The sequence below is a fragment of the Catellatospora methionotrophica genome (assembly GCF_011297335.1).
GTDB classification, from domain to species: domain Bacteria; phylum Actinomycetota; class Actinomycetes; order Mycobacteriales; family Micromonosporaceae; genus Catellatospora; species Catellatospora methionotrophica.
In genome coordinates this window covers 1-115,343 of sequence record NZ_JAAOTJ010000004.1, presented here as the reverse complement: position 1 = coordinate 115,343, position 115,343 = coordinate 1, and the positions used below count along the sequence as shown (strand labels likewise).

Here is a 115,343-nt window from a genome sequence, read left to right as displayed (position 1 = left end):
CGCGCGCCCAGTCGGCCACCGCGGACGCCGGACGGGCGGCGGACGGCGGCTCCACCACGGCGTACTCCGGCACCAACACGCACGAGGCGGGAGTCGACGAGCCGGACATCGTCAAGACCGACGGCCGTCGCATCGTGACCGTGGTCAACGAGACGCTGCGGGTCATCGACCCGATCACCCGGCGCGCGACCGGCTCGCTGCACCTGGGCTACGGCCAGCACCAGCTGTTCCTGCAGGGCGACCGCGCCCTGGTACTCACCTCCGTGCACGCGATGACCGCCTACGACGGGCTCGCCGACGCGCGGGTGCCGATGCGCGGCCCATCCGCGACCCGGGTCCGGCTGGTCGACCTGACCGGCGCGCCCCGGATCACCGGCGAGTACGAGATCGGCGCCGAGCTGACCGACGCCCGGCTGGCCGACGGCACCGCCCGCGTGGTGGTGACCTCGCACCCGATGATCGATTTCACCTGGCTGGAGAAGGCCACCGACGCCGAGCGCCTCGCCGCCAACCGGAAGGTCATCGACAGCACGCCGCTGGAGCGCTGGCTGCCCGCGTACACCGCGGACGGGACCGGTGGGCGGGTCGACTGCGGGCAGGTCAGCAGGCCTGCCGAGTTCAGCGGCACCGCTCTGGTGACGGTGCTCAGCTTCGACCTGAACCGGGCGGCGCTCGGCGACGGCCTGCCCACGGCGGTGCTCGCCGACGCGCGGACCGTGTACGGCACCGGCGGCCACCTCTACCTCGCCCATGACGAGACCTGGCGGGGTGATCAGGCCAAGGACCGCACCGAGCTGTACCTGTTCGACGTCACCGGTCCGCGCCCGGTCTTCGCCGCCTCCGGCAGCGTGCCCGGCCACCTGCTCAGCCAGTACTCGCTGAGCGAGCACGAGGACGTCCTGCGCGTCGCCACCACCAGCGGCCAGCGGGGCGGCCGGAACCAGCGGACCGAGTCCGCGGTGTACACCCTGCGTCGCGACGGCGGGCAGCTCCAGCCGCTCGGCAAGCTCGGGGGCCTGGGCAAGGGGGAGCAGATCTACGCCGTGCGCTTCCTCGGCCCGGCCGGGTACGTGGTCACCTTCCGGCAGACCGACCCGCTCTACACGATCGACCTGCGCGACCCGGCCCGCCCGGTGCTCACCGGGGAACTGAAGATCCCCGGCTACAGCAGTTACCTGCACCCGGTCGCCGACGGCCGGCTGATCGGGGTCGGCCAGGACGCGTCCGACCAGGGTCGGGTGTCCGGGTTGCAGGTGTCGCTGTTCGACGTCGGCGGCGCGGACGCGAAGCGGCTCGACCAGGAGAAGATCCCGGGCGGCTGGAGCGAGGCCGAGTACGACCCGCACGCGTTCCTGTACTGGCCCGCGACCGGCCTGCTGGTCGTCCCGTACACCGCCTACGACGCACAGCAGCGCGCCGGTGCGCTGCTGTACCGGGTGAACTCCGGCTCGCTGGACAGGGTCGGCGAGGTCAAGCCCGGTGGCTACCCGCGCCGCAGCCTGATCGTCGGCGACACGCTCTGGGTCGTGTCGGACACCGCGGCCATGGCCACGACCCTGTCGGGCGGCGCCGTGCTCGCTCAGGTCGCGCTCTGAGCCGTACGCGCGAAAAAGCTGGGCGGGCCGCGGCCCGCCCAGCTTTGTCAGCAGGTCAGAGGTACTGGCCGATGCGAGCTTCGGGGGTGCTGGCCGCGGACTTGTCGCCCTCGCCGAAGAAGCGCTTGCCGCCGAACTCGCCGTGCAGGCGGTCGTCCAGCTCGTCGGCGAGCCCGGTCATCACCTGGATCGCCAGGGCCAGATGGCTGGCCTGGAAGTCGCGGCCGAACACCGGGATCGAGGCCCAGACCGTGCCGGCGGTGCAGTAGAGGCGGCCGATCGGCATGCGGTTGGTCAGGTCGGACAGCTTCACGAACAGCTTCTCGGTCGGCTCGATCTCGGTCAGCACCGGCGAGAACACGTCGATCAGCGGCGGATTCTCGCGTACGCGGACGAACACCATCGCCGAACCGGCCCGGATGCCGATGTCGCCGTCGCCGTCCACCTGCAGCTCGTCCGGGTCGGACTTGAGCATCGCGGAGACCACGATCCGCACCCGGTCGGCCAGGTCCAGCCCGCTCGCGTCGAGGGAGTCGATCGAGGGCAGGAACGCGTCCACCGTCGACTCGTGCCGCGCGGTGCCCAGCGGCTCGATGGCGACCGGCTCCTCCTCGCGGTCGTGCGCCTCGTAGACGAGGAACGCGGGGTGCGGTGCGCCGTACACGTCGCGCAGCGTTCGCGTGATCATTCCGGCCAGCGCGTCCGCGGCCCCGGTGGTGCCGAAGTTCTCCCGCGACCCGGCCAGCACGCCCGGCGGCGACCAGCCCAGCGCGACCATCGCCGCGATCGCGGTCCGCTCCAGCCGGAAGCCCTCGGGCAGGTTCGCGTTGCTGACCGCCCGCGCCTGCAGCGACCCGTCCTCCACGCACTCCACGCTCACGCCGTACACGGCGGAGCCGGTGCCCGACGCGGTCGGGTCGAGCGCGAGTTCCAGTTCGGTGCCGACGGGCAGCGTGGGCAGGGCCGCGGCCAGGGCTCGGGCGAACTCCCGCCAGGCCTCGGTGACCTTCGCATGCAGGTCGGCGGTGGTGGGTTCGTCGAGCAGCCCGGCCTCGGCCAGGTGGGGGTTCGACAGTTCCGACATTGGTGAGCCTCCTCGTCGAACCTGGTCTATCCGGGCACGCCGACGGACATACCTGGGTTCTCTGTCACCGAGACACTACCGACCGGAAACTGATTCGCGAAGTCGGCCTTTGGACCGTTCCCGGTCTTGCGCCGCCCGTCGATGTCCGCCACACGCCCGCGACGTCAGTCTGGATCGGGCACGGCGAGCCGGTGCGCCAGGGCGGTCAGCCGGGCCGCCAGCTCCTGCGGGTCACCGCCCCGCCCGACCGCCAGCCCCAGCAGGTACGCCCCGACCGGCGCACCGGGCCGCACCGCGTGGTGCGCCACCTCCCGGGCCAGGTCCAGCACCATCGTCACGTCCACGTCCGCGCGGGGCACGCCCAGCTCGGCACACGCCGCCTCGGTGAAGTCGTGCAGGTCCACGCTCAATGGCCTCTCCTCGCCCGTGGTGCTCACGAGCCCGCGTCCGCGCGGTGCGGACCGCTCGTCGGATCCGCACGCAACTGCGCCGCCTCGGCCTGGCGCAGTTCGTCCGGGGTGTCGCAGTCATACCACGGCTCCGGACCGGCACCGGCCCACGGCAGCTCGGCGACCTCGGCGTGCCCCAGCAGGACCCGCATCGGAGCGCCGTGCGGCTGCGCGGGCAGCGCAGCCCGCAGCGCGCCGAGCCGCCACGCCGCGCACAGGTGCTGCCGCCGCCCGTCCGCGTCGGTGAACATCACCACGTCCGCGTCCACGGCGAGCAGTGCCGTCACCGCCTCACGCGTCAGGAACGGCAGGTCGGCGGCGACGACGAGCACCCGGTCGGCCGCTCCGGCCGCGGCCAGCCCCGCCGCGCCCGCGGCGACCGCCGCGACCGGCCCGCCACCGGGCGGATCCTCGCGGGTCAGCACCGCCCCGGCGGGCAATGCGGGGGCGAGCTCCGGCGGCCCGACGACGACCAGCGGGCTCGCGTCGACGACGGCTGCCAGCACCCGGCGCAGCATCGGCACCCCGCCGACGGGCAGCAGCGGTTTGGCGACCCCGCCCATCCGGCGCGCAGCGCCTCCTGCCAGCACCATCGCCGCGTACGAGATCATCGGCCTGCTCCCCGCCCCTGTGGATGGACCGGCGTGTCATCCACAGGTTAGCGATCATCGCTGGCCCCGTCGCGTTCCCCTGGGAAGGCTGCCGCACATGGCGACCGACTCCCCGACCTACACCCTCACCGAGCGCACGGACCTGCTCGGCTACGTGCCCTACCTGCTCGGCTTCCACCCGGCGGACAGCATCGTCGTGCTGGGCCTGGCCGACCGGCGGATCTGCGTCGCCGCGCGCACCGACCTCGGCCGGCCCCGCGGCGTGACGGTGCGCCAGCTGAGCCGGCTGCTCGCGGCCGCCGGCCGAAGACGAGCCGCGATCACGTCGGTGATGCTGGTCGGGTACGGCCCCGACCCCTCGGCAGCCCAGACGACCCGCGACGTCGCCGACGCTCTCGACGCCCGCGGCTACCACGTGCGGGAGGTGCTGCTGCACTTCGGCGATCGATACCGCTGCCTGCAGTGCGACGACTGCACGCCGCCCGGCGGCGCGCCGTTCGACCTGAGTACGACGGCGGCGGCCGCCATCGCCACCTACGAGGGCCTGGTCGCCCAGCCCGACCGCGCCTCGGTGGAGCAGCTGGTCCGGCCGGTCGGCGGGCTGGCCGCGATCGCGATGACCCAGGCCGTCGACCGCGCCGAACTGCGACTGACGGCACTGCTCGGCGACAGCGCGGCCGCGTTGGACCAGACGGATCCGGACCGGCCAGGTACGGCCCGCCAGGGCGAAGGCACGGCCGACGAGCGGCTGGTGCGGGCCGGGACGGCTGCGGTCGACGACGCGCTGCGGATCGCCGCGGCAGGCGGGCGGCTCGACGACGACGAGGCCGCCTGGCTCACCGTGCTCCTGCTGGACCTGCGCTGCCGCGACCACGCCTGGCAGCACAGCGACGCCGAGCCCTGGCAGCTGGACCTCTGGCTGGACCTCACCCGGCGCGGCGAGCCCGCACTGCTGGCACCCATGGCGAGCCTGCTGGCCTGGTGCGCGTGGCGCTCGGGCCAGGGCGTGCTGGCCGGTGCGGCGCTGCGGCGGGCGCTGGCGGCCGACCCGGCGTACTCGCTGGCGCATCTGCTCACCGAGGCGCTCGAACAGGGTGTCTCCCCGGGCAGCCTCGGGCCGTGGCCCGCACTGTAGGCCGTTCCGGGCCTCGCTTTCCGGGAAATGGCTGGCTCCATGCCGAACGGCGCTGGTCGCGGACGGTCGGGGTGCGGGATCGGGCCTGTCCGCGCGGGATCCGGGAAATGGCTGGCTGAGGCGCGCCGAGGCACGCCCGCGAGGCGGATGCGGGGCGACGGCCCAGAATGGGACCCGTGGACCTGGCCTACCTGCGCGCGCATCCGCACCTGCTGCCGACCTTCCTGCACCATCAGCGGATCCGGGAGACACCCGTCGACGGCGGCTCGATCTGCCACACCAGCCGCCTGACCTTCGACGACGGCGAGTCGATCTTCACCAAATCCTGGCCCGAGGCGGCGGGGCGGGCCCCGGACGGCTTCTTCGCCGCCGAGGCGAACGGGCTGCGCTGGCTCGCCGAGACCGGCACCGTCGCGGTGCCCGAGGTGCTGGTGGACTCCCCGGACCTGCTCGGCATGGCGTGGATCGAGCACGGGCAGCCCTCGGCAGCGGCGGCCGAGGAGTTCGGGCGGGCACTGGCCGGGCTGCACCGCGCCGGGGCGACCGCGTTCGGCGCGCCCTGGCCGGGGTTCCACGGGTCCGCGCCGATGGACAACACACCGCACCCCGGCCCGTGGCACGCGTGGTACGGCGAGCGCAGGCTGGCCGCGTACCTGCGGCTGTCGGTGGACCGGGGTGCGCTGGAGCCCGGCGACGCGGCCCGCGTGGAACGGGTCCTGGCCGGGCTCGACCGCGTCGGCGGCGACGAGCCGCCCGCCCGCATCCACGGCGACCTGTGGACCGGCAACCTGCTCTGGGGCGCCGACGGCCGGTGCCGGGTCGTCGACCCCGCGGCGCACGGCGGCCACCGCGAGACCGACCTGGCCTACCTGCGGCTGTGGGGCGGCGCGCCGTTCCTCGACCGCATCCTCGCCTCGTACGCCGAGACCTGGCCACCCGCCGACGGCTGGACCGACCGCGTCCCCCTCCACCAGCTCTCCATGTACCTCCTCCACACCGCCCTCTTCGGCGCGGCCTTCGCCCCGGGCGTCCGCGACACCACCACCACCTGCCTCCCCCTCACCACCTGACCCAACGTCACCGCCCTTTCCACGAAACCGCCGCCTCCCCCGCCAAGATCGCGGCGCAACTCTTAACGAGTTGCGCCCTCGGGGACCGGTTGAGGCCGCGACTCTTTAAGAGTTGCGGCAGGTGGGGCGTGAGATGGGGGGTGGGCCGAGGCGTGCTCGCGCAGGATGAGCGCGCGCCTGCGGCTGAGCTTGCGTTGCCAGGTGACGGTGGGCCACCGCATTTCGATTGTGACGCGATAGGTTCGTGGGGTGACCTCTGTCGAGCCTGGCCTGATCGACCGGTACGGACGCCGTGCCGTGGATCTGCGGGTTTCGCTGACGGATCGGTGCAATCTGCGCTGTTCGTACTGTATGCCCCCGGAAGGGCTGCCCTGGCTGCCCAAGCAGGAGATCCTGACCGACGACGAGGTGCTGCGGCTGATCACCGTCGCGGTGACCCGGCTCGGCGTCGAGGAGGTGCGCTTCACCGGCGGCGAGCCGCTGCTGCGCCCCGGCATCGTCGGCATCGTGGCTGGCAGCGCCGCGCTCACCCCCCGGCCGAAGCTGTCCGTGACCACCAACGGCATCGGGCTGGCCCGGCTCGCCGCGCCGCTGCGCGACGCCGGGCTGGACCGGGTCAACGTCTCGCTGGACACCATCGACCCGGACCGGTTCGCCACGATCGCGCTGCGCCGCCGCTTCGACGACGTGATCGACGGCCTGTCCGCCGCCGCCGCGGCCGGGCTGACCCCGGTCAAGCTCAACGCGGTGCTGCTACGCGGGATCAACGACGACGAGGGCCCGGCGCTGCTGCGTTTCGCGCTCGCGCACGGGTACGAGCTGCGCTTCATCGAGCAGATGCCGCTCGACGCCCAGCACGGCTGGAGCCGTGACCAGATGATCACCGCGGACGAGATCCTGGCGTCGCTGGAGGCCGCGTTCGACCTCAGCCCCGACCCGGCCGAGCGGGCGGGCGCCCCGGCCGAGACCTGGCTGGTGAACGGCGGCCCGGCGAAGGTGGGCGTGATCGGCTCGGTGACCAGGCCGTTCTGCGGCGACTGCGACCGGACCCGGCTCACCGCCGACGGCCAGGTGCGCAACTGCCTGTTCGCGACCGGGGAGACCGATCTGCGCGAGCTGCTGCGCGGTGGGGCCGATGATGAGGAGATCGCCGTGCGCTGGCGGGCGGCGATGTGGGGCAAGCTGCCCGGCCACGGCATCGACGACCCGCAGTTCCTCCAGCCTGTACGCCCCATGTCCGCCATCGGGGGATGACTGTGATCACGATTCGCTACTTCGCCGGAGCCCGCGCGGCCGCGGGCGTCACCGAGGAGGAGCTGCCCGCGGGGCAGGACCTCACCCAGCTGATCAAGGAACTCAGCGCCGCGCACGGGGACGGTCTGGGCCGGGTGCTGCTTTCAGCCAGCTTTCTGGTTGACGGGCTAGCCTGGCACGACCGCCGCGCGCCGCTTCCCTCCGGCGTGACCGTGGACGTGCTCCCGCCCTTCGCCGGCGGGTGAAAGGAAAACCCCCGTGGTGCTGCAAGCGCTGATGTTCTTCGGCCTGGTGCTGATCGTCGTCGGCCCGATCCACTGGTACCTGTACAAGCGCCTGGTCAAGGACACCACCACGACGAAGCGCGGCCGCCGGATCGGCGGGATCGCGATCATCGCGCTGGCGGTCGCCCTGCTGGCGGCGTTCATCGTGCCGCGGGCGGTCGGCGCGAAGGCGTCCTGGGTCATCCCGCTGGTCGGCTACATGTGGCTGGCCGTCCTGTTCTACCTGCTGGTCACGCTGCTGGTGCTGGAGATCCCCCGGGTGATCGCCAACCGCACCTGGGCCCGCCGCCCGGCCGCCGACCGTACCCCGGCCACCAGCCACGACGCCGCGACCGCCCCCGCCGGCACCGGGTCCGCCGCATCGCAGACCATGCTCGCCGAGCCCGGCCTGCCCCCGGCCGCTGAGAGCCCGGCCGAGGTCGCCGGACCGGCCGACCCGAGCCGACGGCTGCTCATCGCGCGCAGCGCGGCGATCTTCGCCGGGCTGACCGCCACCGGCATCACCGCGTACGGCGTGAAGACGGCGCTCGGCGACCCGGTGCTCAAGCGTGTCCAGATCCCCCTCGCCAAGCTCCCCCGCAGCATGGACGGCTACAAGATCGCCCTGGTCAGCGACATCCACCTGGGCCCGCTGACCGGTGTCGAGCACAGCCGCCGCATCGTGCGCTCCATCAACGGCCTGAGCCCCGACCTGATCGCCGTCGCGGGCGACCTGGTCGACGGCACCGTCGAAGAGCTGGGCGACGAGGCCGCGCCGCTGGCCGACCTGCGCTCGCGCGACGGCGCTTACTTCGTCACCGGCAACCACGAGTACTTCTCCGGGGCCGAGGAGTGGCTGGTCGAGGTCGACCGCCTGGGCATGCGGCCGCTGCAGAACGAGCGGCTCGACATCCGGGGGCTGACCCTGGCCGGGGTCAACGACGTCAGCGGCGGCGACCTCGGCGAGGGCGGTCCGGACTTCGCCAAGACGCTCGACGGCCGCGACCCGGGCAAGCCCGTGGTGCTGCTGGCGCACCAGCCGATCCAGGCGTTCGAGGCCGCGAAGCACGGTGTGGACCTGCAGCTGTCCGGGCACACCCACGGCGGTCAGATGGTGCCGTTCAACCTGATCGCGGCCCTGCAGCAGCCGGTCATCTCGGGGCTCGGCGAGGTCGACGGCACGAAGGTGTACGTGACCAACGGCGCCGGGTTCTGGGGCCCGCCGGTGCGGGTCGGCGCACCGCCGGATATCACATTGGTCGAACTGCGCGCGATGTAGGTAACAACTCTCACTGACGCGCGTGGCGGGTGCCGCCGGACCCGTCGAACATGTCAGGATGCTGCGTGCCCCCGGTCTGGACTGCTGATCTGCATATCCACTCGCGGTACTCGCGCGCGTGCAGCAAGGACCTCGATCTGCCCACGCTGGCCTGGTGGGCACGGCGCAAGGGCGTGGCCCTGCTCGGCACCGGCGACGTCACCCACCCCGCCTGGTACGAGCACCTGCGCGACTCGCTGCGCGAGGCCGAGCCCGGCCTGTTCCGGCTGTCGCCCGAGGCCGAGCGCGGCGTCTCGCAGCGGCTGCCCGCGCGGCTGGCGGCGGGGGAGCCCGCCCGGTTCATGCTCAGCTCCGAGATCTCCACGATCTACAAGCGGGGCGACCGCACCCGCAAGGTGCACCACCTCATCTACCTGCCGGACCTCGAAGCCGCGCAGCGCTTCCGCGACCGGCTGGGCCGGATCGGCAACCTGGCCAGCGACGGCCGCCCGATCCTGGGCCTGGACTCCCGCGACCTGCTGGAGATCACCCTGGAGGCGAGCCCGGACGCGTACCTGGTGCCCGCGCACATCTGGACGCCGTGGTTCTCCGCGCTGGGCAGCAAGTCGGGCTTCGACGCGATCGCCGACTGCTACGCCGACCTCGCCGAGCACATCACCGCAGTGGAGACCGGCCTGTCCAGCGACCCGGCGATGAACCACCGGGTGTCCAGCCTCGACCGGTACACCCTGGTCTCGAACTCGGACGCGCACTCGCCGCAGGCCCTGGCCCGGGAGGCGACCCGGTTCGACTGCGCGCTGGACTACCACGCGCTCAAGGCCGCGCTCGCGGGCGCGCCCGGCCTGGCCGGGACGATCGAGTTCTTCCCCGAGGAGGGCAAGTACCACGGGGACGGGCATCGTGACTGCGGCGTCAACTGGACCCCGGCCGAGTCCCGCGCCACCGGTGGCATCTGCCCGGTGTGCGAGCGGCCGCTGACCATCGGCGTGCTGGCCCGGGTCGAGGCGCTGGCCGACCGGCCCGCCGGCACGCCCGCGCCGAACGCCCGCCCGGTCACCCACCTGGTGCAGCTGCCGGAGATCGTCGGCGAGCTGGAGGGTGTCGGCCCGAAGACCCGCACCGTCGAGGGCCGGGTGAACGCGCTGGTCGCGGCGCTGGGCTCGGAGCTGTCCATCCTCATGGAAGCGCCGATCGCCGAGGTCGCCGCCGCCGGTGGCGAGCTGCTCGGCGAGGCGCTGCGGCGGCTGCGGGCCGGGCAGGTGAGCCGGGTGCCGGGCTACGACGGCGAGTACGGCGTGATCCGGCTGTTCGAGCCGGGCGAGCTGCGCCCGCAGGACACGGCGGACACCCTGTTCGACCTGCCCGCCGCACCGGTGACACCGGCACCGCGCAAGGCCCGCGCGCCGAAGCAGGCCGCGAGCAAGCCTGCGGTACGCCGTACCAAACCGGTCTCCGCGCCGCCGCTGCCGCCGGAGCCCTCCCCGCACGAACCGTTCGAGCCGATGCTCGCCGGGATGGAGGAGGTCGGCACCGGGCTCCTGGACCGGCTCGACGCGATGCAGCGTGTCGCCGCGTCGGCGCCGGGCGGGCCGCTGCTGATCGTCGCCGGTCCGGGCACGGGCAAGACCCGCACGCTGACCCACCGGCTGGCGTACCTGTGCGCTGAGATGAACGTCTACCCCGAGGACTGCCTGGCCATCACGTTCACCCGGCGGGCCGCCGAGGAGCTGCGGCACCGGCTGCGCGGGCTGCTCGGCCCGGTCGCCGAGGACGTCACCGTGTCGACGTTCCACGCGCTGGCCCTGTCGCTGCTGCGCGAGCAGGAGCCGGACCTGATCGTCGCGGACGAGCCGGGCGACGAGGGCGTCACCCTCGACGAGCTGATCCCGCGCCTGGTCACGCTGCTCAAGGCGCAGCCGTCGCTGCAGGACAAGCTGCGCTCGCGCTGGCCGTGGGTGTTCGTCGACGAGTACCAGGACGTCGACCCGGACCAGTACGCGCTGCTGCGGCTGCTGGTGCCCAGCGACGGCAACCTGTGCGCGATCGGCGACCCCGACCAGGCCATCTACTCGTTCCGCGGCGCGGACGTGTCGTTCTTCCTGCAGTTCTCCCGCGACTTCGTGGACGCCCGGGTGGTGCGGCTGACCCGCAACTACCGCTCGTCGGCGCCGATCCTGGCCGCCGCGGTGCAGGCCATCGCGCCCAGCTCGCTGGTGCCCGGCCGCCGCCTGGACCCGGCCAAGGTCGACCCGGAGGCGGCACTGATCGGCCAGTACGCCGCGAGCAGCCCCGCCGACGAGGCCGCGTTCATCGCCCGCAAGGTCGACGAGCTGGTCGGCGGCGTGTCCCACCGGACGAAGGCCGACGTGCGCGGCGTGACGGGCACGACGGTGTCGTTCAGCGACATCGCGGTGCTGTACCGCACCGACGCGCAGGCCGCCGCGATCGTCGACGCGCTGTCGCGGGCGGGCGTGCCGGTGCAGAAGCGCTCGCACGACCGGCTGCGCAGCCGCGCCGGGGTCAACACCCTGCTGGCCGAGCTGCGCCTGGCCACCGGCCTGACCGGCTCGGTCGCGGCACGGCTGAAGCTGACCGCGAAGGTGCTCATCGAACGGCCCGCGCTGGGCGGCGGCTCACCCGAACCGGACGAGGTGTGGGCCGCCGTGGACCTGCTCACCCCGCTGGCCCTGCGCTGCGGGCAGGACCTGCAGCGTTTCCTGGGCGAGGTGGCCACCGGCGCGGAGGTCGACGCGCTGGACCCGCGCGCCGAGGCGGTCACCCTGCTCACCCTGCACGCGGCCAAGGGCCTGGAGTTCCCGGTGGTGTTCCTGGCCGGGTGCGAGGACGGCCTGCTGCCGCTGCGCTTCCCCGGCTCCGCGCCGACCGAGGCCGAGGTCGCCGAGGAGCGGCGGCTGTTCTTCGTCGGCCTGACCAGGGCGCAGCGGCGGCTCTACCTGAGCCACGCGGCGCGGCGGGTCCGCTACGGCAGCGAGCGGGACTGCCGCCCGACGCCGTTCCTGCAGGCCGTCGACGCGGGACTGCTGGAGCAGCTCGGCGATCTGACCCCGCGACGACCCCGGGACCAGCAGCTCCGCCTCATGTGACCAGCGGGGACGACCGAACGGCCGAGCGCGGTGACAGGGCAGTGACACCGGCGCGTCCGGCGACGCTCAGTAGGACGGAAGTGTCCGCGGCGTCACGAGGAGTCCCCTTTGCCGGTGAAGCTGATCGCGGTTGACCCTGTCACGCTGGTGCGGCTGGGATACGGCGCCGCCTGCGCGGCCTCTCCGGACATCGACCTGATCGGTCAGGCCGCGACCGGGGAGGAGACCCGCGACCTGCTCGGCACGCTCGATCCGGACGTGGTCAGCATCGACGTCGCCGTGCCCGGCCAGGGCGGGTTGCAGCTGGCCGCCGAGCTGCGCACCGTCCGTCCGCAGCTCGGGCTGGTGCTCACCGGGCCCACCGAGGACGGGCTGCTGTTGCAGGCGCTGCAGGCCGGGCTGTCGGCATACCTGCCCCGTACCGCGCCGGTCGAGCTGCTGATGTCGGCGGTGCGGCACGCGGCGGCGGCCCCGGCCTCGTTCACCGCGCCCAACCTCGCCGAGGCGATGGCCCGCCGCCGGACCCGGTCCACCGCGCTCAGCCCGCGCGAGGAGCAGATCCTGCATCAGCTGAGCACCGGTGGCAGCCTGGCCGCGATCGCGGTGCGCATGCGACTGACCGAGTCGACGGTGCGCACCTACGTGGCGCGGCTCTACGACAAGCTCGGCGTGCACAACCGCACCCAGGCCCTGCAGGCCGCAGCCCGGCTGTTCCTGATCTGAGCCGGTCGACACCTGCCTCCGCAGGCTGCGCCCCGGCTCAGCACCCTTGCAGCCTTGAGAAGGGGCCCTTCCACCACGTATGGCGATGGGAAGGTGCCCTTCCTTCTAGTCGAGGGGGAGGGTTGTGGCGAGCAGGGCCAGGAGGAAACCGGTGAGGAGGGCGGGGCCCATGGGGAGGGAACCGCGCCAGGTCACGCGGCGCAGGGCGAGCAGGACGATCGCGGTGAGGCCGTTCAGGAACAGCCCGAACATGCCGCCGGCCAGGACCGCGGGCCAGCCGATCCAGCCGAGCAGCAGGCCGGCCACGCCCGCCACCTTCGCGTCGCCGAGGCCGAACTGGCCGCCGGTCAGCAGGGCGAGCAGGCCGTAGGCGGCCAGCAGGGCCGCCCCTCCGCCCAGGGCGCGGGCGTACGCGGACCAGCCGCCGCCGGTCGCCGCCGCGATCGCCAGCAGTGCCGCGACGGCCACGGCCAGGCGCCACACGACGGGGTCGGGCAGGCGCTGCACCGCCAGGTCGATCGCCGCCAGCAGCACGCCGGTGGCGCAGAGCAGCAGCCCGGCGGCCAGCGCCCAGCCCTTCCCGGCGAGGCTCAGCGCGGTCGCCCCGGCCGCGAGCGCGCCCACCGGCACCGTCCACCATGGACTCGGCCCCTGGCGTACACCGCACGAGGCGCACCGGGCCGCGAACGCCCACCACCCGGCCCGCCCCGCCGCGAACGGTCCACCGCACTGCGCACAGCCGGTCAGCGTGGGCTCGCCCCAGGCCACCGACAGCCGATACGCCACCCGGGGGGTCAGCGCGCCCAGGATTGCACCCGCGGTCACCGACAACATCGGGATGGAGGAATCGAGGGGCATGTCGCGCACGGTACCTTGGCACGCACCCCGATCTCGTCCCCGCGGAGCCCCGCTTTGCACACCCCTGACCGATACCCGTCCGAGCCCCTGGCGCAGCCGACCGAGCTGCTGCCGATCGTGCAGCCGCCACCCCGGCCGCGCATGGGCGGCCGAGGCCCCGCGATCATCGGCATCGCGCTGCTGCTGGCATCTCTGCTGATCTTCATCGGCGTACTCGTCGTGCTCAAGATCGTGCCGAACCCCTTCGGCGCCGACGCCCCGCCGATCCCGGTCGCCACGGCCACCCCCTCCGGGCCGCCGCGCACCGCGCGGTTCGCCCAGCCGGGTGACTGCGTGGCCAACCAGGGCACCGAGAAGGACCCCGAGCTGGTGCTCACCGAATGCTCGCCCGGCGCCCTGGAGGTGCTGGCGCGATTCGACGCCACCAGCGACACGGGCGAGTGCGCCGACGTGAAGAACTACCGGTACCACTACTTCTTCGACAGTGAGCTGGAGGGTTTGGATTTCGTCCTTTGCATGGGCGAACGTCCCTGATAATGGCGGTATGAGACCAGTACGAGGGGTAGCCCGCGCCCTGCTCGGCGGCCTGTTCATCGCCGCCGGGGCGCAGGCGCTGCTGAAACCCGACCGGTACGCCGTCAAGGCGGAGCCTCTCGCGGAGCAGGTCGTGCCCCTGCTGGAAGCCGTGGACTCGCGACTGCCCACCGAGACCAAGACCCTGGTCCGGGTCAACGCCGGGGTGCAGGTCGTCGCCGGGGCGATGCTGGCCACCGGCACCGCGCCCCGGCCCGCCGCCGCCCTGCTGGCGGGCACCCTCATCCCGGCCACGCTGGTCGGGCACCCGTTCTGGCGCATCGAGAACCCTGAGCGGCGCAACGACGAGCTGGTGCACTTCGCCAAGAACCTCGGGCTGCTGGCCGGCCTGCTACTGGCCGCCGTCGACACGGCCGGTTCGCCCAGCCTCGGCTGGCGCGGGCGCAAGGCCGTTCACCACGCGCAGAAGTCGGCCCAGAAGTCGCTGCGCAAGGCACAGCAGAAGGCGACGGAACAGTTACATCTCGGTTGATGCGGGTACGCAGCACGGGGAGGGGCCGGACATCGGCGTTTCTTCGTTCCCCGCTGTGCCGTTGCGACATACAGAGAGTGCGTTTTCCCAGCCAGAGGTGATGGTGTGACGCCAATCACCTTAACTTCGCAGGCTGCGTTAACCAGCTAGAAATGTCGCAAAGTCGTGTGGGATCGGACACGGTCGGGTAACACGGGAGGTACTGGAGTGGTGCGCCGTTCTAGGCTGCTCAGCAGACACGAACGGCCCGGCCGAGGATCGTCGCCGCGCGACGATGCCGAGACCCGACCCCTTGAAGGAGGTGGCGACGCCATGCCGGCACCCGGCGTTGGCAGTCAGCCCCGCCTCACCAGGATCCCCCGCTTCATCCGTGACTGGAGATCCCCGCAGTGGGATCGTCGCACGCTCGTCCGAGTCGGCATCGTCGCCGCCATCTGCTACGCCGCCTGGGTGACGGAGCAGAACTTCGGACGGTGGTACGACTTCTTCGACATGAAGATCTATCACGGCGCGGTGGTGTGGTGGAGCGGCGGCGGCGAGCTGTACGAGTTCATCGCTCCCGACACGACCCTCGGGTTCACGTACCCGCCGTTCGCGGCGCTGCTGATGCTGCCGATGGCCGCCCTCACACCGTCCGCCGCGGGACTGTTCAACATGGTCTTCGGCCTGGTCGCGCTGGGCATGGTGCTGGCCGCGCTGCTGATCCCGGTCGCCGACCGGTGCGGCTGGCCGCGCTGGATGACCGTCGCCGTCGCGCTGCCGCTGTTCGCCGCCATCGAGCCGGTGCGCGAGACGCTCGGCTTCGGACAGGTGAACCTGCTGCTGTTCGCGCTCATCATGACCGACCTGGTGGCCCTGCGCCGCGGCTGGCGCTGGGCGGGCGTCGGCGTCGGCATCGCCATGGCGATCAAGCTGACGCCCGCGTTGTTCATCGTGTACTTCCTGGTCAGCAAGCAGTGGCGAGCAGCGCTCACGGCCACCGCTTCCGGCCTGGTCGCCACCGCCGCCGCCTGGGTGATCGTCCCGCACGAGTCGGCCCTGTACTGGGGCAGCGTGATCTTCCAGACGGAGCGGGTCGGCGTGGCGGACATGACGCCGAACCAGTCCCTGGCCGGGCTGCTGTCGCGGCTGTACGACACCGCGACCGCGCCCAGCCCGCTCTGGATCGCGTTCGCGCTGGTGCTGCTCGCGGTCGGGCTGACCCGCGCCGCGGCGGCACACTCCGAGGGCGACGAGCTGATCGCGTTCACCCTGGTCGGCCTGACCGCGAACGTGGTCAGCCCGATCTCCTGGACGCACCACCTGGTCTGGGTCGTGCCCGCCGTCATCGCGCTCGCCGACCAGGCGCTGCGCCGCCGGGCGGCCGGTCGCGGGCTGGCGGCGCGCGGGCGGTCCACGCCGGGGCTGCGGGAGCCGATCTGGTTCCCGGCGCTGGTCGGCGCACGGCACGCGGGCGCCGCGATCGGGCTCTACTTGCTGTTCCTGATCTCGCCGATCTGGCCGTACGAGCACCAGGCCCCGGCGGTGTCGCACTACGCCGACGGGCTGTTCGGCATGCTGGCCGAGAACTCGCTGGCCATCGCGCTGATCGTGCTGGTCGCGGCGCTGCCGTCGCGACCCGGCGCCGAGCCCGCGTTCGGCGGCACCACGCCCCAGCGCGTGCCCGTCGCCCGCCCGCTCCCGGTCACCCGCCGCACCGACACCCCGGCCCCCGCTCCCGCCACCGCGGGCGCACCGGCCGAGCACTGACACCGAAACAGGGAAACTGCTGCCTCCGGCGTACGGGAGGCAGCAGTTTCCCTGTTTTCGCAGCAGGACGCGGCGGCGTCAGGGGCAGTTGACCCACTCGTCGGTGCCGTCGGTGAAGGTCTGGTGCTTCCAGATGGGCAGGCGCTGCTTGACCAGGTCGACGAGCCGCGCGCACGCGTTGAAGGCCGCAGCGCGGTGCGCGGTGGAGACCGCGGCGGCCAGCGCGACGTCCCCGATCTTCAGCGGGCCGAACCGGTGGGACACCGCGACCGCGTACACGTCGGGATCGTCGGCCAGCTCCTGGGCGACCTCGCGCAGCACGTCGACCGCGCTCGGATGCGCCTCGTAGGTGAGTGTGGCCACGGACCGGCCATGGTCGTGGTCGCGGACCACCCCCGCGAAGCTCACCACCGCGCCCGCGCGGGGGTCGGCCACGGCAGCCTCGTGCTGCGCCACATCCAGGGCGTCCGTGGTCAGTTCAAGCCAGACGACGCGGTTCACGGGACCTCCACCAGTTCGACCTCGTCACCGGCGCGGCCACTGGCCCCCGGCGGGATGACCGCGAACCCCCTCGCGCCGGCCAGGCCGCGCAGCATCGCCGAGCCCACGTGGGACACCGGCCGGGCCAGGCCGTCGACCGGGTCGATCCGTACCAGCGCCAGGTGGGTGTAGTCGCCGCGGCCCGGCACCGGCTCGCCCAGGGTGACCCGCGGCAGGGTCGGCTCGGGCCGCCCTGCCAGCCCGGCCAGCAGGGGGACGACCAGCGACACCAGCGCCACCACGGCCGACTGCGGGTTGCCGGGCAGCCCGGCGATGAACCGGGGCCGCCCACCGTGCGGGATCGCGGCGATCAGCATCGGGAAACCGGGGCGCACCGCCACGGTGTTCACCACGTACGCCGCGCCGAGCTCGGTCAGCGCCGGGTGCAGGTGGTCGACGGGGCCGTGCATCGTGCCGCCGGTCGTGCAGACCAGGTCGACACCGCTGTCCAGGGCCGTCCGCAGGGCCTCGACGTGCGCGTCGAGCGTGTCCTTGATCGGCGGGGTCGCGGGCCGGCAGGCCACCCCCAGCCGCCGCAGGTACGCCGGGACCGACGGGCCCAGCGCGTCGCGGATCCGCCCGTCGGCGGGCGGTCCCGAGGTCAGCAGCTCGTCGCCGAAGACCAGCATCGCGGCGCGGGGCGCGGGGCGCACCGGCAGCGTGTCGTGCCCGCAGGACGCGGCCAAGCCGATCACCGCCGGGGTGACCGGCGTGCCGGCGGGCAGCAGCGGCTCTCCGGCGCGGGCCTCCTCGCCGGGCATCCGCCATTCCTGCTCGGTCTTCGGGGTGCCGTCGACCAGGTCCCCGCTGCGGGTGGAGTGCTCGACCCGCAGGATCGCCTCGGTCCCCTCGGGCACCATCGCCCCGGTCGCGATCTCGACCGCGACGCCGTCACCGGTCAGCGGCGCGGGCACACTGCCTGCCAGCACCCGGCCGGTGATCCGCCACGGGCCCCGGCCGCGCAGCGCCCAGCCGTCGACGCTCGACGTCGGGAACGCGGGCAGATCGCTGCGCGGCGCCAGCGCGGTGGCCAGGGTCAGCCCGTCGGCCTCGGCCAGCGGGACGGTCACCGGGGCGAGCTGCGCCCGCCAGCCCGCCGCGTGCACGGCGCGCCGCGCCGAAACCCAGTCCTCAGGAGCGGTCGACATGATTCGACCCTAGACCTCGGTGCCTCGGGTGGCCGAGGCCGGATGGTCCGCGCCGCGCAGCTGTTCCACGGCGTGCGGCAGCACCTGGGCCAGCACGGTCAGCCCGTCGCGCACCCCGCCGGTCGAGCCGGGCAGGTTGACCACGAGGGTCCGCCCGGCCACCCCGGTGACGCCGCGCGAGAGCGCCGCGAGCGGGGTCGCGCCGCTGCCGCGTACCGCGTCGGCGATGCCGGGGACCTCGTAGTCGAGCAGTTCACGGGTCATGTCCGGGGTGCGGTCGGTCGGGCTGATCCCGGTGCCGCCGGTGGTGACGATCGCGTCGGGGCGGGTGTCCAGTGCCGCGCGCAGCGCCTCGCGTACGGGTGCGCCGTCGGGCACCACGACGACGTCGCCCACCTCGCAGCCGAAGGCCCGCAGCCCGTCGGCGAGCAGCGGGCCGCCCCGGTCCTCGTACACCCCGGTGGCCGCGCGGGTCGACGCGACGATCACCACGACCCGGGGCGGCCCGGTGTCAGGCCCCGTGAGGTTTGGCGCGGGGCTCTGCCGGGAAAGCGCGGGCATGGCTTCGCGTTCCCAGAGGCCGGTCTTGCCGCCCTCCTTGCGCAGCACCCGCACGCCGTCGATCGACGCCGCAGGATCCACCGCTTTGATCATGTCGATGAGCGCGAGTCCGGCCGCGGCGACGCTGGTCAGAGCCTCCATCTCGACACCGGTACGGTCTGCGGTGCGGACGGTCGCCCGGATGTCGACACCGTCGTCGGTGACGGTGAGGTCCACCGTGACGCCGTGAATGGCGATGGGATGGCACAGCGGGATGAGATCGGGAGTGCGCTTGGCGGCCATGATGCCGGCGAGCCGGGCCACGCCGAGCGCGTCGCCCTTCGGCACGCCCCGCCCGCGCAGCAGGTCGAGCACGTCACGCGTGGTGACCACACGTCCCGCCGCGACGGCGGCACGCAGCGTGATCTCCTTGCCCGCGACGTCGACCATCCGCGCCTCGCCGCGAGAATCCACATGAGTCAGATGAGGTGAGGGGGCTGGCGTTCCTTCTGTCACGACATGAGCCTAGTTGCTTGCTGGGCGAAGACTGGAAGTGAACACAGCGCGTAGGCGACTCACCACTAATCGTGATAAATCGCCACAGTTATTTGAAATGTGAACCCTCTACTAGAAATCGACCGTGCAGAAACTACGCTCTGCATCAGAACTTGGCAAGCGCGGGGATGCTTCTAAGGGAGGCGCAGATGCGTACCACCGACTGGAACTGAAAATCGCATAGGCTGTCGGCACTCACGACGATCTGTCTCTAGACGGAAGAAGTCCGATGTGACCGGCCAGAGATCATCCTCGCAGCAGACCGACCGGCAGCTACGCCTGCTCGTCGGTCTCGTTGCGTGTTCGGCCGCCCTCGTGCTGCTCGCGGCCGTCACCGTCGCCGTGCTCCATCCGGCCGCCTTCGACCAGCTCATGCAGGTCGTCGCACTGACCGGGCTGGTGACGCTCACCTCCCTGGCCCAGGTGCACGTCCGCATCCGGTCCAACCTGCAGTCGGTGCACTGGGCCGACGCCGCCCTGCTCGTCGCCGCCGTGCTGCTGCCCGTGCACTGGGCGATCATCTGCGCCACCGCGGGCACCTTCATCGTCAAGGTGATCCAGCGCCCGCAGCCCGGTCCGCTGAAGTTCGCCTTCGCGGTGGCCAAGCAGACCATCACGTGCGCGATCGCCGCACTGATCGTCAACATCAACGGCAGCGTGGCCACCGAACCCCTCGCCCACCTCCAGCTGCTGGCCATCGCGTTCGCCGCGGCCTTCCTCGCCGACGAACTCCTGGTCACGCCGGTCATCGCACTCGCCAGCCGGACCCGCGCCCGAGACCGCTTCCTGGCCCACCTCGACCTGCGCGTCATCGCCGCGGTCGTCCGGTTCGCCGTCGCGGTGCTCGCCCTTGCCGTGCTGTCCCAGGAGCCGCAGCTGCTCATCGCCATCCCGGCGATCGTGCTCAGCCTCCAGCTGACCTACCGCGGCAAGCTGCGCGCCCGCGCCGAACGCCTGGCCTGGCAGCAGCTGGCCGAGGCGACCGACGCCATGAACGTCGTGCAGATGGAGACCGTGCTGCACACGGCGGTCCACAACGGAGCACGGCTGTTCTCCGCGGACCGGGTCGAGATCGAGGTATCCCTGGACGGCGCGCAGCAGCTCGTCCGCGGCAGCCAGGGCGAGATCACCTACCACGCGGCGCCCGACCAGGGCACCGTCGACCCCGACACCACGGCCGTCGTCGCGCTGGTCGGGGACAACGACGGCGAGCGCGTCGGCGAGCTGCGCCTGTGCTTCCAGGCCCCGGTCGCGCTGTCCGAGCGGGAGCAGTTCACGCTGCGGGCGTTCGCCGGCGCGCTCTGCACCGCCATCCGCAACGCCACCTCGTACGCCCAGCTGGAGCACCTGGCCGGACAGCATCAGCACGACGCCACCCACGATCTGCTCACCGGCCTGCCCAACCGGCGGCGACTGCAGCTGGACACCGAGGACGCCCTCGACCGCCGCCGCGGCGGGCGGGGCGTGACCGCGCTGCTGGTGCTCGACCTCAACCACTTCAAGGACGTCAACGACGCCCTCGGACACGCCGCGGGCGACCAGGTGCTGATCGCCGTGGCGCAGCGGCTGTCCGCGGCCGCGGGTCCCGAGGCGCTGGTCACCCGGCTTGGCGGCGACGAGTTCGCGGTGCTGCTGCGCCAGCTGCCCGCGCCCGCGCTCGCGCTGTACCAGGCCGAGCACCTGCTCTCCACGCTGCACGAACCCGTCGACGTCGACGGCATGCCGCTGGTCGTGTCCGCCAGCGCCGGGGTGGCCACCGCCCCGAGCGAGGGCGGCTTCGTGGAGCTGCTGCGCCGTGCCGACATCGCGATGTACCAGGCCAAGCGGACCGGATGCTCGGTCGCCTCGTACGCCCCCGACAACGACACCGCCGACCGGGCCCGGCTCGTCGTCGGCGGCATGATCGCGCTGGACGACTTCGGCACCGGATACTCCTCGCTGTCGGTGCTGTCCCGGGTGCCCGCCAAGGAACTGAAGATCGACCGCTCGTTCGTCATGCAGATGGAGAACACGCCCAGCGCCGCGGCCGTGGTCCGCTCCCACCTGGAGCTGGGCCGCCATCTCGACCTGCTGGTCGTCGCCGAGGGCGTGGAGCGCGAGAGCCAGCGGCGCATGCTGTGGGACCTGGGCTGCACCGCCGGGCAGGGACACCTGTTCGCCAAGCCGATGCCCCTCGACGAGGTGCTCGCCCTGGTCAGCGCCGACGACGGCCCGGTCCGGCTGGCCGATCCACTGCACGACCCGACCGCGGTCGTCCGGATGCCCGCCAAGCGCAACCCCGGCCGGATCTCCCGGACCACCGGCACGGGCGGCGGCGAGCGGGTGTCAGACTCCACGGCATGAGCGAGCAGATCACCGGCACGGCGGCGCACGACGCCGCCGCGTTCCCCGGGGCCGACGGCGTGCCCAGCGCGCCCGGCCGGATCTGGCGGTCGGTCGACCGCGCCGCGCACGGGCTAGCCGCCGACCTCGGCCTGTACGCGCTGTCCGCGCTGTTCGCCTGGTTCACCGCGACCTCGTCAACGCTGACCTCCCACCGCGCCTGGGGCGCGGTCGCCGTCTGGGGCTACGCCGCCGCTGCCCTCGCCGTCCTGCTCCAGCTCGCGCTGCGCCGCCGCGCCGATCCGGTCACCCGCGCGTGGGTCGTCGCGGGAACGTGGGTGGCGGTCACGCTCGTGCCACTCGTCGCGCAGGCCGTGGCGCGCGCGGGCGGGGCGAGCGGGCGGGCGCAGGAGGAGGTGCTCGTCGTCGAGGCGTCAGCTCACCGGCTGCTTGACAGCGGCACGCCCTACCTCGGGCGCGACGGCATCGCCGCGCTGCCGGACCCGCTGCTCGGCTACACGCCGTACCAGCCGGGCATGTCGGTGTTCGGGCTGCCCCGCGCGGTCTTCGGCGACGCCTGGTGGACCGACGCCCGGATCTGGTTCGCGCTGGTCACCGCGCTCGCCGTGGCGCTGGCCGCGCGGCTGCTGCGCGACGGCACCGCCTCGCGCGACGCACTGCTGGTACGTGCCGTGCAGGCCGCGACCGTGCTCCCGCTGTGCGCGCTGACCCTGGCCACCGGCGGCGACGACCTGCCGGTGCTGGCCCTGTGCCTGCTGGCGTTCGCGCTCGCCGCCCGCGACCGGTTCGGCTGGGCCGGTGTCGCGGTGGGCGCCGCCGCGGCGATGAAACTGCTGGCGTGGCCGATCGCCCTGGTGCTCGGCGCGTACGCCCTCGTGCGCGGGCGCGGTGGCCGGTATGCCGCCGGGGCCGCCGGGCTGCCTGTGCTGACCCTGCTCCCGGCGCTGCTGGTCGAGCCGAGGGCGTTCCTGGAGAACGTGGTCCTCTTCCCGACCGGCCACGGCCTGGTCACCAGCCCGGCCGCCTCACCGCTGCTCGGCTACCTCATCGCCCAGCACGTGCCCGGCGGGCGGTTGGTGGCCCTGGCGCTGCTGCTGCTCGGCGGCCTGGCCGTCGGTCTGTGGCTGCTGCGCCGCCCACCCCGCGACGCCGGTGCGGCGGCCCTGATCACCGCGACCGGCCTGCTCATCGCGATCATGCTGATGCCCGCCACCCGCTTCGGCTACCTGCTCTACCCGGCAGCCTTCGCCCTCTGGTCGCTCCCGCTGCGCCCGGCACCACCCGGTCAGACGGTCAGGGCGTAACCGGCCGCGGCGGCGGCCACGCCGGTCGTCACGCTGACGGCGACGTTGGCGAAAGCCTGCCCGAAGGCGCCCGCCTCGACGAGCTTGACCGTCTCGTAGCCGAAGGTCGAGTACGTCGTCAGCGCGCCGCAGAACCCGGTGCCGACCAGCGCCGACACCTCACCTGACACGACCCCGGCCAGCGCCCCGCCGGTCAGCAGGCCGAGCAGGAACGAACCCACCACGTTCACGGTGAACGTGCCCCACGGGAAGACCGCGTCGTGCCGGGCCTGCACCGCCCGGTCCACCAGGTAGCGCAGCGGCGCGCCGACGGCGGCGCCCAGCGCCACCAGCAGGACGGTCATCGCCGCTGCTCGCTGCGCCCGCTCACCGCACGACCTCGACCGGGTCCAGCATGACCAGCCCCTCCAGGCTCAGTTCGGCGAGCTGCGGCAGGAAGCCGCGAACCCGCTCCTCGGCGTCCACGATGACGACCATCATCGGCAGCTCCTCGGCCAGCGACAGCAACCGGTCGGTATGGATGCGCGAGTGCGTGCCGAACCCCTCTACGCCGCGCAGCACCGACGCCCCGGCCAGCCCCGCCGCGTGGGCCCGGTGCACGATCTCGGTGTACATCGGGCGGTGCCGCCACCGGTCGCCCTCCCCGACCAGCACCGTCAGCCGCAGGCCGTTCACCGTCGTACCAGCCATCTGGTCACCACCATCCCGCCGTACACCGCCGGCAACGCGACCAGCAGCGTGCCCACCAGGTACGCCGCCGCGACGGTGGCCGCTCCGGCGTCGGCCAACCGCACGATGTCGACGGTATAGGCGGAGAACGTGGTGTACCCGCCCAGCACGCCGGTGCCGAGGAACGGCCGCAGCAGCCGCCGCCCCGGCCACACGTGCGCGACCAGCGCCATCAGCACCCCGATCAGCATGCAGCCGGTGACGTTGACCAGGAAGATCCCCCACGGGAACCCGGTGGGGGAGGGCGGCAGCGCCCGGCTGACCGCGTAGCGGGCCAGCGCGCCGAGCACGCCGCCCGCGGAGATCACCGCGAGCACGTCCCACTGCCTGCGCACCATGCCGGGCCTGCGGTCAGATCGCCATGTCCACGAAGCGCGAGAAGTGCAGCTGCGCGGCGACGGTGATGGTGTCGGTGGGGCCGTTACGGTGCTTGGCCACGATGAAGTCCGCCTCGCCCGCGCGCGGCGACTCCTTGTCGTAGTAGTCGTCGCGGTGCAGCAGGATCACGACGTCGGCGTCCTGCTCGATCGAGCCCGACTCACGAAGGTCGGACAGCTGCGGGCGCTTGTCGGTGCGCTGCTCGGGGCCACGGTTCAGCTGGCTGACCGCGATCACCGGGCACTCGACCTCCTTGGCCAGCAGTTTCAGGCCACGCGACAGCTCGGAGACCTCCTGCTGGCGGCTCTCGGTCTTCTTCGGCGAGCTCATCAGCTGGAGGTAGTCGACGACGATCAGCTTCAGGTTGTGCCGCTGCTTGAGGCGGCGCGCCTTGGCCCGGATCTCCATCAGGTTCATGTTGGGCGTGTCGTCGACGAAGATCGGCGCCTCGGAGATCTCGCCCATGCAGCGGGCGAGCTTGGTCCAGTCGTCGTCGGACAGCTGCCCGGAGCGCAGCACATGCAGCGGCACCCGCGCCTCGGCCGACAGCAGACGCATCACGATCTCGGTCTTCGACATTTCCAGCGAGAAGATCGCACTCGCCATGTCGGCTCGAACCGCAGCGTGCCGGGCGAAATCCATTGACGCCGTTGACTTTCCCAAGCCAGGTCGCCCGGCCACGATGATCAGCTGGCCGGGCTGGAGGCCGCTGAGGAGGCGGTCCAGGTCGCTGAAGCCGGTCGGCACGCCGCGCATGCTGCCGTCGGCCGCGCCCACCGCCTCGATCTCGTCGAGAGTCGGCTGGATCATGTCGGCCAGGATCGCGAAGTCCTCGCTGACCCGGCGCTCGGTCACGTCGTAGATGGCCTGCTGGGCGAGGTCGACCACGTCGTCGACGTCGCGGCCGGAGCCCGCCGCCGAGCCGTAGCCCAGTTGCACGATCTTCGTGCCGGCCTCGACCAGGCGGCGCAGCACGGCGCGCTCGCTGACGATGCGGGCGTAGTAGGAGGCGTTGGCCGCGGTCGGCACCGTCGAGATGAGCGTGTGCAGGTACGGCGCACCGCCGATGCGGGCCAGGTCGCCCGCGCTCTCCAGCACCGCCGCGACGGTGATCGCGTCGGCGGGCTCGCCGCGGCCGTAGAGGCCGAGCACGGCGTCGAAGACGGTGGAGTGGGCGGGGCGGTAGAAGTCGTTGGCCCGCAGGATCTCGACGACGTCGGCGATGGCGTCCTTGGACAGCAGCATGCCGCCGAGCACGCACTGCTCCGCCGCCACGTCCTGCGGGGGAGTCTTCTCGAAGGGCACCTGTTCGGCCGCCGGGGCTGCCTGGACCGCGGTGAACTGCCCGCGTACGCCGTCCCCGACCGATGTCACGGCGCCTCCCTCAGAACCCGATTCGATTGACCCTAGGCGCGTGAATCACCCCGCACAAACACCTCGGTGGATGAGGCTGGGGGCAACCTGTGGACAACCCGCCCAGGCCTGTGGGGGACCCTGTGCACAGACTGTGGACAACTTTCCCCCACAGCCTGTGGATAACCGCTTGAGCTGCTGTTTCTCTCCACACAGCCTGTGCAAACAAGATTCTTTCCAAGATTTTCACCTCGGCGTGGCGTACGCCATAAGATCGCCATCTGCCGATTCTCGCCGGTTCGGGGGATTGCCTGGGATATCGGTCTCCGCCAGGCTCCCACCGTGGGATATCCGGAGTGGCCGGCGCAGGGCGACGGCTGGGGAGCGCCGCAGCACGGTGCACCCAACGTCAGAGCTGGCGGCTGGCCGGGTCCGGCGGACCCCACCATCCCCCGGCAGCGCAACGCCGTCGACCGGTACGGCACCGCCGACGACTCGGGCTCGGCCGCGGACTACGGCCACGCGAACGACTACGGCCAGGCCGCCGACGCCGGCTTCCACACCTACGTCACCGGTGAGAGCTACGACGGTTACGACGACCGCTGGCCCGACAACCTCACCGACACCCCCGAGGTGCGCACCGGCTACGGCGACCGCCGTGAGGAGCCGCACCGCACCGAGCGCGACTACTGGACCGCGCTGCTGTGGGCGTCGGGCTTCTACGCCGTGCCGCTGCTCGTGCTGATCGTGCGGGCCCTGCTGCTGTCCGGCGAACCCGACGCGGCCTGCGTGGCGGCCGGGCTCGGCGGCTGTGAGTCGGCCCGCTCGGCCGCGCTCGGTGATCTCATCGCCGGTTCCCCGCGCTGGGGCCTGGCGCTGCTCGGCGCGCTGGCCATGGCGGCGGTGCTGCGCTGGGCGAGCGACAGCTGGCGACCGGCCACCATCGGATTCTGCTCGGCCGTGGTGGCGGGCGGCGCGACCACGGTCCTGCTCAGCATCATCTGAGGCATTCTGCCTACATCACGGCGAGCGCACGGTTTGGTCACGACCGGTTCCGCTTTCATCTCAGGTGCGCCACAGATGCGGTAAATGATCATCAATGCGCTTGCTATGAAGTCCGGTATCCGACCCGGCCGGAATCATCCGGCCCGGACCGGCTTCACGGGAGGCCCCGATGAGACTGAAGAGCTCCGCCGTCGTGCTCTGTACGCTGCTGGCCCTGACCGCGTGCGGCTCGGACCGCGCGCCGGACAGCGCCCCACACCCGCGCGGCGACGGCGCGCAGAACGAGACGGGCCCACAGCACCCCTCCAGAGACGACCTGTCCACGTTCGCCCTCGACATCGACACCGCCTCGTACGACTACACCGCCGGGCGCCTGCGCGACGGCCGCCGCCCGGACCCGGACACGGTGCGCCCCGAGGAGTTCGTCAACGCGTTCGACCAGCACTACCCGCAGCCGAAGGGCGACGGCTTCGCGGTGCACGTGGACGGCTCGCGGCTGCCCGCCTCGCACGAGGCCTCCCGCGAGACCCGGCTGCTGCGCGTCGGCCTGCAGACCCGCGGCGAGGACAGCGAGCAGCGCAAGAACGCCGCGCTCACGTTCGTCATCGACGTGTCCGGCTCCATGGACGACCCCGACCGCCTCGGCCTGGTGCAGGACGCCCTGCATACGCTCGTCGACCAGTTGCGGCCCGCCGACGCGGTGGCCATCGTGACCTTCAACGACAAGGCCAAGCTGGTCCGCGAGATGACCCGGGTGTCGGAGAAGGAGCGTTTGCACGCCGCCATCGACTCGCTGAAGGCCGGTGGCAGTACCAATCTCGGCGACGGGCTGGTCACCGGCTACCGGACGGCGCGCGACGGGTTCCGGGAGGGGTACAGCAACCGGGTCATCCTGCTGTCCGACGGCCTGGCCAACACCGGCACCACCGACGCCGACCGGATGCTGCGCCAGGTCCGCGAGGAGGCCGACAAGCAGATCGCGCTGCTGGGTGTGGGCGTCGGCAGCGACTACGGCGACGAGCTGATGGAGAAGCTGGCCGACCGCGGTGACGGCTTCGTGGTGTACGTGTCCGAGCGCCGCCAGGCCCGCGACATCTTCGTCCGCAGGCTGCCCGCCACGCTGGACCTGCGGGCGATGGACGCCAAGGCGCAGGTCCAGTTCGACACCAAGACCGTCGCGTCGTACGAGCTCATCGGGTACGAGAACCGCCAGGTCGCCGACGACGACTTCCGCAACGACAAGGTCGACGGCGGCGAGGTCGGACCGGGTCACGCGGTGACCGCCCTCTACCTGGTGCGGCTGAAGCCCGAGGCGAGCGGCCGGGTGGCGGAGGTGCGGGTGCGGTGGCTGGACCCGGCCACGAAGCAGCCGTCCGAGGCGTACGAGTCGGTCGCGGTCGGCGACCTGTCCGCGGACTTCGCGGCTGCCGACGTGCGGCTGCGGGTGTGCTACGCGGCGGCGTTCCTCGCCGTGGCGCTGCGCGGCGGTGACGGCTCCCGGGACGTGAACCTGGCCGACCTCGCGAAGATCGCCGACGAGGCGGCCGGCCGCCTGGACGAACGCGCCGTCGACGACCTCGCCGACCTCGTCAACCGCGCCCAGCGCCTGTCCTGATCAGGACGAGTCGGGGCCATCGGTTTCGGGGAAAGTGCTGGAATCGAACGCGATGTGACCGCGGTTTCCCCGAAACCGCAGAAGACCCCCGGACCTGGTGGTCCGGGGGTCTTCTGCGGTGTGACGGGTTACTTGGAGGCGACCACGTTCAGGTTGAACTTGGCGGTCACGTCCGAGTGCAGCTTGATCTGCACCGTGTAGCCGCCGGTCGACTTGATGACCGTCGGCAGCTCGATCTTGCGCTTGTCCAGCGCCGGGCCACCAGCGGACTTGACCGCCTCGGCGACCTCGTTCGCGGTGACCGAGCCGAACAGGCGGCCGCCCTGGCCGGCGCGCGCCGACAGGGTGACCTTCAGGCCCTCGAGCTGCGCCTTGATCTCGTTGGCGTGACCCAGGTCGCGAACGTCACGGGCCCCGCGGGCCCGCTTGATCGACTCGACCTGCTTCTCCGCGCCCTTGGTCCACAGGATCGCGAAACCCTGGGGGAGCAGGTAGTTACGGCCGAAGCCGTCCTTGACCTCAACGATGTCACCGGGCGTGCCGAGACCGGACACCTCGTGCGTAAGAATGATCTTCATCAGGTGCCCTCCTCTCAGCGACCGGTGGTGGTGTACGGCAGGAGCGCCATCTCGCGGGCGTTCTTGACCGCCCGAGCGATCTGCCGCTGCTGCTGCGTGGTAACGCCGGTCACCCGTCGCGCGCGGATCTTGCCGCGGTCGGAGATGAACTTGCGCAGCAGCGCGGTGTCCTTGTAGTCGATGTAGGTGATCCCCTCCTTGTCGAGCGGGTTCACCTTCTTCTTCGGTTTGCGCAGGGCCGCAGCCTTCGCCATGATCTCTACCTCAGTCTGTTTCCACTGACCGGGGACCGTGCACGGTCACCTGTCAGAACGGTGGCTCGTCGTCGAAATTGCCACCCGAACCGCCTGCGGGAGCAGCCGTCGCCCACGGGTCGTCGGAGAAGCCTCCGCCGCCGCCGGAGTTGTTGCCGCCGCCGCTGGAGCCGGAGCCGTAGCCCCCACCGCCGCCGCCGCCGGAACGCGACATCTTCTGCACCTTCGCCGTGGCATACCGCAGCGACGGGCCGATCTCGTCGACTTCCAGCTCGTAGACCGTGCGCTTCTCGCCTTCCTTCGTCTCGTACGACCGCTGACGCAGCCGTCCGGAGACGATGACGCGAGAGCCCTTCTGCAGCGACTCGGCTACGTTCTCCGCCATCTGCCGCCACATGTTGCAGGACAGGAACAGCGGCTCGCCGTCCTTCCACTCGCCGGACGCGCGGTCCAGCGTGCGGGGGGTCGAAGCGAGACGGAACTTCGCCACAGCCGCACCCGACGGGGTGAAGCGCAGCTCAGGGTCGTCGACAAGATTGCCGATGACCGTGATGGTGGTTTCTCCAGCCATGACCTTCTCCTCGGTTCACATTTGTTCTGCCGCAAAGGTTCCCACAGGGATGCGACAGCACACGTGAAGTGGTCCGGGCAACGCGGGTGTCGGGAAGGTCAGCGAACTTCCGGACGGATGACCTTGGTGCGCAGCACGGACTCGTTGAGTCGCAGCTGGCGGTCCAGCTCGGCAACGGCCGCAGGCGTGGCCTGCAGGTCGATGACGGCGTAGATGCCCTCGGCCTTCTTGTTGATCTCGAACGAGAGCCGGCGACGGCCCCACACGTCGAGCTTCTCGACCGAACCACCCGACGTGCGGATCACGTTGAGGTACGTGTCCAGGGACGGGGCGACGGTGCGCTCCTCGAGACTGGGGTCGAGGATCACCATTACTTCGTAGTGACGCAAGACGTACTCACCTCCTATGGGCTTGGCGGGGCCGGTGACCGGCCCCTTCGGCTACGGACTGTCCGTAGCAGGAGGTCTGCGTCGTTCCATGCGAATGCCGCGGGATAGGCCCGCGGCACACGGAACCCGACCATGTTACCTGGTCGGCCGCCCGCCCTCGCCGCCGCCGTCCCCGGCGGGCCACGCGGGTCGGGATCTGGACACACGAAAGAAGACGCGGCCGCCGGGGATCCGGTGGCCGCGTCTCGTGAGGAGGACCGCGGGGCGCTCTATCCGAACTGCTGGGTGGGACCTGGGGAGGAACGACCACACCGACGATGTTGGAGAGAGACGCCCCGCGGAGTATTTAATATTCTACGCGAACTCTGCCCGAGTTGCTCGCTGAGCGATAATAGCGCGGATTGCCCCGGCTGCGACACCAACGACACACACTGTCGCGATAATTGCTAGAAGTCCGATTGGACCCTTGTCGGATGAAACCAGTTTCGCGTCGCGCGTTTCGATCTTGTTCGAACTGCCGACCACCGAGCCGTTCGGCGACTCCTCGGGCGCGGGTTCACCGTCGGCACCCGCCACGGGCGGCTCCTCGAACAGCGGGGCGCCTGAAGGGTCCGGCACGTCCACCGTCTCGTCGGTGTTGTCCGGCGACCCGGCGGGGCTGGTCTGGCGGTTGCCGCCGGACGACTGGCTCGCACCCTTGGTGGGGCTGGGCTTGGCCGACGGCTTCTTGCTCGGCGTCGACCCGCTGCCCTGACCGCCGCCACTGTTGCCACTGCTCGGCGGGGTGGACGTCGAGCGGTTCACCACGTCCACGGTCAGCGGCTCGAAGGTCGGGTTCAGGTTCAGCAGGCACTCGGGCACCATGGCGACCTTGACCGGCCCCCGGTGGAACTGGACCTCCACCGTCTCGCCGTCGGCGACCGCCGCGCTGTCCTTGCCGTCGATCTGCAGCGTCGCGCCCTGGCCCAGCCCGTTGGTGAGCCGCACCTTGGACTCGGCAGGGACGGTGATCTTGGCGGTGGCGGGCTTCGAGCCGCACAGCAGCAGGCCCAGACCGCCGCCGTCGAAGCTGACGCCGGGCGCGGCCTCGGGCTCGGCGGCCATCGCCTGGCCCGCACCCAGCAACGGCAGGCCAGCGAGAAGGCCGGCCGCCGCGAAGGCCGCGGCTCGCCGACGGATGGCGTACGACATTGCGCATCTCCCCTTGGGGCGTGCGCCCCGGATCTGGTCGCCTCGCGGGGGGCGAGGAGGCACGCCCCGCAAGGTCCCCGGCTGGGGGAGCACGGTGCGGCATAGAAATCAACGCAACAAACCGGCTCCGGTTGCGCTCGCGACCCGAGCGCGTGCGGAGCGGAGCGGTAATACTGGTCGAATGCTTATCGGGGCTCACGTCGATTATGAAGATCCACTAGCTGAGGCGACCGCGCGAAACGCCGACGTCGTGCAGTTCTTCCTCGCCGATCCACAGGGCTGGAAGGCGCCGGAGGCGCGGCCGGACGCCGACGCGCTGCGGGCCAGTTCGGTCGAGATCTTCGTGCACGCCCCCTATGTGCTCAATCTCGCATCGACCAACAACCGGATCCGCATCCCCAGCCGCAAACTGCTCGGCCAGCACGCCGCCGCGGCGGCCACGGTGGGCGCCAGCGGCCTCATCGTGCACGGCGGGCACGTCAACAAGGGCGAGGACGTCGCGGTCGGCATCGACAACTGGCGCAAGGCGCTGCAGAAGGCCCACGACGACGGCGGGCTGCCCGTCCGGGTCCTGATCGAGAACACCGCCGGCGGCGACAACGCCTGCGCGCGGCGCTTCGACGAGCTGGCCCGGCTGTGGGACGCGGTCGGCGACTTCAACGTCGGCTTCTGCCTGGACACCTGCCACGCCCACGCGGGCGGCGAGGAACTGCTCGACATCGTCGACCGGGTGAAGTCCATCACCGGGCGCATCGACCTGGTGCATGCGAACGGATCGCGAGACGGATTCGACTCCGGCCGCGATCGGCACGACAATCTGACAGTCAAGAGCATTGAACCCGGGATGATCGACCCCGAGCTGGTGGCCGCCGTCGTGCGCGCCGCCGGCGCGCCCGCCGTGGTGGAGACGCCCGGCGGGGTGGAGGGCCAGTCCGCCGACATCGCGTACCTGCGCGCACAGCAGTAGAGGGGAACCTGTGAACGGGACCGACGCCGCGCCCGCCAAGGAGCCGACCGCCGTCAAGGAACCGGTTGCCCCCCGCCACGCCGCACCCGAGCCGGTCGAGGAGGACGCCTTCGCCCGGTTCAGCCCGGCGGCGGAGGAGGAGAGCCCGACCCGGCCGCGCCGCGTGCTACGGGGTGTCCGGTATGCGCTGCTGCACGAGTGGGCGCTGGCCATGTACGCCTCGCTCGCGCTGGCCGTCGCCATGACCTGGCCCACCCTGCGCTACGCGGCGTACACGATCCCGCAGGACACCGGCGATCCCACGCTGCAGGCGTGGCAGATGGCCTGGTCCGGGCATGTGCTCAAGAGCGACTGGTCCCAGCTGTGGAACTCCAACAGCTTCTACCCGGAGAAGTACAGCTTCGCCTTCTCCGACACCCTGCTCGGCTACGCCCCGGCCGGCCTGTTCGGCACCGGGCTCGAAGCCGCCCTGGTCCGCTACAACGTGATGTACGTGCTGCTGCACGCGCTCGCCTTCTTCGGCGCGTACGTGCTGGTGCGGCAGCTCGGCTCGGGCAAGACCGGGGCGGCCGTGGCGGGCGCGGCGTTCGCGTACGCACCGTGGCGGCTCGCCCAGGCCGGGCACATGCACGTGATGTCGGTCGGCGGCATCGCCCTCGCGCTGGCCATGCTGGCCCGCGGCCACGGTTACTCGCTGCGCCACGGCTACCGCCCCGAGCTGCGCAAGCCCGGCTGGGCACTGGCGGGCTGGCTGGTCGCCGCCTGGCAGATCAGCCTCGGCTTCGGCATCGGCCTGCCCTTTGCGTACGCGCTGGCGGGCATCGTGCTGGTCAGCGTGATCACGTACTTCGTGCGCCGGAAGTGGTTCTGGAGCGAGCCGAAGCCGTTCGGCTGGAAGCTGCTGTCCTTCGACGCGGCCGGCGGCCTGATCTTCGCCGCGACCGGCGGCCTGATGGCACTGGCCTACTTCAAGGTCCTGGAACTGCACCCGTACGCCGAGCGCTCCGACGTCGAGGTCAGCTGGTACTCCCCGCCGCTCCTCGGCTTCTTCACCAGCCCCGCCCAGTCGATGCCGTGGGGCGAGGCGCACTCCGGCGCCCGCGAGGCGCTGGGCTGGGCGGCGGGGGAGACCAGCCTGCTGCCCGGGTTCGTGCTCTACGGCCTGGCCTTCGCCGGGCTGATCATGTCGATCTGGACCCTGCGCCAGCGGCTGCTGCTGTTCGGCGGCGTCGTGCTGACGGTGATCCTGGCGATGGGCACGAAGTTCGTCGGCGGCCGCCCCGGCTACATGACGCTGTACGACATCCTTCCCGGCTGGAGCGGCATCCGCACCCCCGGGCGCCTGATCATCTGGACCACGCTGCTGCTGGCCATCCTGGCCGCCGGGGCGGTGACCGCCTTCGTCGAGCAGGCCAAGACGGTCGCCGAGGACCGGGTGCCGTCCCGCCCGCACCCGCTGCTGCGCCTGGCCACCTTCCTGCCGCTGCTGCTGGTGATCGTCGAGGGCCTGAACGTGACCGAGCACCCGGTGGTGCCGCTGCAACCGCAGTCCATGGCCACCGCGCAGGCGCCGATGCTGGTCCTGCCGAGCGACCCGCTGACGGACATGAAGGTGATGGTCTGGTCGACGGACCGGATGGCGCCGATCGTCAACGGCAACAGCGGCTTCACCCCCGCCACGCTCGGCGAGATCCGGGAGCTGACCAAGACGTTCCCGGACCAGGCCAGCGTGAACCGGCTGCGCGAGCTCGGCGTCAAGACCGTGCTGGTGCTCCGCGAGGAAGCCAAGGGCACGCCGTACGAGCCGGCCCTGACCGCCCCCGCCGACGGCCTCGGCATCGAACGCGTCGACGCCCCCGACGCGGTCGTCTTCACCCTGTCGTAGGGCAGGCAGCAACGACGGAGCCCCCGTCACCCGTTTCCGGGTGGCGGGGGCTCGTTCATCTCGTCTGCGGCTGCTAGGCGACGGCGGGGACCAGCCCGTCCTTCGCCCGCTCGTCCTCGGGCGGGTCGTTTGCCGGGCCGCCGTCCGGGTCGGGAGTGGGCGAGTCGGCGTACGTGCGCCGCACCACGTCCAGTTCGGGGCGCACCATGTCGCGGATGACCAGCACCACGAGCAGCATCACGGTGGACAGCCGCAGCACCGAGGCGAAGATGAACACACCCTCGGGGAAGACCTGCTTGCCGGAGGCGCCCATCAGCTCGCCGTAGAAGGCGAGGAAGTAGCAGACCTCGGCGAGCTGCCAGGCCAGGAACGCGGGCCACTTCGGGCGGGCCAGCACCAGCAGCGGCAGCAGCCACAGCGTGAACTGCTGCGACCACACCTTGTTGGTGATCAGGAAGATCGCCACGACCAGGAACGCCAGCTGCGCCAGCCGAGGCGGCGTCTCGACCCGCAGCCCGAACACCAGCAGGCCCACGCAGCACAGCAGGAACACCCCCAGCGACAGGTTCGTCACCGCGGGCACGTCGTTCCACAGTTCCAGCCCGAACGGGTCGAAGTGGCGGGCGACGTACCAGGAGGTGCCCCAGTCGATGATGCGTTCGGAGTTGAGGTCGAGGAAGCGCCGCCAGTTGTCGAAGTTGATCAACATGACCGGCACGTTCACCGCCAGCCAGGCGATGACACCGGCCGCCACCGAGTTGACCAGCGCCGCGTACTGCTTCGACCGTATCGCCACGATCAGGATCGGCAGGAACAGGAAGGCCGGCCAGAGTTTCGCCGCCATACCGAGACCCAGCATCACCCCCGCCGCGGCCGGATACTTCTTCGCCCACAGCCAGATGCCGGCCACCGCCAGCACGATGGCCAGCATGTCCCAGTTGACCGTCGCGGTGACCAGCAGCACGGGGGACAGCGCGAACAATGCCGCGTCCCAGGGTCTGCGCCGCCGCAGTGACAGGATCATGGCGACCGAGGCGATGGCGAACAGGCTGAGCACGAACGCATTGGCGTCGTAGAACAGCGTCGCCTGCGGGATCGCGCTGTTCTTCTCACCGAGCGCGTGGATCGGCAGCCCCAGCACGCCCATGAACGCGCCGGTCAGCACCGGGTACTCGACCGGGTAGTCGACGTAGGGCACCGCGCCCTCGTTGAGGTGCTCGGCGTAGTACAGCGCCAGCACGTCGGTGTAGCAGAAATTGGTGTACTGGCTGTGGTCGGCCCAGGCGCCGTCGCGGCAGGGCGACTTCTGGACCCAGTGCAGTGCCAGGGTCAGGCAGGTGAGCGCGAGCACGATCCGCGCGGCCGTCCAGAACCGGCCGCCGCGCGAGGGCGTCTCCGGCACGGCATGCTCGCCGCGCGGTCCGCCGATCGCCTCGCTGAGCCCCCGGACGAAGCCGTCCTCCCCGGCGGGCGACACCACGTGCTCACGAACATCACTCATAGCCCGTCATCCTGCCTCAATGCCCGTCGAAGAACCAGGTCAAGGCTCAGCTTGGCGAGCCGAACTTCGTTTACGCCGAGCTTATCGGCGGAGTGGCACCGTTTGCGGCCTGCCCGTGTCCCCGAGTGGTCGCGATAGTGCCGACGCGTAGCGGTCGGTCGGCCACGCATTCACCGGATGCCCCCGGCTGCCGTGGCACCGATCAACAGACGAGCCGTCGAGATGCGTAAGGAAGCACCTGAGAGGACAGCAGCGGTGAGAACCTTTCCCGCGATGGCAAACAGCACACTTCTTCCAAGCGATCTATTCTGCGGCGTATTTCCTGGTTAAGTCCATGATCATCATAAATATGAACCAACGCTAGGAGGGTGGTACGCGAGTCCCTCGACAATTAAGATTGGCCAATCCATTTAGGATCTACGCCTATTCGAAAGGTCATCGCCGTGCCCCGAAAAACCAAGTTGATCCCCGGGTTGTTCGCATTGTCGGTGACGGCGACCATCCTTGGTGTCGCTTCGCCTGCTCAAGCTGCCGATCCGGTTTGCAACGTCAGCGGAACCGTCAACAATCGCAACGGCTTTCCTCAGTACATTCCCAAGAACAGCACTACCGGGGTCAACTGCACCCTGCGCAGCGGGGACCACAGCAACGGAGTCGGCGTGCTGAAGACGGCTCTGCGAGTTTGCTACGGCAAGAACATCGCACAGAGCAACTCCTTCGATGCAGCAACCCGCACGGCCCTCATCCAGGTGCAGACTCAGGTAGGCATCAGCGCGGACGGCGTCTACGGCCGTGAGACGCGAGACAACATCGTCTGGAAGGTCAGAGACGGCGGCCACTGCGAGTACTACGCCTAACAGAACTTCGCTCACTCATTCCGCACGAGGTGCATCGACGGCATGGTTTCGTGCATGACATCACGACGTCCACATCGCTGGAGCTCGACAGCCGGCTGGTATGGCCGATCGTAAAGAATCCGGGACGTGCGCCAAGGAATCGCCCGCGTCGTCAATGCCCGGACAGACGAAGAGGGACCCCCGCGGGGGTCCCTCTTCGTTCAACCGATCGTCATGGACACGGTTTGCCGGGTTTCGGGATGCAGATCCCGTTGCCGCGGGTGCCCGACGGCGTCGGGGTCGGGTTCGGGTTGTTGCCCGGGTTACCCGGGTCACCCGGGTTGGGCTGGTTCTCGCAGCCCGGTGCCTGCGGGTTGGCGGCGCAGGCGTTCGGGTCCGGCGTGGGAGTGGTCTCCTTGCCGTCGCCGACGTCGGGGTCGCCGATGCAGCCGCCGCAGCCGACCTCGATCGGCTTGGGCTTGAAGCCCATGACGTCGTCGGCCTTGTTCATGAACTGGGTCCAGATGGTCTTCGGCAGGTTGCCACTGCCGATCTTGTTGCCACCCGGATCCCTGATCGGCTCCGACTCGTGCAGGTAGTTGCCGACCCAAACCGCGGTAGCGATCTGCGGCGTGTAGCCGACGTACCAGGCGCTGGAGTTCTCCCCCGCGAAGTTGTCGCTGGCCTGCCAGGTACCCGACTTGGAGACCGAGTCGCGACCGCTGAGCTTGGTGCCGCTGTAGTTCTTGAGCACGGCGTTGACCTCGCCGACGATGCGCGGCTCGATGCGCTCCACGCCCTTGGTGTTCGGCCCGGTGCCGGGCACCGGCTTCCACACGGTCTTACCGTCCTCGGTCACCTTGCGCTCGACCTTCGCGATGAAGTGCGGTGCGCGATAGATGCCGTTGGCCGCGAACGTCGAGATGCCGGACGCGTGGTCGAGCACCGTGATCGGGTACTGGCCGAAGCCCACGTGGTTGAAGAACGGGTTCGGACCCAGCTTGCTCGGGTCGCCCTTGGTGAGGTCGTGGCCCTTGTCGTTGTTGTCCCACATCATCGTGACGCCGGCCTTGGCCGCCATATCGACAACCTTGCCCGGGGTGATCTTCTCGGTGACCTTGTAGAACGGCACGTTGAAGGACTTCTGCGCCATGACCGCGAGGCTGCAGTTCTTGTCGCAACCGGCGTCGTTGCCGTCCCGGCCCGCGTTGCGGATCTCCGAACCGCCCTTGTAGGGCTTGAACGGCGTCGGATCCCAGTGGGAGTCCACCGAGATGCCAGCCTTGACGGCCGCGGCGAGCGTGTAGATCTTGAAGGACGAGGCGGGGGAGTGGCCGCCGCTGACGTACGGGCCGCCCTCGCCGTTCTTGCCCGCCTTGTCATACGTGGTGCCGTCCATGCCGCCGTAGTAGGCGAGCACCCCGCCCGTCTGCGGGTCGATGGAGACGGCAGCCGCCGTGACGTTCTTGGGGTACTTGTTCAGCAGCGAGGTCGTCTTGTCGGTCACCTTGGTGACCTCGGACCGGCAGGCGACCTTCTTCGGGTCGGTGGACAGCGGCTTGCCGTCCTTGCCGATCCTCGTCTTGCCGTCCTCGGCGAGGGTGAACAGGATCTGCTTCTTGGTCTTGGTGTCCTTGCAGATCTCCTGGACCGTGTACTCCCGGTACATCCGCTTCTCCAGCTCCGCCTGTGCCTTGGCGTTGATGGTCAGCGTGATCTTGAGGCCGCCGTTCTTCCAGTCCTTGACGCCGATGGCCTCCAGCGCCTTCTGGACCGCCGGAGTCTCCATCTCCTTACGGATGTAGTTGACGACCGGACCGGTGCTGGAACCCTTGATGCCCCAGGTGGCGTTGTTCTTGCCGCCGGGGGTGAAGGTGAGCACCTTCGGGTAGCCCTTGGCCTTGACCGCGTCCACCTCGGCCTGGGTCACGCCGGTGTTCATCTTCACCACGCTGTTGAGCACGTAGTTCCAGCGGTCCTTGGCAGCGGCCTCGTCGTTCTGCGGGTCGTAGCCCTTGGCCGAGCCCATCGGCTCCGGCTGCTTGAGCACCGCGCCGAGCACCGCCGCCTGCTCCATGGTCAGCTTCTCCGCCTCGACGCCGAAGTAGGCCTTGGCGGCGGCGCCGACCCCGGTCGCGCCACGGCCGAAGTAGGCCGTGTTGACGTAGAAGCCGAGGATCTCGTCCTTGCTGTGATCCTGCTCCAGCTCGCGGGCCCAGACCGCCTCGCGCAGCTTGCGGGCGTAGGTGACCTCGAGGTCGTCCGCCGCGGCACGCGCGTACTGCTGCGTGATCGTCGAGGCACCCTGGGTCGCGCCGCCGGTGAGGTTGTTCCACGCGGCGCGGGCGATGCCCCACAGGTCGATGCCGTCGTGGTTGTAGAAGTCCTGGTCCTCACCCGCGATGAGGGTGTCCTTGATCTTCTTGTCCATCACCGTCATGTCGACGATGCGGCGGTTCTCCGTGCCGAGCTGTGCCACCTGCGTCTTGCCGTCGGAGGCGAAGATGAGGGTGTTCTCCTGCAGCTTGAACTCACCCGGCTTGGGCACGCCGCTCAGGAAGTTGGTGAACGCGATCAACCCGCCACCGGCGAGCATGATCAGCACAGCCACCGACGCGAGCGCGATGGTGAGCTTGTTGCGCTTCTTCTTCTTGGGCTTGCCGCCCGCCTTGGCCTTGCCACCGGCCGGCTGGTCGTCCATGTCGAGGCCCGCGGGGCGCACGCTGGCGCGGCCCGCGACGCCGCCGACACTGGCGCGCCCGGCTGGCGGAGCACCGACGCTGGCCCGCCCGGCGACGCCGCCGACGGTCGCCCGCCCTGCCGACGCGCCGACGGAGGCACGCCCGGCAGCCGGGCTGACCGGCGGGTTCACCGGGGCCTGGCCGTAGCCCTGATCGCCGTATCCCTGCTGGTCAGCGCTGCCGTAGCCGCCACCCTGGGGCGGGTATCCACCGCTGTTGGCGGGGTATTGCCCGTAGTCCGCCTGGTCGCTCGACGAGTAGTCGTAGCCGTAGTCGTCGGATGGCACCGAGGCGCGGCCCGAACTCTGCGCCGGAGCGGGGTATGACTGACGGTGTTGCTCGTCGTCGTACCCGTGTCCGGCGTTGGGATCGCCGTACGAAGTCATCTGTCACACCGTTCCGGTCGGGGATGGGGCGGTGGCGGCAGCCGCTGACAGCTGGGGGGCTGTCCTGTGGGCGCGTCCCAGGAGGTACTGCTCTACGAGGTGGTTCCAGTCACAGCCGCGGCACACCTCGACCACGTAGACCTGGAACTCACCGTGCGTGTCGGCCAGCACCGCGAGTTCGGCGCGCGTACGCGCCTGGCCCGCGGAATTCTTGAGCTGATCGCCATAAATGTAGTGCACGTTGATCACGAACTCGCGACGGCAGATGGGGCACCGGTTCTCGGTGGCCTCACCGTGGAAGCGAGCCGCGCTCTTCAGGTAGGGCGAGGCATCGCACACCTCTGACGTGCCCACCCTCCCCGCGTACACCTCACGCAGCAGAGCACGCCGCTGGAGGGAATAGTCAACGAATCCGTCGCCCTGCCGCTGGGCGGCACGAGGCGACGCAGAGACTCGTTGCTGCGCGCGCATGAAAAGCAGGGTAACCGTTCGTTCGGCGAGCCGCGACCGCCGTCACACAGCGTGACCAGGGCGAAGCCCAGCGCTCAAAGATCATCCTCCTTGGTGATCGTTCACACCGCGTATTGCCTAGACACGTCGTACCGTTCTAACGTAGCGATGTATCGGCGCGATACATCGCGTACGACGACCCAGACCGCGAGACCGATCAGAGGGGGTGGCCGACATGCTCGACCTGGCCATCCTCGGCCTGCTGCATGAGTCCCCGATGCATGGGTATGAGCTGCGCAAGCAACTCAGCACCAAGCTGGGCGCGATCCGCGCGGCGATCAGTTACGGCTCTCTCTACCCCACACTGCGACGCCTGCAAACCGCCGGCTGGATCACCGAGGCCGGGGAGACCCCGGCCGGTGACGCCGACGTGCCGCCGCTGACCAGCCGACGGGGCAGGGTGGTCTACAAGATCACGGCCGAGGGCAAGGAGCGGTTCCAGGACCTGCTGGCGCAGGTGGGGCCGGAGGCATACGAGGACGCCGCGTTCGGCGTGCACTTCGCCTTCTTCTCCCGCACCGACGTCGACATCCGCCTGCGCATCCTGGAGGGCCGCCGCCGCAAGGTGGAGGAGCGCCGGGAGGGCTTCCGGGAGGTGCTCGCCCGAGCCGCGGAAAGGCTCGACGCGTACACCCTGGAATTGCAGCGCCATGGCCTGGATGCCGCGGACCGCGAGGTCCGCTGGCTGGAGGAGCTCATCGCCAACGAGCGCTCCGGCCGCACCCCGCAGCCGCGCGGGGCCGAGGGCGAGCTCCGACCGAGCCCGCGCACCACAGATTCCGTACGACCGCTCACGGCCCGACCGGGCCCTGACGACTCCGCCTAGTGAGTTGGGCGGCGCAGCCGATCGGCTGTCCGCCCGCATATGAAGAAGGAGGCAGGAGCTATGGGCTCCGTCCGCGTTGCCATCGTCGGTGTCGGTAACTGCGCCTCGTCCCTGGTCCAGGGCGTGGAGTACTACCGCGACGCCAACCCGTCCGAGCGAGTACCCGGCCTGATGCACGTCGACTTCGGGGGGTACCACGTCGGCGACGTCGAGTTCGTCGCCGCGTTCGACGTCGACGCCAAGAAGGTCGGCCGGGACCTCGCCGAGGCCATCGTGGCCAGCGAGAACAACACCATCAAGCTGTGCGACGTGGCGCCCACGGGCATCACCGTGCAGCGCGGCCCGACCATGGACGGCCTGGGCGTGTACTACCGCGAGATGGTCGAGGAGTCCGACGACGCCCCGGCCGACGTGGTCAAGGCGCTCAAGGACGCCGAGGTCGACGTGGTGGTCTGCTACCTGCCGGTCGGTTCGGAGCAGGCGGCCAAGTTCTACGCCCAGGCCGCGATCGACGCGGGCTGCGCCTTCGTGAACGCGCTGCCGGTCTTCATCGCCTCTGACCCGGTGTGGGCCAAGAAGTTCGAGGACGCGGGCCTGCCGATCGTCGGCGACGACATCAAGAGCCAGGTCGGCGCCACCATCGTGCACCGCGCCCTGGCGAAGCTGTTCGAGGACCGCGGCGTGGAGCTGCTGCGTACTTACCAGCTCAACTTCGGCGGCAACATGGACTTCATGAACATGCTGGAGCGCAACCGCCTGATCTCGAAGAAGATCTCGAAGACGCAGTCGGTGACGTCCCAGATCCCGCACGAGATGTCCAAGAGCGACGTGCACATCGGCCCGTCGGACCACGTGCCGTGGCTCGACGACCGCAAGTGGGCCTACATCCGCCTGGAGGGCCGCTCGTTCGGTGACACCCCGCTCAACGCCGAGCTCAAGCTCGAGGTGTGGGATTCGCCGAACTCGGCCGGTGTCATCATCGACGCCGTGCGAGCCGCGAAGATCGCGCTCGACCGCAAGATCGGTGGTCCGGTGCTGTCCGCTTCGAGCTACTTCATGAAGTCGCCGCCGGTGCAGTACAACGACCACGACGCGCACGAGTCGGTCGAGAACTTCATCAAGGGCTCCGTAAATAGTTGATTTCGGGCCCGCTCTTGAAAAGTGTGAGCGGGCACACTCATTCATCTCACGATGGCCTGTCTACTGGGGAAATTGACGTACGTCACCCGGTAGATAGGCCATCGTCTGTACCAATAGGCCGCTGACGCGCACCTTTACGGCACGCTCGATGTATGGACCCTCGGCCCGCTGATATGCATAGTGGGGACATGGGGAAGTCAGATCTGATGGATCGGGTGACCACGGACCTGTCACGTGGCCATACCTATCCGGCGATCCAGCGCATGCACAGCCTGGTCGCCGCGCATCCCACCGACCTCGATCTGCGGCGCAGGCTAGCCGCGATCTACCGGGCCACCGGCAACGCCGTCGAAGCCGGCCGCTGGTCCTACCTGGACGACGACGCCGAACCGGGCGAACTCGAAGCCTTCGAGGGCCGCTACCCGGCGCACCGCCGCCTCGATGCCCTGCGCTGGCCGACCGGCACCCCCGCCCCCACCGACGTCTCCCGCGTACGGCTGGCCCCGCTGCTGGCGGCTTCGGCGCCGGCACCGAAGCCGAATACCCGCCGTGGATCCCGGCTGCAGACCGCCGCCGCCGTCGCGACGCTGGCCGCGCTGTCCGCATTGGTGATCGTCGGTGCCCGGACCGCGCTGGACTGGATCTTCTAACGCGCAAGCGTCGGCGTGATCTGTGACCCGGCCGTTATAAATGCCCCTGGCGTGACATGCCACCGGTCCATAAGGATCAGTGAGTGGCAAAGGCGGACGTACTCGCCCGGGTGCGCGCCGATCTCGCGGCCGGGCATACCCATCTGGCTGTGCAGCGTCTGCGGACCCTGCTGGCGGTCCTTCCCGACGACATCGACATCCGTGCGCTGCTCTCCTCCATCTACCGGCAGACCGGTAATCCCGTGGAGGCGGGCCGGTGGGGTTTCCTGACCGACGACGTGCGCGACGCGGAGTTGACGGCGTTCGCCAAGGCCAACCCCGATCCGTGGCAGCGGCTGCGGCTGCTGCACTTCCAAGGCGACACCGTGCACCTGTCCGCGACCGCGGCGCAACGGCTGGTGCAGCTGGCCGAAGAGGCAGAACGTTCGGGCAAACCGACCCAGTGGGCCGGGTCCTATCGGGCTCCCACGAAGAAGCGCGGCGTCGTGGTGCCGTGCCTGTTCACCTTCGTGGTCATCGGCGTCGCGCTGGTGCTGGCCGGGATCGGCGCCATCAAGGTCATCGGCTGGGTCGCGGACTGAGCACCCGCCGGGCCCGGTAGCGGCCGCATGGGGGTTGACCAAGGTCGCTACGGTTCCCGGCGTGGGTACGGCGACAGTGGTCTTTCTGATCATCGGGGCAATAGGCATCGTCATCGCGGCGGTCGCCGTGCTCGGCGGTGACCTCCTCGACCTGGGCGACGGCTTCGTGTCCACGGAACTGCTGGCCGCGCTCGTCGGCGGCTTCGGTTTCAGCGCGGCCGTGGTCAACGAACTCACCGGCGACGCCCTGGGCGTCACCGCGGTGGTGTTCATCGCGATATTCGCCGCGCTACCCCTCGCCTTTCTCGCCAGCTACCTGGTGAAACGCATGTCGAACATGCGCACCGACGCCACCCCCACCCGCGCCGATCTCGTCGGCACCCGGGGCGTGGTGGTCACCCCCGTTCCCGCCGGCGGCTTCGGCGAGGTCCGCGTACGCATCGGCGGGCAGCCGGTCAAGCTGTCCGCCCGCGCCGAGCGCCCCGTGCCGCTGGGCACCAAGGTCGTCGTGACGGCTGCCGTCAGCGACACCAGCGTGATCGTGCAAGAAGTCCCGGAGCAGTAGCTCCCTGATAGAAGGAAGGCAATGACAGCCCTCACCATTGCTATCGCGGGCGGCGTACTGCTCGTGCTCCTGCTCGTCCTGTTCGTGCTGTCCCGGATCAAGGTGGCCGGGCCGAACGAGGCGTTCATCGTGACCGGCCGCAAGGGCCGGACCACCGAGACCGCCGACGGCGCGCGCTCCACCGACCTGTCCGGCCAGAAGGTCGTCATGGGCGCCTCGGTGTTCGTGCTGCCGGTGGTCCAGAAGCTGCAGGTGCTCGACCTGTCCAGCCGCCGTATCCATGTCGAGATCACGGGCGCGGTGAGCAAGCAGGGCATTCGCGCCAACCTGCAGGGCGTCGCGATCGTGAAGGTCGGCGGCACCGAGGACGCCATCCGCGCCTCCGCCCAGCGCTTCCTGCACCAGCAGAACGAGATCGAGGAGTTCACCCGCGAGGTGCTGGCCGGTGCGCTGCGCTCCATCGTCGGCCGGCTCACCATCGAGGAGATCATCCGGGACCGGGCCGCGTTCGCCTCCGCCGTCGCGGAGGAGGCGGAGCACTCGATGACCAACCAGGGTCTGGTGCTCGACACGTTCCAACTGCAGGACATCCTGGCCGAAGGCTCGTACCTGCAGGACCTGGGCCGGCCCGAGGCCGCCCGGGTGCTCAAGGACGCCGCCATCGCCGAGGCGCTGGCCCGCCAGCAGGCCGAGCAGGCCCGCCTGCTCGCCGAGGAGTCGATCGCCGAGGCGCAGCGCAACCTGGCCCTCAAGCAGGCGGGCATCCAGGCCGAGATCGACGCCGCGAAGGCCGTCTCCGCCGCGGCCGGCCCGCTGGCCGAGGCCGAGCGCCAGCAGGTGATCATCGCCGAGCAGCGCAAGGTCGCCGAGCAGAACGCCGAGCTCAAGCAGCGCCAGCTCGACACCGAGGTGCGCAAGCCCGCCGACGCGGCGCGGTACAAGGTCGAGCAGGAGGCCGAGGCCGACCGCAACGCCCGGGTGCTGGCCGCCGACGCGGCTCGCCAGGCGACCATCGCCGCCGCGCAGGCCCAGGCCGAGCAGTCCCGCCTGACCGGTGAGGGCGAGCGGGCCCGCCGTGCCGCGCTGGCCGAGGCCAACGCGATCGAGGGCGCCAAGGAGGGTGAGGCCGAGCAGCGGCGGCGTACCGCCATCGCCGACGCGGTCGAGCGCGAAGGCACCGCCGACGCGGCCGCGATCCTGGCCAAGGGCCAGTCCGAGGCCGAGGCGATGCGTCTCAAGGCCGAGGCGTTCGCGCAGTACGGCGAAGCGGCCGTGCTCGACCTGCTGGTCCGGGTGCTGCCGCAGGTCGTCGCCGCGGCGTCCGCGCCGATGAGCGCGATCGACAAGATGACCGTCATCTCCACCGACGGCGCGAGCTCGCTGACCAAGTCCGTGGCCACGAACGTGGCCCAGGGCCTGCAGCTCGGCAACGACCTGACCGGTATCGACCTGCCCGCGCTGCTGGCCAAGGTCACCGGGTCCGGCAGCAGCAAGGAGTGACCCGTCCGCTGCGGGCGTTCCGGTGGTTGACGACCGGAACGCCCGCAGCGTTCATGTACGGGCCTGCCGCGCCACGTAGGGTGGTGACGTGCCGCACCCCGTGATGCCGAACACCGTGCCGACGCCGAAGGTCGCCGCGACCTCGCGCGCGATCCTGGCCGGAGCGCCGTTCCGGCGCCTGCTCGGCGTGAGGCTGACCAGCCAGATCGCCGACGGCTGGTTCCAGGCCGGGCTCGCCGGGTCGCTGCTGTTCAACCCCGACCGGCAGTCCAGCCCGGTCGCCATCGCGGCCGGGTTCGCCATCCTGCTGCTGCCGTACTCGCTGCTCGGGCCGTACGTCGGCGTGCTCCTGGACCGCTGGGACCGCCGGGCGTCGCTGTCGAACGCGAACCTGGCCCGCGCCGCGATGGTGCTGCCCGCGGCGGCGCTGCTGTGGTCCGGCGCGCAGGGCCTGGGCTTCGCGGTCTGCGCCCTCATCGTCATCGCGATCAACCGGTTCTTCCTGGCCGGCCTGTCCGCAGCGCTGCCGCACGTGGTGGAGGAGCGCAAGCTGGTCCCGGCGAACGCGCTCGCCTCCACGCTGGGCACGATTTGCTACTCGATCGGCCTGTTCACCGCCGCGTCGGTGGTCGCGCTGGGGGTGGTCGGCACCGACCGGCACGGGTACGGGTTCATCGCGGCCACGGCGGCCCTCGGTTACCTGGTCTCCGGGCTGCTGGCCCGGCGCTTCTTCCGCCGCGACGAGCTCGGCCCGCTGGCACACGAGCGCACCACCACGAAGCTCACCGCAGCCGTGGGCGAGGTGTTCCGCGGCATGATCGGCGGAGCGCGGCACCTGGCACAACGGCGCAAGGCGCTACGGATCATGGTGCTGCAATCGGCCTACCGCCTGCTGTACGGCGTGCTCACGCTGGCGGTGCTGCTGCTCTACAGCCGCTACTTCGGCCACTCCACCGACCGCGCCGAGCAGCTGTCGTCCGGAGCGGCGACGTCGATGGGGCAGCTGGGGCTGGTGGTGCTGTCCGGCGCGGCCGGCGCGGCCCTGGCCGCCGTGATCACGCCGCTCGCGGTCCGCTGGTGGGACGCGCGGCGCTGGCTGAGCGGGGTCGTCGCCGGGGTCGGCGTCGTGGTGCTGGTCTTCGGGCTGCCGTTCGTCGCGCCGCTGCTGCTGGTCGCCGTGTTCCTGGTCAACGTCGCCTCGCAGAGCATGAAGATCATCGTGGACGCGACAATCCAGCGCGAATGCCTCGACGAGTTCCGCGGCCGCATCTTCAGCGTCAACGACACGGCGTTCAACCTGTGCTTCGTCACCGGCCTGTTCGTGGCGGCGGTCGCCCTGCCGCCGAACGGCAGGTCCGCGCTCGGCCTGGTCATCACCGCGACGGCCTTCGTCCTCCTCGCGGCCTGGTACTGGTTCGCCACCGCGCGGGCGACGTCCGGAGCGCCCGCCCCGAGCACGAGCGCGGGCACCACTCCACTGGACCCGACCGAACCGGCCGCCACCGAGCCCCTCCACAAGCCCTGACCCGAGGCCCCGCCCGCCCCCGCCCACATTGCTGGAGCCGAGGACGGATGGGCCGGTCAGGGGATGAGGCCCTCGGCGCGGGCCCAGGACTGGAGTTCGGCCTCGGCCTCGTCCCGGTCCAGGGGGCCCCGTTCCAGGCGCAGTTCCTTGAGGTGCTTCCAGGCGCGGCCGACGATCGGGCCGGCAGGGATGCCGAGCAGTTCCATGATCGCGTTGCCGTCGAGGTCCGGGCGGACCCGCGCCAGGTCCTCCTCCTCCTGGATGCGGGCGATGCGCACTTCCAGCGCGTCGTAGTCCGCGGCCAGCAGCGCCGCCTTGCGCCTGTTGCGGGTGGTGCAGTCGGAACGGGTGAGCTTGTGCAGGCGGGCGAGCTGGTCACCCGCGTCGGTGACGTAGCGGCGTACCGCCGAGTCGGTCCACTCGCCCCGGCCGTACCCGTAGAAGCGCAGGTGCAGCCCGACCAGCGCGACCACCGGCGAGATCACGTCCTTGGGGTACTTGAGCAGCTTCAGCCGTGACTTCGACATCCGCGCGCCGACCATCTCGTGGTGGTGGAAGCTGACGCCGCCGTCGCCGCCGACCGCCTTGGTGGCCGGCTTGCCGATGTCGTGCAGCAGCGCCGCCAGGCGCAGCACCAGGTCGGGGCCGCCGTCGGCGGTGTCGAAACCGACGGCGTTGCTGACCACCTTGAGGGTGTGCTCGTACACGTCCTTGTGCTGGGCGTGCTCGTCGATCTCCAGCTTGAGGCCCGCCAGCTCGGGCAGGAACTGGTCGGCCAGGCCGGTGTCGACCAGCAGCCGCAGGCCGGTGACCGGGTCCGCGCCGAGCATCAGCTTGGAGAACTCGTCCCGGATCCGCTCGGCGGTGATCCGGCGCAGGTCCTCGGCCATGCGCTCCATGGCGGTGACGACGGCCGGGTCCACGGCGAAGCGCAGCTGGGCGGCGAACCGGGCGGCGCGCAGCATGCGCAGCGGGTCGTCGCCGAACGACTGGGCCGGGGTGCCGGGCGTACGGATCACCCGCGCGGCCAGGTCGGCCAGCCCGCCGAACGGGTCGGCGAACTCGTGGCCGGGCAGGCTGACCGCCATCGCGTTGACCGTGAAGTCGCGGCGCGCCAGGTCGTCGTGCAGGTTGTCGCCGTACTGCACCTGCGGGTTGCGGCTGACCCCGTCGTAGGACTCCGCGCGGTACGTGGTGATCTCCAGGCGGAGCCCGTCGCGCTGCAACCCGATGGTGCCGAACTCGCGTCCGGTCTCCCAGATCGCCTCGGCCCAGCCCTTGACGATCTTGAGGGTGTCCTCGGGGCGGGCGTCGGTGCAGAAGTCGAGGTCGTCACCGAGGCGGCCGAGCAGCGCGTCGCGGACCGAGCCGCCGACCAGATGCAGCTCGAATCCGGCCTTGGCGAAGCGGCGGCCCAGTTCATCGGCCACGGGTGAGACGCGCAACAGCTCGGTGACGGCGTTGCGCTGGACGGCGGTGAGTTCAGGTGAGGGCGACATCGATCATCCAGCGTACTGGGGAGGCTGGTCATGACCGTTCGCAGGTATGGTGCATCCCATGACAGCCCCCGATCGTCTTCCCCCGGTCGACGAGGACCACACCACCGTCATCCCGCGCGTGGTGGGGACGGCGCTGCCCGCCGAGGAGATCGAGGTCGCCGCCGAGCCCTCATTCGAGGACGAGTACAAGGGCGCGGCGGGCAACTCGGCCATGATGGCCGTCGGCTCGCTGGTCAGCCGGGGAACAGGATTCCTGCGTACGGCCGTGATGGTCGCCGCCGTGGGCACGTACGCCCTGGGCGACGCGTACACGACCGCGCAGATCTTCCCGGGGATGATCTACGAGCTGCTGCTGGGCGGCATCCTGTCCAGCGTGCTGGTGCCGATGCTGGTCCGCGCCCGTAAGAACGACGCCGACCGTGGCCAGGCCTTCACCCAGCGGCTGCTCACGCTGACCGTGATCGTGCTCGGCATCACCACGGTGCTGGCCGTGATCTGCGCGCCCCTGCTCGCCCTGGCGTACGCGAGCGGCACCCCCCAGGCCTACCAGGACCTGATCACGTCGCTGTCGTACCTGATGCTGCCGACGATCTTCTTCTACGGCCTGACCGGCCTGTGCAGCGCGGTGCTGAACACCCGTGGGCGGTTCGCTCCGCCCATGTGGACCCCGATCCTGAACAACCTGGTGGTGATCGGCACCGGCGTCGTCTTCCTGACGATCTACCACGGCGACCCGGTCAAGAACGCCGCCGAGGTCTCCCGCGGCCAGATCCTGCTGCTCGGCGGCGGCGTACTGCTCGGCATCGTGGTCCAGGCCATCGGGCTGATGCCCGCGCTGCGCGGGGTTGGCTTCCGCTGGCGCTGGCGGTTCGACTTCGCCAAGCTCGGGCTGCGCAGCCTCGGCCGCGTCGGCGGCTGGATGTTCTGCTACGTGATCGTCAACCAGCTCGCCCTGCTGGTCATGTTCAACCTGCTGAACCGGACCCAGGACGACGGCCCCGGCCCGATCATCTACAACAACGTCTTCCTGCTGATGATGATGGCGCACGGCATCGTGGCGGTCTCGATCATCACCGCGCTGCTGCCCCGGATGAGCGCCGCGGCGGCCGACGGCCGGGCCGGGGACATCGCCGCCGACCTGAGCCGCGGCATCCGCATGGTGACCGTGGTGCTGGCCCCGATCGCGGTCACCTACCTGGTGCTGGCCCTGCCGATCGCCATCGCGCTGTTCGAGCGCGGCCAGGTCGACCGGACGGCGTCGATCGAGACCGCGCCCGTGCTCGCCATGGCCGGGCTCGCGCTGCTGCCGTTCGCGATCAGCCAGCTGTTCAACTTCAGCTACTACTCGATGCAGGACACCCGCACCCCGGCGCTGCTCAACCTGCCGGTGATCACGCTGCGGCTGTCGATCCAGCTGGGCTGGTGGGTCGCGTTCGCGGCGGCCACCACCGCGGTCGGCATGATGGTCGGCAACGCCGCCTCGTACGTCTTCGCGGCGGTCCTGTCGGCCACCCTGCTCAAGCGCCGGATCGGCCTGATCGGCCTGCGCCGGATCTCGATCACCCTCGGCAAGGTCGCGATCGCCGCCGTGATCGCCGCAGGAGCCGGCTACGGCACGGTCAAGCTCCTGTTCATGGGGGCGACCCAGTCCTCGGTCAGCTCCTTCACCGCGTGGGTCACGCTGGTCGCGGGCGGCCTCGTGATCTGCGGCGTCTACGGCGCGGCAGCCCTCGTCCTCAAGGTCAGCGAGGTCCAGGACGTCGTGGGCATGATCCGCCGCAAGATCGGCCGCTGACCCCACTCTCCGCACGTTCCACCAGGCCGCAGTTTCCCCGAAACTGCGGCCTTCGTGTATCCCGCTAGGGTCCGGGCGTGGGGCACGACGGCCTTGATCACTGTTTCGGGTCGAATAGTGCGGTCCAACCGCAGATTTTGACCGGAAACAGCGATCATCCTCCCGAGCCGAGCCGAGCCGAGCCGAGCCGAGCCGAGTCGAACCGGACCGGACCGTCCCGCGCGAGGGTGGGATCAGCGGCGGCGGGTGCCGAAGATGGAGCGGATGATGGCGGTGCCGGCCGCGGCGGCGGCTGTGGTGAGCAGGCGCTTGGTGGTTTTGGAGCCGAGGATCTGCTCGGCGAGGTTCGGCTGGGCCTTGGCCGGTGGCGGGGGAGCGGGGACCTGCGCGGGCACCGGTGGGGCCGGTGCGGGTGGCGGGGCCAGCCGCGCGGCGAGCATCTCGTACGCCGACTCCCGGTCCACCGGTTCGTTGTACTTCGCGCCCAGCGGCGATCCGGCGACCAGTGCCGCCATCACCGCGGGCTCGACGGCGGCCATCAGCGACTGGGGCGCCCGCAGCCGGGTCCACGCGACCGGGGTGGGGGAGCCCTTCTCGTTCAGCACCGTCACGATCGCCTCGCCGGTGCCGAGCTGGGTGAGCACCTCCTCCAGGTCGTACTCCGACTTCGGGTAGGTCGACACGGTCGCCTTCAGCGCCTTCGCGTCGTCGGGGGTGTACGCCCGCAGCGCGTGCTGGACGCGGCTGCCGAGTTGGGCGAGCACATCGGCGTGCACGTCCTTGGGGGTCTGCGTGACGAAGAAGACGCCGACGCCCTTGGACCGGATCAGCCGTACCGTCTGGGTGATCGACTCCAGGAAGGCCTTGGACGCGTCCCTGAACAGCAGGTGCGCCTCGTCGAAGAAGAACACGAGTTTGGGCTTGTCCGGATCGCCGACCTCGGGCAGCTCCTGGTAGAGGTCGGCCAGCAGCCACATGAGGAACGACGAGAACAGCGCGGGCTGGGCGACCACCCCGGGCAGTTCCAGGAGGGTGACCATGCCGCGGCCGTCCGGGGCGTTGCGGAGCAGGTCGGTGGTGGCGAACTCGGGCTCGCCGAAGAACGCGTCCGCCCCGGCGTCGGTGAACGCGATCAGCTCGCGCAGCAGCACTCCCGCGGTCTGCTTGGACAGCCCGCCCAGGCTCTTGAGCTCTGCCGCGCCGTCGTCGGAGACCAGGTACTGGATCACCGCGCGCAGGTCCTTGACGTCGACCAGTGGCAGGCCCTTGGCGTCGGCGAAGTGGAAGACCAGGTTGAGCGAGGAGGTCTGCACCTCGGTCAGGTCCATGACCTTGGCCAGCAGCAGCGGCCCGAAGTCGGTGATGCTGGCCCTTACGGGTACGCCGACGCCCTTGCCGCCGAGGGTGAGGAATTCGCAGGGGTACGCCGTCGGGGTCCAGGGCTGGCCGAGTTCGGCCATCCGTTCGGTGATCCGGTCGCTGGGCAGGGCTGGGGCAGCCATACCGCTGACGTCGCCCTTGATGTCGGCGAGGAAGACCGGCACGCCCGCGGCGGACAGCTGTTCGGCCATCACCTGGAGGGTCTTGGTCTTGCCGGTGCCGGTGGCCCCGGCCACCAGTCCGTGCCGGTTGAGCATGGCCAGCGGCACCCGGACCGGGCAGCCGGGGTCGGCCTTGCCTCCGTCGCCGACGAGCGCGCCCAGGTCGAGCGCCGGGCCGTCGAAGGCGTACCCCGTCTTGATCGCCGCCGCGTCCACCATCAGATACGTCCCCTTGACATATTTTGCCCGATATGGAGGAAGCGTAGCGATTTTGGGTCACGCGCACGGAGTATCCGAACCGGCGACTGATATCCGTTCGAGTTCTGTGAACCGGCCCCTTGCCGGTGCACCGATTCGTCGGATAGCTGTAAGGTCGCACTCGGCAACCGAGCGGAGCGCCTAGGCTCTCTAGATAGCGGACAACAATGTGACGGCTTCGACACGCGCCAGCTGGCTGATCGAATCCGAACCGGGCTGATAGAGGGCGACTGCTTGATGAGGGAGGACGGGGTGACCCAGGTCGGCGAGGGTCCACGCGCGGCCGGATCCGCTGCCGGACCTCTGGGCGGGCTTGCGGCCGGCGATGTGCTGGCCGAACGCTACCGCCTTGAGGAGCACGTCAACGACGACAGCGCGGGCCGTCAGGTCTGGCGCGGCGTCGACATCGTGCTGCGCCGTCCGGTCGCTCTGGTGCTGCGTACGCCGGGCGGAGCCTCCGCCGAGGAGATGCTTTCCGCCGCGGTGACCGCCAGCCGCGTCGTGCACGGCAACCTGATCGGCGTCTACGACGCGATCGACGAGGGCGAGCGGGCGTATGTGATCCGCGAGTGGATCGACGGCACCGCCCTGCGCGACCTGGTCGCCGACGAGGGCCCGTTCGACGCCGAGCGCACCACCTCGGTGCTGCACGCCGTCGCCGACGCGGTGTCCGCGCTGCACGCCAGCGGGATGGCGCACGGCAACGTGCACCCCGGCACGGTCCTGGTCGCCGCCGACGGGCGCGTCGTGCTCGCCGACGCCCGGGTCGACTCGACCACCAGCAACGAGGCCGACGTACGCAGCCTCGGCGCGCTGGCCTACTTCATGCTCACCGGCCACTGGCCGCGCGCCGAGGCCGACCGGGTCACCGCGCTGCCCGACGGCCGCCGTGACAGCACCGGCGCCCTGGTCGCCCCGCGGCAGGTGCGCGCAGGCGTGCCCACGTACCTCGACGACCTGGTCATGGACCTGCTCGACCCGAAGCTGGCGCTGCCCACGGCGCAGGTGCTCACGGGTGAGCTGGCCCGTCTGGACACCGGTGACCGGATGCTGTTCGGCGGCAACGGCACCCTGCGCTTCGCCGACGAGACCGCCCCGGCGGAGCCCGCGCCCCGCGCGGCCACGCCCCGGCTGCTGGTCGTCGGCGGCGTCGCGCTCGCGCTGGTCGTGTCCGGTCTGGTGCTGGCCGTTCGGGCGCTCAACGCCGACGCGACCGATCCGCCGTCGGCCCGGCCGTCCACCAATCCCGCGGTCGCGGTCAGCGCCTCGGCCGCACCGCAGCCGCTGGCGCTCGCGCTGGCCGCGAGCCAGCTGCGCATCGTCGCACCGGTGGGAGACCGCGACAACGCGACCCAGGCCGCGAACATGATCGACGGCAACCCGAAGACGCTGTGGAAGACGACCGGCTACAAGCAGTCGAACATGGGCAACAAGAAGGGCATCGGCATCCTGATCACCCTGGACAAGCCGCAGCTGGTGTCCAGCGTGACGCTCCAGCTGTCCGCACCCGGGGCCTCGGCGGCGCTGCTCGGCGGCTCGGCCGGTGCGCCCGACTCGCGGACGGGCGACAAGTCCCTGGTCGAGACCTTCAAACCGGTCGCCGGGTCCCAGTCCTTCGGCAAGGACTCCGGCACCACCATGGTGTTCTCCACCGACGCCTCGACGCCGTACCAGTACCTGCTGGTCTGGATCACCGACCTGCCGCGTGACCCCAGCGAGTCGCAGTACCCCTACCGCGTCGGCGTGCAGGAGATCGTAGTAGAGGTGCAGTGACCGGGCAGGACCCCCGTACGGACGCCGAGCTGCTGGCCGCGCACGCGGACGGCGAGCCCGACGCCTTCGGGGTGCTCTTCCGGCGTCACCGCGACCGGCTCTGGGCGGTCGCGCTGCGCACCACCAACGACCGCGAGGACGCCGCCGACGCGCTGCAGGAGGCGATGCTGTCGGCGCACCGCGCCGCGGCCCGCTTCCGCGGCGAGGCGGCGGTCACCACCTGGCTGCACCGGATCGTGGTCAACGCCTGCGTGGACCGGCTGCGCCGCCGCCAGGCCCACCTCACCGTCCCACTGCCCGGCCAGGCCGGCGCGGACGACGAGGACCGGTACGCCCCCGCGCGCAACGAACCCGCCGCACCCAGCACCGACCACGACACCGCCATGGTGGTCCGGGCCGCGCTGGCCGAGCTGCCGTACGACCAGCGCGCCGCGCTCGTCCTCGTGGACCTGCAGGGGTACTCGGTCGCCGAGGTCGCGGAGCTGATGGGAGTGGCCGAGGGCACGATCAAGAGCCGCTGCTCACGGGGCCGCGCCCGGTTGGCTGTGATGTTGGGGCACCTGCGCAACCTCAGCGACTCCCCTGACGTCGGAGGGACACAACCGCAGGACGTCATACCGGGAGGGGGGCTCTGATGAGCGCAGTTGATCACGACTTGCTGGCCGACTACGTCGGCGGTGCGCTGGACGGCACCCCGGAGCACGACCGGGTCGCCCGCCTCGTCGCCGACGATCCGGCCTGGCACTCCGCCGCCGCCGAGCTGCGCTCGGCACTCCTACTCGTCGACGCCGACCTGGGGGTATTCGCGGCCGCGCCCGAGCCGATGCCCGACGACGTCGCCGCCCGCTTCGACACCCTGCTGGCGTCCCCTCAGTTCGCCGCCACCCCGGCGAGCCCGCCCCGGCCCGCGACAGGCGAGCGCACCCTGAGCCGCGAAGCCCGCGGCGCACGCCCGGCCCGGCGCGGCTGGCGGCGCTGGGCGACCCCGGTCGCGGTCGCCGTCGGCGCGCTCGCGCTGGCCGGCATCGTGCTTCCGCTCGGCCCGCTGGCCACCACCATGCAGGACGCACCCGGCACCATGAGCGCCAAGGACGCCCCCGCCGCGGCGGGGGAGGAGAGAGGCGTGCCGGTCACCTCCAGCGGCACCGACTACCGTCGCGAGATGCTGAGCAGCGCGGCCGCCCAGTCGTACAAGTCCACGCCGAGCCAGTCGGCGTCCAGCGGCGACAACACGATGTCGGCGACCACCGACCTGAACCGGCTGACCGACTCCGACGACGCGCTGACGATCTGCCTGGCGGCCATCCGGACAGCCCTTCCGGGCACCATCACGGCGGCTGACTTCGCCCGTTTCGAGGGACACCCCGCGCTCGTCGTGACGATCGACACCCCGGCCGGCGGCTGGTGGTTCGTGGCTGGTCAGCAGTGTGGTGTGAACGGCGCGGACGAGCTGTTCCGCACCCCCCGCAACTAGACACAGTGAGCTGACCCACCGCTGGGGCCGTAATGGAATGCTCGCTCCGTACGATGGCGTTTCAGCCAGCGACAAGTACGGCGCGAACAGTTCGTGTCGACCTAAGGGAGCGCGTCTCGTGGAGAACGTCCGAAACCTGATCATTGTCGGCTCGGGTCCGGCCGGGTACACCGCCGCCGTCTACGCTGCGCGGGCCAACTTGAAGCCCCTGCTCATCGAGGGTGTCGAGTCCGGTGGCGCGCTGATGACCACCACCGAGGTGGAGAACTTCCCGGGTTTCCCGGACGGCGTCATGGGTCCCGAGCTGATGGACCAGCTGCGCAAGCAGGCCGAGCGCTTCGGCACCGAGTTCATCACCGACAACGCCACCCGCGTCGAACTGGCCGGTGACGTCAAGAGCGTATGGGTCGGCGACCGGGAGTACCGCGCCCGTGCCGTCATCCTCACCACCGGTTCGGCCTGGCGCCCGCTGGGCGTGCCCGGTGAGCAGGAGCTGCTCGGCCACGGCGTGTCCTCCTGTGCCACCTGCGACGGCTTCTTCTTCAAGGGCCAGCGCATCGTGGTCGTCGGTGGCGGCGACTCGGCCATGGAGGAGGCGACCTTCCTCACCCGTTTCGCCGAGCACGTCACGATCATCCACCGCCGCGACGAGTTCCGGGCCAGCAAGATCATGGCGGAGCGCGCGCTGGCCAACGAGAAGATCTCGGTCGAGTGGAACACCGTGATCGACGAGGTGCTGGGCACCGACGGCAAGGTATCCGGCATCCGCGTACACAACGTGATCACCGGCGAGACCCGTGAGCTCCCGGCGAGCGGCGTTTTCGTCGCCATCGGCCACGACCCGCGCAGCGACCTGTTCCGTGGCCAGGTCGACCTGGACGACGAGAACTACGTGAAGGTCGACGCGCCGAGCACCCGTACCAACCTGCCCGGTGTCTTCGCCGCAGGCGACCTGGTCGACCACACCTACCGCCAGGCCATCACCGCGGCCGGCACCGGCTGCACCGCGGCGCTCGACGCCGAACGGTTCCTGGCGCACTAGTGCGCCAGGAACGGGCGGCTCAGCCTTGCGCACGGTGAGCGGCCCACCTGCCGCAACCCACCCGCCCACTCAGCCGAGCCTGACCGGCTGACCGGGCACCAGACTGAAAGACCCTGAGATAGGAGAGACCCGAATGGGATCCGCGAAGGCGGTCACCGACGCGACGTTCGTCAGTGACGTACTGCAGTCCGACAAGCCGGTGCTGGTGGACTTCTGGGCCGAATGGTGCGGCCCGTGCCGCAAGGTCGCGCCCGTGCTCGAGGAGATCGCCCGCGAGATGGGCGAGAAGGTCACCATCGTCAAGCTGGACATCGACGCCAACCCGGAGACCGCGCGGGCCTACCGCGTCATGTCCGTGCCGACCCTGACCCTGTTCAAGGGCGGGCAGCCGGTGCAGTCGGTCGCGGGCGCGAAGCCCAAGGGCGACATCGTCCGGCTGATCGAGTCGGCGTTCTGATCGTGCGCCACCCCCGTGGGGCTCCGAGCCACGGCTCGGGGCCCCACGGGTTTGTCCGGGGCTGGTCCGTGGAACATGGTCGTGGTCCGGGGGCCGCGCCGGGACGGCGCGTCGGAACGACTACAGGTTCGAGGTCCCTACCGGCCCGTGCGGCACGATAGGCTCCGGTGGCATTTGTGAGGTTTACCAGGAGGTCCGCTGTGCGAGCCATCAAGCGCGGTGAGCGCGGCCCGGCCGTCACCGAGATCCGGTCGATCCTGGTCGCGCTGGGGTTGCTGCAGATCCCGGCCGACCCGGCCGAGGCGGACGATTTCACCGTGGTCGTGGAACGGGCGGTACGCGCCTTCCAGCAGGACCGTGGGCTCTCCGTGGACGGCGAGGTGGGCGCGGAGACCTGGCGCGCGCTGGACGCGGCCCGGTGGACGCTGGGCGCCCGCACGCTCTATTTCAGCGTCTCCGACCCGCTGCGCGGCGACGACGTACGCCAGCTGCAGGAACGGCTGCTGGAGATGGGGTACGACGTAGGCCGCACCGACGGCGTCTACGGTCCGCGTACCGCGCGGGGCCTGTCGGCCTTCCAGCGCGAGATGGGCCTGCCCCCGGACGGCACCTGCGGCCCGCAGACCCTGCAGGTGCTGCGGCGGCTCGGGCGCAAGGTCGTCGGCGGCTCCCCGCTGAAGCTGCGCGAGGAGGTGACCATCCGGCAGACCGGGCCGAGCCTGGTCGGGCGGCAGATCATCGTGGACCCGGGGCACGGCGGCTCCGACCCCGGCGTGGTCGTGCCCGACGGGCCACTGCGCTGGACCGAGTCCGACCTCGCGTACGACCTGGCCACCCGGCTGGAGGGCCGCCTGGCCGCCGCCGGCATGCGGGTGCACCTGACCCGCGGTCCGCTGCCCATCGAGGCGCCCAGCGACCTCGACCGGGCCCAGCTCGCCAACGACCTGGCCGCCGACCTGCTGATCTCGCTGCACATCGACGGGCACCAGAACCCGGACGCCGACGGGGTGGCCACCTACCACTACGGCACCTCCAACGGCGTCACCTCGACGATGGGGGAGCGGCTGGCCGGTCTCGTCCAGCGCGAGATCGTGGCCCGCACCGGCCTGCGCAACTGCCACACCCACGCCAAGACCTGGGAGCTGCTGCGCTACACCCGCATGCCCGCGGTACGCGTGGACGTCGGCTACCTGACCTCGCCCAAGGACCGGGCGCAGCTGATCGACCCGATGTTCCGCGAGCGCGTGGTGGAGGCCATCGTCGCCGCCGTGCAGCGCATGTACTACCCGGTCGAGATCGACGTCAAGACCGGCACCATCGACGTGAGCGCCCTGCGCCTGGCCCTGCCGAGCTGACCATGCCGACCACCCCCACCGCCGCGCAGGCACGCGGCTACGCCGACCGCATGCTGGTCGAGATCGCCGCAGCGCTACTCGACCGCGACCAGCGGCGCTACCGCGTCGTCTGCGAGCAGGTGTACGCCAGCACCCTCGACCAGCGGGCCGTCGACGACGCCGTGTCGCACGCGCTCGAACAGGCGGTGCAGCACGCCTGGAACAGCAACTGGCGGCCCGTCGAGCTGGACCACACGCTGCGCCGCTTCGCCGCCCGCGCGGGAGCGCCGAAGTCGGCGGGCAACTGGATGGCGCAGCTGCTCACTGACGTGACAGCGGGCCGGATGCGGGTCCATGACCCGGCCGCCGTCGACCCGCGCTGGACGGCCGAGCTGAGCGTGCTCGACGCGACCGTGTGGTGGACCGGCGACGACGGGCACCTGGCCCAGTTCGGCCGCAGGCACTCGCTGGACCGGCTGAAGGTTCTCGGTGGGGCCTTCGAGCTGATGCGCTGGCTCTACCAGGAGCTGCCGCCGCTGGAGCGGGCCGGGCACGCACCCGGTTCGCCCGCCAGGCAGCGCCGCGCGACGTCTGAGGCGACAGACGGCGCAGACCGCCGCATGCTGGACCGGATCAGGGCATTGCTTGCAAAGGCGGAGTCGACGGACTTCCCGGAGGAGGCCGAGGCGTTCACCGCCAAGGCCCAGCAGCTCATGGCGCGGCACAGCATCGACCACGCGCTGGTCGACGCCGCGTCAGGGATGAGCGACGGGCCGGAGACCCGCCGCATCGTCATCGCCAACCCGTACGAGGGTCCCAAGGCGATGCTGCTCCAGGTGGTGGCCGAGGCCAACCGGTGCCGCGCGCTCAACTTCAAGGACCTCGGCCTGAGCACGATCGTCGGCTTCGGGCCCGACCTCGACGCCGTCGAGATGCTCTACACCTCGCTGCTGGTGCAGGCGATCCACGCGATGACCGCCGCGAACCCCCGCGCCGACCGGTACGGCCGCAACGACGTGCGCTCGTTCCGGCAGGCGTTCCTCAGCGCGTACGCCCACCGCATCGGCGAGCGGCTCACCGAGGTCCGCGAAGAGGTCGACGCCGAGGTGGCCGCAGCAGGCACCGACCTGGTGCCCGTGCTCGCCGCCCGGTCCGAGGCCGTCGACACCGCGTTCGAGGACCTGTTCCCGCACCGGGTGAGCCGCACCTCGCGGATCGCCAACGCCGCGGGCTGGGCCTCCGGCCGCGCCGCCGCGGACCGCGCGGAACTGGCGGTCCGCAACCCGCTGCCCGCGGGCTAGCCCGGCCTCAGTTGGTGGTGCTGCGCACCGCTGGGCGTACGCCGGGACGCAGCAGCTCGGGGCTCATCGAACCGAGCAGCTTCTCCAGCGCGTACTCCACGTCGGACTTCCACGACAGCGCCGTACGCAGCTCCATGCGCAGGCGGGGGAAGCGCGGATGCGGACGCACCGTCTTGAAGCCGACCGCGAGGAAGAAGTCCGCCGGGGCGAGGCAGCTGAACTGCTGCGAGTCCTCCTCCGCGTGGTCGCCGAACTTCGCGTCGCCGAACGCCTCGATGGCCTTGATGCCCCGCTTGGTGAGGTCACGCGCCACGGACTGGATCAGCACCCGCCCGAGCCCGCCGCCCGCGAACGCCGCGACCACGTGCCCCGTCATCAGCTGCACCGCGTCGGGCGAGACCGGCGAGGTCGGGAACGCGTTGCCGCGCGGCACGTACATCGGCGGGGCGTACAGCACGAAGCCCGCCGGCATCCCGTCGACGTAGGCGATCTTCCCGCAGGAACCCCACTCCAGCAGGGTCTGCGAGACCCACGCCTCCTTCTCCAACCCTGGGTCGCCCGCGGCACAGGCGCGCTCACCGGAGACCGGATCGAGCTCCCAGAACACGCAGTTACGACACCCCTTGGGCAGATCCTCCAGGGTGTCCAGCGTCAGATTCACCACTCTGCGTGACATGAGCAGCTCCGTGCATTACCGCGGCAGCAGCCGCGAGCGCCGAATATCCGGCCCGTCGCCGAGCCAACTAACTGACTTTACGCCCGATTACGGCCTTGCTGCACCCTATCCCGTTGGATGGATTCGACCGAATGTCGGTTCAAGAGCCAGATGACCCAGCGTACGATTCGATGGCCAACTGTTTGTCATGCCGGGGAGGGACCGTGGCGGAGACGGGCACCACGCTCGACGACTACACCGATCGGTACGCAGAGCGCATCATCGGCATGACGGCCTCGGAGATTCGAGCTCTCTTCGCCGTGGCGAACCGCCCCGAAGTGGTGTCCCTCGCCGGTGGCATGCCCTACATCGCCGCCCTGCCACTGGACGCGGTCGGCGAGGTCATCGGCGAACTGGTCGCCAAGCAGGGCACCAGCGCGCTGCAGTACGGGCTCGGCCAGGGCATGGCGGAGCTGCGCGAGCAGATCTGCGCGCTGATGGCCGACGTCGGCATCGACGCCTCCGTGGGTGCCTCGCCCGACGACGTCGTCGTCACCGTCGGCGGCCAGCAGGCACTGGACCTGATCGCCCGGCTGTTCCTCGACCCCGGTGACGTCGTGCTCGCCGAAGGCCCCACCTACGTCGGCGCGCTCGGCGTGTTCCAGGCCGCGCAGGCGCAGGTCGTGCACGTGCCGATGGACCACGACGGCCTTATCCCGGCCGCGCTGGAGCTCGCGATCGCCGAGCAGCAGCGGCTGGGCCGCCGGGTCAAGTTCCTCTACACCATCCCGACGTACCAGAACCCGGCCGGCGTGACGCTGTCCGAGGAGCGCCGCGAGCAGGTCCTCGACATCTGCGAGCGGGCAGGGCTGCTGGTCGTCGAGGACGACCCCTACGGCCGCCTCGGCTTCGAGGGCGAGGCACCGCGCCCGCTGCGCGCCCGCCGCCGCGACGGGGTCTTCTACCTCAGCACGTTCTCCAAGACCTTCGCGCCGGGCCTGCGGGTGGGCTGGATCCTCGCCCCCCATGCGGTACGCGACAAGCTGGTGATCGCCACCGAGGCGAACATCCTGTGCCCGAGCAACTTCGCCCAGTCCGTGGTGAGCACCTACCTGTCCACCATGCCCTGGCGCCAGCAGCTCAAGACGTACCAGCAGATTTACGCCGAGCGCCGCGACGCGCTGCTCACCGCGCTGTCCGACCTGATGCCCGAGGGCACCACCTGGACGCATCCCGCAGGCGGCCTGTTCGTGTGGGCGACCCTGCCCGCCGGGCTCAACTCCAAGGCCATGGTGCCCCGCGCCATCGCCGCGCGCGTCGCGTACGTTCCGGGCACGGGCTTCTACGCCGACGGCACCGGGCAGCAGCACCTGCGGCTGAACTTCTCGTTCCCGCCGCCGGAGCGCATCCGGGAGGGCGTGCGCCGCCTCGCCGGTGTCGTCGAGCAGGAGCTGGCCACACGTGCCGTCTTCGGTGACACCGGGCAGCTGGACGCGGTCACCGAGCTGCCGCGGCCCGGTGCGCACGCGCCCGGTCCCGACTTGGCATGATTCGAGGGTGACCGCACCGTCCGCCTCGCCCGCCGTCCGAACCGATCTCCGCTGCCTGGTACTGGCCGGTGGCCTGTCCTACGAGCGTGACGTCTCGCTGCGTTCGGGCCGCCGGGTGCTGGACGCCCTGCGCGCCGTCGGCGTCGAAGCCGAGCTGCTCGACGCCGACGGCGCTCTGCTGCCCGCGCTGAAGGCCGACCCGCCGGATGCGGTGTTCATCGCCCTGCACGGCTCCACCGGCGAGGACGGCTCGCTGCGCGGCGTGCTCGACCTGTGCGGCGTGCCCTACGTCGGGCCTGACGCCCGCTCCGCCCGGCTCGCCTGGGACAAGCCCTCCGCCAAAGCCGTGCTCGTCGAGTGCGGCATCGCCACTCCCGAGTGGGTGGCCCTGCCGCACGACCGGTTCTCCGAGCTCGGTGCCGTGGCGGTGCTGGAGCGCATCGTCGACCGGCTGGGCCTGCCGCTGATGGTCAAGCCCGCGCAGGGTGGCTCCGGGCTGGGCGCGGCGGTCGTCCGGGACGCCTCCACCCTGCCTGCCGCGATGGTCGGGTGCTTCGCGTACGACCAGACCGCGCTCGTGGAGCGCTATGTCGAGGGAGTCGACGTAGCGGTCTCGATCCTCGACTTCGGCGAAGGTCCGTTCGCGCTGCCCGCAGTCGAGATCGTGCCCAGCAACGGCGTGTACGACTACGCGGCCCGCTACACCGCCGGACTCACCACCTGGCATACGCCCGCCCGGTTGTCGGCCGAGACGAGCGCCGAGGTCGTCAAGACGGCGCTGGCCGCACACCAGGCGCTCGGCCTGCGCGACATGTCGCGGGTCGACCTGATCGTGACCCCGTCGGGGGAGTGCACTGTCCTGGAGGTCAACGTCGCCCCCGGTATGACCGAGACCTCGCTGTTGCCGATGGCGGTGCAGGCCGGCGGGCTCGACCTGGGCGAAGTGATCGCCCGCCTGGTGATCCAGGCCGCAGAGCGCCCGGCAGGCTGACCGCCTACCCACATGCCGCACAGGAGAGGCCCGGTTCCACGTGGAACCGGGCCTCTCCTGTGCGGTGTGCGCTGGACCTTCACCGAACCCGATTACGCCCGACTCGACGAAGCCGGGGGCACCGGGTCGGCCACCGGGAACGCGCCTGCGGCGGTGTCAGGAGTCGGTCAGCTTGGCCGGCGCCTGCCAGTCGATGCGCGGCGGCTGCGCGAGCGGCGTGCCACCGAACTCGGCCAGCCACGCCGCGACGTGAGCCAGGCTCTCCCGCCAGTGGTCCTCGGCGATCGGCGGCAGGATGTCGTCCCACAGGGGCAGGAACGTGCCGCGCAGCTGCAGCTGCCCGACAGGGCGAGCCATGAACCACACGTGCAGGTGTGCGGCGCCGTCGCCCCACCGGTAGACGTGGACCCGTGCCACTTCGTCCAGCGAGCGAATGGCCCGCTCCAGACGCACCGTCATCACGCCGAGTTCCGCGGCGAGGAGGTTCGGCAGGTCACCCAGGTCGAGGTGGGATCTGGGCTCCAGCATGAGCACCATCGGCAGGCCCGTGGGCCGGTCCATGGTGCGTACGCGCCAGCGCTCGTTCACCCAGATGTAGGCGTCGTCGGGTGCGGTACACGCCGTGCAGTCTGCCGAGTCCTCACCCTTACGGGCGGGCTCGGTCGCGACCGGCGGGTCAAGATGCTTGATCTTGAAGTCGCCCTCGAACGGGAACGAGGGCCACGCAGTGAAGCCGGGAAGGGGCATGGGGGTATCGGCCACCTGCAGAATCTAGCCCAGCCAGGCGGTCCTGTCTCCCCCCGGCTGTGGATTACCGTGGCTCGGTTTCACGTGAAACCACAGCCCACAGGGTGCCTGTGGATAACTTTGTGGATAGGCGGGGGACGTCCTGTGGAATGCCGCACCGTGACCGGGGTTACGCCACCGGCGTGCAGAGCGCTGTCACATCAGTTCACGTGCTGATCCCGTTGGTAGCGCATGGATTCTGCGCGTTCTCGATGCTGGTTTCACGTGAAACATGGCCTGTGGATAACTAGCGCTCGGCTGTGGACATCGGACGGTCCAGGGCTGTGGACAGCGGATACGTGACCTTCCTCGCACTTGGGCAGGGCTGTGGAGATCGTTGACCTTGGGCATGCGGGTTGTGGATAACTCCATGGAGCCTGTGCATGACTGTCCGCAGGCTTTGGGCTTCGCAGAGTCCACTCGATCGGGCTGGCCGACCGTGGCATTACGGGCCTGATCCTGCCCTGCAGGCCGGTGCTTGATCCGTGTCTGGGCCCGGGCCCAGACTGTCCGCTCCCGCTGCGGTTCGATCGCGGGGGGGTCTCGGCCGGCTTGAGCCCGGCCTGCCATCGCGCTGATCGCTTAGATCACGAGTGTGGTCGGCCCGTCCAACCAAGCCGAGTTCGTGGTACCTGCTGGTTGATCGAGCCGCCTCGGACGCGGCTCAATCAACCGACAACCGGGCACGTCGCGGTCGGCGTCGCCCGGTGCCAACACCGGCAGCTGAGGGCTCCTGCCATCCACGCGTTGGTCGTCGTCGACTGCGGCAGGCCCAGGGGGAGTGGGCCTGGTCTTGGTGCCTGTTCCGCGGGCGTGATGTGGAGCCCTAACTGCACAGGCCGACTTGCGTGCAACCGAACTCGCTGAACCCAGGTGTTAGGCCCGGACCGGACCCGACCGGGCAGCTGCAAATGGCATCGGTCGTCGGCAGTGCCGGTGCGACCGGTAGCACCGGCCCGTCACTGCGCCATGATCCACGGCTGCATCGTGCCAACCGGCGTTGTTCAGAGCACCGTGCTGCGCCCGGTATTCGACAGGCCCGCCGCCTGTTCAAGAGCGGCATAGGTCCGGAAGAAACCCTGCCGTGGACCTGCCAACTGCGGCGGCCGTACGTCCCGTTGAGCACGCGCACTCTCCTGCGTGTCCTCCCAGCCTGGCTTCGTGGCTAGTCAGCCACGCCTTCCCCGGTGACTTCGGCTGCCAGGGCACTAGTGGTCCTGCCGCTCAGCGTTTCCCGCCGCCGGTAGTCGCCGCCCTGGACAACCTGCCAACCTGACCCCACCGAGTTCAACCTTCCGTGGACCAGGGCCACGTTCGCCAGTCCCATCGAGTCTGCCCCTGGCTCCACAAGAAGCGGCACGATGACCTGTCCAGCTAGTCGCGGATCGCTGCGATTCAGTCCTCCGCCAAACGGTCCTGGAGTTCCACCGTCAGGCGTCAGGCGTCAGGCGTCAGGCGTCAGGCGTCAGGCGTCAGGCGTCAGGCGTCAGGCGTCAGGCGTCAGGCGTCAGGCGTCAGGCGTCAGGCGTCAGGCGTCAGGCGTCAGGCGTCAGGCGTCAACGATCTGGGAGTGGGCGGGGAACGTGCTGACGCGCCACGAGCCTGCGGGATAGCGATCACGAGTCAGTTGGGGTGGCATGGGTTCGACTCACGAGACGATTACTGGTTGCTTCTGGTGAACCATCGGGGGTTTGGTTTCACGTGAAACCACGGTGATCGTGTAGTCAGGAAGACGCCGTTGCCCGCAGCAGAATCCACCGGGCCCCGGTCGGCGAGTCGCCAATGTTCGCCAGGGTCCCCGTTAGGCGGGCGGTTGCTCTCTTCCCATGGAGGTACAGGTCGCCGGTTCCGGTGGCTGCCCTATCCAGTAGCCGTCGCGCTGGCCGTACTCGAACGTTCCCAGCCGCCCGTGCATGGCGCAGATCTGACTTTCTAATCCGCTACGCCGCTACCCGCCTACAGAGGCTCGCGCTTGAACCCATCTCAACCGTCGACCAAGCTGATCCGACCCCAGCCAGCCGGGCATCGAGCGCAAGCTTCGATCGGCAAGCCGGCTCATCGCGCCCCAGCGGTACAGCTCGTACTTTCGTGTGCTCCCTCGGCACACGGCCGGTCGCCCAAGACATCGGGGGGCTCTTACTAGCCTGCCCGACCTTCACAACACGGCTGCGAGTCGAAGGAAGGTCGCTCGACGTGTGCGTCTTCTCTCCCAGACAGTTCCGTTCGGCTTCGCCGCCCAGCGCTTGGTGGTCGTGCAACGCCTAACGCCCAACGTCAACCGGGACGGCACTCAGCGCCCATCCATATCCGTGGCGCGTGCGTGGCGCGCCTGGGGGAGTGCGGTAGGGCCAACCTCGTTGGCCTTCTAAATAGTGCAGGTGACCGCTAGCCCAGCCGTTTGCGGCTCCTCAGCGGTCACCTCCCCTGCACCCGGATGCAGCCAGTGCCGTGACGATCCGGGCCACGACCGGGCCGCCTTCATGGGCGTCCTGAGACGCAGGTGAGGGCGATCCTCTAAAGCCTTGTGAGTAACACCCAGCACCAACACGGCCTCCCTACGCGACGAGACCTACAATCCATCCCACTCACGCAACGCCGATACAACGGCAGGGATCCTGTGCGCTCAGTCTGGGAGGACCTCCGACAGCAGGACCACTGCGACTGACGAAGACCAGTTGCCTCAAGGTCCTCAATCAAGTCGGCCGCCTGTGAAGGTCGCACCCCGCCCACGTAGTCGTTCGTTCTCGTGACACCCACCGAGTGTCGGCCTAGCTCTCGCGCCCGTGTTCCCGACGGTCGCGTGTTGAGCCCTGCTGCTTCCAGGGCCGGGCAGGGTTTCGTGGTGCGATGCCGCGGGTGGCGGCGTGGCGGACTGCACGGAGGCGTCTGACGAAATCCGGGTAGCCGTCTGAGTGGCTACCGACGCCTCAGTTATCCGGCGCGACTTCTGCCCATCCTTCCATGCTGCTCCAACACCCTCGCCTTTAAACCCGATCATCGTGTTTCACGTGAAACAGTGCGCAGCCACGTTCGGCTTACTCCGCCCGACTGCATCCGCTCGGCTGCCTCACCTGAACCGCACTATCAGGCCGCGCCGCCGTATACATCGCTGCCGAGTGACAGCATCGCCATCAGACATCGTCAGGCCACCGCAGCCTCAAGGCGAGCCCGGTTAGCGCCGCATCCCACACACGCCGGTGTCGCTCGTAGCGACCTCCATGCAGAGTGTGGCGTCTTGTGCTTGTGGATGTCCCAGATAACAGTCCCGCCGTAAGCCGCTGACAGGTGAGGCGGCACAACAGATGTCAGCACGTTCCACGGTTCGCATGTCCGGCCACGGAAGAACATCTGCGGTGGTAGCGCAAAGCCACACGCTGTTGGGCGCGTTCACTCAGGTTGGTAGTCAGGCGGCTGACGCGTCGGTCTCGTACCTGAACCGGAAGGGCCGTGGTCGGACACCAACGTCCCGCCATCGCAGGGGCAATCCCGAAATGGCCCACGACTAAACGTCAGGACTACCTCTCCGGATACACAGCAACGGAACGAGCACGATGGCGACGGCTGTGAGGCAGGAGCCCGCCTCTTCGACTTCGCCTGCAACTTCTAGCACGGCGAGTTCGGGTGCCTTCTCGGTCCGAGTGCCAGGTGTGCGACTGGCGGGTGTGCGAGTGCCGGGTGTGCGGGGCGTTGAATGTTCGTGGCCGCCGCCTGGGTCAGACTAACCCGTCACCAACATCGGTCCGCGTGCGGTCTGGTTCCCGAGCCCGCCTGGATCCCGAGCCCGTCTAGGTCCCGGCACGGCTTCTCCAGAGTCCAGTCCAGCCGGGCCGAACGCGCCTGCGCTGCGACGGCGCGATCCAGTAGCCAGCGACGTGCAACTCCGGATCCAGAGGCGGATCAGCCGGAACGATCCAGGATGTCTTGCCGCGTTGGAGCGTCGAGCGGGTCCGGCTCAATGCCAGCTCACTTGCAGCCCTATCCACGAGTCGAACCATCCGCGTACACGGCCGGGCGCCTCGCTGATTGAGCCGGGCGCCAAGGCGCGGTCGCCGTGTTCTGCTGCTCTCGACGAGCGCGCTGGCGGGGCCCTCCTAAACTTTCGAACCCCACTATGCGGACTGGCCGTCCGATGAGGCTCACAGCTAAAGCCGGCATCGCCTTACGCACCCAGCTCCGCCCGTCATCACGAACCGGCACTGAGGCGCTTCCGGAATCATCGGCTCGATATCTTTGCGGCTTGGAGCACACCCCGCACGGGCACGGGCACAACAGTCTCCGTACTCAACCAACGAACCGACGGGCGGCTCCTCTGTCGGCTGTTAGGGCGTTGGTCTGTCGGCTGTTAGGGCGTTGGCCGGATGTCCCGGCGCGCCCTCAGGTCGCGCGCCTACCACTCACTCGTCGACCAGAGCCAGCGGACGCCACGGCGTCGCCATGGGCTCTCGTCCGCACGACTTCACAAACCGCGCTCGACCTGTGCCACCCGAACGCGCCGCCCGAGCGGTTAGCGCATGGGTCACCCACGCACTGACCCATCGGGCGCGAACCCGGGCGAGGTCCCCGCGGCGTCGGTGCAGGCGGAGTCATGCCGAAAACCGTGGTCTGCTTCCCACGGGTTGGTTCACGAAACAATCAAGTAGGCCCGTTGCGCCACGGCCCCTGCGGCGTCGGGCATTCCAGCATGCTTTGGATCTGCCCGATCACCGCGACTTCTAAACAGTCCGTCCCAACATCACGGCAGCCGCCCTCGGCTCGCTGCTCTCTTGTGCCGACTGTGGCCGCGCCATCGCCGCCCAGGGGAGGGCAACGGCTTTAGCTTCACCCTTGCGAAGTGCACCCCGACTGGCATCTTGCGTGAACGCCCTCAAGGGCACCACGGAGGGCCGGCCCACGAACAACACTCCGGGATCGTTCTACCGCACCGATCCATCTGTATCGGCTGCGATGAACTCCACGGGCGGCTTGGAGGCCACCCACTGATTGGCGCTTCCAAGTCGCTGGGCTACTGGCTGGGCGCGGCAACGCCTACGCCACCCTGCCTCGGCTACCGCCGACCGCATCAGAACTCGCGCGCCTACGCGCGCACATCAAGCAGGAGCCCGCTGTCGTGGTTTCACGTGAAACCACGAGATCGTTACCGAGAACGGGTGCCGCAGCTTCCGCTATCCACCGATCCGAACTGACCGGCCCGCACCCTCCACCCGCCGCCATTCCCGTGGGCGCCTACAAGCCCGCCAGCCACACTTACCCTCCTCCCGGGCAGGCAGGACCGGCCGCCGAACCAGGCGCCATCGGTTCCGCTGATGCGAGACGAAACGACGATGCGCTGCCCACCGCGGCCGACCCAGAGCTGACACAGTCCGAGCGGCCGGTTCACCGCGTCCGTCCCGCGCATCCGCGCTTGCAGTCCACCACTGGCAACGGTGAACCGGCACCTAGACCACCCGGTAGTGGACGGGTCTACGTGGTTGGCGCGACGACCTCAGGCTGCGGGTGGCATGGCCGAACGCCGCGACGTTCTACTTCGCCTGTCAGTATGCGGCGCACTGGGCGGTCCTCGGTGCCGCCATCGCCCAAGGGGTCTAGTCCGACAACCACTGCCTCGCTACGGCAAGGGCGCTCAGCCCATACCCAAACGATCTCTCTGTTTCACGTGAAACATTGCACTGACTCATCCGTTGACGGCGTAGCCACTCCTGCCTCCGAATCAACCCGAGGCGATCCTCTCCGGGCTCTCCCGACTGACACCACGGCGGCACGCCGGTGTGCATGTTAGGCGCGCGACCGCAAAGGATCGACCCCACGTACATGGGGGATGGGTCGAGCGTATGGCCGACCTCAAGCCGCCCCGTCCGGTCCCAGCGAACGCCGCCGTCCGACCCCTGATCCGGCTCAGATCTCGATCGACTGCGGATCCGGGCTCCAGCAGTGTCCAAGCCGCGTGCGGCCCTGGCCTCAGCACTGTCGACTTCCCAGCCCCGCTCAGCCCAGTAGTGGCCGAGCCCTCAGCCCCCTCCCGCCCGAATCCTCCGCGGAGCTCTAGTCCTCGCGCAGGTGGCTCCCTCCAGAGGGCTGGCTGCCAATGTCGGCGCTGAGTGCGGTGCCGCGACTGCTGGCACGCCCTACTCTCCAAGACCGCCAGGACGCCCTGTACTACGAACTCCACGCGTCAGAGCCATCAACGAAGTTCTTCCACGTGCCCCGTCGCCAGCGTGGAGCGTGGAGCGTGCAATCTGATCGGGGGTTGAGTCAGCTTGTGGATCTGCAATCGCTCGCCATGTGGAGTGGGACCGACAGGTCTCGAGGTCACGCGCCGCCCCTACGTTGAACCCATCTGGCCCCAGCCGGCCGTACTCCGTCCAACCCGTCTACTGCAGTCACCGGAGATATCTTGAGCAACCCGAGGATGCAGAGGCGGGAACGACCGGGGGAGAGCGACTACCTCCAAGGGGCCGGTAGCTCACCGACGATCTCTTCGTCGGCCCGACAGCATGGCGGCTCGGTGGTGCTCAATGACGATGACTAACCTACTGGAGTCGAGCAGCGCCATGAACCCGTTCCCAGGCATACGCTCACAGGCTCCAGCGTCTCGGCACAACCACGGGGTTCGCAGATCGAAAGCGCCCAACCACCCAGCCTCGCCGACCACCGACGACGAGCTAAGCAGCCCCCAGGGGTAACGGCGGCAACCGGTGCTCCCTCATTCCTGTCGCCGGTTCCGACCACTGGGTTCGACCCAGCCGACTCAACCCGCGAGCCTCGTATAGCGCCTGACTCGAACGCCGCAGTTCGAACGAACCAACCCGACCGACACTGTTGGTGCACCGCCAGCCCAGCGCAGTAGGCGCGCACCGAGAATACGGGGGCTTGTGCTACCAACTGCCCCCGCACCGCAGGCACCACATCATTACGCTGCACTCCGCCGGGTGAGCCGCGGTCCCGCGTGATCTAGCCCTGACAGCGAGTCTGAGAAGAGCCAAGGCATCGCACCGGCTCGCACACGTACTGCCAAGGCGGCTACCGCTAGCGACGGCCTCGGCCTGTCATGGCCGGGTGGCCGAAGACCGTTTACAGCACAAGCCTGGCTGAGGCTCACCCCACCACATGTCCCGGCTCAGCGGTTGTCGCCGCTGCCGCCCAGCACGCCTCGGCCCTGGCGGCTGGCCAGCTTGGCGAGGTTGGCCGTCGCGATGTCGTCCAGCGACAGGTCGAGGTAGTCGGCGAGTACGGCGATGTACCAGAGCACGTCGCCGAGCTCCTTGGCGATGTCGGCCCGGTCGATCCGCGCCTCGTCGCTGTCCAGGTCGCGTACCCACTTCTTGAACTTCTCGGCGATCTCACCCGACTCGCCGACGAGCCCGAGCACCAGGTGCAGCAGTTCGTTCTGCTTGTCGCGCGCAGCAGCGGTACGGAGGGCACCGCGCTGATACTCGTCCAGCTCCATAGCGGACCAGTATGGCCGACCCGCCCCTGTGTACGCTTCTGTGCCCCGATACGGCGGCCGGAAAGTTCGCAGGCGATGCGTAGGAGAGTGGGCAGCAGAGCCGAGCGATCGGGGACGAAAAAAGGGGCCGCCCGAACTCGGGCGACCCCTTCATCAACCTAGTCTATTCCTGATTCTCCACGCCGATGATCCCGACGATGCGCTCCAGGTCGTCTACCGTCGCGAACTCTATCGTGATCTTGCCCTTGCTCCGGCCGATGTCCACCTTCACCTTGGTGTCGAACCGGTCCGACAGGCGGTCGGCCAGGTCGACCAGGGCGGGGGCGTGCGGCTTGGCGCGCCGCTTGCCCGCGGACTGCTTCGCCTCGCCCTCCGCGTTCGCCAGGGTCACGAGCTCCTCGGTCGCCCGCACCGACAGGCCTTCAGCCACGATGCGGGTGGCCAGCTTGTCCTGGGCTTCGGCCTGGTCGAGGCTCAGCAGTGCCCGCGCGTGCCCGGCGGAGAGCACACCGGCGGCGACCCGCTTCTGCACCTGCGGCGGCAGGTTCAGCAGACGGATGGTGTTGGAGATCTGCGGGCGGCTGCGGCCGATCTTCTTGGCCAGCTCGTCGTGCGTCGCGCCGAACTCCTCCAGCAGCTGCTGGTACGCCGCAGCCTCTTCGAGGGGGTTCAGCTGTGCCCGGTGGATGTTCTCCAGCAGCGCGTCGCGCAGCATGGCGTCGTCGCGGGTGTCCCGGATGATCGCCGGGATCATCTCCTTGCCGACCGCCTGGGCGGCACGCCAGCGCCGTTCACCCATGACCAGTTCGTACTTGTCCTGGCCGAGTTCGCGGACGACGATCGGCTGCAGGAAGCCGACCTCCTGAATGGAGATCTTCAGCTCGTCGAGCATCTCGTCGTCGAAGATCTGCCGGGGCTGCTTCGCGTTGGGCACGATCGAGCCGACCGGGATCTCGGCGAAGCGAGCTCCGGGCACCGGTGCCAGGTCCACGACCTGTGCGGGCGGCGGCATCTCCACGACCTGCGGCGCGGCCTCCACAACGGCCACTGGGGCCGCCGGGGGAGCGGACACCGGTGCAGCCTCGACCGGCGCGGCCTGAACCGGCACCGGGGCAGCCACGGGCTCGGCCGGGGCGATCGGGGCCGACGGGATCAGCGCACCGAGACCACGGCCGAGGCCTCCCTTACGAAGGGGGGGCGGGGTCATGCCGGCGCCTCACCTTCGGTGCTGATGCTGTTCCGCGTGGTCATGCCGCAACTCCGATCTTCGCGCCGCGCTCGGCGATCTCCTGCGCGGCCTCGAAGTAGCTGGTGGCTCCACGCGAACCGGGATCATAAGTCATGACCGACTGGCCGTAGCTCGGAGCCTCGGAGACGCGCACGTTGCGGGGGATGACCGAGGTCAGCACCTTCTCCCCGAAGTGGTTGCGCACGTCCTGCTCGACCGCGTCCGCGAGGCGGGTACGGCGGTCGTACATGGTCAGCAGGATCGTGGACACGTCCAGGTTCGGGTTGAGGTGGGCCTTCACCAGGTTGATGTTGTTCAGGAGCTGGTTCAGGCCCTCCAGCGCGTAGTACTCGCACTGGATCGGGATGAGCACCTCCTGGGCGGCGCACAGCGCGTTGACCGTAAGCAGGCCCAGCGACGGCGGGCAGTCGATGAAGACGTAGTCGAACTCCATCGGGAAGCCCTGGATCGCGCGGCCCAGCCGCGACTCGCGGGCGACCACGGAGACGAGCTCGATCTCGGCACCGGCGAGGTCGATGGTGGCCGGCACGCAGTAGAGGTTCGGGATGCCCTCGACCGCCTGCGCCACCTCCTCCATCGGCACCTGGTCGATCAGACAGTCGTAGACGTCCGGCACGCCCGCGTGGTGCGGCACGTTGAGTCCGGTCGAGGCGTTGCCCTGCGGGTCGAGGTCGACCACCAGGACGCGGTTGCCGTGCAGGGCCAGGGCCACCGCAAGGTTCACGGTCGTGGTCGTCTTACCCACGCCGCCCTTCTGGTTGGCGACGCACATGACACGCTGCCGGGTCGGGCGAGGCATCGTCACCTCGCCGCTCGGGTTAAGGATCTGTACGGCGCGCATCGCTTCCATGGCCAACGGTGGGTCCTCCGAACTACCGGACGCTGTCGTGTTCGCGTCAGAAGCACCGTACGCGGTCGCACTCTGATCCTCACCCGCGACATGCGTAGAACTGGGTTGAGGGCGGGGCGACGGCGGCCGGTTCGCCGGGGGAGCGGACACCGGCACGTAGCCGGTGGCACCGTGCGGAGCCGAGGAGAACTCCGCGGGCGGCACACTGCTCCCCGGCGGCGGCACCGAGGCCGTCGCACGGAAACCGGTCGCGTCGGGGCTCGCCGGACCACTGGGCACCGAGGTCGGACCTGCCGCGCTGGACGTGTACGTATACGTGTTCGCGACGGAAGGCCTCATACCGGAGCCCGGGTTGGCGGCGCCTCGCTGCGCCGGGGTTGATGTTTCACGTGAAACAACGCCGTAAGAGCCCTGGGGGAGGCTCATGCCGTAATCCTGCACCGTGTCATCCCTGCCCGCATCGGATCGGATGGCTGCGCCGGCCGGTCCGGCGCGCGCTGGCGTCTCTGTCGGCGGTGCAAGGACCGCACCCGCGACAGTCGGGTCCACATTATCGACGCGCGGCCAGCCTACGGCTGTCGGGCGACGGAAGCTACCACAGTCGTCCGGTTGGGCACGCCCGAGACCGCCTTCTGGCTGGACATACACCAAGAATCCCGGCACGAGTGACATGCGACATCCGAGTCGTCTCTGCGCGGCGGAGGCACCCGGCCAGCCCTCGGCGACGGGAGCCACCGGGGAGGTCCGCATGACCCTGCGGGCAGGCGGGGCGCCGGTGGCCAGCACCGCGCCGGACAGGGGCGAGCGGATGGCGGAACCCGCGCCGGGAAACGCCCCGGCATAGGCCCGCGGGCGCGCCAGGTCGGCCGAGGCCGACGTGCCGGCACCTTGCAGGACACCCATCGTCGTGCGCCCTCTCCGTGAGCGGAGGGCGCCTCGCTCAGCGCCGGTGTCCTCCGCGCCCTGCCCGCCGGTTCGGCTTGGCAGTCTTCGGCACGAGCTCACGCTCCCGGACGATCTCCACCACCGTGGTGGGCGGGTCGATCAGCCCGACGCCGCAGTGGTGGATCACGGGCGCTCCGCCGCCGAGCCGGGCCACGGCTTCGCCGTGCTCCACGATCTCGTCAGCGGCCGACATCCCCTTGAGCGCCAGCAGGCGACCTCCCCGCGAGGCCAGCGGCAGGCACCAGCCCGCCAGCCGGTCCAGCGGCGCCACCGCGCGAGCGGTGACGACGTCCGCGCTGAGCTGGCCGATCTGCTCCTCCGCGCGGCCGCGTACCACGGTGACCTGGCCGGTCAGGCCGAGGGCTGCCACCGCTTCCTCAAGGAAGGCGGTCCGACGTGCCAGTGGTTCAACCAGAATGACCGAAATATCCGGTCTCGCCACTGCCAGCACGATACCGGGCAGACCGGCTCCGGAGCCCACATCGAGCACCGTGGCGGAGGGAGAAATCAGCTCAGCGACGGCGGCACAGTTGAGCAGGTGCCGGTCCCACAGCCGGGGAGCCTCGCGCGGGCCGATCAGACCGCGCAGCACGCCGTCGGTGGCCAGCAGCTCGACGTAGCGCGTGGCGGTGTCGAGGCGGTCGCCGAACAGCGTCTCGGCCGCCGGGCGCAGGTCGGGGGAGAGCACGGAGCCGGCCACCCCGTCGGGGATGACCGGCTCCGTCATGTCGTCGGAACTCACGCGGGACGTACCACGATCCGGCGGTTGGGCTCGACGCCCTCGGACTCGCTCTGCACCCCCGCCGAGGCGTTGACCACGTCGTGCACGCACTTGCGCTCGAAGGCCGACATCGGCTCCAGCTTCACGGCCTCGCCGTGCTGCTTGACCTTCTCCACCGCGTTCTTGGCCAGCGCGCCCAGCTCCTTGCGGCGCTGGTCCCGGTAGCCGCCCACGTCCAGCAGCAGGCGGCTCGGCTCACCGGTCTGCTTGAAGATCGCCAGGCGGGTGAGCTCCTGCAGCGCCTCCAGCGTCGCTCCGCGGGGGCCGACGAGCGACTGCAGCCGACTGCCGACCACCTCGACCACCGGACGACCGGCGGAGACCAGCTCGTCGATGTCGCCATCGGCGTCCAGGATGTCCAGCAGGCCCTCGATGTAGTCCGCCGCGATCTCGCTCTGGCGGAACAGGTCGGCGTCGCTGGCGGCCTTGCGCTTGGGAGCGGCGGCCTCGTCGGCGCCCTCCTCGGACTCCGCCGCGGCCTTCTCGGTCTCCGTCTCGGCGAGGTCTTCGACTGCCACGTCGTCCAGCTCAGTCTGGTCGGTCACGTTTTTCTCCGGGTGTTCGGTCCGATCAAAACCCCGTGATCGGCCCCGCGCCTCACGGCGCGGGGATCACGAGCAGGTCTGTGTGGGGGTGGCAGTCAGCCGGGGGTCGCCCGCCGCGACGGCAGGCGACCTCAACTCAGCCGACGTTCTTCTTCACCGTCTTGCGCTTGGCGTTGGCGGTCGGCTTCGCGCCGACCTTCGGCGCGAGCGCCTTGGCGACCTCCGGGTCGATGACCTTCGGCTCCGCCTTGCCGGCCATCTTCGGCGGCGGGTACTTCTTCAGCACCCACATCTGCTGGCCGAGCGTGAAGAGGTTAGTGGTGGTCCAGTAGATGATCAGACCGAGCGGGAAGGCCACCGCGGAGATGATCAGGGTCGCCGGGATGCCGTACAGCATCAGCTTCTGCATCATCTTCTGCGTGGGGTCCTCGGACCAGCCGGTCTTCAGGATCATCTGGCGGCTGGTCATGTACGTCGTGATGATCATGACGACGCCGAGGATGCCGCACAGTACGGCGGCCATGCCGCCGTCACGGAAGGTCGCACCGATGGAGACGCCGAACAGGTCGGCGGCCTTGCCGCTCTGGAACTGGGCCGCGGTCCACCCGTAGAGGGTCTCGTCGACGGTGCCCGTGCCGAGGCGCTTGATGACGTGGAACACGCCGAAGAAGATCGGCATCTGGATCAGCAGCGGAAGGCAGCCCATCAGCGGGTTGGCCTTCTCCCGCCGGTACAGCTCCATCATCTCGCGCTGGAGCGTTTCCTTGTCACCCTTGTGCTTCTCCTGCAGCGCCTTGAGCTGGGGCTGGAGGGTCTGCATCGCGCGCTGCGACCGGATCTGCTTGATGAACAGCGGGAACAGGAGCACACGGACGGTCAGCACCAGGAAGACGATCGCCAGGACCCAGTCCCAGTTGGTGGCGAGCCAGGTGCCGTCGCCCCAGAGTTTGTCGAAGAGGCTGTGCCATAGCAGCAGGACCTTCGAGACGATCGTGTAGATCCAGTCCATCATGAGGGTGTTGCTCCAGTCACATCAGTACTGCGGCGGGTGTTGGGTGGCACTGGGTCATATCCGCCCGGGTGAAAGGGATGGCAGCGACCGAGCCGTTTGACCGTCAGCCAGAACCCCCGCGGCGCGCCGTGCTGCGCGATGGCCTCCAGCGCGTAGGCGCTGCAGGACGGGTAGAACCGGCAACGGGCTGGCAGGCCCGGACTCACCCAACGACGGTACGCGATGATGGGTAGGGCCAGCACGCGCCCGGCGAGTGTCGTGGGTCGCGACGGCTGCGTCATGGCTTCCCCCCGGTTGACCTGCGGCGCGATGCCTGTCCGGGGTCGCGCTTGAGCGCCGCGGCGAGCGCGCCGTCAAGGTCCCGGCCCAGCTGTTCGTACGAGGCGGACGCCGCCTGCGGCAGCGCGCGCACCACCACGGTCGCTCCGGCGGGCAGCGCGCCCAGCCGGTCGGCTGTCAGCTGGCGCAGCCGCCGCTTGACCGTGTTGCGGGTCACCGCGTTCCCCACCGCCTTGGAGACCACGAATCCCGCCTGGGAGACCTGCCCGAGCACGACAACGGCGTGGCCGGGATCGTCTCCCTGCCACGCCGTCTCATGTTCGGTTGCCGTCACGGGCACCGTCAGGTGCACCACCACGGCGCCACGACCGGCTCGGCGGCCGGCCCGCACAGCGGCGGCGAAGTCAGCGCTTCGCCTCAACCTGTGCGCAGCTGGCAGCATCCGAGGCCCGTCCGGGGGGTCTCAGACCGCCAGGCGGGCGCGGCCCTTGCCCCGGCGCGACGACAGCACCGCGCGGCCGGCGCGGGTGCGCATGCGCAGCCGGAAGCCGTGGGTCTTCGCGCGCCGACGGTTGTTCGGCTGGTACGTGCGCTTGCTCACGTCAGATCTCCTGGGGATCGCCCCGCCCGCGGGCAGGGAAGTTCTAGCTTCTCGCGGATGCACCGCCCGGTTGACGGCAGGATCGGGACGAAGAATCTCGATCTTGTCTGAGTCAGGGCGGACGCCGCAACCGACACCCTAGCAGAGGGTGATGGAGCAACCGCTCCAGGGTACACGTGCCGTCGATGTCCGCCAAGAACTCTTCGCAGGTCACTCATCGTGTCAACAGCGCACGCTCAACGGCAACCGACAGTGTCGTTATCAACACTCACCGAGAGTGAAGCTGTGGACAACGGGTGGACGCCTGTGGATAACCCTGTTAGCGTGCCGGAGTGCCCGACTGGCGGCGCCGCACGTTAATTGTGTCGGGTACCGCAAAACCGGGCAATAAGGTGGCTCGTTCGGCACGGTGGGCCGTGTTGCAGGCGCTCGTGCGCCGGATAGGGCGACCCACACCAGCCGGACCCCGGATACCGATCGACACACAGCCTGTGGATAACTTGTGGAGAACCTCGTTGATTCGGGGGATAACCCGGGGGAAAACCACGGTCCGTGACTACACCGTCATTGATCGGAGCCGTCGTGCGGGAGCTGACGGTCAGCCCGGTGTCCCACCGAGCCCCGCTACACGGAACCGAAGGGTCGAGCGCATGAACGAGGCTGACAGGTGAGCGACCTCAACGCCGTGTGGCTGGCCGCCACCGACGAGCTCGCCGATGAGATCGTCTCGGCGCAGCACCGGGCGTACCTGCGCCTCACCCAGGCCCTCGCGGTGGTCGACGACCTCGTGCTGCTGAGCGTGCCCGACGCGTTCATCCGCGACATCATCGAGACGAAGCTGCGCACCGCGATCACCGACACGTTGTCGCGGATCATGGGCCGGCCGGTGCAGGTCGCCGTGAAGGTACGGCCCCCGGACGAGTCCGCGGCCCGGCCGACGCCCCCGCCTCCGCCGCCCGCCGAGTACGCCCCGGTGAACTACACGCCGCCCGTCTACACCCCGCCGCCGACCGAGCAGCCCGTCGTGGCCCCGGCCGCCGACGGCGAGGACGCGCTGTTCTCCGTCCCGATGCCGCGGCACACCGAGATCGCCCCGGTGCGCGCCGCGGTGCTGCGCTCGCCCGACCGCGACGGCCCGTCCGACTCCGGCCCCGGCCGGGGGACCGGCCCGATGGACCGGGGAGCCGTGCCGCACCCGCTCGCGGCCGTACGCGAGGAGCGCGAGCGCCGTCCCGGCGCCACGCCCGGCTCGGCCGCGAACGACGCCGGCGGTAACAAGCTGAACCCGAAGTACCGGTTCGAGACGTTCGTCATCGGTTCCTCCAACCGGTTCGCCCACGCCGCGTCGGTGGCGGTGGCCGAGTCCCCGGCGAAGGCGTACAACCCGCTGTTCATCTACGGCGGCTCGGGGCTGGGCAAGACCCACCTGCTCCACGCGATCGGCCACTACGCCCAGGAGCTCGGGCACGCCCGCAGCGTCCGGTACGTGTCGACGGAGGAGTTCACCAACGACTTCATCAACTCGATCCGCGACGACAAGGCCAGCGCGTTCCAGCGGCGCTACCGCGACGTGGACATCCTCCTGATCGACGACATCCAGTTCCTGGAGAAGCGCGACCGGACCCAGGAGGAGTTCTTCCACACCTTCAACACCCTGCACAACGCGAACAAGCAGATCGTGATCACCTCCGACCGCTCGCCCAAGGCGCTGTCGACGCTGGAGGACCGGCTGCGCACCCGGTTCGAGTGGGGCCTGCTGGCCGACATCCAGCCGCCGGACCTGGAGACCCGCATCGCGATCCTGCAGAAGAAGGCCGCCCAGGAGCGCCTGCACGCCCCGGCCGACGTGCTGGAGTTCATCGCGTCGCGGGTGTCGAACTCGATCCGCGAGCTCGAGGGCGCGCTGATCCGCGTCACGGCGTACGCCAACCTCAGCCGCGAGCAGGTCAAGCTGTCGATCGCGGAGGAGGTGCTGCGCGACTTCATCCCCGACGACGCGGCCCCCGAGATCACCGCCGACCAGATCATGCTGTCGACCTCGGAGTACTTCGGCGTCAGCCTGGAGGACCTGCGCGGCCACTCGCGCTCGCGGGTGCTGGTCAACGCGCGCCAGGTGGCCATGTATCTGTGCCGGGAGCTGACCGACCTCTCCCTGCCCCGGATCGGGCAGGCCTTCGGCGGCCGCGACCACACCACGGTCATGCACGCCGACCGCAAGATCCGGCAGCAGATGGCCGAGCGCCGATCCCTCTACAACCAGATCGCCGAACTCACCAACCGCATCAAGCAGATCTAGCGCGGCAGTTCATGATCGCTGTTTCGGGTCAATAGGTGAGGCCAGACCTGACCTTGTGACCTGAAACAGCGATCACGGCAGCGCAGGTACGCGAAACCCGAAGGTCCGCCGACCGCCCGCAGCAGCGCCGGCCCGGCCCCTTGACGTACGCGTCGAACTCTTCGGCATCGCGTGACACGTCCATCGTGATCCGCCCTTGTGGGTAGGGGCGTTCCGTGCCGGGTACGCCCCCCACAAGTCGTCCGCGGAGCCGAAAGGCTGCCCGTTGTCCACAGTGATCGTGGATAACTCGGTGGATAACCCGGTGGATTGCCTGTGGATCCGCTGTGGACGGATGTGGACAGAGATCCGTCGAAAAATCTTGCTGTGGAAAGGGTGTGGACGCGGGTGTGGACGAAGCCCTTGATCCGTGGACAGCGGGCCATGATCGGTGGATATCGCTGTGGAGGAAGTGGACGGCCTCTGTCCACAGTTTGGGGAGAACCTCTGGGGATTGCCGGTGGATAACCTGTGGACGCCGGTGGACAACCGGTGGATGAAACCGCGGCTGTGGAGAACTCGGCGGGTTATCCACCGCTCGTCCACCGCTCGTCCACACCCCCGCATGCGGGTTGACCTGGGAATACGGCGTTAATCCACAGTTTCCACAGCACCGATGATGAAGACGGGAGTTATCTCTAAGAGAGAAATCAAGAAATCATCGGGGTTCGGGAAGTTGTGGATGCTCGGCCGCCGCCGATCCACAGGGGTCGCCGAGGGGAGATCGCTCGGAGGACCTAAGGTTTCAGTGGTCAGCTTGGCAGCATCGACGTGACCACAGGAGGGCTGAAGATGAAGTTTCGGGTAGAGCGTGACGCGCTCGCCGACGCCGTGGCCTGGACCGCCAAGAGCCTTCCGAGCCGGCCCTCGGTGCCGGTTCTGGCAGGCGTGATGCTGCGGGTCGCCGACGGCCGCCTGCACGTCTCCGGGTTCGACTACGAGGTCTCCAACCAGGTGGACGTCGAGGTGCAGGCCGACGCGGACGGCGCGACCCTGGTCTCCGGCCGCCTGCTCGCCGAGATCACCAAGGCGCTGCCGGCCAAGCCCGTGGAGATCGCCGCTGTCGGCGCGCACCTGGAGCTGGTCTGCGGTAGCGCCCGGTTCACCCTGCCGACGATGCCCGTCGAGGACTACCCGACGCTGCCGGAACTGCCCGCCAGCGCGGGCCGGGTCGACGCCGCCGTGTTCGCCTCGGCCGTGGCCCAGGTCGCCATCGCCGCCGGGCGCGACGAGACGCTGCCGATGATGACCGGCGTGCGGCTCGAGCTGTCCGGGGACACCCTGGCGCTGCTCGCCACCGACCGCTACCGGCTGGCCATCCGGGAGATCTCCTGGACCCCGGACGACCCGGAGATCAGCGTCAACGCGCTCGTCCCGGCGCGCACCCTGGCCGACACCGCCAAGACGCTCGGCCCGACCGGCGGCGACGTGACCGTCGCGCTCGCCGACGGCGGCAAGGGCGAGGGCATGATCGGCTTCCTGGGCGGCTCGAAGGTCGGCGGCTCCCGCCGGACCACCAGCCGCCTGCTCGACGGCCAGTCGTACCCGCCGGTGCGCTCGCTGTTCGCGCCCAGCTACTCCTCCGAGGCCCGGGTCACCGTCTCGGCGCTGGTCGAGGTCGTCAAGCGCGTCTCGCTGGTCGCCGAGAAGGCCACCCCGGTGCGGCTGAGCTTCAGCGAGGACGGTCTCGTGGTCGAGGCCGGCGGCACCGAGGAGGCGCGGGCCAGCGAGGCCATGGACGCCACCTTCACCGGTGAGTCGATGACGATCGCGTTCAACCCGCAGTACCTCATCGAGGGCCTGGGTGCGCTCGGTGCGCCGACCGCGGTGTTCTCGTTCAACGACCCGTTCAAGCCCGCGGTGATCACGCCCGCCGACGCCGACGGTGCGGCGATCCCCGGGTTCCGCTACCTGATCATGCCGATCAGGGTCGGCCGCTAAACACCGGCGGCCAGGCTCCACAACGCACCAAGGGGGAAGACATGCAGCTCGGTCTGGTCGGACTCGGCAAGATGGGCGGCAACATGCGTGACCGCCTGCGCGAGGCGGGTCACGACGTCGTCGGATACGACCGCAACCCGGAACTGTCCGACGCCGAGAACCTGGCCGACCTCGTCGCGAAGCTGGAGGCGCCGCGCGCGGTGTGGGTGATGGTGCCCGCCGGTGTCACCGAGGCCACCATCGACGAACTCGCTCCGCTGCTCAGCGAGGGTGACATCGTCATCGACGGCGGCAACTCGCGGTTCTCCTCCGACGGCCCGCGGGCCGAGCGGCTGGGCAAGCTCGGCATCGGCTACGTCGACTGCGGCGTCTCCGGCGGCGTGTGGGGCAAGGAGAACGGCTACGGCCTGATGGTCGGCGGCTCCGACGAGAACGTCGGCCGGCTCATGCCGATCTTCGAGACCCTCAAGCCCGAGGGCGAGTTCGGCTTCGTGCACGCCGGCCCGGTCGGTGCCGGTCACTACGCCAAGATGGTCCACAACGGCATCGAGTACGGCCTGATGCACGCCTACGCCGAGGGTTTCGAGCTGCTGGAGGCCTCCGAGCTGGTCACCAACGTGCCCGGGGTGTTCCGGTCCTGGCGCGAGGGCACCGTCATCCGGTCCTGGCTGCTCGACCTGATGGATCTCGCGCTCACCGACGACGCGCACCTGGAGAAGCTGAAGGGCTACGCCGACGACACCGGCGAGGGACGCTGGACGGTCGAGGAGGCCATCCGCCTCGCCGTGCCGATGCACGTCATCGCCGCGTCGCTGTTCGCCCGCTTCGAATCCCGCCAGGACGACTCCCCGGCCATGAAGGCGATCGCCGCGCTGCGCAACCAGTTCGGTGGGCACGCCGTGCAGCAGGCCGGCTGAGTTGTACGTCAGAAGGCTCGAACTCGTCGACGTCCGCTCGTACCCACGGGTGGGCGTCGACCTCGAGCCGGGGCCGAACGTGCTGATCGGCCCGAACGGGGTCGGCAAGACCAACCTGGTCGAGGCGCTGGGCTACGTCGCCACCCTGGCCAGTCACCGGGTCTCCACCGACGCGCCGCTGGTGCGGGTCGGCGCGAGCACCGGCGTGATCCGCTGCGCGATCGTGCACGAGCGGCGCGAACTGCTGGTCGAGCTGGAGATCGTGCCGGGCAAGGCCAACCGGGCCCGGCTCGGCCGCTCCCCGGCCCGCCGCCCCCGCGACATCCTCGGCGCGTTACGGCTGGTGCTGTTCGCCCCTGAGGACCTGTCCCTGGTCCGGGGCGACCCCGACCAGCGGCGGCGCTACCTCGACGACCTGCTCACCGCCCGGCAGCCCCGGTTCGCCGGGGTGCGGGCCGACTACGACCGGGTGCTCAAGCAGCGCAACGCCCTGCTGCGCACCGCGTACCTCAGCCGCAAGGTCGGCGGGGCGCGCGGCGGCGACCTGAGCACCCTCGAAGTGTGGGACACCCACCTGGCCGAACACGGGTCACAGCTGCTGCGCGCCCGGCTCAGCCTGGTCGAACAGCTCGCGCCCCACCTCGAGGACGCCTACCAGCAGGTCAGCGCCGGAGTCGGCAAAGCCGTCGCGGAGTATCGCGCCTCCGTGCCCGAACCGACCCCCGAGGCGATGCTGGCCGCCCTGGCCGAGGTGCGCGCCGACGAGATCGCCCGGGGCACCACGCTGGCCGGGCCGCACCGCGACGACCTCGTGCTGCGCCTGGGCGACCTGCCCGTCAAGGGCTACGCCAGCCACGGCGAGTCCTGGTCGTACGCGCTCGCGCTCCGGCTGGCCGGATACAGCCTGCTGCGCGCCGACGGGATCGAACCCGTGCTTGTCCTCGACGACGTCTTCGCCGAACTCGACACCGGACGGCGCGAGCGGCTCGCACAGCTCATCGGCGACGCCGCACAGGTGATCATCACGTGCGCGGTGGAGGCCGACGTGCCCGCCGCACTGCGCGGCGCCCGATACTTCGTCACACCCGGGGAGGTGAGCCGTGGCTGACGCCGTACCGCCCGGGGGCCAGAACGGTCCGGAACTGGCCCGCGCCGCGCTCGACGCGGCGCTGCGGAAGCGGGCGGCGCGCAACCAGGCCGCCGCCGACGCGCGGGCCAGGGGCGACAGCCCTGGCACCCGCTACCGGCCGCGCGGCTACTCCGGCCCCGGGCCCGACCCGCGCGACCCGGCGAAGCTCGGCGACGTGCTGTCCCGGCTGATGAAGGCCCGCGGGTGGCAGCGCCCGACGGCCGAGGCGACGGTGTTCGGCGAGTGGGAGAAGTGCGTCGGCCCCGACATCGCCGCCCACAGCCGCCCGATCAAGCTCGAGAACGGCGAACTCACCGTCGAGGCCGAATCCACCGCCTGGGCCACGCAGCTCCGCCTGCTCGCCCGCACCATCCTGACCCGCATCGCCGGAACCGTCGGCAACAACGTCGTCACCAAACTCCACATCCACGGCCCCGCCGCCCCCTCCTGGACCCACGGCCGCAAACGCGTCCGCGGCACCGGCCCCGGCGACACCTACGGCTGACCTACCCCACCCCAGCGGCCGAGGATGATCGCCGTTTCAGGTCAAAACCTGTGGCTGGCCCGCACATTTTGACCGCAGACAGCGATCTTCGGCTGGCTGTGCGGTGCTAGGGCGCGGGTGGTGGATCTTTGGAACCGGTGTGGTCGGTGGGGCATCTGAGGGGCATGCGAAGAGTGTGGGGGCATGTCGCGGCGTTGATGGTGCTGACGTCGGTGCTGGTGGTCGGGCCGTCGGGGGCGGCGTGTGCGTGCAGTTGTGCCGAGCCGAACACGGCGGAGAACACGGCGTGGGCCGATCTCGTGTTCGTCGGCGTGGTGGTCGATGTCGACCGGCCCGCGTTCAGCATGTCGAGCGGTGACCTGATGACCGCGCGGCTCACCGTCGAGCAGGTGCGCAAGGGCAGCGCGACGGGACACGTCGAGGTGAAGACCGCGATCGAGGGTCCGAGTTGCGGCTTCGACTTCGTCGAGGGCAGCCGCTACCTGATCTACAGCAGGGATGGCCAGACCAGCCTGTGCTCGGGCAACGAGCTGCTCGGCGCGGCTCCCGAGGTGGAGCTGGACGGCGACGTGCCGGTCGCGGCGCTGGCCGCGGGCGCGGCCGTGCTGATCGCCGCCGTGGCCCTGTGGTGGGTGCTGCGGCGCAGACGGTCGGCCAGCTCGGGGAACGGCGGTGACACGGGGTCGGCCGGTTCGGATCCCGGCCCCGCGCCACGCGGCGAGGCCGGGCCGGGCGGTCAGGACTCGGCGTAGACCGCGAAGCCGCGGTCGGCGCAGCGGCGGTAGAACTGGGCGAGCACGGCGAACTCCGACAGCGGGAAGCTCCACTGCGGGTCGCCGTCGGTCTCCTCGCGCAGCGCGTCCAGGCGCTGTTCGAGCCAGCGCAGCTGCTGCTCGGGAAGTCGGGAATCGGTCAGCGCGGCACGAAGCACCGCGGCGACGCTGTCGAACGTGACAGCGTCACCGTGGGCTGCGTGTCCGGCGACGAACTTCTCCAGCCCACCGGCGATCCAGGCGCAACCGTCGGGGTCGATGACCGGGTCCTCGTCCTCCTCGGCGGCCTCCGTGGCGTAGAGCACACCTTTGAGGCCGAGCAGCAGGTCGACGACTTCGGTGTACGCCGTCGCGCGGACCGTGCCGGTGCGGGCGATGTGGCCCGCCAGGGCAGCGGTCGGAGCGGCGGTGCTGGGCTGTTCGGCCAGCTCGGCGAAGTCGACGAATTCCGCGGGCGCCACCGGGTCGTAGAAGCGGCCCGTGGCCGGCCACTGCACCGCGACGTTGTCCAGACCCATGTCAGCCTCTCGAGCGCTTGAGTTCCAGGCGTGGGCAACTTACGGCATACGGGGGACATTGCGCGACCCTCTGAAACGGTGCTTCTGGGCCCGCTTCCCACCGGCCTTCGGGAGCACCGTGCCCGTGGGGGGAGTTGCGACCGGAGGCTTTCGGGCGGCTACGGGGCTGCCAGGGCCTTGAAACGGCGTTCTGTGGGTGCCGCGTGCGGCAGATGTCGGCGCGACACAGTAGGATCGAGCGTGAGAGCAGAACACTGGGTGGACCGTGTACGCGACACCGGTGGGTTGTCCCGCACACCACAGGTCCGCCCCGTGGTGCGCCGTGCGTCACCCCCGTCCCGCGTACGCCGATCCCGGCGAGGCCTGTCCTGGGCTGTCGCGGGTATACGCGGACGCGCGGGCAGGTGCTGGAGTTGTTGGTCCCCGTCGCCTCGGGCGGCGGAGGAGGGATTGAGAGTGGCAACGCCGAAGCAGCAGAACAGTGAGTACACAGGTTCCTCGATCACCGTTCTCGAGGGCCTGGACGCGGTTCGCAAGCGTCCCGGCATGTACATCGGCTCCACCGGTGAGCGGGGCCTGCACCACCTCGTGTGGGAGGTGGTCGACAACTCCGTCGACGAGGCGCTCGCAGGGGTCTGCGACCTCATCTCGATCACGCTGACGGCCGACGGCGGGGTGCGCGTCGCCGACAACGGCCGTGGCATCCCGGTCGACATCCACCCCGTGGAGAAGCGGCCGACCGTCGAGGTCGTGATGACCGTGCTGCACGCGGGCGGCAAGTTCGACGGCAAGGCGTACGCGGTCTCCGGCGGTCTGCACGGCGTCGGCATCTCCGTGGTGAACGCCCTGTCGACGCGCATCGACCTGGAGATCCACAAGGACGGGTTCGTCTGGCGCCAGCGCTACGACCACTCCAAGCCCGGTCCGCTGGAGAAGGGCGAGCCGACCAACCGCACCGGCACGACCACCACCTTCTACCCGGACCCGAACATCTTCGAGACGGTCGAGTTCAATTTCGAGACGATCTACCGCCGCGTACAGGAGATGGCGTTCCTCAACCGGGGTCTGACCATCGCGCTGCGCGACGAGCGCGCGCTGGCCGCCGACGGCGAGGACGCCGAGGTCCGCGAGGTGACCTTCTGCTACAAGGGCGGCATCGCCGACTTCGTGCGGCACCTGAACAACACCAAGAGCCCCATCCACAAGTCGGTGGTGGAGTTCGACGCCGAGGGCGAGAACATGTCGCTCGAGATCGCGATGCAGTGGAACGAGTCCTACGGGGAGTCGGTCTACACGTTCGCGAACACGATCAACACGCACGAGGGCGGCACGCACGAGGAGGGCTTCCGGGCGGCGCTGACGACCATCATCAACAAGTACGGCTCGGACAAGAAGATCCTCAAGGGCGACGAGAAGCTCTCGGGTGAGGACATCCGCGAGGGTCTCGCCGCGATCATCTCGGTGAAGCTGGCCAACCCGCAGTTCGAGGGCCAGACCAAGACTAAGCTCGGCAACACCGAGGTCAAGAGCTTCGTGCAGAAGGCCTGCAACGAGTGGCTGGCCGACTGGCTGGAGCGCAACCCCGCCGACGCCAAGATGATCATCACGAAGGCCTCGCAGGCCGCCCGTGCCCGCATCGCCGCCGCGCAGGCCCGCAAGCTGGCCCGGCGCAAGTCGCTGCTGGAGTCCGGCTCGATGCCGGGCAAGCTGGCCGACTGCCAGTCCACCGACCCGAAGATGTGCGAGCTGTTCATCGTCGAGGGTGACTCGGCCGGCGGCTCGGCCAAGCAGGGCCGCGACCCCCGGGTGCAGGCCATCCTGCCGATCCGCGGCAAGATCCTGAACGTGGAGAAGGCGCGCATCGACAAGGTGCTGCGCAACAACGAGGTCCAGGCGCTGATCACCGCGCTGGGCACCGGCATCCACGACGACTTCGACATCGAGAAGCTGCGGTACCACAAGGTCGTGCTGATGGCCGACGCCGACGTCGACGGCCAGCACATCCAGACGCTGCTGCTGACGCTGCTGTTCCGCTTCATGCGCCCGCTGGTCGAGCTGGGGCACGTGTACCTCGCGTCGCCGCCCCTGTTCAAGATCAAGTGGAACAAGAAGGGCGACGACGCGCAGTACGCGTACTCCGACCGCGAGCGCGACGGCCTGATCAAGCTCCGCCAGGAGACCAAGCCGAACGCCAAGCCGGACGACATCCAGCGGTTCAAGGGTCTGGGCGAGATGAACTACCCGGAGCTGTGGGAGACCACGATGAACCCGGGCACCCGGACACTTCGTCAGGTGACCTTGGACGACGCGGCAACCGCAGACGAACTCTTCAGCGTGCTGATGGGCGAGGACGTTGAGGCGCGCCGTTCGTTCATCCAGCGCAATGCGAAGGATGTCCGCTTCCTCGACATCTAGTCGAGGTACGGAAAGTAGTCCGGAACGTGCCGACCTGTGGATAAACGAACCGTTTATCCACAGGTCGGGTCCTGATCCACAGCGTTATCCACAGCTTCCTCAGCTTCATACGCAGGAAAGAGTTTTAAACAGTGAGCGAGACTCCTGACACTCAGCCGGAAGAGGTCGGCGTGCACGGCCGCATCGAGCCTGTCGGGCTCGAGGTGGAGATGCAGCGCTCGTACCTCGACTACGCCATGAGCGTCATCGTCGGCCGGGCGCTGCCGGACGTGCGCGACGGCCTCAAGCCGGTACACCGCAAGATCCTCTACGCGATGTACGACGGCGGCTTCCGCCCCGACCGCGGCTACTTCAAGTGCGCCCGCGTCGTCGGCGAGGTGATGGGTAACTACCACCCGCACGGCGACACCGCGATCTACGACTCGCTGGTGCGTATGGCCCAGCCGTGGTCGCTGCGCTACCCCCTGATCGACGGCAACGGCAACTTCGGCTCGCCGGGCAACGACCCCGCCGCCGCCATGCGGTACACCGAGTGCCGGCTGTTTCCGCTCGCGATGGAGCTGCTGCGCGACATCGACGAGGACACCGTCGAGTTCATCCCGAACTACGACGGCCGTAACCAGGAGCCGACGATCCTGCCGGCCCGGTTCCCGAACCTGCTGGTCAACGGCTCCGAAGGCATCGCCGTCGGTATGGCCACCAAGATCCCGCCGCACAACCTGCGCGAGATCGGCAAGGCCGTGCAGTGGTGCCTGGAGAACCCCGAGGCCACCGAGGCCGAGGTGCTCGAAGCCGCGCTGCAGATCGTCAAGGGCCCGGACTTCCCGACCCGCGGCCTGATCGTCGGCACCAGCACGATCGAGGAGGCGTACCGCACCGGTCGCGGCTCGATCCGCATGCGGGCCGTGGTCGAGGTCGAGGAGGACAAGAAGGGCCGTGCCTGCCTCGTCGTCACCGAGCTGCCGTACCAGGTCAACCCGGACAACCTCGCCGAGCGCGTGGCCGAGTTGGTCAAGGAGGGCAAGCTGGGCGGCATCGCCGACATCCGCGAGGAGTCGTCCGGCCGTACCGGCATGCGCCTGGTGCTCGTGCTCAAGCGCGACGCCGTGGCCAAGGTGGTGCTGAACAACCTCTACAAGCACACCCAGCTGCAGGAGACCTTCGGCGCGAACATGCTGGCGCTGGTCGACGGCGTGCCCCGCACGCTGAACCTGGCCCAGTTCCTCATGTACTACGTCAGCCACCAGATGGAGGTCATCCAGCGACGGACGGCCTACCGCCTGCGCAAGGCCGAGGAGCGGGCCCACATCCTGCGCGGTCTGGTCAAGGCGCTGGACATGCTGGACGAGGTCATCGCCCTCATCCGCCGCGCGCCGAGCGCGGAGGAGTCCAAGACCGGCCTGATGGCGCTGCTCGACGTCGACGAGATCCAGGCGACCGCGATCCTCGACATGCAGCTGCGCCGCCTGGCCGCGCTGGAGCGTCAGCGGATCGTCGACGAGCTGGCGAAGATCGAGATCGAGATCGCCGACCTCAAGGACATCCTGGCCAAGCCCGAGCGGCAGCGGAAGATCATCTCCGACGAGCTCGGCGAGATCGTCGCCAAGTGGGGCGACGACCGGCGTACGAAGATCATCCCGTTCGACGGCGAGGTCTCCATGGAGGACCTCATCGCGCGCGAGGACGTCGTGGTGACCATCACCCGTACCGGGTACGCCAAACGGACAAAGGTTGACCTGTACCGCTCGCAGAAGCGGGGCGGCAAGGGCGTCTCCGGTGCCACGCTGCGCCAGGACGACATCGTCAGCCACTTCTTCGTCTGCTCGACGCACGACTGGATCCTGTTCTTCACGAACAAGGGCCGGGTCTACCGCGCGAAGGCGTACGAGTTCCCCGAGGCCTCGCGTATCGCGAAGGGCCAGCACGTGGCCAACCTGCTCGCCTTCCAGCCCGACGAGCAGATCGCCCAGGTCATCGAGATCCAGAACTACGAGGTCGCGCCGTACCTGGTGCTGGCCACGAAGAACGGTCTGGTCAAGAAGACCGCGCTCGGGGAGTTCGACTCCAACCGCAGCGGCGGCATCATCGCGATCAACCTGCGCGACGACGACGAGCTCGTCGGCGCGGCGCTGATCGCCGCGGAGGACGACCTGCTGCTCGTCAGCAAGCAGGCGCAGGCCATCCGCTTCAACGCCACCGACGAGGCACTGCGCCCCATGGGCCGCGCCACGTCGGGTGTCATCGGCATGCGCTTCGGCGACGGCGACGAGCTGCTCGCCATGGAGGTGGTCCGGGACGGCATGGACGTCCTCGTGGCGACCAACGGCGGCTACGCCAAGCGCACCCCGATCGACGAGTACCCGGTCCAGGGCCGGGGCGGAAAGGGCGTACTGACCGCAAAGATCACCGAACGCCGTGGCGGACTGGTGGGTGCGGTCGTTATCAGCCCGGAAGACGAGCTCTTCGCTATCACGAGTAACGGCGGAGTTATCCGAACTCCGGTGAAGCCCGTGCGGCGGACGCGCGATCGGAACACAATGGGTGTCAAGCTGATGGACCTCCCAGAAGGCGTAACCCTCGTCGCCATTGCCCGCAATGCCGATGAGCCGGACGAACAGGACTAGTGCATGACGGAGACACAGGCGATGTCGGAGACCGCGGGGGCTCCGGCGAGTCCGGTCGAGAAGGACGGCGGCGATGCCGCCTCGTCGACCGGCCGGGCGGCCGTAGGCCGCGCGACAGTCCCCGCTGATCAGTCCGAGCCGACCCCGGCCCGGTCCGCGACCGGGGGTGACGAGTCGGCCGGCAGCACCGCTGCTGCTGCCGCCACGACCACCACCGGCTCCTTCACCCGGCCGGCGGGCATGCCCGTCCCGGATTCGGAACCGACGGGCGCCATCGCGACCTCCGAGCGGCCGGCGACGGCCACCGGGCGGGCCGCGGCGGGCTCGGCGACGCTGCGCTCGGTCGTCAACAGCGCCAGCGCCGGCGCGGTGCGTGTCACCGAAGCCGTGCGTGCTGCTCGGACCAGTGCCGGTTCAGCCGCCTCGCGCGGCCCGCGCCGGGCCCGGCTGAGCATCAAGCGCATCGACCCGTGGTCGGTCATGAAGTTCTCCTTCGCCGTGTCCTTCGTGCTCCTGGTCGTCATCGTGGTCGCGACCTCGGTGCTGTACCTGGCGCTGGACGCGATGGGCGTGTTCAACTCGCTGAACACGACCCTGGCCGACCTGTTCGCCTCGAACGGCAGTGCGGGCGACTTCCGCATCAGCGCCAGCGCGGTGATCGGGACGTCGGCCATCCTGGGCGCGATCAACGTGGTGCTCTTCACCGCGCTGATGACCCTGGGCGCGTTCATCTACAACGTCTGTGCCGACCTGGTCGGCGGCGTCGAGATCACACTCGCCGAGCGCGACTGACCTCACGCCACACCCACAGCGGTCCGCGGCTCGCCCACGGACCGCTGTGGCACGCCCGCTTCCCGGCCCCCGCCCGGTGCGGGTCGGCGCTGTCCGGCACTGTTCGCCAAGATCGCCGTTTCGGGTCAAAACCTCGGGTACGACCACAGGTTTTGACCCGAAACGGCGATCTTCGTGGTCGCCCGGCGGTCTCGGCGGGACACGCCACGCGGGGAGGGGATACCGGTTTGGAAGTGGCGTCAGGGGTGCGGTAAGGTTCGTTGTCGCGCGGGGCTATAGCTCAGTCGGTTAGAGCGCAGAGCTGATAACTCTGAGGTCGCTGGTTCGATTCCAGCTAGCCCCACTCCCGAGCGTTAAGGTGCTCATCATGTGGAAGAAGTTGCTGATCGTCGCCGGAGTCGGCGTGGCGGTCGCACTGGTCGCCAAGAAGCTGCGGGCGGCCAACGACGAGCGGGCTCTGTGGCACGAGGCCACCACCGCACCGGATCTCCGCTGAGTCAGACGGGCCCAGCCCGTCCCTCGGGGCCTTAGCTCAATTGGCAGAGCACCGCCTTTGCAAGGCGGGGGTTAGGAGTTCGATTCTCCTAGGCTCCACTCAATGCTCACCCTGGTCACCGCCGTCTTTCGGCGAGTGGCCAGTTTTGCTTTCCGTGTCCACCGTATGACGTCCAGTAGCTTCGTCACGTCGCCAGCTGCGAGTCGTAGTGCCGGCGATCGGTGGCGAAGGCGCGCGCACCGTCGGGCAGGTGGTCCGCGAGTTCTGCAAGCGCGCGTCGAGGACTTCGATTCCGTCAGGCTCGGCCAGCCACTTCCGTGAAAGTGCGCGAAATCGGCCGTGAACTGCGCTTACTCCACGCGCCGAAAATGAGGTTGCCTCACCGATGCGGCGGCCCATACCGTATGCCCACACCAAGAACGACACCGCGAGAATCCGGACCGGAGACAGACATGAGCAGCTTCTCGTACGCGATGCACCGGCTGACGCCGTGCGTGGAGAACGCCATGCCCGCCGCCGCCCGATGTGGTGAGCGTTATGGCTGGGAACTCGTCCCCGGACGAGGCGGATGGTGCTGATCAAGCGCCATGACAAGCGGCTCGCGCCGCCCGCCTCCGGACTCGGAAGCGGGCGGTTTTCTTTTGTCCAGCACCTGTGACCAGTGAAGACAGCACGAAGCCCCGGCCCGGCCGGTGGTGTCGCTCTTTGAGAACTCCACAGTGGATGACGTATGTGAAAGCGCGTCGCGGTCAGCGACGCAGCGGTCGATTCGGCTATGGGTAGGCCTCCGCGCTCTCTACGCGGGAAAGCGGGTTCGAGCCCCGCATCGACTACGTAATGAAACCAGCTCGCGGTTGTCGCACAACGGCAGTGCGCTGCCTCGCCATGGCAGAGATCCGGGTTCGACTCCCGGCTACCGCTCCTCATCCATCACAGCATTCCCAGGAGGTGACCCGATGAACGCAGTACTCGTCCTCAACGCCGATCTCGGCCCGCTCCACCGGGTCAGCCTGCGTCACGCCCTGCGCATGCTGTGGCGGCAGGTCGCGGTGGTGCACGAGTCCGAACCCGATCAAGCCATCGGTGTATGGCCGATGCCGAAGGTGGTGCGCCTGGTCAGCTACGTGGTGACGCGCTGGCGCTACCACGGTGGCCCGGCCTGGTCGCGGCGCGGCGTGCTCGCCCGTGATCAGCACCGGTGCGCCTACTGCGGCGGTCCGGCGTACACCATTGATCATGTCCTGCCCAGTTCCCGGGGCGGGCGCAACACCTGGCTCAACACGGTGGCCGCCTGTGGCGGCTGCAACCAGCGCAAGGGTGACCGTACGCCCGCCGAAGCGCGGATGCCGCTGCGGTTCCACCCGGCGACGCCGTCCTGGACGGTGCTCGCCAAGCGCTGACGGCGAGCTGCGGGACCACGGGGCCCGCAGCCCGCCGGGCTGCGGATGGGGGTCCGCAGCCCGTACCAGGGCCTATAGCTCATCTGGTAGAGCGCCGCTCTTGCACAGCGGAGGCGGCCGGTTCAAGTCCGGCTGGGTCTACGGTTTCACCCGCCCTGATGGCGCAACGGGACAGCGCACCGGTCTACGAAGCCGGGGGTTGCAGGTTCGAATCCTGCTCAGGGCACGCGAGAACAACGGGATGTGGCGCAGCTTGGTAGCGCGCTGCACTGGGGGTGCAGAGGTCGTCGGTTCGAGTCCGGCCATCCCGACCAGCAAGTCCACGGCGCGGTGGACGAACGGAAGAGTCACCCGCCTTTCAAGCGGGAGTGTTGCGGGTTCGAATCCCGTCCGCGCTGCTCGTACGGCAACACCACGCGGATGCGCCGACGTAGGAGAGTCGGGCCTGGCTGTAACCCAGGTGCCTTGCGCTCAGAGAGTTCGAATCTCTCCATCCGCACGTTTCTCGGCTTCGTGACGTCCCGGGTGGGGCGCTCCGTCTGCAAAACGGATGACCACGGGTTCGACTCCCGGCGAGGCCTCTTCCTTTCACGTCATCCACCGTGGGGTTCCCCTGCTCGGGTTATGGTGCCCGAATGATCACCAAAGTCGACGTGGCCGACGCGGCCGCACGCATCGCCGGGCGTTTCCGGCGTACGCCGCTGGCCGCGATCGAGCCGGGCGGGCTGTTCGGCGCGACCTGGCTCAAGTGCGAGTACATGCAGCACACCGGCAGTTTCAAGGCGCGGGGCGCGCTGAACCGGGTGCTCGCGGCCCAGCAGGCCGGCGAGCTGGACCCGGCGGTCGGCGTCGTCGCCGCGTCGGGCGGCAACGCGGGGCTGGCAGTCGCGTACGCGGCCCGCGCCTGCGGGGTGCCCGCGACGATCTTCGTACCGTCGACGGCGCCGGCGTTCAAGGTCGACAAGCTGCGCGGCCTCGGTGCGCGGGTGGAGCAGCACGGCACCGAGTACGCGATGGCGTACGAGGCCGCGGTGAAGCACGCCGCCGACACGGGAGCGGCCTACTGTCACGCGTACGACCAGGCGGAGATGGTCGCGGGGGCCGGGACCATCGGGCTGGAGCTGCTGGCCGACATCCCCGGCGGGTTCGACACGGTGCTGGTCGCGGTGGGCGGCGGCGGTCTGATGGGCGGGGTCGCCACGGCGCTGGCCGGTCACGCCCGGGTGGTCGGCGTCGAGCCGGAACTCGCACCGAGCCTGCACGCCGCGCTGGCCGCCGGGCACCCGGTGGACGTCGCGGTGTCCGGGGTCGCGGCCGACTCCCTGGGTGCCCGCCGCGTCGGCGACATCGGTTACGCCGTAGCCGTACGCGACGGTGTCCGCAGTGTCCTGGTCAGCGACGACGACATCATCGCCGCCCGCCGGACCCTGTGGACCGACCGCCGCATCGTGCTCGAACACGGCGCCGCGACCGCCCTCGCCGCCCTGACCAGCGGTGCCTACCGCCCCACCGCCGACGAACGCATCGTCGTCATCGCCTGCGGAGCCAACACCACCCCCACCGACCTCTAACCCCTCGACCCCGCCCACCCCGGCCCCGGCCCCACCCCCACCCCGGCGCAACTCTTAAAGAGTCGCGGCCTCGCGGTGGCCGGTATGCCGCGACTCTTTAAGAGTTGCGGCAGAGGTGCGGCGGCGGGCGGTGAGGCGGCGGGCGGTGGGGGTGGACGGTGGGGTTTAGAAGACCTGGGTGAAGTATTCGCGGCTGAGGATGCGGAAGTAGATCCAGGAGGGGAGTTTGTCGTAGGCGGGTTGGACGGCTTGGAGGACGGTCACCTGGCTGACGTGGGCGTCGAGGGCAGCGCGCTTCTCGCCGGCGACGCTGTCGATGGTCATGGCGACGGTCGGCGCGGGCAGGCCCTGGGCGGGGTCGGTGGGGTACATGTCGCGGAAGGTGGGGGACAGGTCCTTCGCCACCGAGATCATCGACTCGGGCAGGGTGGCCTGGTAGAAGTGCTTTACCGGGAAATAGAGCGCATGGCGGCGGGTGTTCAGCACGGTCTTGACCCATACGCCGACCTGCGCGTGGTCGGGGTGGCCGTAGAAGCCGACCCGGTCGTCGAAGCTGATCACGACGCTGGGCCGGTACTTGTCGATCAGGTTCGAGATCGTCGACTGCGCCTCGGCGGCGTCGGCGGTGGGCAGCCCGCTGTCGCGGAAGTCGAACAGCTCGACGTTGTCGGCCCCGAGGGCCTTGCCTGCGTTGTCCGCCTCGACGGTGCGCCGCTGCGCGAGGTCGGCCAGGGAGGTCTTCGGCACGTTCGCCGCCTCGCCGCGGGTGAGGTACGCGATGGTGACCTCGGCGTCGGCCTCTTCGCTCATCCGGCGCAGCGAGCCCGCGACGGTGATCTCGTCATCGGGGTGCGCGAAGATCGCCAGCAGTCGCTTGGGCGCGCTTTCGGGGAAAAGGCTGTCGGTCAGCGGCACCGAGGTGTCGTTGACGTACCGGTTGAGGCCGAAGACGGTGACCACCGGCAGGACCAGCAGGCACGCCAGCACCGACAGAAGGATCTTGTTTCGCCGGGTGACGCGCATGTGCTGTTCCGTTCCGAGGGGGTGGGCGGAGCCGCCGCTCCCGGCGCGGTGAGCCACCACGCCCGGACCAGGCCCGCTCCGGTCGGACCACCTTAATCGTTGTTCAGGATCCCTCGTCAGCGGGCCGGTCCGCGATACCGCAGGAACGCGGGCACGGCCAGGGCGAGCGCGGTCATGGCGACGATCACGAGCACGCCGCCGCCCGCGACCGCGGCGCTCGCACCGGCCACCGGCACCGCCACGCCGTGCAGCAGGTCCGCCAGCCGGGGGCCGCCGGCCACCACGACGGTGTGCACGCCCTGCATCCGGCCGCGCATCTCGTCGGTCGCGGCGGTCTGCAGGATGGTGCCCCGGAAGACCATGGAGACCATGTCGGCGACGCCCGCGATGCCGAGGAACACCACCGCCAGCCACAGCGAGCTGCTCAGACCGAAGCCTACGATCGCCGCGCCCCAGGCGCAGACCGCGATGACCACCATCAGGCCGTGCCGGCGGATGTGGGAGAACGTGCCGGACAGCAGGCCGCCGAGCAGCGCGCCGATCGGCACTGCGGCGTAGAGCATGCCGAGCGCGAAGTTCTCGTTGACGCCGGGAAACGCGGTGTCGGCGAGCTGCGGGAACAGCGCCCGCGGCATGCCGAAGACCATCGCGACGACGTCCGCGGCCATCGACACCATCAGCAGCCGGTGGGTGGCCAGGTAGCGGAAGCCGTCCAGGATGTCGGCCAGCCCGGCTCGGCGGGCGACGCCGGACAGCGGGGGCAGCGGGGGCAGCCGCCATACGGCGTAGAGCGTGGCGGACAGGGCGACGGCGTCGAACAGGTAGAGCAGGGGGAGGCCGAGCAGCGGGATCAGCGCACCGGCGAGCATCGGGCCGATGATCTGCCCGCCCTGCATGACGGTCGAGTTGAGCGCCCCGGCCGCGGGCAGTTCCGCGGCGGGCACCAGCCGGGCGACCGAGGCGGTGCGGGCGGGCATGTTCATGCCGAACAGCGCCTGCTGCACCGCGACCAGCACCAGCAGCAGCGGGATGGACCGTACATCCAGGGCCGCCTGGAGCCAGAAGACGATGCACAGCAGGGCGATGCCGGAGTTCGTGAACAGCAGCATCCGGCGGCGGTCGACCGTGTCGGCGATCGCGCCGCCCCACAGCGCGAACACGATCAGCGGGGCCAGCCCGGCGATGCTGGCGATGCCGACCCAGACCGACGAGCCGGTCATGTCGTAGATCTGCTTGGGCACCGCGACCGCGGTCAGCTGGCTGCCCAGGGCGGTCACGATGGTCGAGGTCCAGAGCCGCCGGTACGGGCGGTGCCGCAGCGGCCGGGTGTCCATGAGGAATCGGCGGCGCGGCGGCGGAACGGCCGTGCCAGGGTCGGCCTGCTTCTCGACTACCTCACTCACGGGGCGAACCTTAGCCGAGCAAACGATCTGCGGACCAGGGCTGGTGACCCACGCAACGAGGTGTGGCCGAGGACCTGGTGCAGTCCGCGCTCGCCCGGACGCACCGGTCCTGTCGGCGCCTGCACGATCGCGGCAACGCCGAGGCATACACCCGCAAGGTCATGTATCACCTGTAGGTCGCCTGCTGGCGACGGCAAGGTAGCCGAAGTCCTGCCCGAACGCGGCCGGGGCGGGGACCACTCCGGTGGCTCGGCGCTCAAGCTCAGCTTGCGGGCCGCGCTGCTGAAGCTGTCTGACAAGCACGCCTACCTGCTGATCATCGGTTTCACCGTGGCGGGCGGCGCGGCGGCGGTCGGCTGGACCTTCCTGGTGGTGCGCGCGGTGCGCCGCCGACGGGAGCGGTCGGCTACGAAAGAGGACGACAGGGCGCTGTCCTCCATCGGTCATTGACGATCTTGTTTCACGTGAAACGTCGACAAACCGGACGCGAAAAGGCCCCCGTTAGGGGGCATTTTCGCAGGTGAAAACCGTTACGCGGCGCAGGAGTCGTCATCGCAGGACTCGCCGCGCGGGGTGGGCAGCACGGTCAGCGGCGAGCCGCCCTCGCGGCGGCGTACCTCGTCGAGCACCTCGCGCAGCGTCGACGGGTCCTGCGCGCCGCTGATGGCGTACTTGCCGGCGAAGACGAACATCGGCACGCCGGTGATGCCCAGCTCACGGCCCATGGCCAGCTCGTCCTGCACCTCGTCGACGCCCTCGGTCGCGTCGAGCAGGGTACGCACTCGCTGCTCGTCGTGGCCGAGCCCGGCCGCGACCGTGGCCAGCGCGGCCCGGTCGCCGAGGTCGACGCCGTCGGTGAAGTGGGCCCGGTGCAGCGCCTCGACCATCGGGCGCTGCTCACCCTGCTGTCCGGCCCACCAGATCAGCCGGTGCGCGTCGAAGGTGTTCGCGTTGATCGCGCGGTCGAAGTTCATGATCAGACCCTCGCCCTGGCCGACCTCCGTCACCTGGGTGAACATGCGGCGGGCGTTGGCCTCGCCGCCGTAGCGACTGCCCAGCCACTGCACCAGCGGCGCGGACTCGGCCGACGGGTCCAGCTGGAAGGCACGCCAGGTCAGGGTCACCGGCTCGTCGACGCCGTCGAGCGCCTTCAGCAGGCGCTGCTCGCCGATCCAGCACCAGGGGCATACGACGTCGGAGTAGATCTCGATCTGCACGTGCTCATCCAACACGGGCGCGAGCGGTTCTGTTCCCCACGCCACAGGCGGGTGTAAGCAAGGGCACTACCCGCCGGTACGCCTCGCGGTGGCAAGATGTCGCGGTGAGTTGGAGCAGGTATGTGGCGCTGGGGGACAGCTTCACGGAAGGCATGGACGATCCGTACGCCGACGGGGTGTTCCGGGGCTGGGCGGATCTGGTCGCCGGACGGCTCAGCGAGGTGAGCGGGCCGGGGTTCGGCTACGCGAACCTCGCCATCCGCGGGCGGCTGTTCGACGGCATCGTCGGCGAGCAGCTCGAACCGGCGCTGGCCATGAAGCCCGATCTGATCAGCTTCGCGGCGGGCGCCAACGACGTGCTGCGCCGCAAGTGCGATCCGCCGACCCTGATGGCGCGCTTCGACGCGACCGTGGTCCGGCTCCGGGACACCGGCGCGGACGTGCTGCTGTTCCGGTTCGCCGACGTGATGTCGCGGCTGCCCGGCAACAAGCTGGTCGCCCCGCGTATCCGCTACCTCAACCAGGCTGTCGGTGAGGTCGCCGACCGCAACGGCGCGCGCCTGGTCGACCTGTGGCACGACCACGAGTACGCCAACCCGGCGCTGTGGAGCATCGACCGGCTGCACCTGTCGGCCGCCGGGCACCGGCGCACCGCCGCCCACGTGCTCGCGGTGCTCGGTGTGGCGACCGATCCGGCCTGGTGGGACGTGCCGGCCCGACCGGGCGCGAAGTCCTGGCCGGCCGCCCGTGCCGACGACCTCGCCTGGGCCGGGCGCTACCTCGCCCCGTGGATCAAGCGACGCCTGACCGGCCGCTCCTCCGGGGACACCGTCACCGCCAAGCGCCCGAACATGGGGCCGATGTAAGGCGGAGGCACCGCGGGCGGGCGTTCCCTATGATGCCAGCGGCCTGCGTGGATGTGCGCGGGCAATCATGGGGAGGTTTCATGGAGCTTCGTTCCAGACGCGTGCGCGCCGCCGTGCTCGCGGCGGCGGTGGGCATGGGCGGCCTGGCGGTGGCCGGCACACCGGCCGCGGCGGCACCGCACTACGACAATGCCCCCTCGGTCCAGGTCGGCTACACCGACGCGGCGACCCCGCGGTCGGCCTACGACACCGCTGAGGGCGTGCACATGCCGCTCGGCTCGTCCGTCGACGCGGCGGGCGTGACGCACACGTCGCGGGTGTACGCGACGTTCGATCTCGCGCGGCTGCGGGGCAGTCGGTTCCTCGGCAGCACGCTGCGCATCAGGGAGTTCAGCGCCGCCGACTGCGGCAAGCGCGCCATCGAGCTGTGGCGTACCGAGCAGATCGGCCGTACCCCCAGCTGGCGCCGTGCTCCAGCCGAGATCGCCAAGGTCGACGAGATCCTCACGCCGGAGTACTGCCCCACGGCTGACATCTCCTTCGACACCACCGCCGTGATCAACGAGGCGCTGGCCGCGGGTGACCGCAAGGTGTCGTTCGTGCTCCGGGTGCCGGCCGCGCACGAGGCGGATCCCACGTACGGCCGCCGGCTCAACTGGTACCACAGCGTCTCGCTGGGTGTGCAGTACAACACCGTGCCGAAGATCGACAACAAGAACCTTTACAACGGCGGGGTGCCCTGCGTGGCGAACGCGCCGTACCCGGTGCTCGGTTACCACGCCGGAAACCTCCAGGCGGTGGGCACCGACGCGGACTCCGGCGACCAGCGTTCGCTGCGGTTCGACTACGCGCTGTGGCCCAAGAGCGACCCGGCGGCCCGCACGGAGCGCAGCGTGGACGGCCGCGAGTCCGGCCGCGCCGCCACCACCGTGGTGCCGGAGGAACTGCTCGCCGACGGTGTCACGTACGCGTGGCAGGCCCGGGTGGGCGACGGCCTCGACGTGTCCGCCTGGTCGAAGGTCTGCTACTTCGTGGCGGACCGCACCGCGCCGCCCGCCGCGCAGGTGACGTCCCCGAACTACCCGCTGACCGGCGGCCCGTTCGCGTACGCGCCGCTGGGTGAGCCCGGCACGTTCACCTTCTCCGGCAACGGCGACGCCGACGTGGCGGGCTTCGTCTACGGCTGGGGAGTCGCCGGTGTCCGCCAGTGCACGGCGGGTGAGCTGGGACAGCTCGTCTGCCCGGACCTGTTCACGGCACCTGGGGCGGTCCGCGCGCACACCCCCGGCGGCACCGCGACCGTGTCGCTGAACCCGCCCGGCACGTACAACACCCTCGAAGTGATGTCGGTGGACGTCGCGGGGCGCACGTCCGCCCCGGTGCGGTACCAGATCAGCCTGTCTCCCAGCAGCTACCCGGCGATCACCGTGGTCGGCGGTGAGCCCGAGTGGAACAAGCCGGTGACGCTCCGGTTCTCGACCGCAGCCGGGATCGTCGGGACCACGGAGTACGAGTACCAGCTCGACGGCGTCACGCACACGGTGCCCGCGGGTGAGGACGGCACGGCCACCATCACCTTCGTGGCCGACCGGCTGACCGGATTCTCGGTGAACGTCCGCAGCCACAGCGCCAACGGCTGGATCTCGCCGTCGTGGTCGAAGTCCGTGCAGTTCCTGTCCCGTCCGGGTGTCGCCTCGGCCGTCTACCCGGCCGACCAGGTGTCGGGCGGCGTCGGGGTCCCCGGCGCGTTCACGTTCTCGCCGCCCCCGGGCTGGACCCAGGTCCAGGGCTACCAGTACTCGTTCGCCAACGGCGACTACCTGTTCGTGGCGGCCGGCCAGGACGGGCGGGCGACCGTGACCTGGACGCCCGAGGCCTCCGGCAACGTGCTGCTGGACGTCTTCGCCATCGACACGAACGACAACTGGAGCGAGTACTCGAACATGTACTGGTTCGACGTGGCCTGACCCCTTCCGGGCAGGACACGCCGTGCAGGGGCCGGGTGCGGATCCGGCCCCTGCACTGCGTTCAGGGCGCGATGTTGAGCTGGTCGAGGACCCGCTCGGCCAGGGCCGCGTCGCCGGTGAGCAGGACCTGCTGCCGTTCGCGGGTGCTGCGACCCGAGGCGAGCAGGGCGTACGCCTCCCAGCTCAGCGTGGCGTGGGCGGTCGAACGGTGGGCGTCGGCGGGCACCACCGCGGCGCGGCCGTGCTCGTCGACGTACACCGTGAAGTCCTGGGGCAGTTCGCCCAGGGTAGTGATGCGCATCGCCGCACCGGGTGCCGCACCGGCCTTCTTGACCACGATGCGCGGCAGCGCCTGCCGGACCAGGTCCCGGGCGACCTGCGCGCCCGCCGTACCCAGGTTGCCGGGGTGGCGCAGGGCGCGGCGCACATCCTGCTCGTGCACCCACAGGTCGAACGCGCGCGCTGACAGCTGGACCGCGAACGGGACGGCCGTGTTCGCCCACACCCACCAGCCGGGCGCGTCCGCGGACCGCAACTCCGCGGTGAGCTGACGCTCGCGCACCTGGCGCAGCGTATGCAGCGCGGCCAGCACCTCGGTGCGGGCAGTGCCCCGCCAGCGGTCCACGCCGGAGTCGATCAGCTGCTGCGGCGGGCCCTGCGGGGCCTCGCCTCCGTCGGCCATCCACTGCTCCAGGCTCACCACATGGGCGTACACGTCACCGACGGTCCAGCCGGGACAGTCGGTCGGCACGGCCCACTGCTCGTCGGTGAGCTGGTCACCGATCGTGGCCAGGGCGTGCAGGCTGTGGCGGCAGGCCGCGGCGGCGCGGTCGTGTGCGGACATGGCCGCAGCCTTCCGCGTCCGTCCCCGCAGCGCAAGCCTCCCGGCGGGACGGCACGCGATCGCCTCGGACAGCACGCCTGCGGGGCGTCGAATCGGGGTCTCCCGGATGCTCGCGGTCGCGTCGACGGTCGGCGGGCGGCTTTCGGCCGGGCGGCTGCTCGTTCGCCGTGCCGCGCGTTCATAGCCGGATCCGGGTACGGTGTCGGTCGTGGACCTCTCGTTTCAGGTCGCGCCACGGGGCGTCGCCGACCTGTCGATCCGGCGCCGCCGCGCTGCCGCGCGTGCCGCCGTGTCCGCAACCGGTCGCCGTTCACCGCGACCCTTTGGCGCCGCCTGTCGCGTCTTTACCGGAGCCGGGCCCACGGAGCCGGTCGTGAGCACCGATGAGGAGAACCGCGCTCGATGACCAACCCCAACCCCGACCGGATCCGCGCGCTGATAGAGCAGTGCTGGGACGCGCCCCGTGGCGCGGGTCAGGTGGCGCTGGCCGAGGAGGCGATCGCGCAGGCGGACGCGCTCGGCGACGAGCAGTTGCGGTTCCACGCCCGGATGGCGGCGACGGAGGCGTATCAGCGGGCGGGTCGACCGGCCGAGGGGTTCGTGACGTTCAGCTGGTGCCTGGCGCGCTTCGACTCCTACCCGGAACGGTACGGCGACCAGGAGTACCTGCTGCTCTGGCACTACAAGTACGTGATCAACTCGGCCACCAGGTTCCCGGACGTGCCGCTGGCCCGTACGTTCGCGGTGCTCGACGACATGCAGCGCCGTTACGAGGAGGGCGGGCACAGCCTGCAGCCCGTGCACAAGCACCGGTGGCTGGTGGCCTACCACCTCGGTGACCGGGTCGCCGCCGACCTGCACTACGAGCGCTGGCTGGCCGCCGTACGCGACGGGAACTCCGACTGTGTCGGGTGCGATCCGACCGATCAGGTGCGGCACCTGGCCGAACGCGGCTGTGACGCCGAGGCCATCGAGCTCACCGGCCCGGTGCTGGCGGGGGAGCTGACCTGTGTCGAGCAGCCGCACGAGATCCTGACCGCCCTGCTGCTGCCGTACCTGCGTACCGGCCGGTTCGACGAGGCGCGCCGGGCGCACCACCAGGCCTACCGCGCGATCCGGGCCGACCGCGGCAAGCTCGGCACGATCGCCGAGCACGTGTACTTCCTCGCGGTGAGCGGCAATGCCGCCCGTGGGTTGGAGTTGGTCGAGCGGCATCTGCCCTGGCTGCCGGAGGCGGCCTCGCCGATGGTCGAGCTGGAGTTCGCCGCCGCGTCGGCGCTGGTGCTGAGCCGGCTGAGCGCCGCCGGGCAGGGGGCGCAGCCGGTGCGCGGTGCGGACCAGAGCATCGCGGAGCTGGCCGAGCAGCTCGCGGGGCGCGCCGTCGCGCTCGCGGAGCGCTTCGACGTCCGCAACGGCACGTCCGCGCAGAGCGACCGGGTGGCGGTGATGCTGACGGCCGAGCCGCTGGCTGAGCGGCTGCCACTGAGCCTGACCGCTCGGGTGGGCGCGGCGATGCGGGAGGCGCCTGCGGCACCGGCCCCGGCCCCTGTGGTCCTGGCGGACCTGCCCGACGTTCCCGCCGATGCGGGGCTCGACCTGCTGCTCGATCTGATCGAGGAGGCGCTGCGGCGCGACGACGAGCCCCGCTCGGAGGCGCTGTGGCTGCTCATCGAGCCGTTCACCACCGCCGAAGGGCTTTCGCCGCTGCAGCGGGGCAGGCTGGCCGACCTGCGCGGTATGCGGCTGCACGGCGAGACCGTCGAGCAGACCGAACAGGCCTGGACCGAGGCGCTGGAGCGCTACACCGAGGCCGGGGACGAGGTGCGGGGTCAGCGCATCCGGGGCAGGCTGGGGCTGCACCGCAGCCGGCACGGCCAGCCGGAGGAGGGCCTGGCGCAGGTCCGCGCGTCCTCGGCGTACCTGCTGGCGCACGGTGGGCCGAAGGACCAGGCGGGGGCGCTGCGGCGGCTCGCGGTCGCGCTGCTGCACGCCCAGCAGCCCGGCGACGCGCTGCGGGAGCTGGACCGGGTCGCCGGGGTCGGTGAGCCCGATCCGGGGGTGCGGGTGCGGCTGCAGGTCATGCTGCTGCGGGCGCAGGCGCTGGGGGCGGACGGCCAGGTGCAGGAGTCCGCCGACGCGGCGCGGGAGCTGATCACGCAGGCCGTCGCCGGTGGGCAGGACGAGATGATCGGGCTGGGCGAGTTCTTCCTCGGCCAGGGCCTGAGCATGCTCGACGACAACGGCGGGGCTGCGGCGGCCTACGACCGGGCGCTGGCTCGGGTGCTGCCCGAACCGCTGGAACGCGAGGTCCGCGAGCGCCGGGCGGTGCTGCTGGCGGGCACGCCCCGCGCGCGGGAGGTGGTCGACGACCTGGCCGCCATGGTCGCCCGGATGGTGGGCGCGCCGGAGGCCGGGGACGATGACGACGAGGACGCCGAGCACGCCCGGTTCCACCTGGCGGTGGCGCTGTTCAACACGGGACGGGTGGAGGAGGCCGCCGAGGTCGCCGAGGAGGCGGTCTACGGCGCGGACCGGGTCGGCAACCAGAACCTCGCCGACCAGGTGCGACACCTGCTGGCCGCGATCCACCAGCGGCTGGGGGAGACCGACCAGTCGCTGGCCTACCTCGACGAGCTGGCCGCGAACCTGGACGGCTTCGACAACGCCGCGGGGCGGGCACGGGTCCTGGAACAGGCCGGGGAGCTGCTGTTCGACCTGGACCGCGACGCGCTCGCGGCGACCCGGCTGGGTTCGGCCGCCGCGGCATACCGGCTGGCCCGGCTGCCGCTGGACGAGATGCGGGCCCGGCGGCGGCAGGCCGTGGCCGCGATGTACGCCGACGACGCGGACCGGGCCCGGCAGGCCGTGGAGTTGGCCGACGCGGCGGCCGCCGACCTGCCCCCGGGGCTGGCCAAGGAGCCCGAGGCGCAGTACGAGCTGGCGTGGCTGGCCCTGGACGGGGCGCGGGCCATGGTCGGGGCGGGTGATCCGGAGGCGGCGCTGACCAGGGTGCGCGGTGCGGCCGAGCGCTTCCGTGGGCTGGAGGCGTTCGGGGAGGCGTTCCTGGCCGATCTGACCATGGGCGAGGTGCTGCTGACCCTGGGTCAGGCCGAGACGGCCGAGCCGGTGCTGCGGGAGGTGCTCAACGGTCTGCCCCGCGATTCGGTGACCCTGCCGAGGGCGGCGTACGCGCTCGCGCACGCGCTGATGCAGTGCGACCGGATGGAGGAGGCCCGCCAGTTGGCAGGGGAATATGGGTTCGAACTGGACTAAACGGGCGTTAAGTTACAGCTTGACCGGCGAGTAGCATGTCACGGGTGACGGCAGTGGAGCAACAGGTAGACACCCCCCCGACCAAGCCGGTGCGCAGGTCGCGACGTGAGGAGATCCTCGAGATCGCCGTCGGCCTGTTCGCCGCGCGCGGCTATCACGGCGTGTCCATGGACGACATCGGCACCGCCGCCGGTGTCACCGGGCCCGCCCTCTACCACCACTTCGCCGGTAAGAAGGAGATGCTCGTCGCCGCCCTGGTGCCGGTGAGCGAAGGCCTGCTGGCCGGTGGCCGCGCCTGCGTGGCCGAGCACCACGGCGACCCGCGTGCCGCGGTGGAGGCGCTGGTCGACTTCCACGTCGAGTTCGCCCTCGCCCACCCCGCGGTGATCGCCCTGCACCTGCATGAACTGGACCGGCTGCCCGAGGAGCCGCGCCGCGAGATCCGCCGGCTCCAGCGCCAGTATGTCGAGGAGTGGGTGCAGGTGCTGACCTCGGTGCGCGGCGACGTCACCGGCGGCGAGGCCCGGGTGCTGGCCCACGCGGCCTTCGGCCTGATGAACTCGACGCCCTTCCTCGGTGGCGAAGTCGAACGCCAGCGCCGCGCCACCCTCCTGCGCGCCGCCGCCCTCGCCGCTCTCATCGGCTGACGCCCGCCTTCTGCGTTCTAGGGACGTTTTCGGGGAAACTGCTGCTGAGTCCTGCGCGCAGGCCGCAGTTTCCCCGAAACGGCTGCTCAGGAGGCCCGCCCTGGGCGGGTGAGTGGGGGGCTGGCGCAGAGAACTGAACGTGCGTTTAGGCTCGGTGTGGTTGGCTGAGCGCAGGAGGAGACGCACGCATGATCGAATCATTGCTGGTCGCGAACCGGGGAGAGATCGCCCGGCGCATCATCCGCACCGCCAAGGGCCTGGGGATCCGGACCATCGCGGTGTACTCTGACGTAGACGCCGAGCTGCCGTTCGTGCGCGAGGCCGACGAGGCGGTGTGCGTCGGCCCGGCCAACCCGGCCGAGTCCTACCGCAACGCCGAGGCGATCCTCGATGCCGCCAAGCAGACCGGTGCGCAGGCGATCCACCCCGGCTACGGCTTCCTCTCCGAGAACGCCGACTTCGCGCGCGCCGTCGCCACGGCCGGGCTGATCTGGGTCGGGCCCGGCGCCGACGCGATCACCGCGATGGGTGACAAGATCAACGCTCGTAACCTGATGGCCGCCGCCGGTGTCCCGGTCGCTCCCGGCACCGCCGACCCGGCCGCCACCGTCGACGACGCGCTGGCCGCCGCCGAGGAGATCGGCTACCCGGTCATGATCAAGGCCGCGGCCGGTGGCGGCGGCATGGGCATGGCCGTGGCGAACGACGCCACCGGGCTCACCGAGCACTACGAGAAGGTGCGCGGGTACGCCGAGCGCGTGTTCGGCGACGGCTCGGTGCTGCTGGAGCGCTACTTCCCGCGGGTGCGCCACGTCGAGGTGCAGGTGCTCGGGCTGGCCGACGGCACCGTCGTCGCGCTCGGCGAGCGCGAGTGCTCCGTGCAGCGCCGCAACCAGAAGCTGGTCGAGGAGTCGCCTTCCCCGGCGCTGACCCCCGAGCAGCGTGCGAAGCTGCTGGCGGCGGCGGTCCGCGCGGGCGAGGCGGTCGGCTACCGCAACGCCGGCACCGTCGAGTGCCTGTTCGACCCGGCCACCGGCGACTTCTTCTTCCTGGAGATGAACACGCGGCTGCAGGTCGAGCACCCGGTGACCGAGGCTGTGTTCGGCATCGACCTGGTCGAGGCCCAGCTGCGCGTCGCCGCCGGGCTGCCGGTGCAGTTCGACCCGGCCACGCTGGTGTCCCGTGGCCACGCCATCGAGCTGCGGATCAACGCCGAGGACCCGAAGCGCTTCCTGCCCGGCCCCGGCGCGATCAAGACCTGGATCGAACCGGAAGGCGAGGGCGTACGCGTCGACTCCGGTTACGTCGAGGGCAACGTCGTCACGCCGAGCTACGACTCGCTGATGGCCAAGGTCATCGTGTACGGCGTGGACCGGGCCGAGGCGATCGAGCGGGCGAAGGCGGCGGTGGCCGGGTTCGAGCTGATCGGGCCGAAGAACAACCTGCCGTTCTTCGCCGAGCTGATGGACAACGCCGAGTTCGTCTCCGGTGACTACGACACCGCCCTGGTCACGCGGATGCGCTGATCCGGCACGGAGAAGGGCCCGGCGACCACGGTCGCCGGGCCCTCGCTCGTTACGGTGATCAGCGGATCTCGTACGCCCGGATCACGGTCTGGTTGAAGGTGTTGCCCTTGCTGTCCGCGCCCGAGGCCTGCAGCGACACGAAGCCGCCCGCCCTCGGGTGCGCCACCATGACGACCCAGTCCCCGCCGAGGCAGAGCACCGGCACCTTGACCCAGGTCTTGCCGTCGTCGTACGACGCCTTGACCGACAGCTTGACCACGCGGCCGGAGCCCTCGGTCTGGGTGAAGGTCGCCGGGTAGACACCCAGGCCACCGGCCTTGCCGACGTTGTTCTCGTCGAGCTTCGGCGCGAAGCTGACCGCGGTCAGCGGCAGCGACGCCTCGCCGTCGACGTGGCCCGAGCGGAACGTCCAGCTCACCGACATCTTCGTGGTGAGCCGGGAGTCGCGCTCCAGGCTGCCGTCGAAGCGGAACGACGCCTTGGCCGGGTCGACCTCCTCGATGAAGGCATACGGCCCGTCGTCGGCCTCGGCGATCAGCTCACCGTCGCGGTAGAGCGCACCCCGTCCGCCGGTGATCTGGCCGAAGCCCGCCCGGCCCTGCCCGTCACCGAGCAGTGCCGGTCCGACATACATCAGGTCGCCCTGGCGTACGGCCGGCTTGTCACCCGGGAACAACTTCGCCACGCTCGGGCCGAACACCCCCTTGTTCCACTGCTCCTGGTAGGTCTTGCCAGGGCGGTAGTCAGTGAGGGCGCTGTTGTCGGACACCGTCTCCGGCCAGTCCTCACCCTCGGCGGGCTTCTCCACCATGAGCTCGACCTGCCACGGCACGTTGCTCGCGTAGTAATCGGTGCGGGTGAACGGCAGCGGGGTCGGCCAGCCCGTGGCCCAGCCGCCACCGCCGCCGGGCGGGGCCAGGAAGTTCAGCCTCACGCCGCTGGTGCCCTTGTCGAGCACGGCGTGACCGGCCTTCACCGTGGCGAGGTCCGTCCAGCGCAGATGCTTGACCAGCCCCGAGAGCATGCCGTCGCCCTTGTGCCAGCCGACGTTGTATACGTGCGGCGCGAGCGTCGGGTTGCCCGCGTCGTCCACCTCGGCCAGCGTTCCGGAGAGCACCGAGCTGAGTCCGGCCACCTTCTTCGGGCCGAGCTGCTTGGCGTGCATGCTGGGGAACGAGTCGCCCATCACGCCGACGCCGATGTTGGCGCTCTCGAACACCATGTTGACGTCGTACGAGGCGAGCACCACGTCGGCCTTGGGATCGGGAACGGTGACATCGAAGCCGCCCGCGCCGCGGGCATCCATCGACAGCGCCTCCGCACCGTCGACCTTGAACCTCGGGTACACCACCTGGGTCACCGAGAAGGCGCCGTCTGCCTCCTCCTCGTGGACCCAGCTGAACCCGAAGTACTCACCCGGCGGCAGCCGCAGGTCGCCGCTCGCTCCGTACACGACATGGTCCTTGAACCGGACCGGGTCGAACAGCACGGTGATCGTGTCTTCGGCCGCGTCGCCGTCCCGCTCGGTGGCGGTCACGTGCACCGTGTGCTTGAGCTCCTCACGCACGACGCCGAACGGGGTCTGCACGGACACGCCCGCTGCGGTCGCGGTGAGCTGGCCGCCGATGCCGCCGGTCACGTCGCCGCCCTCGCGGGTGTCGGCGCTGATGGTCACCGAGGCGTCGCCGCCCGCGGGGACCGTGACGGACGAGGCGCTGAGTGAGAACACTCCGGCCGGGCCACCGTTCAGCGCGAGCTGCAGGGTCACCGCCGCACTGCCCCCGTTGTGGTACGTGACCGTGCTGGTGCGCACCGCGTCGTCGGTGTGCGGCCACTCCTGCAGGCCGAACGTGACCGACGCCGGGCTGGTGGTCACCTGCTGGGTGATCGCCCGCGCGACGTCGACCCGGCCCGCGCCCTGCGCGAACACGCCGACGCCCGCCGCCGGCTTCGCCGAGGCCATGAGCGCGGCCTTGCGCTGCGCCGGGGTCCACCCGGGGTGCACCTGGGTCAGCAGCGCCGCCGCGCCCGCGACGTGCGGGGTGGCCATGGAGGTGCCGTCCAGCGGCATGTACAGCTGGCCGGGCTCCCCGAGGAAGCCGTCCTTGCTGCGCGCGGCCACGATGTCCTGGCCCGGCGCGGCGATCTCGGGCTTGACCGCCCAGCCGTCGGCGCTGGGGCCACGGCTGGAGAACACGGCGAGCTCGTCGTCCTTGGTGAACGCGGCGACGGCCAGGGCCGCCTCGGCGGTCGCGGGGGATCCCACGGAGTCGTCCGCGCCGTCGTTGCCCGCCGCGATCACGAAGAGCGTGCCGTACTGCGCGGTCAGGTCGTTGACGGCCTGCTCCAGCGGGTCGATCTCGGGGCTGTTGCTGCCCCCGAGGCTCATGTTGGCCACGGCAGCCCCGGACTCGGCGGCCCACTGCATGCCGGCCAGGATCCAGGACTCGGCACAGCCGTACTCGACGCAGACCTTGCCGTCGAGCAGCGACGCACCGGGCGCGACACCCTTGTACTTGCCGCCGGACCCGGCCCCGCTGCCCGCGATGGTCGAGGCGACGTGCGTGCCGTGGCCGACCCGGTCGAGGTCGTCCTCCTCGCCCTCGGTGAAGTTCTGCCGAGCGGTGATCTTGCCGGCGAGGTCCGGGTGGGTGATGTCGACACCGGTGTCGAGCACGGCGACCTTGACGCCGGTCCCGTCGAATCCGGCCGCCCACGCCGCGGGCGCGCCGATCAGCGGGACGCTCACGTCCAGCGCCGGCTTGCGTACGGCGTCGAGCCAGATCTTGCCGGTGTTCACCTTGCGCGTCGCCTGCCACTGCGTGGCCAGGGACTTCTCCGACACCTCGGCCGCGAAGCCCTTGACGGCCGGGAGCCTGCGCTCGGCGGTCAGGCCGGGTGCGGAACTCGCGCCGGAGACGATGAGCGGCAGCGTCGCCTTGCGCGCGGCCTGGACCGCGAGCAGTTCGCTGAGGTCGAACAGCCGCCGGTCGAGGCGGTTGCTCGCGAGCAGCGGCATCGCGTCCGACGGGATGACGTACTGGTGGTCCTTGACGCGGTAGCTGTGGTACGTGACGCCGTCGCGCGGGGTCAGGCTCAACCGGCCGTCACCGTGCACCGACACCCGGTCGCCGGTGATCAGCGCCACGGTCTGTGTCTTGCCCTTGCTCTGTGCGGGTCGGGCCGCCAGTGGTGAAGCGGCCTGTTCAGCGCCCGCGGCGCCGGGCGCTGCCATCAGCAGCGCGGCGGCGATCCCCGCGGCCAGCAATGCCCTCGTTCCTCTGCTGGATCGCATGTTCCTCCCCGTCCGTTCGACCAGTCCGCCTTGGACCGTCGTTTGTAGAGACGCCACGTACGGCCGGGGCGTTGTGCAGCGACGTGAGTGAATACCTCAAATCCTGTGAAGGTTCGGTAAACGGTCAGGTCAGGGGAGGGGTGGGCGGGTGAGGTTAACGAGGGTTAAGGTGGCGGCATGGGTGCTGTGCTGCCGGACCGGGTGTCGATTCGTGAGGTGGGCCCGCGTGACGGGCTGCAGAACGAGGACCCCGTGCCCACCGCCGACAAGGTCAGGCTGATCGACGCGCTGAGCGCCACCGGCGTCGGGCGCATAGAGGCCGTCTCGTACGTGCACCCCAAGGCCATCCCGCAGATGGCCGACGCCGACGAGGTGTGGCGCACGGCCACTCGTGACCCGCGGGTGCGCTACAGCGCCCTGGTGCCCAACCTGCGCGGCGCGCAGCGGGCCCTGGCTGGCGGGTTCACCGAGGTCGAGGTGGTCGTGTCGGCCAGTGACACGCACAACCGCCGCAACATCAACCGCGCCACCGAGGAGTCGCTGGAGGAGATCGCTCAGCTCATCCCGGCACTGCACGAGGGCGGCTCGACCGCCGAGGTGATCATCGCGACGAGCTTCGGCTGCCCGTACGAGGGGGACGTGGACCCGAAGCGGGTGGCCGCGATCGTGGACCGGGTCGTCGCCGACGGCGCGGACCGGGTGGCCTTCGGCGACACCACCGGCATGGGCACTCCGCGCCGGGTCCGCGAGCTGCTGTCGATCGTGCGCGAACGGCACCCCGACCTGCCGATGCTGCTGCACTTCCACAACACCCGCGGCACCGGCCTGGCCAACATCCTGACCGCGCTCGAATACGGCATCACCGAGTACGACGCCAGCGTCGGCGGCCTGGGTGGCTGCCCCTACGCGCCGGGCGCGTCGGGCAACGTGGCCACCGAGGAGGTCGTGCACATGCTGCACGACATGGGTGTCGACACGGGGATCGACCTGGAGAAGCTTATCGAGGCGGCCCGGCTGGCCGAGCAGATCGTGGGCCGCGAGCTGCCTTCGGGCGTGCTGCGGGCCGGCCCGCGCAGCCGCACCGTGAGCTGAGCCCGCCACGGTCAGCCGATTGCCGCATGCGGTGACAGAGACAGGGAGTGTTCTCAGGACACTCCCTGTCAGCTATTTGACTGTTTATAGCCTTCGAATCTAGAGCAATTCGGACATAAGCCGTAATTCGTGCTAGGAATGGCATTTGCCGCTGGTTTGTCCACTCCGGTGATCCGTGTCCGAGGAATGGCAGCCTCGTTGACCCTTGCGATGTCATAAATGCCCTATTTGTACGAGCCGAATCAGGTGACACGAGCGCACGTCGACAGCGGGAGCGAGCGTGCTCCGGCGCGCTCACCGTGCACACAGGACGCTCCGCAAAGTGGCGCTGACATGGCAAGACACTGCATCTCCCCGTGGCAATTCCAGATCGAAAGGCACTGCGATTCACATGACTGCGACTTCGCTGGGCACGTGGACCAAGACGTCCGTGAAGGTCGGCGTCCTGTCCGCCGGCGTGCTGCTCGTCGGCGGTACGGGCGCGCACGCGGCTGACAACTGGAACACCTCCTTCAACAGCGGTATCGGCAGCGGCAACCAGGTCAAGCTGCCGGTGCAGGCCCCGATCAACATCTGCGGGATCGCCATCGGCATCCTGGGCAACGCCAACGCCAGCTGCACCGGTGGCAGCGAGGCCAACTACGGCGCGGACGCCCTCGCCACCGACTGGAGCAGCTTCGGCAACTCCGGCGTGCTGAGCGGCAACCAGGTGCTCGCCCCGATCCAGGCGCCGATCGACGCCTGCGGCGTGGGCGTGGGCGTGCTCGGCAACGCCAACGCGTGGTGCGTCGGCGGCGCCGAGGCCAACCTGCCCGGCCAGCCCGGCGAGACCCCCGGCGAGGACCCGTACCCGCAGCCCTACGGCGAGCCGAGCTGGCACAAGCACAAGAACAAGAAGAAGGACTTCGTGCCCACGGCCGCTCCGATCGAGAGCGCCGTGGCCGAGAGCTCCCCGCTGGACATGATCACCAGCCTGCTGCCGATCAACGGCCTGACCAGTGGACTGACCGGCGGTCTCACCAGCGCGGTAGGCAACACGAGCGCCGGCGCCGGCCTCGGCGCGAAGCAGCAGCCGATGCCGATGCAGCTGAACCAGCGCAAGAAGTGGCAGCACTCCGCGCCGAGCACCTGCGACCTCAACTGGGCCACCTTCGGCAACTCGGGCATCGGCAGCGGCAACCAGCTGTTCGCGCCGGTCCAGGCGCCGGTCGACGTCTCCGGCGTGGCCGTGGTCGCGCTGGGGGGCAACGCCAACGCCTCCAGCGTCGGCGGCTCGACCGCGAACTTCTGCTGAACGACTTCCCCACCAGAAAGGGCCGGCGCGGACGCGCGCCGGCCCTTTCGCCGTCCCGCCTTCTCCCCGCCGCCCCACCCCCCCCCGCCTGCCGCAACTCTTAAAAAGTCGCGGTGTCCACGGGTGTTCGTGGCCGCGACTTCTCAAGAGTTGCGGCAGGGCCACGGCGGGGGAGGGGGCGGCTGGGGGAGGTGGGGTGTCTCAGATGGTGGTAGCTTAACTATCGTTCAGGTTGGCTGGCGTGGGGAGTGTGGGCGGCATGTATGAGGGGCTGGATGAGCTGCGGGAGCGCATCGGGGCCGGCGGGTCGCCCAAGTACCACCAGGCCAACGAGGCCAAGGGCAAGCTCTTCGCGCGGGAGCGGATCGCCCGGCTGGTGGACAAGGGCTCCTTCGTCGAGGACGGGATGTTCGCCAATGCGCTGGCGCAGGGGCTGCCCGCCGACGGGGTGATCACGGGGCAGGCCACGATCGACGGCCGGCCGGTGTGCCTGATGGCCAACGACTCCACGGTCAAGGCCGGGAGCTGGGGCGCGCGCACCGTCGAAAAGATCATCAGGATCATCGAGCGGGCGTACGGCCAGGGCGTGCCCATGGTCTACCTGGTCGACTCGGCCGGGGCCCGGATCACCGACCAGGTCGACCTGTTCCCCGGCCGCCGGGGTGCGGGCAACATCTTCTACCAGCAGGTGAAGTCCTCGGGCAGCATCCCGCAGGTGTGCGCCCTGTTCGGGCCGAGCGCCGCGGGCGGCGCGTACATCCCGGCGTTCTGCGACGTGGTCGCCATGGTCGACGGCAACGCCTCGATGTACCTCGGCTCGGACCGCATGGTCGAGATGGTCACCGGCGAGAAGACCACGCTGGAGGCGATGGGCGGCGCGAAGGTGCACACCGAGCAGTCCGGCGTCGGCCACTTCCTGTGCAAGGACGAGGACGAGGCGCTCGGCGTGGTCCGCCGCTACCTGTCGTACCTGCCCTCGAACTGGACCGAGCAGCCGCCCGCGCTGGAGCCGATGCCCGCGCCGGAGACCGACCTGGCCGCGATCGTGCCCGAGAGTGAGCGCCGCGCGTTCGACATGCGCAAGCTGGTCAAGGGGCTGCTCGACGGCGGCGGGTTCTTCGAGATCCAGGCGCGCTGGGCCAAGGAGCTGACGGTCGGCTTCGGCCGCCTCGACGGCCAGGTCGTGGGCGTGGTGGCGAACAACTCGCTGCACAAGGGTGGCGTGCTGTTCGTCGACTCGGCCGACAAGGCGAGCCGGTTCGTGCAGCTGTGCGACGCGTTCAACGTGCCACTGCTGTTCCTGTGCGACGTGCCCGGCTTCATGGTCGGCAGCGCGGTCGAGCGGCAGGGCATCATCCGCCACGGCGCGAAGATGGTCACCGCGATCAGCGAGGCCACCGTGCCGAAGATCTGCGTCGTGGTGCGCAAGGCGTACGGCGCTGGTCTGTACGCCATGGCCGGACCCGGCTTCCAGCCCGAGGCGACCATCGCGCTGCCCACCGCCAAGATCGCCGTCATGGGCGCCGAGGCCGCGGTGAACGCCGTCTACGCCAACAAGATCGCCGCGATCGAGGACGAGGCCGAGCGGGAGGCGTTCATCGCCGCCCGGCGCGCCGAGTACGAGACCGACATCGACCTGGTCCGGCTCGCCAGCGAGCTGGTCATCGACACGATCGTGGAGCCCGACCGGCTCCGCGACGAGCTCATCCAGCGGTACCGCGCCGCACACGGCAAGGACCGTCACTTCTCACGCCGCCGACACGGCGTGACTCCCGTTTGAGAGAGGCCGTGATGACCGACTTCGGGCTGTCCGAGGAGCACCGGGAGCTGCGCGACACCGTGCGGCGCTTCGCCCAGGACAAGGTGGCGCCGGTGATCGGCGACCTGTACGAGCGGCACGAGTTCCCGTACGACCTGGTCCGCCAGATGGGCGAGATGGGGCTGTTCGGGCTGCCCTTCCCCAGCGAGCTCGGCGGAATGGACGGCGACTACTTCGCCCTGTGCATCGTGCTGGAGGAGCTGGCCCGGGTCGACTCGTCGCTGTCCATCACGCTGGAGGCGGCGATCTCGCTCGGCGCGATGCCGATCTACCGGTTCGGCAGCGACGAGCAGAAGAAGCGCTGGCTGCCCGCCCTGATCCGGGGCGAGGCGCTGGCCGGGTTCGGGCTCACCGAGCCGGGCGCGGGCTCCGACGCGGGCGGCACGCGCACCACGGCGCGGCTGTCCGAGGACGGCACCGAATGGATCATCAACGGGAGCAAGGCGTTCATCACCAACTCCGGCACCACGATGACCAGCCTGGTCACCGTGACCGCGCGGACCGGGGAGAACGAGATCTCCTCGATCATCGTGCCCTCGGGGACCCCCGGCTTCACGGTCGCGCCCGGCTACTCCAAGGTGGGCTGGTGCAGCTCGGACACCCACGAGCTGACCTTCTCCGACTGCCGGGTGCCGGTGGAGAACCTGCTCGGGCAGCGGGGCCGCGGCTTCGCCCAGTTCCTGCAGATCCTCGACGAGGGCCGGATCGCCATCGCCGCGCTGTCCACGGGCCTGGCCCAGGGCTGCGTCGACGAGTCGCTCAAGTACGCGGCACAGCGTGAGGCGTTCGGCCACACCATCGGGTCGTACCAGGCGATCCAGTTCATGATCGCGGATATGGAGACGCGGGCCCACACCGCGCGGCTGGCCTGGCGGGACGCGGCCCTGCGGCTGGTCGCGGGCGAGGACTTCAAGCGCCCGGCGGCCATCGCGAAGCTGCACGCCAGCACTGTCGCCGTGGACAACGCCCGCGACGCCACGCAGATCCACGGCGGCTACGGCTTCATGAACGAGTTCCCGGTCGCCCGCATGTGGCGCGACAGCAAGATCCTCGAAATCGGCGAAGGCACCTCCGAGATCCAGCGCATGGTCATCGCCCGCGACCTCGGCCTCCGCTGACCCACCCACCCACCCACCCGCCCCGCCCCACCCCA

94 protein-coding genes, 10 tRNA genes and 1 pseudogene (1 of these 105 running past the window's edge) are annotated in these 115,343 nt (G+C 70.2%); 67 read left to right on the top strand and 38 right to left on the bottom strand.

Annotated elements, in window-relative coordinates:
* Nucleotides 1–1,595 carry the 3' portion of a beta-propeller domain-containing protein gene (locus HAV40_RS13135; protein ID WP_239086083.1) on the top strand. Its footprint begins 220 nt before the window's first position, so the window shows 1,595 of its 1,815 coding nt (coding positions 221–1,815); its start codon lies beyond the left edge, outside the window; it ends in the stop codon at nucleotides 1,593–1,595.
* Between the two features lie 55 nt (nucleotides 1,596–1,650).
* On the opposite strand, the gene HAV40_RS13130 is transcribed toward HAV40_RS13135, so the two are convergent.
* The 3 genes from HAV40_RS13130 to mobA form a co-directional block, all read right to left on the bottom strand.
* Nucleotides 1,651–2,679 (bottom strand): T3SS (YopN, CesT) and YbjN peptide-binding chaperone 1, encoded by a 1,029-nt coding sequence (locus tag HAV40_RS13130; RefSeq protein WP_166381250.1) that lies wholly within the window; start codon nucleotides 2,677–2,679, stop codon nucleotides 1,651–1,653.
* Nucleotides 2,680–2,843: 164 nt separating this feature from the next.
* Nucleotides 2,844–3,089 (bottom strand): DUF6457 domain-containing protein, encoded by a 246-nt coding sequence (locus tag HAV40_RS13125; protein WP_166381249.1) that lies wholly within the window; start codon nucleotides 3,087–3,089, stop codon nucleotides 2,844–2,846.
* Nucleotides 3,090–3,112: 23 nt separating this feature from the next.
* Complete coding sequence (gene mobA / locus HAV40_RS13120; RefSeq protein WP_166381474.1) at nucleotides 3,113–3,721, bottom strand: molybdenum cofactor guanylyltransferase; 609 nt, start codon at nucleotides 3,719–3,721, stop codon at nucleotides 3,113–3,115.
* A gap of 115 nt (nucleotides 3,722–3,836) precedes the next feature.
* On the opposite strand from mobA, the gene HAV40_RS13115 reads away from it, so the two are divergent.
* The 7 genes from HAV40_RS13115 to HAV40_RS13085 all read left to right on the top strand — a co-directional run bounded on the left by HAV40_RS13115 (nucleotide 3,837) and on the right by HAV40_RS13085 (nucleotide 12,567).
* The gene (locus tag HAV40_RS13115; RefSeq protein WP_166381248.1) at nucleotides 3,837–4,874 is read left to right on the top strand and encodes a DUF4192 domain-containing protein; all 1,038 of its coding nucleotides are present in this window, start codon (nucleotides 3,837–3,839) and stop codon (nucleotides 4,872–4,874) included.
* 176 nt (nucleotides 4,875–5,050) lie between these two features.
* On the top strand, nucleotides 5,051–5,944 hold the full coding sequence (locus HAV40_RS13110; RefSeq protein ID WP_166381247.1) for a fructosamine kinase family protein: 894 nt from the start codon (nucleotides 5,051–5,053) through the stop codon (nucleotides 5,942–5,944).
* A gap of 249 nt (nucleotides 5,945–6,193) precedes the next feature.
* A complete protein-coding gene (gene moaA / locus HAV40_RS13105; RefSeq protein WP_166381246.1) occupies nucleotides 6,194–7,198 on the top strand; it encodes a GTP 3',8-cyclase MoaA in 1,005 nt (334 codons plus the stop codon).
* The gene (locus HAV40_RS13100) at nucleotides 7,195–7,443 is read left to right on the top strand and encodes a MoaD/ThiS family protein (RefSeq protein ID WP_166381245.1); all 249 of its coding nucleotides are present in this window, start codon (nucleotides 7,195–7,197) and stop codon (nucleotides 7,441–7,443) included. The genes moaA and HAV40_RS13100 overlap by 4 nt, the downstream gene beginning before the upstream one ends.
* Before the next feature lie 16 nt (nucleotides 7,444–7,459).
* Entirely contained in the window at nucleotides 7,460–8,740 is a 1,281-nt protein-coding gene (locus HAV40_RS13095; RefSeq protein ID WP_409364956.1) for a metallophosphoesterase, read from the top strand.
* A 50-nt stretch (nucleotides 8,741–8,790) separates the two neighbouring features.
* Nucleotides 8,791–11,844, top strand: coding sequence for a UvrD-helicase domain-containing protein (locus HAV40_RS13090; protein ID WP_166381244.1), 3,054 nt, complete (start codon nucleotides 8,791–8,793; stop codon nucleotides 11,842–11,844).
* Nucleotides 11,845–11,958: 114 nt separating this feature from the next.
* The gene (locus HAV40_RS13085; protein ID WP_166381243.1) at nucleotides 11,959–12,567 is read left to right on the top strand and encodes a response regulator transcription factor; all 609 of its coding nucleotides are present in this window, start codon (nucleotides 11,959–11,961) and stop codon (nucleotides 12,565–12,567) included.
* Between the two features lie 105 nt (nucleotides 12,568–12,672).
* On the opposite strand, the gene HAV40_RS13080 is transcribed toward HAV40_RS13085, so the two are convergent.
* A complete protein-coding gene (locus HAV40_RS13080; protein WP_166381242.1) occupies nucleotides 12,673–13,425 on the bottom strand; it encodes an A24 family peptidase in 753 nt (250 codons plus the stop codon).
* 54 nt (nucleotides 13,426–13,479) lie between these two features.
* On the opposite strand from HAV40_RS13080, the gene HAV40_RS13075 reads away from it, so the two are divergent.
* From HAV40_RS13075 to HAV40_RS13065, 3 genes are all read left to right on the top strand, one after another.
* Nucleotides 13,480–13,959 (top strand): LppU/SCO3897 family protein, encoded by a 480-nt coding sequence (locus HAV40_RS13075; protein WP_166381241.1) that lies wholly within the window; start codon nucleotides 13,480–13,482, stop codon nucleotides 13,957–13,959.
* A 10-nt stretch (nucleotides 13,960–13,969) separates the two neighbouring features.
* Nucleotides 13,970–14,491, top strand: a complete 522-nt coding sequence (locus tag HAV40_RS13070; RefSeq protein ID WP_166381240.1) for a DoxX family membrane protein — start codon at nucleotides 13,970–13,972, stop codon at nucleotides 14,489–14,491.
* 312 nt (nucleotides 14,492–14,803) lie between these two features.
* A complete protein-coding gene (locus HAV40_RS13065; RefSeq protein WP_166381239.1) occupies nucleotides 14,804–16,240 on the top strand; it encodes a glycosyltransferase 87 family protein in 1,437 nt (478 codons plus the stop codon).
* 78 nt (nucleotides 16,241–16,318) lie between these two features.
* Here the strand turns inward: HAV40_RS13065 and HAV40_RS13060 are convergent, their stop codons facing one another.
* The 3 genes from HAV40_RS13060 to moaCB are packed head-to-tail and all read right to left on the bottom strand — an operon-like array spanning nucleotide 16,319 to nucleotide 18,951.
* Complete coding sequence (locus HAV40_RS13060) at nucleotides 16,319–16,741, bottom strand: molybdenum cofactor biosynthesis protein MoaE (RefSeq protein ID WP_166381238.1); 423 nt, start codon at nucleotides 16,739–16,741, stop codon at nucleotides 16,319–16,321.
* The gene (locus HAV40_RS13055) at nucleotides 16,738–17,928 is read right to left on the bottom strand and encodes a molybdopterin molybdotransferase MoeA (protein WP_166381237.1); all 1,191 of its coding nucleotides are present in this window, start codon (nucleotides 17,926–17,928) and stop codon (nucleotides 16,738–16,740) included. Before HAV40_RS13055 ends, HAV40_RS13060 begins: the two co-directional genes overlap by 4 nt.
* Before the next feature lie 9 nt (nucleotides 17,929–17,937).
* On the bottom strand, nucleotides 17,938–18,951 hold the full coding sequence (gene moaCB, locus HAV40_RS13050; protein WP_275413462.1) for a bifunctional molybdenum cofactor biosynthesis protein MoaC/MoaB: 1,014 nt from the start codon (nucleotides 18,949–18,951) through the stop codon (nucleotides 17,938–17,940).
* A gap of 303 nt (nucleotides 18,952–19,254) precedes the next feature.
* On the opposite strand from moaCB, the gene HAV40_RS13045 reads away from it, so the two are divergent.
* Both HAV40_RS13045 and HAV40_RS13040 read left to right on the top strand, forming a co-directional pair.
* Nucleotides 19,255–21,366: a bifunctional diguanylate cyclase/phosphodiesterase gene (locus HAV40_RS13045; RefSeq protein WP_166381235.1), complete on the top strand. Its 2,112-nt coding sequence runs from the start codon at nucleotides 19,255–19,257 to the stop codon at nucleotides 21,364–21,366.
* On the top strand, nucleotides 21,363–22,670 hold the full coding sequence (locus HAV40_RS13040) for a glycosyltransferase 87 family protein (RefSeq protein ID WP_166381234.1): 1,308 nt from the start codon (nucleotides 21,363–21,365) through the stop codon (nucleotides 22,668–22,670). Before HAV40_RS13045 ends, HAV40_RS13040 begins: the two co-directional genes overlap by 4 nt.
* On the opposite strand, the gene crcB (HAV40_RS13035) is transcribed toward HAV40_RS13040, so the two are convergent.
* Genes crcB (HAV40_RS13035) through dnaB form a run of 4 tightly spaced genes read right to left on the bottom strand, consistent with a single transcriptional unit; the run spans nucleotide 22,652 to nucleotide 25,178 of the window.
* Nucleotides 22,652–23,014 carry a fluoride efflux transporter CrcB gene (crcB, locus tag HAV40_RS13035; RefSeq protein ID WP_166381233.1) on the bottom strand — a complete coding sequence of 121 codons (363 nt, stop codon included), beginning with the start codon at nucleotides 23,012–23,014 and terminating at the stop codon, nucleotides 22,652–22,654. The genes HAV40_RS13040 and crcB (HAV40_RS13035) overlap by 19 nt on opposite strands.
* Before the next feature lie 22 nt (nucleotides 23,015–23,036).
* On the bottom strand, nucleotides 23,037–23,360 hold the full coding sequence (locus tag HAV40_RS13030) for a DUF190 domain-containing protein (RefSeq protein WP_166381232.1): 324 nt from the start codon (nucleotides 23,358–23,360) through the stop codon (nucleotides 23,037–23,039).
* The gene (crcB, locus tag HAV40_RS13025; protein WP_166381231.1) at nucleotides 23,342–23,737 is read right to left on the bottom strand and encodes a fluoride efflux transporter CrcB; all 396 of its coding nucleotides are present in this window, start codon (nucleotides 23,735–23,737) and stop codon (nucleotides 23,342–23,344) included. Before crcB (HAV40_RS13025) ends, HAV40_RS13030 begins: the two co-directional genes overlap by 19 nt.
* A gap of 13 nt (nucleotides 23,738–23,750) precedes the next feature.
* Complete coding sequence (gene dnaB, locus HAV40_RS13020) at nucleotides 23,751–25,178, bottom strand: replicative DNA helicase (protein ID WP_425549765.1); 1,428 nt, start codon at nucleotides 25,176–25,178, stop codon at nucleotides 23,751–23,753.
* 294 nt (nucleotides 25,179–25,472) lie between these two features.
* On the opposite strand from dnaB, the gene HAV40_RS13015 reads away from it, so the two are divergent.
* Together HAV40_RS13015 and HAV40_RS13010 are read left to right on the top strand one after the other, a co-directional pair.
* Nucleotides 25,473–26,135 carry a hypothetical protein gene (locus tag HAV40_RS13015; RefSeq protein WP_166381229.1) on the top strand — a complete coding sequence of 221 codons (663 nt, stop codon included), beginning with the start codon at nucleotides 25,473–25,475 and terminating at the stop codon, nucleotides 26,133–26,135.
* A gap of 169 nt (nucleotides 26,136–26,304) precedes the next feature.
* Nucleotides 26,305–27,750, top strand: coding sequence for a vWA domain-containing protein (locus HAV40_RS13010; protein WP_166381228.1), 1,446 nt, complete (start codon nucleotides 26,305–26,307; stop codon nucleotides 27,748–27,750).
* A gap of 128 nt (nucleotides 27,751–27,878) precedes the next feature.
* Here the strand turns inward: HAV40_RS13010 and rplI are convergent, their stop codons facing one another.
* From rplI to HAV40_RS12985, 5 genes are all read right to left on the bottom strand, one after another.
* The gene (gene rplI / locus HAV40_RS13005) at nucleotides 27,879–28,328 is read right to left on the bottom strand and encodes a 50S ribosomal protein L9 (protein ID WP_166381227.1); all 450 of its coding nucleotides are present in this window, start codon (nucleotides 28,326–28,328) and stop codon (nucleotides 27,879–27,881) included.
* A gap of 14 nt (nucleotides 28,329–28,342) precedes the next feature.
* Entirely contained in the window at nucleotides 28,343–28,582 is a 240-nt protein-coding gene (gene rpsR / locus HAV40_RS13000) for a 30S ribosomal protein S18 (protein ID WP_120317647.1), read from the bottom strand.
* Between the two features lie 52 nt (nucleotides 28,583–28,634).
* Nucleotides 28,635–29,153: a single-stranded DNA-binding protein gene (locus HAV40_RS12995; protein WP_166381225.1), complete on the bottom strand. Its 519-nt coding sequence runs from the start codon at nucleotides 29,151–29,153 to the stop codon at nucleotides 28,635–28,637.
* 98 nt (nucleotides 29,154–29,251) lie between these two features.
* Nucleotides 29,252–29,542, bottom strand: a complete 291-nt coding sequence (gene rpsF / locus HAV40_RS12990) for a 30S ribosomal protein S6 (RefSeq protein WP_120317645.1) — start codon at nucleotides 29,540–29,542, stop codon at nucleotides 29,252–29,254.
* 354 nt (nucleotides 29,543–29,896) lie between these two features.
* Entirely contained in the window at nucleotides 29,897–30,733 is an 837-nt protein-coding gene (locus tag HAV40_RS12985) for a hypothetical protein (RefSeq protein WP_166381224.1), read from the bottom strand.
* 181 nt (nucleotides 30,734–30,914) lie between these two features.
* Here HAV40_RS12985 and HAV40_RS12980 point away from each other — a divergent pair, with 181 nt between their 5' ends.
* Both HAV40_RS12980 and HAV40_RS12975 read left to right on the top strand, forming a co-directional pair.
* A complete protein-coding gene (locus tag HAV40_RS12980) occupies nucleotides 30,915–31,700 on the top strand; it encodes a deoxyribonuclease IV (protein WP_166381223.1) in 786 nt (261 codons plus the stop codon).
* 10 nt (nucleotides 31,701–31,710) lie between these two features.
* Nucleotides 31,711–33,585: a hypothetical protein gene (locus HAV40_RS12975; protein WP_166381222.1), complete on the top strand. Its 1,875-nt coding sequence runs from the start codon at nucleotides 31,711–31,713 to the stop codon at nucleotides 33,583–33,585.
* A gap of 73 nt (nucleotides 33,586–33,658) precedes the next feature.
* On the opposite strand, the gene HAV40_RS12970 is transcribed toward HAV40_RS12975, so the two are convergent.
* Nucleotides 33,659–35,086 (bottom strand): glycosyltransferase family 87 protein, encoded by a 1,428-nt coding sequence (locus HAV40_RS12970; RefSeq protein WP_166381221.1) that lies wholly within the window; start codon nucleotides 35,084–35,086, stop codon nucleotides 33,659–33,661.
* A 443-nt stretch (nucleotides 35,087–35,529) separates the two neighbouring features.
* Here HAV40_RS12970 and HAV40_RS12965 point away from each other — a divergent pair, with 443 nt between their 5' ends.
* A complete protein-coding gene (locus tag HAV40_RS12965; protein ID WP_166381220.1) occupies nucleotides 35,530–35,943 on the top strand; it encodes a peptidoglycan-binding protein in 414 nt (137 codons plus the stop codon).
* A gap of 211 nt (nucleotides 35,944–36,154) precedes the next feature.
* Here the strand turns inward: HAV40_RS12965 and HAV40_RS12960 are convergent, their stop codons facing one another.
* The gene (locus HAV40_RS12960) at nucleotides 36,155–39,049 is read right to left on the bottom strand and encodes a transglycosylase domain-containing protein (RefSeq protein ID WP_166381218.1); all 2,895 of its coding nucleotides are present in this window, start codon (nucleotides 39,047–39,049) and stop codon (nucleotides 36,155–36,157) included.
* A gap of 3 nt (nucleotides 39,050–39,052) precedes the next feature.
* A complete protein-coding gene (locus HAV40_RS12955) occupies nucleotides 39,053–39,520 on the bottom strand; it encodes a DUF5318 family protein (RefSeq protein WP_166381217.1) in 468 nt (155 codons plus the stop codon).
* Between the two features lie 214 nt (nucleotides 39,521–39,734).
* On the opposite strand from HAV40_RS12955, the gene HAV40_RS12950 reads away from it, so the two are divergent.
* From HAV40_RS12950 to HAV40_RS12920, 7 genes are all read left to right on the top strand, one after another.
* On the top strand, nucleotides 39,735–40,385 hold the full coding sequence (locus HAV40_RS12950; protein ID WP_308441013.1) for a PadR family transcriptional regulator: 651 nt from the start codon (nucleotides 39,735–39,737) through the stop codon (nucleotides 40,383–40,385).
* 60 nt (nucleotides 40,386–40,445) lie between these two features.
* Nucleotides 40,446–41,525 carry an inositol-3-phosphate synthase gene (locus HAV40_RS12945; protein WP_166381216.1) on the top strand — a complete coding sequence of 360 codons (1,080 nt, stop codon included), beginning with the start codon at nucleotides 40,446–40,448 and terminating at the stop codon, nucleotides 41,523–41,525.
* A 188-nt stretch (nucleotides 41,526–41,713) separates the two neighbouring features.
* Nucleotides 41,714–42,175: a DUF6584 family protein gene (locus tag HAV40_RS12940; RefSeq protein ID WP_166381215.1), complete on the top strand. Its 462-nt coding sequence runs from the start codon at nucleotides 41,714–41,716 to the stop codon at nucleotides 42,173–42,175.
* A gap of 83 nt (nucleotides 42,176–42,258) precedes the next feature.
* Nucleotides 42,259–42,756: a DUF6584 family protein gene (locus tag HAV40_RS12935; RefSeq protein WP_166381214.1), complete on the top strand. Its 498-nt coding sequence runs from the start codon at nucleotides 42,259–42,261 to the stop codon at nucleotides 42,754–42,756.
* A 61-nt stretch (nucleotides 42,757–42,817) separates the two neighbouring features.
* Nucleotides 42,818–43,321, top strand: coding sequence for an NfeD family protein (locus HAV40_RS12930; RefSeq protein ID WP_166381213.1), 504 nt, complete (start codon nucleotides 42,818–42,820; stop codon nucleotides 43,319–43,321).
* 21 nt (nucleotides 43,322–43,342) lie between these two features.
* Entirely contained in the window at nucleotides 43,343–44,821 is a 1,479-nt protein-coding gene (locus HAV40_RS12925) for a flotillin family protein (RefSeq protein WP_166381212.1), read from the top strand.
* Between the two features lie 88 nt (nucleotides 44,822–44,909).
* Entirely contained in the window at nucleotides 44,910–46,346 is a 1,437-nt protein-coding gene (locus HAV40_RS12920; RefSeq protein ID WP_166381211.1) for an MFS transporter, read from the top strand.
* Nucleotides 46,347–46,402: 56 nt separating this feature from the next.
* Here HAV40_RS12920 and HAV40_RS12915 read toward each other — a convergent pair whose 3' ends face one another.
* Nucleotides 46,403–47,845 (bottom strand): CCA tRNA nucleotidyltransferase, encoded by a 1,443-nt coding sequence (locus HAV40_RS12915; RefSeq protein WP_166381210.1) that lies wholly within the window; start codon nucleotides 47,843–47,845, stop codon nucleotides 46,403–46,405.
* 58 nt (nucleotides 47,846–47,903) lie between these two features.
* Here HAV40_RS12915 and murJ point away from each other — a divergent pair, with 58 nt between their 5' ends.
* Complete coding sequence (gene murJ, locus HAV40_RS12910) at nucleotides 47,904–49,640, top strand: murein biosynthesis integral membrane protein MurJ (RefSeq protein ID WP_166381209.1); 1,737 nt, start codon at nucleotides 47,904–47,906, stop codon at nucleotides 49,638–49,640.
* 233 nt (nucleotides 49,641–49,873) lie between these two features.
* On the opposite strand, the gene HAV40_RS12905 is transcribed toward murJ, so the two are convergent.
* The gene (locus HAV40_RS12905; protein WP_166381208.1) at nucleotides 49,874–51,400 is read right to left on the bottom strand and encodes a helicase HerA-like domain-containing protein; all 1,527 of its coding nucleotides are present in this window, start codon (nucleotides 51,398–51,400) and stop codon (nucleotides 49,874–49,876) included.
* A gap of 276 nt (nucleotides 51,401–51,676) precedes the next feature.
* Here HAV40_RS12905 and HAV40_RS12900 point away from each other — a divergent pair, with 276 nt between their 5' ends.
* From HAV40_RS12900 to HAV40_RS12870, 7 genes are all read left to right on the top strand, one after another.
* Nucleotides 51,677–53,212 carry a protein kinase family protein gene (locus HAV40_RS12900; RefSeq protein WP_166381207.1) on the top strand — a complete coding sequence of 512 codons (1,536 nt, stop codon included), beginning with the start codon at nucleotides 51,677–51,679 and terminating at the stop codon, nucleotides 53,210–53,212.
* Nucleotides 53,209–53,847 carry an RNA polymerase sigma factor SigM gene (sigM, locus tag HAV40_RS12895; RefSeq protein WP_166381206.1) on the top strand — a complete coding sequence of 213 codons (639 nt, stop codon included), beginning with the start codon at nucleotides 53,209–53,211 and terminating at the stop codon, nucleotides 53,845–53,847. The genes HAV40_RS12900 and sigM overlap by 4 nt, the downstream gene beginning before the upstream one ends.
* Nucleotides 53,847–54,686 (top strand): hypothetical protein, encoded by an 840-nt coding sequence (locus HAV40_RS12890; RefSeq protein ID WP_166381205.1) that lies wholly within the window; start codon nucleotides 53,847–53,849, stop codon nucleotides 54,684–54,686. The genes sigM and HAV40_RS12890 overlap by 1 nt, the downstream gene beginning before the upstream one ends.
* A gap of 118 nt (nucleotides 54,687–54,804) precedes the next feature.
* Complete coding sequence (gene trxB, locus HAV40_RS12885) at nucleotides 54,805–55,728, top strand: thioredoxin-disulfide reductase (protein WP_166381204.1); 924 nt, start codon at nucleotides 54,805–54,807, stop codon at nucleotides 55,726–55,728.
* Nucleotides 55,729–55,861: 133 nt separating this feature from the next.
* Complete coding sequence (gene trxA, locus HAV40_RS12880) at nucleotides 55,862–56,185, top strand: thioredoxin (RefSeq protein ID WP_166381203.1); 324 nt, start codon at nucleotides 55,862–55,864, stop codon at nucleotides 56,183–56,185.
* Between the two features lie 200 nt (nucleotides 56,186–56,385).
* Nucleotides 56,386–57,540 (top strand): N-acetylmuramoyl-L-alanine amidase, encoded by a 1,155-nt coding sequence (locus tag HAV40_RS12875; RefSeq protein WP_166381202.1) that lies wholly within the window; start codon nucleotides 56,386–56,388, stop codon nucleotides 57,538–57,540.
* Nucleotides 57,541–57,542: 2 nt separating this feature from the next.
* Nucleotides 57,543–58,820 (top strand): DUF2786 domain-containing protein, encoded by a 1,278-nt coding sequence (locus HAV40_RS12870; RefSeq protein ID WP_166381201.1) that lies wholly within the window; start codon nucleotides 57,543–57,545, stop codon nucleotides 58,818–58,820.
* A gap of 7 nt (nucleotides 58,821–58,827) precedes the next feature.
* On the opposite strand, the gene HAV40_RS12865 is transcribed toward HAV40_RS12870, so the two are convergent.
* Nucleotides 58,828–59,496, bottom strand: a complete 669-nt coding sequence (locus HAV40_RS12865) for a GNAT family N-acetyltransferase (protein WP_166381200.1) — start codon at nucleotides 59,494–59,496, stop codon at nucleotides 58,828–58,830.
* Nucleotides 59,497–59,762: 266 nt separating this feature from the next.
* Here HAV40_RS12865 and HAV40_RS12860 point away from each other — a divergent pair, with 266 nt between their 5' ends.
* Together HAV40_RS12860 and HAV40_RS12855 are read left to right on the top strand one after the other, a co-directional pair.
* A complete protein-coding gene (locus tag HAV40_RS12860; protein ID WP_240935356.1) occupies nucleotides 59,763–61,025 on the top strand; it encodes an aminotransferase-like domain-containing protein in 1,263 nt (420 codons plus the stop codon).
* 7 nt (nucleotides 61,026–61,032) lie between these two features.
* A complete protein-coding gene (locus tag HAV40_RS12855; protein ID WP_166381198.1) occupies nucleotides 61,033–62,016 on the top strand; it encodes a D-alanine--D-alanine ligase family protein in 984 nt (327 codons plus the stop codon).
* 168 nt (nucleotides 62,017–62,184) lie between these two features.
* Here the strand turns inward: HAV40_RS12855 and HAV40_RS12850 are convergent.
* The 10 genes and pseudogenes from HAV40_RS12850 to rpmH form a co-directional block, all read right to left on the bottom strand.
* A pseudogene (locus tag HAV40_RS12850) lies at nucleotides 62,185–62,778 on the bottom strand (hypothetical protein); the annotation flags it as partial.
* 7,138 nt (nucleotides 62,779–69,916) lie between these two features.
* The gene (locus HAV40_RS12845; protein ID WP_166381197.1) at nucleotides 69,917–70,246 is read right to left on the bottom strand and encodes a nucleoside triphosphate pyrophosphohydrolase family protein; all 330 of its coding nucleotides are present in this window, start codon (nucleotides 70,244–70,246) and stop codon (nucleotides 69,917–69,919) included.
* Nucleotides 70,247–70,409: 163 nt separating this feature from the next.
* Complete coding sequence (locus HAV40_RS12840) at nucleotides 70,410–71,453, bottom strand: ParB/RepB/Spo0J family partition protein (protein WP_166381196.1); 1,044 nt, start codon at nucleotides 71,451–71,453, stop codon at nucleotides 70,410–70,412.
* Between the two features lie 40 nt (nucleotides 71,454–71,493).
* Complete coding sequence (locus HAV40_RS38865; RefSeq protein WP_409364957.1) at nucleotides 71,494–72,684, bottom strand: ParA family protein; 1,191 nt, start codon at nucleotides 72,682–72,684, stop codon at nucleotides 71,494–71,496.
* Nucleotides 72,685–73,285: 601 nt separating this feature from the next.
* Nucleotides 73,286–74,017: a 16S rRNA (guanine(527)-N(7))-methyltransferase RsmG gene (gene rsmG / locus HAV40_RS12830; RefSeq protein ID WP_166381471.1), complete on the bottom strand. Its 732-nt coding sequence runs from the start codon at nucleotides 74,015–74,017 to the stop codon at nucleotides 73,286–73,288.
* A gap of 11 nt (nucleotides 74,018–74,028) precedes the next feature.
* On the bottom strand, nucleotides 74,029–74,598 hold the full coding sequence (locus HAV40_RS12825) for a Jag family protein (RefSeq protein ID WP_166381470.1): 570 nt from the start codon (nucleotides 74,596–74,598) through the stop codon (nucleotides 74,029–74,031).
* 154 nt (nucleotides 74,599–74,752) lie between these two features.
* On the bottom strand, nucleotides 74,753–75,628 hold the full coding sequence (yidC, locus tag HAV40_RS12820; RefSeq protein ID WP_166381195.1) for a membrane protein insertase YidC: 876 nt from the start codon (nucleotides 75,626–75,628) through the stop codon (nucleotides 74,753–74,755).
* Nucleotides 75,625–75,909, bottom strand: a complete 285-nt coding sequence (gene yidD, locus HAV40_RS12815; protein ID WP_166381194.1) for a membrane protein insertion efficiency factor YidD — start codon at nucleotides 75,907–75,909, stop codon at nucleotides 75,625–75,627. Before yidD ends, yidC begins: the two co-directional genes overlap by 4 nt.
* Entirely contained in the window at nucleotides 75,906–76,349 is a 444-nt protein-coding gene (rnpA, locus tag HAV40_RS12810) for a ribonuclease P protein component (protein WP_166381193.1), read from the bottom strand. Before rnpA ends, yidD begins: the two co-directional genes overlap by 4 nt.
* 21 nt (nucleotides 76,350–76,370) lie before the next feature.
* Entirely contained in the window at nucleotides 76,371–76,508 is a 138-nt protein-coding gene (gene rpmH / locus HAV40_RS12805; protein WP_120317612.1) for a 50S ribosomal protein L34, read from the bottom strand.
* Between the two features lie 721 nt (nucleotides 76,509–77,229).
* Between rpmH and dnaA the strand changes: the two genes are divergently transcribed.
* The 6 genes from dnaA to HAV40_RS12775 all read left to right on the top strand — a co-directional run bounded on the left by dnaA (nucleotide 77,230) and on the right by HAV40_RS12775 (nucleotide 84,087).
* Entirely contained in the window at nucleotides 77,230–78,804 is a 1,575-nt protein-coding gene (dnaA, locus tag HAV40_RS12800) for a chromosomal replication initiator protein DnaA (protein WP_409364959.1), read from the top strand.
* Between the two features lie 831 nt (nucleotides 78,805–79,635).
* On the top strand, nucleotides 79,636–80,784 hold the full coding sequence (dnaN, locus tag HAV40_RS12795; RefSeq protein WP_166381191.1) for a DNA polymerase III subunit beta: 1,149 nt from the start codon (nucleotides 79,636–79,638) through the stop codon (nucleotides 80,782–80,784).
* Nucleotides 80,785–80,825: 41 nt separating this feature from the next.
* Nucleotides 80,826–81,701 carry a phosphogluconate dehydrogenase (NAD(+)-dependent, decarboxylating) gene (gnd, locus tag HAV40_RS12790; RefSeq protein ID WP_166381190.1) on the top strand — a complete coding sequence of 292 codons (876 nt, stop codon included), beginning with the start codon at nucleotides 80,826–80,828 and terminating at the stop codon, nucleotides 81,699–81,701.
* A gap of 1 nt (nucleotide 81,702) precedes the next feature.
* Nucleotides 81,703–82,809 carry a DNA replication/repair protein RecF gene (gene recF, locus HAV40_RS12785; protein WP_166381189.1) on the top strand — a complete coding sequence of 369 codons (1,107 nt, stop codon included), beginning with the start codon at nucleotides 81,703–81,705 and terminating at the stop codon, nucleotides 82,807–82,809.
* On the top strand, nucleotides 82,802–83,335 hold the full coding sequence (locus HAV40_RS12780; protein WP_166381188.1) for a DciA family protein: 534 nt from the start codon (nucleotides 82,802–82,804) through the stop codon (nucleotides 83,333–83,335). Before recF ends, HAV40_RS12780 begins: the two co-directional genes overlap by 8 nt.
* A gap of 164 nt (nucleotides 83,336–83,499) precedes the next feature.
* Nucleotides 83,500–84,087, top strand: a complete 588-nt coding sequence (locus HAV40_RS12775) for a hypothetical protein (protein ID WP_166381187.1) — start codon at nucleotides 83,500–83,502, stop codon at nucleotides 84,085–84,087.
* On the opposite strand, the gene HAV40_RS12770 is transcribed toward HAV40_RS12775, so the two are convergent.
* Nucleotides 84,072–84,626 (bottom strand): hypothetical protein, encoded by a 555-nt coding sequence (locus HAV40_RS12770; protein ID WP_166381186.1) that lies wholly within the window; start codon nucleotides 84,624–84,626, stop codon nucleotides 84,072–84,074. The two genes, HAV40_RS12775 and HAV40_RS12770, sit on opposite strands and share 16 nt — an antisense overlap.
* A gap of 456 nt (nucleotides 84,627–85,082) precedes the next feature.
* Between HAV40_RS12770 and gyrB the strand changes: the two genes are divergently transcribed.
* From gyrB to HAV40_RS12695, 16 genes are all read left to right on the top strand, one after another.
* A complete protein-coding gene (gene gyrB, locus HAV40_RS12765) occupies nucleotides 85,083–87,041 on the top strand; it encodes a DNA topoisomerase (ATP-hydrolyzing) subunit B (protein ID WP_166381185.1) in 1,959 nt (652 codons plus the stop codon).
* Between the two features lie 131 nt (nucleotides 87,042–87,172).
* Nucleotides 87,173–89,665, top strand: a complete 2,493-nt coding sequence (gene gyrA, locus HAV40_RS12760; protein ID WP_166381184.1) for a DNA gyrase subunit A — start codon at nucleotides 87,173–87,175, stop codon at nucleotides 89,663–89,665.
* A 3-nt stretch (nucleotides 89,666–89,668) separates the two neighbouring features.
* Entirely contained in the window at nucleotides 89,669–90,457 is a 789-nt protein-coding gene (locus HAV40_RS12755) for a DUF3566 domain-containing protein (protein ID WP_166381183.1), read from the top strand.
* 269 nt (nucleotides 90,458–90,726) lie between these two features.
* Nucleotides 90,727–90,800: transfer RNA gene (locus HAV40_RS12750), tRNA-Ile, on the top strand.
* A gap of 24 nt (nucleotides 90,801–90,824) precedes the next feature.
* Nucleotides 90,825–90,953, top strand: coding sequence for a DLW-39 family protein (locus HAV40_RS38410; RefSeq protein ID WP_222106000.1), 129 nt, complete (start codon nucleotides 90,825–90,827; stop codon nucleotides 90,951–90,953).
* A 25-nt stretch (nucleotides 90,954–90,978) separates the two neighbouring features.
* Nucleotides 90,979–91,051: transfer RNA gene (locus tag HAV40_RS12745), tRNA-Ala, on the top strand.
* A 664-nt stretch (nucleotides 91,052–91,715) separates the two neighbouring features.
* Nucleotides 91,716–91,786: transfer RNA gene (locus tag HAV40_RS12740), tRNA-Glu, on the top strand.
* Nucleotides 91,787–91,803: 17 nt separating this feature from the next.
* Nucleotides 91,804–91,874, top strand: a tRNA-Gly gene (locus tag HAV40_RS12735).
* A gap of 35 nt (nucleotides 91,875–91,909) precedes the next feature.
* Nucleotides 91,910–92,353, top strand: coding sequence for an HNH endonuclease (locus HAV40_RS12730; RefSeq protein WP_166381182.1), 444 nt, complete (start codon nucleotides 91,910–91,912; stop codon nucleotides 92,351–92,353).
* Nucleotides 92,354–92,421: 68 nt separating this feature from the next.
* A tRNA-Ala gene (locus HAV40_RS12725) sits at nucleotides 92,422–92,494 on the top strand.
* An 11-nt stretch (nucleotides 92,495–92,505) separates the two neighbouring features.
* A tRNA-Arg gene (locus tag HAV40_RS12720) sits at nucleotides 92,506–92,579 on the top strand.
* Between the two features lie 11 nt (nucleotides 92,580–92,590).
* A tRNA-Pro gene (locus HAV40_RS12715) sits at nucleotides 92,591–92,667 on the top strand.
* Between the two features lie 10 nt (nucleotides 92,668–92,677).
* Nucleotides 92,678–92,751: transfer RNA gene (locus HAV40_RS12710), tRNA-Glu, on the top strand.
* An 18-nt stretch (nucleotides 92,752–92,769) separates the two neighbouring features.
* Nucleotides 92,770–92,852 (top strand) — tRNA-Tyr (locus tag HAV40_RS12705).
* A gap of 8 nt (nucleotides 92,853–92,860) precedes the next feature.
* Nucleotides 92,861–92,934: transfer RNA gene (locus HAV40_RS12700), tRNA-Cys, on the top strand.
* A 54-nt stretch (nucleotides 92,935–92,988) separates the two neighbouring features.
* Entirely contained in the window at nucleotides 92,989–93,924 is a 936-nt protein-coding gene (locus tag HAV40_RS12695) for a threonine/serine dehydratase (RefSeq protein ID WP_166381181.1), read from the top strand.
* A gap of 165 nt (nucleotides 93,925–94,089) precedes the next feature.
* Here the strand turns inward: HAV40_RS12695 and HAV40_RS12690 are convergent, their stop codons facing one another.
* Both HAV40_RS12690 and HAV40_RS12685 read right to left on the bottom strand, forming a co-directional pair.
* Nucleotides 94,090–94,947 carry a PIG-L deacetylase family protein gene (locus HAV40_RS12690; RefSeq protein WP_166381180.1) on the bottom strand — a complete coding sequence of 286 codons (858 nt, stop codon included), beginning with the start codon at nucleotides 94,945–94,947 and terminating at the stop codon, nucleotides 94,090–94,092.
* 116 nt (nucleotides 94,948–95,063) lie between these two features.
* Nucleotides 95,064–96,350, bottom strand: a complete 1,287-nt coding sequence (locus tag HAV40_RS12685; RefSeq protein ID WP_239086106.1) for an MFS transporter — start codon at nucleotides 96,348–96,350, stop codon at nucleotides 95,064–95,066.
* Nucleotides 96,351–96,617: 267 nt separating this feature from the next.
* Between HAV40_RS12685 and HAV40_RS38400 the strand changes: the two genes are divergently transcribed.
* Nucleotides 96,618–96,800: a hypothetical protein gene (locus tag HAV40_RS38400; protein ID WP_166381178.1), complete on the top strand. Its 183-nt coding sequence runs from the start codon at nucleotides 96,618–96,620 to the stop codon at nucleotides 96,798–96,800.
* 80 nt (nucleotides 96,801–96,880) lie between these two features.
* Here HAV40_RS38400 and HAV40_RS12675 read toward each other — a convergent pair whose 3' ends face one another.
* Nucleotides 96,881–97,567, bottom strand: a complete 687-nt coding sequence (locus HAV40_RS12675; RefSeq protein WP_166381177.1) for a DsbA family oxidoreductase — start codon at nucleotides 97,565–97,567, stop codon at nucleotides 96,881–96,883.
* Between the two features lie 104 nt (nucleotides 97,568–97,671).
* Here HAV40_RS12675 and HAV40_RS12670 point away from each other — a divergent pair, with 104 nt between their 5' ends.
* Both HAV40_RS12670 and HAV40_RS12665 read left to right on the top strand, forming a co-directional pair.
* The gene (locus HAV40_RS12670) at nucleotides 97,672–98,433 is read left to right on the top strand and encodes an SGNH/GDSL hydrolase family protein (RefSeq protein ID WP_166381176.1); all 762 of its coding nucleotides are present in this window, start codon (nucleotides 97,672–97,674) and stop codon (nucleotides 98,431–98,433) included.
* 80 nt (nucleotides 98,434–98,513) lie between these two features.
* The gene (locus tag HAV40_RS12665) at nucleotides 98,514–100,400 is read left to right on the top strand and encodes a hypothetical protein (RefSeq protein ID WP_166381175.1); all 1,887 of its coding nucleotides are present in this window, start codon (nucleotides 98,514–98,516) and stop codon (nucleotides 100,398–100,400) included.
* 61 nt (nucleotides 100,401–100,461) lie between these two features.
* Here HAV40_RS12665 and HAV40_RS12660 read toward each other — a convergent pair whose 3' ends face one another.
* A complete protein-coding gene (locus tag HAV40_RS12660; protein WP_166381174.1) occupies nucleotides 100,462–101,244 on the bottom strand; it encodes a maleylpyruvate isomerase family mycothiol-dependent enzyme in 783 nt (260 codons plus the stop codon).
* Nucleotides 101,245–101,646: 402 nt separating this feature from the next.
* Here HAV40_RS12660 and HAV40_RS12655 point away from each other — a divergent pair, with 402 nt between their 5' ends.
* From HAV40_RS12655 to HAV40_RS12645, 3 genes are all read left to right on the top strand, one after another.
* Nucleotides 101,647–104,517, top strand: coding sequence for a hypothetical protein (locus HAV40_RS12655; protein WP_166381173.1), 2,871 nt, complete (start codon nucleotides 101,647–101,649; stop codon nucleotides 104,515–104,517).
* Between the two features lie 35 nt (nucleotides 104,518–104,552).
* Entirely contained in the window at nucleotides 104,553–105,164 is a 612-nt protein-coding gene (locus HAV40_RS12650) for a TetR/AcrR family transcriptional regulator (RefSeq protein ID WP_166381172.1), read from the top strand.
* Nucleotides 105,165–105,352: 188 nt separating this feature from the next.
* A complete protein-coding gene (locus HAV40_RS12645) occupies nucleotides 105,353–106,690 on the top strand; it encodes an acetyl-CoA carboxylase biotin carboxylase subunit (protein WP_166381171.1) in 1,338 nt (445 codons plus the stop codon).
* A 58-nt stretch (nucleotides 106,691–106,748) separates the two neighbouring features.
* Here HAV40_RS12645 and HAV40_RS12640 read toward each other — a convergent pair whose 3' ends face one another.
* Nucleotides 106,749–109,985 (bottom strand): S8 family serine peptidase, encoded by a 3,237-nt coding sequence (locus tag HAV40_RS12640; RefSeq protein WP_166381170.1) that lies wholly within the window; start codon nucleotides 109,983–109,985, stop codon nucleotides 106,749–106,751.
* 189 nt (nucleotides 109,986–110,174) lie between these two features.
* Here HAV40_RS12640 and HAV40_RS12635 point away from each other — a divergent pair, with 189 nt between their 5' ends.
* The 4 genes from HAV40_RS12635 to HAV40_RS12620 all read left to right on the top strand — a co-directional run bounded on the left by HAV40_RS12635 (nucleotide 110,175) and on the right by HAV40_RS12620 (nucleotide 115,308).
* Nucleotides 110,175–111,077, top strand: a complete 903-nt coding sequence (locus HAV40_RS12635; protein ID WP_166381469.1) for a hydroxymethylglutaryl-CoA lyase — start codon at nucleotides 110,175–110,177, stop codon at nucleotides 111,075–111,077.
* Nucleotides 111,078–111,468: 391 nt separating this feature from the next.
* Nucleotides 111,469–112,371: a chaplin family protein gene (locus tag HAV40_RS12630; RefSeq protein ID WP_166381169.1), complete on the top strand. Its 903-nt coding sequence runs from the start codon at nucleotides 111,469–111,471 to the stop codon at nucleotides 112,369–112,371.
* 259 nt (nucleotides 112,372–112,630) lie between these two features.
* The gene (locus tag HAV40_RS12625; protein ID WP_166381168.1) at nucleotides 112,631–114,151 is read left to right on the top strand and encodes an acyl-CoA carboxylase subunit beta; all 1,521 of its coding nucleotides are present in this window, start codon (nucleotides 112,631–112,633) and stop codon (nucleotides 114,149–114,151) included.
* 11 nt (nucleotides 114,152–114,162) lie between these two features.
* Entirely contained in the window at nucleotides 114,163–115,308 is a 1,146-nt protein-coding gene (locus HAV40_RS12620) for an acyl-CoA dehydrogenase family protein (RefSeq protein ID WP_166381167.1), read from the top strand.
* Nucleotides 115,309–115,343: the final 35 nt, after the last annotated feature.

Excerpts from the sequence above, each read along its gene's own strand:
- HAV40_RS13055 (WP_166381237.1), bottom strand. The coding sequence starts at position 17,928 with ATGTCGACCGCTCCTGAGGACTGGGTTTCGGCGCGGCGCGCCGTGCAC.
- HAV40_RS12955 (WP_166381217.1), bottom strand. The coding sequence starts at position 39,520 with ATGCGCGCGCAGCAACGAGTCTCTGCGTCGCCTCGTGCCGCCCAGCGG.
- crcB (WP_166381233.1), bottom strand. The coding sequence starts at position 23,014 with ATGACCGTCCTGCTGGTGGCGCTGGGCGCCGCCGTCGGCGCGCCGCTG.
- HAV40_RS13100 (WP_166381245.1), top strand. The coding sequence starts at position 7,195 with ATGACTGTGATCACGATTCGCTACTTCGCCGGAGCCCGCGCGGCCGCG.
- HAV40_RS12650 (WP_166381172.1), top strand. The coding sequence starts at position 104,553 with ATGTCACGGGTGACGGCAGTGGAGCAACAGGTAGACACCCCCCCGACC.
- gnd (WP_166381190.1), top strand. The coding sequence starts at position 80,826 with ATGCAGCTCGGTCTGGTCGGACTCGGCAAGATGGGCGGCAACATGCGT.
- HAV40_RS12640 (WP_166381170.1), bottom strand. The coding sequence starts at position 109,985 with ATGCGATCCAGCAGAGGAACGAGGGCATTGCTGGCCGCGGGGATCGCC.
- HAV40_RS13040 (WP_166381234.1), top strand. The coding sequence starts at position 21,363 with ATGAGCGAGCAGATCACCGGCACGGCGGCGCACGACGCCGCCGCGTTC.
- HAV40_RS12695 (WP_166381181.1), top strand. The coding sequence starts at position 92,989 with ATGATCACCAAAGTCGACGTGGCCGACGCGGCCGCACGCATCGCCGGG.
- HAV40_RS12655 (WP_166381173.1), top strand. The coding sequence starts at position 101,647 with ATGACCAACCCCAACCCCGACCGGATCCGCGCGCTGATAGAGCAGTGC.
- HAV40_RS38410 (WP_222106000.1), top strand. The coding sequence starts at position 90,825 with ATGTGGAAGAAGTTGCTGATCGTCGCCGGAGTCGGCGTGGCGGTCGCA.
- HAV40_RS12915 (WP_166381210.1), bottom strand. The coding sequence starts at position 47,845 with ATGTCGCCCTCACCTGAACTCACCGCCGTCCAGCGCAACGCCGTCACC.
- HAV40_RS12985 (WP_166381224.1), bottom strand. The coding sequence starts at position 30,733 with ATGTCGTACGCCATCCGTCGGCGAGCCGCGGCCTTCGCGGCGGCCGGC.
- rplI (WP_166381227.1), bottom strand. The coding sequence starts at position 28,328 with ATGAAGATCATTCTTACGCACGAGGTGTCCGGTCTCGGCACGCCCGGT.
- yidD (WP_166381194.1), bottom strand. The coding sequence starts at position 75,909 with ATGACGCAGCCGTCGCGACCCACGACACTCGCCGGGCGCGTGCTGGCC.
- HAV40_RS12980 (WP_166381223.1), top strand. The coding sequence starts at position 30,915 with ATGCTTATCGGGGCTCACGTCGATTATGAAGATCCACTAGCTGAGGCG.
- HAV40_RS13065 (WP_166381239.1), top strand. The coding sequence starts at position 14,804 with ATGCCGGCACCCGGCGTTGGCAGTCAGCCCCGCCTCACCAGGATCCCC.
- HAV40_RS12840 (WP_166381196.1), bottom strand. The coding sequence starts at position 71,453 with ATGACCCCGCCCCCCCTTCGTAAGGGAGGCCTCGGCCGTGGTCTCGGT.
- rnpA (WP_166381193.1), bottom strand. The coding sequence starts at position 76,349 with ATGCTGCCAGCTGCGCACAGGTTGAGGCGAAGCGCTGACTTCGCCGCC.
- mobA (WP_166381474.1), bottom strand. The coding sequence starts at position 3,721 with ATGGTGCTGGCAGGAGGCGCTGCGCGCCGGATGGGCGGGGTCGCCAAA.
- HAV40_RS13070 (WP_166381240.1), top strand. The coding sequence starts at position 13,970 with ATGAGACCAGTACGAGGGGTAGCCCGCGCCCTGCTCGGCGGCCTGTTC.
- HAV40_RS12940 (WP_166381215.1), top strand. The coding sequence starts at position 41,714 with ATGGGGAAGTCAGATCTGATGGATCGGGTGACCACGGACCTGTCACGT.
- HAV40_RS12995 (WP_166381225.1), bottom strand. The coding sequence starts at position 29,153 with ATGGCTGGAGAAACCACCATCACGGTCATCGGCAATCTTGTCGACGAC.
- murJ (WP_166381209.1), top strand. The coding sequence starts at position 47,904 with ATGACAGCCCCCGATCGTCTTCCCCCGGTCGACGAGGACCACACCACC.
- HAV40_RS12970 (WP_166381221.1), bottom strand. The coding sequence starts at position 35,086 with ATGAGTGATGTTCGTGAGCACGTGGTGTCGCCCGCCGGGGAGGACGGC.
- HAV40_RS12845 (WP_166381197.1), bottom strand. The coding sequence starts at position 70,246 with ATGGAGCTGGACGAGTATCAGCGCGGTGCCCTCCGTACCGCTGCTGCG.
- HAV40_RS13115 (WP_166381248.1), top strand. The coding sequence starts at position 3,837 with ATGGCGACCGACTCCCCGACCTACACCCTCACCGAGCGCACGGACCTG.
- HAV40_RS12905 (WP_166381208.1), bottom strand. The coding sequence starts at position 51,400 with ATGGTGGACGCGGCGGCGATCAAGACGGGGTACGCCTTCGACGGCCCG.
- crcB (WP_166381231.1), bottom strand. The coding sequence starts at position 23,737 with ATGGTGCGCAGGCAGTGGGACGTGCTCGCGGTGATCTCCGCGGGCGGC.
- HAV40_RS12645 (WP_166381171.1), top strand. The coding sequence starts at position 105,353 with ATGATCGAATCATTGCTGGTCGCGAACCGGGGAGAGATCGCCCGGCGC.
- HAV40_RS12770 (WP_166381186.1), bottom strand. The coding sequence starts at position 84,626 with ATGGGTCTGGACAACGTCGCGGTGCAGTGGCCGGCCACGGGCCGCTTC.
- HAV40_RS12730 (WP_166381182.1), top strand. The coding sequence starts at position 91,910 with ATGAACGCAGTACTCGTCCTCAACGCCGATCTCGGCCCGCTCCACCGG.
- HAV40_RS12890 (WP_166381205.1), top strand. The coding sequence starts at position 53,847 with ATGAGCGCAGTTGATCACGACTTGCTGGCCGACTACGTCGGCGGTGCG.
- HAV40_RS13090 (WP_166381244.1), top strand. The coding sequence starts at position 8,791 with ATGTCAGGATGCTGCGTGCCCCCGGTCTGGACTGCTGATCTGCATATC.
- HAV40_RS12620 (WP_166381167.1), top strand. The coding sequence starts at position 114,163 with ATGACCGACTTCGGGCTGTCCGAGGAGCACCGGGAGCTGCGCGACACC.
- HAV40_RS12665 (WP_166381175.1), top strand. The coding sequence starts at position 98,514 with ATGGAGCTTCGTTCCAGACGCGTGCGCGCCGCCGTGCTCGCGGCGGCG.
- HAV40_RS13080 (WP_166381242.1), bottom strand. The coding sequence starts at position 13,425 with ATGCCCCTCGATTCCTCCATCCCGATGTTGTCGGTGACCGCGGGTGCA.
- HAV40_RS12625 (WP_166381168.1), top strand. The coding sequence starts at position 112,631 with ATGTATGAGGGGCTGGATGAGCTGCGGGAGCGCATCGGGGCCGGCGGG.
- HAV40_RS13010 (WP_166381228.1), top strand. The coding sequence starts at position 26,305 with ATGAGACTGAAGAGCTCCGCCGTCGTGCTCTGTACGCTGCTGGCCCTG.
- HAV40_RS12630 (WP_166381169.1), top strand. The coding sequence starts at position 111,469 with ATGACTGCGACTTCGCTGGGCACGTGGACCAAGACGTCCGTGAAGGTC.
- trxA (WP_166381203.1), top strand. The coding sequence starts at position 55,862 with ATGGGATCCGCGAAGGCGGTCACCGACGCGACGTTCGTCAGTGACGTA.
- rpsR (WP_120317647.1), bottom strand. The coding sequence starts at position 28,582 with ATGGCGAAGGCTGCGGCCCTGCGCAAACCGAAGAAGAAGGTGAACCCG.
- HAV40_RS13130 (WP_166381250.1), bottom strand. The coding sequence starts at position 2,679 with ATGTCGGAACTGTCGAACCCCCACCTGGCCGAGGCCGGGCTGCTCGAC.
- HAV40_RS12755 (WP_166381183.1), top strand. The coding sequence starts at position 89,669 with ATGACGGAGACACAGGCGATGTCGGAGACCGCGGGGGCTCCGGCGAGT.
- HAV40_RS12900 (WP_166381207.1), top strand. The coding sequence starts at position 51,677 with ATGAGGGAGGACGGGGTGACCCAGGTCGGCGAGGGTCCACGCGCGGCC.
- HAV40_RS12860 (WP_240935356.1), top strand. The coding sequence starts at position 59,763 with ATGACGGCCTCGGAGATTCGAGCTCTCTTCGCCGTGGCGAACCGCCCC.
- HAV40_RS12660 (WP_166381174.1), bottom strand. The coding sequence starts at position 101,244 with ATGTCCGCACACGACCGCGCCGCCGCGGCCTGCCGCCACAGCCTGCAC.
- HAV40_RS12960 (WP_166381218.1), bottom strand. The coding sequence starts at position 39,049 with ATGACTTCGTACGGCGATCCCAACGCCGGACACGGGTACGACGACGAG.
- HAV40_RS38865 (WP_409364957.1), bottom strand. The coding sequence starts at position 72,684 with ATGAGGCCTTCCGTCGCGAACACGTATACGTACACGTCCAGCGCGGCA.
- yidC (WP_166381195.1), bottom strand. The coding sequence starts at position 75,628 with ATGATGGACTGGATCTACACGATCGTCTCGAAGGTCCTGCTGCTATGG.
- HAV40_RS12925 (WP_166381212.1), top strand. The coding sequence starts at position 43,343 with ATGACAGCCCTCACCATTGCTATCGCGGGCGGCGTACTGCTCGTGCTC.
- dnaN (WP_166381191.1), top strand. The coding sequence starts at position 79,636 with ATGAAGTTTCGGGTAGAGCGTGACGCGCTCGCCGACGCCGTGGCCTGG.
- HAV40_RS12690 (WP_166381180.1), bottom strand. The coding sequence starts at position 94,947 with ATGCGCGTCACCCGGCGAAACAAGATCCTTCTGTCGGTGCTGGCGTGC.
- HAV40_RS12945 (WP_166381216.1), top strand. The coding sequence starts at position 40,446 with ATGGGCTCCGTCCGCGTTGCCATCGTCGGTGTCGGTAACTGCGCCTCG.
- rsmG (WP_166381471.1), bottom strand. The coding sequence starts at position 74,017 with ATGACGGAGCCGGTCATCCCCGACGGGGTGGCCGGCTCCGTGCTCTCC.
- HAV40_RS12870 (WP_166381201.1), top strand. The coding sequence starts at position 57,543 with ATGCCGACCACCCCCACCGCCGCGCAGGCACGCGGCTACGCCGACCGC.
- HAV40_RS13030 (WP_166381232.1), bottom strand. The coding sequence starts at position 23,360 with ATGGCTGGTACGACGGTGAACGGCCTGCGGCTGACGGTGCTGGTCGGG.
- HAV40_RS12865 (WP_166381200.1), bottom strand. The coding sequence starts at position 59,496 with ATGTCACGCAGAGTGGTGAATCTGACGCTGGACACCCTGGAGGATCTG.
- HAV40_RS12775 (WP_166381187.1), top strand. The coding sequence starts at position 83,500 with ATGCGAAGAGTGTGGGGGCATGTCGCGGCGTTGATGGTGCTGACGTCG.
- HAV40_RS12950 (WP_308441013.1), top strand. The coding sequence starts at position 39,735 with ATGCTCGACCTGGCCATCCTCGGCCTGCTGCATGAGTCCCCGATGCAT.